The organism is Microbulbifer variabilis (assembly GCF_052467165.1).
This window is the reverse complement of the sequence record NZ_CP174301.1, coordinates 2839971-2955313: the sequence shown is the minus strand read 5'-3', so window position 1 is coordinate 2955313 and position 115343 is coordinate 2839971. Positions and strand designations below refer to the sequence as shown.

Here is a 115343-nt window from a genome sequence, read left to right as displayed (position 1 = left end):
TAACGAGCACTCCGTGGTATTACGCGTAACGGAGTCCAAGCAGGCTGGAACCTATCCGCTAGAGGAAGTCCGCGAGCAAATTGTTGAGCGTCTCAAGCGTGACAAAGCGAGCGAGCAGCTTGCTGTTCGTGCCGAAGCCCTGAAAGAAAAGCTCGCTGCAGGTGAAGATTTTGCCAAATTGGCAGAGGAGCAAGGCTTAACCTTAGAGGTCAGCGACAAAACACGTCGCGGTGGCTTTGGGGAGCGCGGAGAAATCAATACCAAGGCATTCTCCTTGGCTGCCCCGGCCACCGGCTCTGAGGAATTGTCAGTGTTTGCTACGAGCAGCGGTGATCAAGTTGTTCTGGCATTACGCGGTGTGCGGGAAGGCAATTTATCCCAGCAAAGTAAAGAGCAGCGCCAGGCGCTAATGCAGCAATTAGCCTCAGTAAATGGAGGTGCGGAACTGGCAGCTATTCAGCGTTACTTATCTGATCAGGCAAATGTCGAGCTGGCGCCAGAGAGCCAGTAACTTTGCTCAATTAGAAAAATAAAAAACCCGGCAGATGCCGGGCTTTTTATTTACAGCCTCTTTTATTTAGTTGCGATAGCAGGCGGGCGAAAGGTCAGAAAACTCAACTGTTGCTTGCGCTGTCCACAAACAGAGTGAGGCGCTGGCCTGGCTGTAAGTACTTGGATTTGGTGATTTTATTCCAGCGTAAAATATCGTCGATCTCAATACTGAACTTGTTAGCGATTCGGTAAAGAGAGTCACCGCTACGGACTTTATAGGAAACCTTGCGTGTCGTACGGTTGTTGCTAGCAGGTGTACTCCCATCATAGGCAACCAATGTCCGGCCAGGGCGTAGGGTGTCACCGGGCGCCATGCTATTCCAGCTGGCCAATTGTTTGACGCTTACGTTCATTTTCCGAGCTATAGCCCAAAGACTGTCGCCAGGTCTTACTGTATAGCTGCTCTTCTGCCCTTGGCCGGAGGATTGACGGCGTTTTACACGCTGGTCCAGAGCATACGCATACTGTCCGGCAGGGCCAGAGGCACTGGGAATCAGCAGGGTTTTACCAGCCCGGATATTGTTATTGCGCAGTTTGTTAGTCTCGCGAATGGCACTGACCGTTGTCTGGTAGCGCCTCGCAATCGTCGAAAGTGTATCCCCGCGATTAATGGTATAGCGTTGCCAGGTTACTCGCTGGTCTTCAGGCAGCTCTTTGAGCGCGGCTTCGAACACATCCTGGTTTTCAATGGGTATCAATAATTGATGGTTTCCGTTGGGGTCTGTAGCCCAGCGGTTATAGCCTGGGTTAAGTAGGTAGAGCTCATCAACTTCAATTTCAGCCAGCTCAGCGGCCTGCGCCATATCTATCTGGCTGCCGACATCAACCCGGGCGTAGTAAGGCTCATTAGCGATATCATGGAGAGGCACTTTGTAATAGTCTGGACGTGAAACCACCTCTGCCAGTGCTAGCAGTTGTGGTACATATCGCTTCGTTTCCCTAGGCAATTTCAGGTCCCAGAAGCTGGTACCAAGCCCTTTGCGACGATTGCGCTCTACTGCTCTACGAACGGTGCCCTCGCCAGCATTGTAGGCTGCCAGGGCCAGTTCCCAGTCGCTGTCAAACCGCTCCATCAGGTAATTGAAGTACTTAACCGCTGCGCGGGTTGATTCATGGACGTCACGACGGCCGTCGTACCACCAGTTTTGTTGCAAACCAAAGGAGCGGCCAGTGGAAGGGATAAACTGCCACATGCCGGAGGCGCGTGCATGAGAGTAAGCGAAGGGATCGTATGCGCTCTCAACAATTGGCAACAGGGCCAGTTCGAGAGGCAAGTTGGCCTCTTCGAGTTCTTCGACTACATGGAAGATATAACGGCGCGAGCGCTCGCTAACGCGCGCCATATAGCCTTCATTGCGGGAAAAATAGGCGATGTAATCCTGGACTTTTGAATTATCAACGCGATGATTGAGACGGAAACCTCTACGCAAACGTTCCCAGATGTCTGTAGGGGGCAGGGCTTCCTTTTCAGGTTCAGGGGTGGAGATAGTGGTGCTGCTCGCAATTTTTCTTTCAGGAGCTTCTGCAGCTTCACGCTCAGGTGATGAGCCCTTATTTGGCATCTGCGAGCATGCCCCAACCGTGGCCGCTAACAGCGCCACGGCAAAATTCTTATGAACCATGATTGGTATCCGCGAATATTTCTTTTAATTCCTCGCTCAGCTTACGCCTAGGCGTTTATTTTTTGCTAACACTGAGCATTAGATCATAGTCATATGATTCTAAATAGTAGGAATAGTTTCGGTCAACGCGACTGAATAAAATATAGACAGTTTATTCAAGTTTGATTGCTACAGGATTTTAGCTGAGGGCACTTTGTCAAAAGTGGTCTTTTAAGTCTCTCAGGCTCGAAAATACCTCAACTTCACTCAGGCTTTCAGGGTTATTGCGGCCTAAGTGTCGCGCGCCACTTTGCTTAACCTCTGGAATATCACAGCGTAGAAATGGATTGGTTTCCCTCTCCCGAATGATATTGGATGGCAGCGTAGGTTTGCCTGAAGTTCTGAGTAGCTGGCATTCTTGCAAGCGCTGGGTTACTGCTGGGTTGTCTGGTTCAACAGATTTGGCAAAGTTCAGGTTACCCAAAGTGTACTCGTGAGCGCAGTAGATTTGTGTTACCGGCGGTAGGGTGCAAAGCCGCTGTAGGGATTGATACATCTGTTCAGGGCTGCCCTCAAACAATCGCCCGCAGCCCGCGGCAAAAAGGGTGTCGCCGCAGAAGAGATGAGTTTGCAGAGCTCCGTTTTTGCCTTGCCCCTCAAGGATCAGAGCGAGATGGTCGAGGGTGTGGCCCGGAATGCTCCAAACCCGCAGGGAAGTGCCAAGTATCTGGAGGCTGTCTCCCTCAGTAATCGTATTTGTCACACCTTTTACTGCTTTGGGTCCGTAAACAGGGCAGTGATAGTGCTTTCTCAGTTCAGCTATTCCTCCAGTGTGATCGAAATGGTGGTGGGTGATCAAAATGCCATCCAGAGAGTCGCCTTTAAGTGCCTGGATAACTGGAGCAGCTTCCCCTGGATCGACAACCCAGTGCTCGTCGCCTTTGTTGAGGTGCCAGATATAGTTGTCTCTAAGTGCGGGAATAGGTGTTATTGAGAGCATATTGATCCTGCCTGCCATCTGGGGCTGGAAACGATACCATGTAATCAGAGTGGTAGTGTGCTGAAAGCACATTTAGTGGCCTGATTTACCTTTTAAATCCATAGCAAATAACGCTACCTTATCTTGTTAAACTGCTGTTGGGTTTCGGGGTGAACCTCTGTATCGGGTGGTTTTGAGGCCAGGATATTGCTGGCTTTTAATTAGGAGATTGAATGACTGATAAGTTCAGGTCGCGGAACGACTCGGAGCTGCCGTCACTGGTAAAAGCCTGCCCGGCTCTGTCACACTGGTTTTCCAGTAGTTTGGGTCAGGAAATACTGTCCCAGCAGCTGGCGCTATCGCAACCCTTGATTGAGGGCTTCTTTGGTTACCATCTGATGCAGGTCGGAGTAACAGACGCTGTGGATTTTGCGGACTCCAGTCGTATTAATCATCGATTCCGCCTCGCTGCCTGTCCGGAGCAGAAGGGAGCTGCGCTGGTAGAGTTGGAGCATCTGCCTCTACCATCTGAATCTATAGATGTCGTTCTATTGCACCATCTGCTGGACTTCTCAGCGCACCCCCACCAGATACTCAGAGAAGCTGCGCGAGTGTTGATACCAGGTGGTCATATGTTGTTGATAGGGTTTAATCCTTTCTCTCTTCTCGGTTTGTCACGGATGCTTTTTTCTCGCGGTGCATACCAAAAGGGCAACCAAATGCGCGCTGCCCGTGTGGCAGACTGGATGAATCTCCTGGATTTACAGGCAGATAAAGTGCACCGGGGGTTCTTTCGGTTACCATTACAGCAGCGGGAGTTGCTAGCTAAAACGGCTTGGATGGAGCGCCTGGGATCCCGCTGGCGCTTGCCTTGGGGGGGCTTTTACATCATAGTCGCGCGCAAAGAGGTGGCGCGAGTACGCACCATAAAAATTAACTGGCGTACCCAGCGAAAACCCGCCTTGGTGGCCACACCTACGAGCCCCCGTGTTGCGGCGCGGGGTAAGCATCAGAAGCGCTGATCCTGCGGAGCGGTTTCGCACATCGGCTACTTTCCTAATTTGGCGTCAATTTTGAAACAAATAACTATTTATACCGATGGTGCCTGCCGTGGTAATCCAGGCCCTGGTGGCTGGGGAGCCTTGCTGGTTTATGGCGATTTGGAAAAAGAGCTATGTGGTGGCGAGTCTCACACCACCAACAATCGCATGGAGCTAATGGCGGCAATTCAGGCCCTGGAAGCGCTTAAACAGCCATGCCTGGTTGACTTGCATACGGACTCTCAGTACTTGCGCCAGGGTATTACCGGCTGGATCAATAATTGGAAGAAAAACGGATGGAAAACCGCCAACAAAAAGCCAGTTAAGAATGCTGATCTTTGGCGTCAGCTGGATGAGAGTGTTGCTCGTCACCAAGTGCAGTGGCATTGGGTAAAAGGGCATGCTGGCCACCCGGGCAATGAACGGGCGGATCAGTTAGCTAACCGTGGTATTGATGAGCTGGAGTCCTGAGGGAGAGTAGAAAATGCGTCAAGTTGTCCTCGATACGGAAACTACCGGCCTGGATCCCAAAAGTGGCCACCGGATCATTGAAATTGGCTGCGTGGAACTGATTAACCGCAAGCTGACCGGGCGCCATTACCATCAGTACATTAATCCGCAGCGGCAAGTGGAAGATGGCGCTATAGAAGTTCATGGTATTACCAATGAATTCCTTGCCGATAAACCGGTCTTTGCGCAAATCGCGGATGAGTTTATGCACTTTTGTGAGGGGGCTGAGTTGGTTATTCACAACGCTCCCTTTGATGTTGGCTTTATTAATGCTGAGTTGAGGCTGCTCGGCAATCCCCGCTGGAAAAATGTGGCAGCCCACAGCACTGTCCTGGATACTCTGGCTTTGGCGCGGGAAAAGCACCCTGGCCAGAAGAACAACCTGGACGCTCTGTGCAAGCGCTATTTTGTCGATAACTCCCAGCGAGACCTGCATGGCGCTTTGCTGGATGCGGAGATTCTCGCTGACGTCTACTTGATGATGACCGGCGGCCAGACTGACTTAATACTGGCTCAGGGTGGCGATGGGCACAATCAAGAGGATGGGGATAAAGGGCAGAATGAAGACACTTCATCGGTAATCCGTAGGCTCTCAACTGATCGTGAGCCCCTGCTTGTAGTTCAGGCAGATAGAGGGGAATTAGAAGCTCACCAATCCATGTTGGCATTACTGGAGAAATCCTCAGGCAAGCATTTTTGGTAATAAAAAAGCCCGCATAGCGGGCTTTTTTATTGTGCGATAGAAGTGAAGTAGCTGTTAGGATTTAGTGTTTTTGAATCTCATTAAATTGCGTAAACAACGCAAACCAGCGCAACAGCAGTGAGCACGATAGTGTATGGCAAAGCCATGATTACCATACGCCCGTAGGATAAACGGATTAACGGAGCCAGGGCTGAGGTGAGCAGGAATAAGAAGGCTGCCTGTCCATTCGGTGTGGCAACACTCGGAAGGTTGGTTCCTGTATTAATTGCAATGGCCAACTTGTCAAAGTGTTCACGGGTGATGTCGCCCGCAGTTAGGGCAGTCTTAACTTCATTAATATACACCGTGGCTACGAAAACATTATCACTGATCATGGACAGTATGCCGTTGGCCAAAAACAGTAAACCCGGTTGTTGTTCAGGCTTTTGTGATAGTACGAAGTGGGTAACCGGTTCAAACAGATGCTGTTGGTGAATCACCGCAACAATGGCAAAAAATACCACCAATAGAGCCGTAAAAGGCAGGGCTTCTTCAAAGGCGTGTCCAATTCGGGCCTCCTGAACAATACCATTGAAGGACGTCAAAAGCACAATGATCATCAAGCCGATAATACCCACTTCGGCAACATGAAAGGCCAATGCGAATACAAGCAGCAGAGCAACAATGCCCTGTACCCAGAGTTCAGCCACCTGTGCAGAGGTACGCTTCTTTTCTTCTTCTCTCGAATAGTTCAACAATACTTCACGCACTGCTATAGGAAGCTGGGCACCGTAGCCTAAGATTTTAGTTTTTTCCAAGAATACACAGGTGATAAGCCCAGCAAATAGGGTGGGGACAGTGACCGGCGCCATTTGCAGGAAGAATTGAAGAAACTCCCAGCCGGCTTTTTCGGCAATCAGTAGGTTTTGTGGCTCACCCACTAAAGTACAGACGCCTCCCAATGCAGTACCTACGGCACCATGCATGATAAGGCTGCGCAGGTAGGCCCGGAATTGGTCCAGGTCCTCCCGGTGGTACTCCACTACGTGTTCGTCATTCGAGTGATCATGGTCATGGTGGTGGTGGGGTTGCTGGGAGGCGACCCGGTGATAAACAGAGTAAAAGCCTACAGCTACCGCGATTAGTACAGCAGTAACTGTAAGTGCGTCTAGGAATGCTGAAAGTACTGCAGCTACTGCACAAAACAGTAGCGAGAGCATACTCTTTGAGTTCACGTGAATTAGGATCTTGGTAAACACAAAGAGTAAGAGACTCTTCATAAAGTAGATCCCGGCGACCATAAACATCAGCAGCAGGATAACTTCAATATTCTCGACTACTTCATGATAGACCGCATCTGTGCTGGTCATTCCCATAAGGACGGCCTCAATAGCGAGCAATCCTCCGGGTTGAAGTGGGTAGCACTTTAGTGCCATTGCCAGAGTAAAAATGAATTCAGCAATCAGTACCCACCCGGTAATAAAAGGGCCGCTGACATAAAGTATTACTGGGTTTAATAGAAGAAAGGCAGCTATTGTGAGTTTGTACCAATCCGGGGCTTCGCCGAGAAAATTATCCGCAAAGGCCCGGCCAAAACCGCTACCGGAAGCCGTCAGTGCATTGTTGTAAGTGTTCATCATTTACTTCCCTGGGTAACCCAGTGTTTGGGTCAAATTGAAGTGTCGGGTTGTCCCTGCCCTTTGCGGCATTTCGGGAAAGCCCTTAGCCGCGATCTTTCTTTCCCTTGTATTCAGCTGGTGAAGCTGATTGTTTTTTGGGCGTAAGCGCAAAAAAAGTGCACATCTGCACACTTGAAAGTAGCAAACGCTACTGGGTTTTCCGGAAAATTCAAGTAATTTAGGGGTTCAGAGGAGGTAGCAGAGGATTTGTCGAATATTCGGTGGAATTTATTGGCGGAAAGGTGGACTCTTTTCTCTATTGGTATAAATTGCCCTTTACTAGGCCAGAACCTTTTGTTTTGGTTATTTTTTGTTCGGTTACAGGAAGAGTGCAGCGGTGCAGTCAAAGAGTGAATTGCGCAAGATCAACATCACTTCTGTCAATGTGGTCAAGGATGAGCTGGTAGTAGCAGTAGATAACGCTACCTCTCACTTGGACAAATTTGCAGCAGATACCACCCAGAAGCAGTCACTGGAGCAATGCTTGGCAGCTCTTAGGCAAGTGAGTGGCGTATTGCAGATGGTGCAGCTCCATGCTGGAGAATTGCTTGCCCAGGAGAAAATAACTGCGCTCACCGAAGTGTTGGAAGGGCGACAGCAAGCCACAGAGGAGCTAATGGAAGCTCTGGGTAGTGGGCTTTATGTATTGGGCCGGTACCTCGATTTTGTGCAGAGTCGGGCCATAGCCAGGCCAGAATTACTGATCCCCTTTATTAATAACCTTAGGGCTGCGCGGTCCCAGCCGCCGGTACCTGAAAGCCATTTTTTTCGTTGTAACCTGGATGCCTCAATACCTGGCATGGGCGCCTCGGCAGTAATGTCCGAAGACTTGCGTAGTTTTGTCCGTAGGTTCCGGCATATGTACCAAGTTGGTCTCTTGGCATTATTGCGTGGCAAACCCCGCGGCCCGGCTTTCACCATGATGGCCCGAGCATTGGAGCGGATTGCGAGTATCACTTCTGGGCGTCCAAATGGGCGCCTGTGGGTCGTGGCTGGTGCCGCCCTGACAGGTATGGCTGCCTGTGAAATGCGTATTAGCCGTTCCAGGGTTATGGTATTCAGTATGTTTGATCGTTGGTTGCGTGCCCTGCAAAAGGAGTGTGACGCTGCTCTAGACCAGCCTGCACCCCCGATATTGCTGAAAGAATGCATCTATTGGCTTGCTCTGTCGAAGCCTGCTGAGGCTGGGAGTAAGCTTCTCGATATCTTTTCGGCAGAATCCCTTGAATATACTGAGGAAGAACTGGAAAGGGAGCGCGCGAGCCTGGGTGGGCCTGGTGCCACTGCAATTTCTGCTGTAGCTGGTGCACTGGATGAAGAGTTATCCAGTGTGCGCCGGATGCTGGATGATATTGAGCTGATCGGTATCTCCGATATCGATGAGAATGATGGACTAGCCAGCACCCTGAGACGCGTTGCTGGTACCTTGCAAATGTTGAACTTCAAGCGAGTGGGCGAGAGTCTGCGCAATGCCGTAGCTGAATACCAAAGTGCTGCAGGTGCAGGAGGTTCTGTCGCAGATTCAGCTTTACAGAAGCTCACCGGTCAAGTGTTGATGGTGGATAGTACTGTGCGGGCATTAAAGCAGAGTACCAATATTGATCTCGATGAGTACGGCCATGCGGATATTGCTTTTGAGCATAGCCAGCTGGCAGAGGCAGAGGTAGCAGTGCTTAAGGAGGCGGAAGCTGGCCTTGCGTTGATAAAGCGCGCTCTAGCTGCATATGCAGATTCCGGCTATGACCATGGCCATATCCGCAACGTCTCGACCACTCTTAACTCTGTGCGTGGGGGGTTGATCGTCTTAAACCTACAGCGCGCTGCTTCGGTGGTTGAAGGCTTATTTAAATTTGTTGAAACAGTGGTAGATCGCCACGATGCAGGTCCTGATGTTGAGCAGTCACTGGATATTTTCGCCGATGCTATTATCAGCCTTGAGTACTACCTTGGCGAGGTAAAGCTGCACCGTCAGGCCGATGTGCAATCCCTTAACCTCGCTGTGGAGAGCTTGGCTGCACTTGGTTATCCCGTAGAGACGGTTTAACCTGAATTAGGAGGCTCTTTTGGTCGAACGCTTTGAGCCCGCTGCAAATGTGTGGGCTACCCCAGATTTTTCCCAGCAAATTATTGTGGCTGAGGGGTTGGTGCTCTGTCGAGGAGACCAGTTTATCCATGAGATGGATATATTTTTGGCCGAGGCTGTAATTTCAAACCACTACCTTGGGGAGTTGGGAGGACAAAGTTGCGGTGTTCGTGTGTTATCCAGCCTGCTGGATATTCGCGGGCATGACTGGCGTAACCTGCGCAGTTTATTAACCTCCACAGACGAGCATTTATTTGCATTGGCCGGCCGCGCTCTACAGATCGCGCATTGGGACCGCGACCATCGCTTTTGTGGGCGCTGTGGGACCGCAACTCACTACCATTCCATCGACAGGGCCAGAACCTGCCCGAACTGCCAATTGACGGTTTATCCGCGAATTTCTCCCTGTGTCATTATGCTGGTCACTCGAGGAGAAGAGTGCCTGCTTGCCCGTCATGCGAATCGTAGAAATATCACCTATACCGCGCTTGCGGGTTTTATAGAGCCGGGTGAAAGCGCTGAGATAGCGCTCAAGCGTGAAGTTCGTGAGGAAGTAGGCTTAGAGGTAGGTAGCTTGCAGTATATCGGTAGCCAGCCCTGGCCATTTCCCGGCCAATTGATGTTGGGATATCTTGCGGCGTGGCAGGGCGGTGAGTTGTGTCCCGATCCGAATGAAATTGAAGAAGCACAATGGTTTCACTATAGATCGCTGCCGGAAATTCCACCTGTGCAGACTCTCTCGGGACAGCTGATTCACACTTTCGTGGAGCAGGTCGCGGCGGGAAAGTAGCCGTGGTTGTTCTAACGGCTCTGCTAAGAAGTATGGAGAACAATAATTTATGTACATCTTGATCACCTTTCTGATTGCCATATTGGCATTGCTGCTTGTTTTTTGGGGGGCGCGAGTACTGTTAAGTGGAAGCTGGGTGATGGGCTTTCTGCGAGGCTCGGCGGGCTTGATCTTTTTCGGTTTGGCCCTATGGATAGTCCTGGTGGCGGCCGATGTCTTCAGTTATCGCAATCTGGCTCAAGAGCACAGCGTCGGTATTGTCTCTTTCCGAAAGGTGGCCGATCAGCAGTTCGAAGTTAAATTCGCTGATGCCGATGGAATTTCTCAGAAATTTGAGCTGTATGGCGATCAGTGGCAGTTGGATGCGCGAATGCTGAAATGGCAGGGCCATTTGGCCCGTTGGGGCATTGAACCGGCATACAGACTGGACCGGCTGAGCGGGCGTTACCTAACCTTGAGGGATGAACGAGCCCGGGAGCGATCGGTCCACCAGATCGACGGCACCAATTACGGAGTGGATGTTTGGCGGTTTGTTAAAGGTTTTGATAAAAGCCTGCCTTTCGTTGATGCCGTTTATGGTAGCGCAACCTTTCTTCCTATGGAGGATGGAGCTGTTTACGATGTTCGAATCAGTCACAGTGGGTTATTGGCAAGGCCGCTGAACAAGCAGGCAACTTCCGCCCTGGATGGCTGGAAATGATATGAGTAATAAATTTTAATGTTGAAAGGTAGCAATCTGGAGTTTAAGTGGAATTTTTAATTGAGTACGGCCTATTCCTGGCAAAAATTGTCACAGTGATTGTGGCCCTAATGATATTGATAGGCTTTATTTTTGCCAATCGCGAACAGCTAAAGGAGCGTGTTCAGGGGCATATTAGTGTTACACGTTTGAATGACCGCTATGAGCAGTTCAAAGACACCCTGCTGGAAGCGGTCATGGAAAAGCACGAGTTTGCCCATCGCAAGAAGCAACTTGCGAAGGAAAAAAAAGCTGAAGAAAAGGCTTTAGTGAAGAGACATAAGGCTGAAGCAAAGAAGAAAGCAGCAAAAGAAATTGATAGCCAGAAGCAAGAAATAGGCACTTCAGAAGCTCAGGCAGAAAAATCTGAAAAAAGCATTGCAGTGTCCTCTGAGGATCGCAGACGTATTTTCGTAATGCATTTTAATGGCGATATTAAAGCAAGTGCGCTCTCCCACCTACGAGAAGAAATTACTGCGATCCTGCAGGTGGCAAAAACGGGAGATGAGGTGCTTCTTTGCCTGGAAAGTCCAGGCGGTATGGTTGCGAACTATGGCCTTGCGGCTAGTCAGCTGGCGCGTATACGTAGCGCGGGTATACACCTCACTATTGCAGTAGATAAAGTCGCGGCTAGTGGCGGCTATATGATGGCCTGTGTGGCTGATCGAATTCTGGCTGCCCCATTTGCGATGTTGGGGTCTATTGGTGTGCTCGCACAGCTCCCCAATTTTAATCGCTTACTTAAGCGTCATGATGTGGACTATGAGCTGTTTACTGCAGGAGAGTACAAGCGCACAGTAACAATGTTTGGTGAAAATACTGAAGAAGGCCGTGAGAAATTCCAGAGTGACCTGGAAGAGATCCACGTGTTGTTCCAGCATTTTGTCAGTGAATACCGACCCAGCCTGGATATTGCCAAAGTCGCTACCGGTGAAGTCTGGTTTGGGCAAAAGGCTTTGTCCCTTGGGCTTGTTGATGAACTCAAGACTTCCGATGAGTATCTGACTCATAGTGCAGAAGGTGCTGACCTTTATCAGGTGGAGTACAAAGAAAAGAAGAATATTGCCAAGAAAATGGGGCTGGCTGCTGAGGCAGGAGTAGAGTCCGCGATGACTCGTCTATTCTCAAAGTTAGCTGCTTGGCGGCATCACGCGCAATAAATAAGCACCTCAAGCAGGGTTGAAATCTTTGATAGACAGGAAATTTTCACATGAACAATTTCAGGGATGAAAGTTTCCGGGCAATAAGGGTAGAAGAGGTTGCCGTAGGTAAGTTCGACCAGCTTTTGGTTGAAAGGCAGGTCTGTGACCTGCCAGACAACCCCTTGTTGCTTGCAGTTTCCCATTCCTCTCTGAATTTCAAAGACGCGATGTCCGCATTTGGTAACCGTAGTATTACCCGGGAGTATCCCCATACGCCGGGTATCGATGCGGTAGGCAAGGTGTTGGAGGATCATAGTGGCACTTATAAACCCGGTACGGAATTGTTGGTCACTGGCTATGATTTGGGCATGAATACGCCGGGGGGCTTGGCAGAAATGATTGCCATCCCCCCCAAGTGGGCGTTGCCTCTTCCGCAGGGGCTTACTGCCAGGGAGTCAATGACTCTGGGTACGGCTGGCCTGACAGCGGCATTGTGTGTGGAGAAGCTCCTTGAGTCTGGTGCGGTCCCTGAGGATGGGGAGGTTCTGGTGACCGGTGCTACGGGTGGGGTCGGATCGATTGCAGTGGCACTGTTAGCTAAGCTGGGTTTCCGTGTGGCGGCGGTGACAGGTAAATTGGAAGCTGCGGATTTCCTGACTAATTTAGGTGCCTGGAAAGTTCTCGATAGGGATACCTTGGCTCCATTTGCCAGTAAATCTATGGCAAAGCCTCTTTGGGCCTGGGCAATAGATACTGTAGGCGGTGAAACACTTTTCAATGTGATTAAGTCATTGGCCTATGGTGGCGGTGTTGCTGCTTGTGGAATGGCCTCCGGGGCACAATTCCATGCCAACGTATTCCCCTTTATTTTGCGTGGCATCAGCCTTTTAGGTGTCGATAGTGTTGAGCTACCAATTGAAAAAAAGAGCGCGGTTTGGCAGCGGCTTTCGAGGGATTGGTATATCGGTAATCAGCTCCGCGGGATCGCTGAAGATATTTCTTTGGAGCAGGCGCCGGAGTTTCTTGCTCGTATTCATAGGGGGCATGGAATTGGCCGTTACGTGGTAAATATGTCCCTGTAAGCAGCTTAACTTTTCGGAATAATAATTACAAAATCCAGATTTTTAACTGAGTTGATTTATAGGCTGCATATAAGCATTGGTATTTGTTTGTCCGCTTTGTTTTCAATAGCATTTTGGTAAATGCTGTTATTGGCGGTCTATTTCTGTTGGAAGAGCACATTGTCTAAAGGTAACAACGAGTCTTCATTTCTCGATGAAAACAGCGCGCTGGTTCTCTCCGGTGGTGGTGCCCGTGCGGCATATCAAGCAGGTGTACTAAAGGCCTTGGCGGAGGTGGTACCAGAGGATAATCCTCGGCCTTTTAAAATTATCTGCGGCACCTCTGCTGGTGCGATGAATGCAATGATGCTGGCTTCCCATCCCGGCACCTTCAAAGAAGCCGTTGATAGCATGTGCTCTGTGTGGATGAGCCTCAGTGTTGAGCGCGTTTATCGTACTAGTTGGTGGAGCCTTATAGGCAATCTATTTTCAATTAGCCGATCATTACTTAACCAGGGGGTGGGGCGACAAAAACCTCTGGCACTTCTCGATAATTCACCTCTGAGAAAATTGCTTAAGGAAGTTATCGACTTTCGCAATATTCAGAAAAATATCGATGCTGGGCATTTACATGCCACTTGCATTAACGCACTTTCCTACAGTGAAGGTGAGTCAGTCAGCTTTTATCAAGCTGCCGATGGCGTGAAGAGTTGGCAGCGCTTTAGGCGATTTGGTGTGCCTACCGAGCTAACCGTGGATCATTTACTCGCATCAGCAGCTATTCCAGCAATCTTTCCCGCTGTCAGAATTGAAGATATTTATTTCTGTGATGGTGCCATACGTCAAATGGCCCCGATCAGTCCCGCTTTGCACCTTGGTGCAAAGCGGGTGTTTATTGTAGGTGTATCGGATAACCGCTCCCCCATACACTGGGGTAGCCGGCGCACTGACAGGCAAATGCATTCTCCTTCAATGGCCCAGATAGCCGCCCAGTGGTTCAACGCTGCCTTCATTGACAGCCTTGAGGGGGATTTGGAGCATATGGATAGGGTCAACAGCTTGTTGGAATCTGTAGAAAAAGAGAAATATTCTGATTTGGCGCCTTTGCGCCCGGTAGAGTCTGTGGTGATTGAACCCTCGCAAAGCCTTGCCTGGCTGGGAGGGAAAAAGCTGCAGTTTCTTCCCCCTGCGCTGCGCTGGCTATTTCGCTCCACAGGTGCCACCAGTGCCGGAGGCGGTGTATCAGCTGCCAGCTATCTGCTCTTTGAAAGACCTTATATAGAGGAATTGATTGAGCTCGGATATCAGGATGCAATGTGGGAAAAGGATAAGCTAAGTCATTTTTTGCGGCCTGTAACAGAAGTTATCGAAGGTCGTAAGGGCTTGTTTGGAGTTCGAGGGAAAGATTCGGAAGGTACCCCAAATGATAACGCTCGGGAATAGCTCCAATAGCCAGTAGTTAATATCGCAAGGGAACGTTGAGAAGTATTCGGTCGATAAAAGTGGTTTGTTTCGCTATGCGTGAATTTACTGGTTGTAACAAATTCCTATCTGACCGTTTTGTTGGTTAACGGTTGCGCTTATTGGCTTATCTCTCTTGCACCTCTTGAAGTGTTCACTTGTTATGTTGGAAGTCTACATGCTTTTGTTAGTGCGCCTTCTGTGGTTGGCTTCTCAGGGTGGTGTTTTTAACTTTTGATGACGCGGTTGTGGGGGTTAATCTTGCCCGGATATTGTAAGACTAGGGCTTTTGATGAACACCCCATTAAGTAAGTTAATGAGGAATTGACTGCGCCTATTCAGGTATGCAGAATTGCTGCCTTTGTACATTTGTACCATAAAATTGGGGTCATTGGGGAAGCCAGATGTTTCATTTGAGCAATAGTAATGCAGTTCAGTACGTATTTAGATGGCTTATTTTGTTGGTCTGTATACTGCCTTTATCGCTCAAGGCTTCAAGTTTTGATTCCCAAGGCCAAGCTATTTATTTAAAGGATATAGATGGTGACGGTGACCTGGATTATTATGTCATCAGCAATAGTCGATACTTAATTTTACATGGAGATATTGCCACCCCGATTGCCTTGCCTCCCAGGCCTTCATACGTGATTTTTGCTGATGGAACTATTGCTCCGTATAGCGTGCCAGAAGATGAGCTGACGGGATTTACAAGGCTTGAGGAAAATATTGACTTCTACTACGGTGATTTTGATGGTGATTCTGTAGTAGATATCCTGTTCAGGAGCCAAAATACTAACGAGCCACCTTTTGTAGTGGTAGGTGTTTCTGGTGATGAGGTTCCGACTTCTGTTGTTTCATATTCGCGCTCTAGTGACCTCTCTGAATTACTAGCTGAATCTAATAATACGTTCTATGTTGATGACATTGATGGGAACGGACAGGACGATCTGGTTCTTAAAGGCAGAAAAGAATATCTCGTAGATACTGCCTTCCTTTCTAACGGAAGTCTTCCATCGATTGAGCAGGATATTGTTTCTTCGGGCGTAAAGACCCCCACAATGGCCGGTAGCTCTGCTGGTCAGTTCAGGGTTAATGAGTCAGGTAGTGCGACTTATTCACTTGCTATAGCAGCAGGGGTGGGTACTGCCGGTGTTGTCCCTCAATTATCTTTAAATTACCAAGGTAATACAGGTAATGGGTTACTGGGTAATGGGTGGTCTATTGGGGGGCTTTCCGGAATTACCCGTTGCCGACAAACATTGGCCACGGACGGAAAAGCTTTACCTATCAGCTGGAGTCCTTCGGACAGGTTTTGTCTGGATGGCCAAAGGCTAATTAATGTTTCCAGTAAATCTTATGGTGCGGACGGCGCACAATACCGTACTGAGATCGAATCTTTTGTAAAAGTCACATCTCACGGCAGTATAGGAACGGGTCCTGCCTACTTTACCGTTGAAAGAAAAGATGGCTCAACCAGTTGGTACGGTAATACAGCCAACTCAAAGTCTTATGCCAATGTGTCAGAAGGTAAGGTTCTCTCATGGATGCAGAACGAATTTCAGGATAGCGTTGGAAATAGGATTGAATTCGAATATGAAGGTGATTCTGATAGTGGGAAGCGAATCCACGAAGTAAGATATGCATATGGAGCAGGAGCTAATGCGGCTTCAGTCCAGTTTACTTATTCGGATAGGCCTGATTACTTACAAGCTTATACTGCCGGGTACCTTTTTAATACAACGAAACGGCTTTCCAAAATTACGTCTGCCGCTGATGGCAATACCCTGCGTGAATATAATATTAATTACCAGCTGGTAGCTGATAATATATCCAAGAATCAGACCTCCCTTATAGATAGTATTCAAGAGTGTGTAGGCAGCAATTGCTTGCCGGCACTCTCATTTGAGTGGTCTCAGTACTCCTTAAATTACGGAACTTCCAGTGGATCTGTTGATTTTACGGCAAACAAGAGCCGCTCTTTAAGAGACTTCCAATTTGGCGACTTCAATGGCGATGGATACCAAGATGTTGTTTGGTTGGAGATGGATACTGATAGTGCGAGTGATCAGGATCATCAAATTAAGTATGCATTATCAAATGGCGCATACTTAGCTCCTGCCACTTATTCAAATGGCCAAAAATATTTATTCTCCGGGGCAAATGCAAACGAGGATATCAGTATTGCGGTTTTAGATTACAATGCTGATGGCCGCTCAGATATTGCTGTATACGATGACCGCTACACCAGTAAAACTTGGCATGTCTACCTTTCTACTTATGTGGATTCCCAGTGGAAGCTTTCATCCGATCCTATTGATACCGGAGTAGGAGAGAGGGATGGTGTCTTTGTCGATGTCAACTCTGATGGTCTGTCCGATTTGGTTGTGGTGGGTGGATCAACTTTACTAGTCTATCCCTTACGGGCTAGCTCGGATCCAATTAGTTCCAAGACTTATTATCGGTTCGGCTCAGCTAAAAGCTATTCCTTAGAGTTGCCTTCCGGTAAATCCATAAGCCGTTTGACCAACTCTCCATTGAAAGCAGCTACTGCGGATTTCAATGGGGATGGTAATGTTGACATTCTGATTGCTTTGGAGAGACCTTATGTTAGCGGTTGTAAGGACCCTGACAATAAAGTGGTGGACTTGGATTTTTGCCTTGATGAAAATGGGGATTTGAAAAGCGGTTTTAAATATATGTATTCGGCAGGACCCTCTGGGCATGCGGCTTTTGTATTTAACGCTGAAACAGATAGCTACGACCTTTTTGCAAGCCTGGGAGGTAATACTGCAAAGTCTCATGTCGCAGCGGACTTTAATGGTGATGGTTTAACTGACCTGCTATTGCAGGAATCTTCTTCGTCAAATCTTTATCTCAGTACTGGGGAACAACTGGTAAAAGTAACCCCTAGCAGGTTTGCTTCAGAGCAAGCCGGAGCTCTGGACTATAACCAGGATGGGATGCTGGATGTTTACTGGCCTGATCATGATGCGGGATTGTTGCGGATAGAACTTTGGGATCCCCAGACTTCCAGCTTTGGAAAGTCTATCTTTATTCAGACTGTACCCAATAATGACGATTACCTACACATCTTTGCTGATATCAATGGGGATAATCAGCCGGATTATCACAAGATAAGCGATGAAGGCTTTTTAACATCCTATGTATCCAACTATGGGAACTCTGCAAATAGGGATATTCCCAACAAGGTATTAACCAAAATTGACAATGGGCTGGGTAATACCACTGATATCTCCTATACCAGCACCATTAGGAGTTGGTTCTATAGTCGCCTTGAAATGTCGAAAACCCTTGAAGGTAAGGAGTGTACTACTACTCCGTCTGAGAGAGATGAGAACGGCGTAGAGATCCCCGGAAGTACATATTGTTATCTAAAGCAGGCCGCTAACACGGCGGACTTTTATACTGCACTGAATGGTCCATGGGTCCTTCCGGAGGATAGTGTCACCCTAGGAAAAGATGCACCGGTTCTCGATGTGTTGATACCGATGTACTTAGTTTCTAAAGTGGAGAGTACTTCTCCAGCTGCCGGCTCCTCTCCCGGTGCTGTTGATTTCACGGCGAAAAGTGCTGTTTCATATGAATACGCACAGATGAAACTGCAGGCTGCTGGGCGAGGGATGCTGGGCTTCCAGAAGATCTCCACAACTGATGAGCAAACGGGTGTAGAGACATCCACTTACTACCGCCAGGACTACCCGTTCACTGGTATGCCCTTGCAGACTGAGGTTCGATCTGCCTCAAAGGCATTGATACGAAAGGCTGCCAATACCTGGAGCTTGAAGGGTTGGAATGGTTCTGACACCTCTGTGTATCCTTATCAGCCATTTCTAGAAAAGGTAGTAGAGGAAACCTATTCTCTTGAAAATAACGGAAGTTCACATGGTGAGCACCTGCAAACCGTTATTACAGAGAATAGTTATGATAATGATGGAAACGTTACCTCAATAAAACTGAGAACTATTGATGAGGCCACTGGTGAGCAGTTTATTAAAAATACACTCAACTGCTTCGGCGGTTCTATGGCTGCCCATCCGAGCTCACTTTGTTCCGGTGGTACTGATTGGGAGTCAGAAAAGGGGCGCTTGAGCTTTACCAGGGTAATCAACAGCCGCCCGGGCCAGGCAGATCATGTTCGTGAATCTGCCTTTACTTATCATACCGTTGGAAGTTTAAAGGGCCTGCTCCTTACTGAGGTTGTTGAGCCAAATAATGCTGAGTTTACGCAAACCACTACTTATGAATATGATGGCTTCGGTAACATTCAGAAGAAGACTTTGAGCGCAGAGGGTGAACAGAGTCGCTATACACGGACTGTTTATGATATTTCTGGGCGTTTTGCGAATAAGAATTACAATAGTCTTGAGCATTTAACAGAAGAAGTAATCAGTCGAAATGCATATGGAGCGCCCCTGGAAGTTCATGGGCTGAATGGCTTTAAGAGTTACTTTAGCTATGACGTGTTGGGCCGTGAGACTTATCGCTACGATAACTCTGGAGCGGATGCACGAACTCAATATTCACTCTGTGGTTCAGGTTGTATTACCGGTGCAAAATATAAGGTTGTAAAAAGTAACAGCACTGGATCTACCTCTGTCGAGTATATGGATGCGCTTGGAAGAGCAATTCGTACAGAAACTCAGGGTTTTGATAAAACTATTTATATTGACCAGGAATATGACAGTCTTGGCAGGGTGAAATATGTCAGCGAGCCTTACTTTTCTGGTAATGGCCGGGTTTGGAGTAAGACTGAATATGACCTGTTAGGGCGAGCAGTAAAAGTTACTGCACCTGATAGTTCGCAGTCCTCAGTTATTTATGATGGTCTCACGACTGTTACAGTAAATGATAAGGTTCAAAAGAAAACAGAGAAGAAAAATGTTCTCGGGGAGTTGGTAGAAGTTATTGATGCGCTTGATGGTCGTATCAGCTATGAATACGATAATCAGGGCAATCTTCATAAAGCCCACTCTTGGGGACTAACAAATTCGGCAGGAACACATGTTGAAGAGAATGATGGCCTCACCTATCCAATTTCTGTTGTAATTTACTACGATGATTTGGGTCGCAAGACCAGGATGTATGATCCAGATAAGGGTGAGTGGTCCTATACCTATACCAAGTATGGCGAAATCGAAACCCAGACCGATGCCAATGGTCATAAGGTCGAGTTCACTTATGATACTTTGGGGCGCAAAAAAACTCGTATCGATCGCCGCAATGGCAGCACTATTACCGGTAATGTAACTTGGCATTACGATACCGCCAGCAATGGGGTGGGGCAGCTCGAGTTGGTGGAGGACTCCATTAGCGGCTACCAAGTGCTCTATCAGTACGATGGTATTGGCCGTAACAATACACAACTGGTGGATTTCGATGGTACTGGCCCGCAAGTGGCTTATGTGACTACCACAGAGTTTGATAGTTATGGGCGTGTATCCAAAACGTATGATGCTCTGGATGACTTGTTATCCAGTGGTCAGTCTGGTACTGAAAACCATTACAATAACTATGGGCACCTTGAGAAGATCACCGATCTGGGTTCGGGGGATTTGATCCAGCAGGTGCTGGAACATACTGCCCGTGGCCAGTTAAAACGCCAGCTATTGGGTAATGGTGCAACGAATGCCTACGGATATGATAGCGAGACTGGGCGTTTGCTGACTCAGACCTCAGATGTATTGGGGGTATTCGGTGTTCAGAATATTCGTTACAGCTGGGATACACTTGGGAATTTGAAAAGTCGCCATAACCAGAGCGGCAGTAAAGATCTGAGGGAAAGCTTCTGCTACGACGCCTTAAATCGGCTGGTGAAGAGCCATATCGGCTCGGGTGACTATAACTGCTCAGGATTGGCCTCTTCTCAGCAGGATCTGCGTTACAACGCTATCGGTAATATTGTCTATAAAGCTGGCGTTGGCGATTACACATACGGAAATAATGCGGGCCCACACGCTGTTACCTCTGCTGGAGGTGTCGCCTATCGCTATGATAACAATGGCAATATGATTTCCGATGATTTTGATGGTGGTCGTAAAATTGAGTACACCACCTTTGATAAATCAGAGCGAATCGAGAAGGGAAATCATATAACCGAGTTTCTCTATGGTGTGGAGCGATCTCGCTATTACCGTAAGGATACCAATAGCACAACTGGTGAAGTCACTGAAACCTGGTATATCGGCAACATCGAGCGTATTGAAAAGTCCTCCAACCCTGGTGAAATCCAGTGGAAGCGTTACCTTGCGGGGACAGCGATCTATACCCTGACTACAAACTCTAACTATGCAGTACAGTCGACAGAAAAAGTATTCCAGTACCTGGATCACCTGGGCTCAGTAGACCTGCTCACCGATGAGGGCGCAAATGTAATTCAGCAAATGTCCTTCGATGTGTGGGGGCAGCGCCGCAATTCTTCGGATTGGAGTGCACTGAGCCAGTCTAGCCTAGCTGGCTTTGATACAGTCAATACTACGCGGGGATATACCGGCCATGAGATGCTGGATGCAGTAGGGCTCATTCATATGAATGGGCGTATCTACGACCCAAGGCTGGGGCGCTTTATGCAAGCGGATCCGTTTGTCCAGGCGGCAACGGATACCCAGATGTATAACCGCTATTCCTATGTGCGTAATAATCCCCTGAATGCTAGTGATCCTAGTGGTTATTTTCTGTCTATCCTGATAGACCAAGTTATAATCAAATCTCTGCCGGCCCCTGTAGCAGATATGGTTCAGTTATTTGGATCAATTATTACTAGCATATACTGTGGGCCTTGTTCGATAGCTTTTAATGCCTATTTTTCAGCTCAGCGTGGCTATGCTGCTACCGGTGATTTCGGTGCTGCCATGAAAGCAGGGCTTGTTTCCGGTGCGAGCTCGGCGGCATTTTACGGTATCAGTAATGCAGCTGGCCTTACTGGAGGAGAGCGTATCTTTGTTTCGGCTGCGGTAGGCGGAATAGTTTCTGAACTCCAGGGGGGTAAATTTGGACACGGCTTTGTATCTGCAGGTTTATCAGCCTGGGCGGGTCAAAGTGAGACTTTCGGGGGGGGGGGTGGTCCCACACCGGAGGGAGCAATTGTGGCAATGCTTATTGGAGGTACGTCTACTGCAATCTCGGGTGGGAAATTTGCAAATGGGGCGGTTACTGGAGCTATGTCATATGTAGCTTCTTCCATCAGGCAAGTGGGGACTGAAGGAGATGGAACTGTACCAACACCTTCCCCTGTTTTAGCTGGTAATAAAGAAAAGAGAATGGCTCTTGATGCAGAACTGGCGACAATTAATGAGAGTGCTGCACAAGAAATAGCAGATAATCCGGATGGGGTTGCTCAATGGCTGCATGACAAAGCTTACGGGATTTCCACAAGATATAAAGTGGAGCTTGGTGCGGGAGTTCGTAAATATGGGGATGGGTATGGTTTTGATCAAGTGGTAACAAGCTATCATATTGATAGTGTTTCCATTGGTAGAACTCCAAGAAGTGCTGGTTGGGCTGGGAGGTGGCATACTCATCCAGCTTCAGCCAGCAAGTTTCATTCTTGGGATTTAAGATACCCTATAATGTTTGGGGTTAATGGGTATCTTTCGAATCAACAGAGTTTATATAAGTTTAATTGGTCCTCATTCAATAACGCAATGAGCAAAGCACTACCTGTTTCTGCAACTAATGCACAAATAGGGAGATTTATCAAAGACGTAAAATCTAACGGAGGAGCCCCCTATGTCAGTGAGCTCTAAACTTTCGGTTTTATTACTATTCTTTTGTAGTAGTGCTCTCGGATATGAGAGTCTAACCACTGAGGTTAATTTTTTCTCTTTAATGGCATCTCCGGCAAAATATAAAAATAGAGATGTTGATGTGGTTGGTGTGCTGGGGCTCGGATATGGACGAGAAGGGCATCTCTATTTCTCGAGGGAGCAGTATGAGGCAGGTATTACAAATAATGCCATTAAGGTAATCCTCCCAAAGGGGTTTCAATGCTCCGGGAGCTGCGGAAAATACTATCTTTTATCCGGTACGGTGAGGGTCGACAATGGAGGGCAGTTAAGGTTTATAGATGATGTGCAGTATATTGTTTGGGCTGGTAATTATCTGTGGCCGGCTGAGAGAAAGATAGAAGAAGAGAGTGATAAGTAGGTTTATATTTGGTGGTAAATGATAGTGCCAGTTGAGTGTTATAGTAAGATGTTTAGGGCTCTCAGGTTTTTCTGAAGCCCTTTCTCCATTCCTTATTGCTTTCCCTATATATAATAAAAAACAATTACCGCATACGTAGTCTGACAAATTCAGCTGCACTACCTATGCAGGAATCACTTGTCTGAAAGTCGATGGTACGGTTTGCCGCCTGTGCTGCTAGGGCGATAGAGAGCGCGTGGGAACAGTAAGAATTTTCCGTTGAACAGGCTATGATGGCATTGTACTTGGCGCAGGACGGTTGCTTATTCATTGATTCCATTAAGTGGATATAAACCATATTGCCACTAAGAGCCTCTACCAGGCGAACAGCCTTATCTTCGTCATCCAGTGCAACGGCGCCGGTGGAGATGGCTGATAATACACACAGGCCGGCTAATTTTTTGATTGTGGTTTTGAGTTTCATTTTTTACTCGTTAGTAGTTGGTTTTTCTGTAATTGGTTATTGGAATTTTGCTGGAAAATTGGCATTACGAGCTAATAGAGGGTTCTCGGTTGCCCAAGTCTTTAATTGGTGAGAATCCAGTTTAACTTACCCAGTAGTTCTGAAAATGTCCCTCTAGGTGTCATACTAATCTCAAATACCGTTTCACTTATCGGGTGCATAATTTTAAGTTTGGATGCATGCAGTAACAATCGTGTGCAATCATATTGTCTGGCAAAAAACCGGTTGTGTGAAGACTTCCCATATTTGGGACAACCGATAAGTGGGTGGTGGATATGCTTGAAGTGCCTGCGGATCTGGTGGCGGCGGCCGGTTTTTAGTTGGATTTCAACCAGGGAGTAACGGCTGGTGGGGTATCGATCTACTTCATAGGGTAGCTCAACGGTATCCAGTCGGCGGTATAGGGTGATTGCTGACTTGCGTGGTAGATCAGCTTTGGGGCGCTTGCGTTGATGTTTGAAATCTGCGACAGGTGGTAAAGGGTAGTCGATAACTCCCTGTTCAGGGCAATAGCCCCGGCATACCGCGAGGTATTCTTTGACGGAGTTTTCGCTTTCCAGCTGTTCCTGTAAAAGGGTGGCCATCTCACTACTCTTGCCAAAGATAATAATCCCAGAGGTAGGCTTGTCCAGGCGATGTACAGGGTAAAGGTGGTGACCGCTCAAGTCCCGCAGGTATTGAAGTAAAATACGATTTTCGTTGCGGTCTATTTCTGAGCGGTGCACGAGCCAGCCCTCTGGTTTAAATGCTGCCAGAAGGTGGTCATCCTCAAAAATGATTTCAGGTTCGTTGTTCATCCGCTAATAATATTTACCATATCGCAGGGGCATTGTATGGCGGTATGGCAATCATTGCATCTGGAAATATTTAGCTGCCTTCTTTTAAAGTTGTGGGAAATAATTTTCTAATAAATAATAAAGTTTAAGGTTGACATACCTAAATTAGTGAATAAACTGCAGGGGTAGTTTAGTAACCACCTAGTTAAACGTGGACAGCAACCACGAAGGAGCCATGAAATGCGAAATGTGGATATTAACAACCTGTTTTTTTGATCGCTTTTCATGTGCACTTGCTTGAAAAGTGATTGAGCTTTTCAAGCCGGAATTCTCTAGAGCCCTGGCATTTGCCGGGGCTTTTTTGTTTAGGGCTTTGGAGAGCTTTTAATGATTTATTGGATCAATCCAAGGACTCTATATGCCTGTAAAAATTGTACTTAATAAAAACGCATCTTCAGGTAGTGTGCCGGTAAAAATATTTACCGATAAGGTTGAGCCGGCTGCTTTAGAACAGCTAAAGAATATTGCTCAATTGCCCATTATTCATTCCCATGTGGCGGCATTGCCGGATGTTCACTTGGGGCGAGGGGCGACAGTTGGTTCGGTGATTCCTACGTTTAGTGCAGTCATACCATCCGCAGTAGGTGTGGATATTGGCTGCGGCATGAATGCGGTGCGAACTTCGTTGCATGCCCATCAGTTGCCAGACAGCCTAAAAGCATTGCGGGAGGCCATTGAGGTGAAAGTACCCGTTGGACGGGGTCGTCATAAGATGATTACTGCCAGGGAATCTGCCTGCAAAATTTTAGCTCCCGGTGTAGATAGGTTGTTTGAAAAGCATCCTGGGCTTATGAAGAAGTTGCGTCAGCCCCAGAAAACCTGGGTTACCCAAATGGGGACATTGGGTGGAGGCAATCACTTTATTGAAATTTGTCTGGATGAGAGTAATGCGGTGTGGGTGATGCTACATTCCGGCAGCCGAGGTATTGGTAGTGCAATTGGAGAGCATTTTATTCAATTGGCACGCCGGGATATGGCTGGAAATATGCAAAATATGCCAGATAGGGACCTGGCATATTTTTCTGAGGGAAGTAGCCACTTCAATGATTACATTGAAGCTGTAAATTGGGCACAGGAGTACGCCAGGTTAAACCGGCAGGAAATGATGAAGCTTGTGTTGAATAGCCTGGGGGCTTACGTGCCGAAGTTTACCTTAACGTCAGAGGCTATTAACTGCCACCATAATTACGTAGTGCGCGAGCGCCACTTCGAACGGGATGTCTATGTGACACGTAAGGGGGCGATCAGTGCCCAAAAGGATCAGATGGGGATTATTCCCGGTTCGATGGGGGCGAAATCATTTATTGTTCGTGGGCGTGGGAATCCCGAATCCTTTTGCTCCTGTGCCCATGGTGCTGGCCGTAAAATGAGTCGCACCTCGGCTCGTCAGCGATTTACTCGAGGCGATCTTGAGTCTCAGACGCATGGCGTAGAATGCAGAAAGGATAAAGGTGTGATTGATGAGATACCCGCTGCCTATAAGGATATTGATGAGGTGATGAATAATCAGCTGGATTTGGTTGATGTGGTACATACGCTGCGCCAAGTGATTTGCATAAAAGGGTAGGCTTGACTGGTTCACCCTTTATGAGAACTTTGAAAAATAATGGATTTTAATTTTATGAGTGCTATTGAATTCAATTTGACAATGAATTTACCTGTCGAGTTTCCTCGGCTTTTATCGTTGATTAGGCAAGGCCAAATACTATGAAAAAATACACCCCTAAGAAAGTCGCCAAGCCTCGTAATTACGTGGCTTGTAATCCACTGCTAAAAAAAGGTGGTGCCCACACTAAGGCTAAGTCGGGCGCTCGCTTTAAAAGTAAGCAAAAAATGTTAAAGGAGGCGCGGGAGCGGAGTAGCTCCCGCGATTATTTGAGGCTATTTCACTTCCTTGACGCCTCCCTGCAATTTGCTCCCCTCTAACCCTGGTTTCTCTTTTTACTGATCGGCTTGTGGCCAACTAGGTAGCGGTTCTAGGTAGACCCAGCGTTTTTTATAGAGCTTAAATAGTGATATCTCATGGATCACATGCTCTTGATCATTCTCCGTATACCAGGCTTTAAATTCCACTACAGACTTCTTCAGCCCTGCTTTGCTTTTAATAACTTCGAGGCGTGTCCATTGAGTCTCCAGATCGTCCGCATTGAGACCCGGGTAAGTTTCTGGGTGCCATGTTTTTCGTAGGTATGCCAGGTTTCCCATCGCATAGGCACTGTAGCGACTGCGCATCAGGGATTCCGCCATTTTCGGGTAGGCCTGCCCAGACAGGTAGAGGTTACAGCAGGCTTTGAACTTTTTTCCCGAGCCACAAGGGCAGGGCTGTTCCGTCATAAATTACTCCAGTTTCAAACCGCATAAGAGTCCAGCTGGTCATCATGGGCTTTGTAAACACTTTTTAACCTTGCTTGACGCTGGCAGAGGGTAGCATGGCTTGACGTTTTCCTGGGGGGCGGTAAGATACCGACCAGCCGGTTGGTTTGGTTGAAGATGCCTGGGAGGTCATGTGTCGAGAGTCGACAAAGCTGCCATAGTCCGTGCGGCGGAAGAGGTAGTTCGAGAAAAAGGGGCGCGAAAGCTCACCCTGGACGCAGTTGCTGCCCAGTGTGGTTTGAGTAAGGGTGGGCTTATCCATCACTTTCGTACCAAACAGTCACTGCTGAAGGCGATGCTGGAGGCCGCGATTGCCAGGGAGGATGCCAGTGCAGAGACTTTCGCCGCCGCTGGTGACGATGTGTTGGCGTCACGGCTTAAAGCGATTTTCGAGCTGATGGAAGATGATGAGGGGCTGCCGCGAGCGTTGATTGCGGCAGTCGCAGAAGATCCCGCCCTGCTTGAGCCGGTCAAGTGTAACGTTATCGAAATGCGCGGTGAAATTGACAGCTCATACGGTGACCCTGAACTTGCCCAGTTATTGATTCTTGCTGCCCAAGGTATGTTCCTGGGGCGGGTGCTGGGCGTTATGGAGTCCGAGGACCCAATGTTTTCCCGCCTGCGCGAACGGCTGCTGATGTTGTCGGCAGAGCTTACCTGAATACCTGATCTTCAGTTAAATAATTTATTGGATAGTGAAATATGAAATTGTCGGTAAATTCTCGTATCTCCCTTGCCTTGGTGGTAGCGACAGCGGCGATTCTTGCGGGGTGTTCTGGTTCTGAAGCGGATGAACAGCAGGTTGAGCGCTTGTGGCCGGTAAAAGTGGCTACGGTCACCAATGTGGCGGAAGTGGCGGATCGCCAGTTTGCCGGTCGTGTAAAGGCGGTCCAGAGTGTGGATCTCTCCTTCCAGGTTGGTGGCAAGTTAGACAAGTTGAGTATCAGGGAAGGGGAAATTATTCCTAAGGGAACCCTGATTGCCGAGTTGGATGATCGGGATTATCGCCGTCGAGTGAAGGAAGCCAAAGTAAACGTGGAGTTGCTGGAAAAAACCTTGAAGCGGCAGCGCTCCCTGGCGGGATCGAAGGTCATTTCTCAGCAGCAACTGGATGAAACAGAAAGTAACTTTGATCTGGCAAAAGTAACATTGGAAAAGGCAGAACAGGATTTGGCCTATACCCAGTTGCGAGTGCCTTTTGATGCATTGGCAACTCGACAGTTGGTAGAGAATTACACCAATGTGCAGCCGGGCCAGGCAATTGTTCGGTTGCAAAACATCTCTGAGGTGCGTATTCAGATTTCTGTGCCGGAAAAATTGTTGGCTACAGGAAATGAAGATCAAATCAGCTCTATCACAGCGGAGTTCGAGTTCCTACCCGGTCAAAAGTTTGAACTCAAATACCGTGAGCACCAGGCTGAAGCCGATAGTGTAACCCAGACTTATGTGGTTGAGCTGGGTATGCCCCGCCCCGAAAATGTACAAATTCTTCCAGGCATGACAGCTCGTGTGAACGTAAAGCTGAAAGAAGCTACCGGGGATTTCTGGATTCCATTGGCAGCAGTACAGACTGGTGCTGAAGGTAATCCATATGTGTGGCAGATTAACGAAGATCAATCAGTATCCAGGGTACAGGTGGCGCTTGGCCAGACCAATGGAGAAGCGGTTCAGATTACGGATGGTCTCACCCCTGCGATGAAGCTGGTGGCTGCGGGAGGTCAACATCTTTATGACGGTGCAAAAGTACGCAACTATGCACAACGTTAATTTTCAAATGACCTCAGGCCCTGGCAAGAGTGGGGAAGTATCGTGAAGATTTCTGATGTATTTATTCAGCGTCCAGTGTACAGCTGGTTATTGATGCTGATCTGTCTTGTAGGTGGGATCTGGGCATTGTCGGATATTGGCCGACTAGAAGACCCAGCATTTACCATTAAAGAAGCGCGGGTATTTACTCTCTATCCGGGCGCAAGCGCGCAGCGGGTAGAAGAGGAGGTAACGGAAAAATTAGAGGTTGCGATCCAACAGATGGGACAGCTGGACAAAGTGACCTCAACTTCCAGTCCGGGCATGTCGGAAATTCGCGTCCAGATAAAGGATCAATACGCTTCGGAAGAGCTGGCGCAAGTCTGGGATGAACTGCGTCGCAAGGTTAACGATGCCCAGCGTGAGTTGCCCAGTGGCGCCATGCAGTCCGTGGTTAATGATGACTTCGGCGAGGTTTATGGTATTTACTATGCGGTAACCGGTGATGGTTTTTCGCTGACAGAAATGCGCGAAATTACTAAAGCAATTCGTCGCGAGCTACTGAGTGTTGAGGGGGTAGCGAAGGTTTCCCGCTCCGGCATTATCGATGAAGTGGCCTATTTGGATATAGACGAATCGCGCCTTGCTCAGTTCGGCTTCTCGCTTGATGACCTGGCCCAAGTACTGCAGGTGGAAAGTTCCACCCAGCGTGTAGGTGAAATAGAAGGTCAGGACCTCCGAACTCGTATCGTGGTCGACAATCCAGCCAGTGATCTTGAATCCGTTCAGAATATTCTCGTGGGTGTACCGGGCTCTACTGCGATGTTGGCAGTACGGGATATTGCGGATGTATCCCTCGGTTATGACGAGAACCCGAACTTTATTGCACGATTTAATGGTAAGCCGGCCATTTTGATTGGTGTGGCCGGAGCTGAAAATACAAATATCGTAAACGTGGGAACGGCAGTGGAAGCCAAGCTCAATGAGCTTAAGCTGGGTTTGCCTCTCGGGGTAGAAATCCAGCCGGTTTATGAGCAGCACAAAGTGGTTGAGGAGAGTGTCGACGGTTTTCTTTTTAACCTGATCTCCTCGGTAGTGATTGTTACTCTGGTCCTATGCCTATTTATGGGTTGGCGCTCAGGTGTAGTAGTTGGTGTGGTACTGGGGCTGACCGTGCTCGGTACTGTACTGATTATGAACCTGTTTGGTTTGAACCTTCAGCGAATTTCCCTGGGTGCCCTGATTATCGCCATGGGTATGTTGGTAGATAATGCTATTGTAGTTGCTGAAGGCATGCTGATGGGGGTGCAGAAAAAAGAAGCACCACAGAATGCTGCTCGCCGTGTAGTTCGCCAAACTTTCTGGCCACTTTTAGGCGCCACCATTATTGGGATCATGGCTTTCTCCGGTATTGGCCTTTCCGATGATGCCACCGGTGAATTCCTCTTCTCGCTGTTCGCTGTGATTGGTATCTCACTATTGTTGAGTTGGATTTTGGCAATCACTATTACTCCTTACCTTGGCTACCACTTGTTCAAGCCGGGTAAGAATGCTGATAGTGAAGACCCTTACAGTGGCCGTTTTTACCGTATGTATGCGGGAGTCCTATCCGGTGCCCTGAATCGCCGGGGGGGCACTATCGCTTTGCTGGTTGTCGTGACCATGGTCAGTTATTTTGGCTTTGGTTTTGTCAAGCAGGGTTTCTTCCCTAACTCCAATGCTCCGCTTTTCTACGTGAATTATCTCCTGCCCCAGGGCAGTGATATTAATCGCACAGAAAATGCGCTGCAAAAAGCTACAGACTATTTATTGGTGCAGGAAGAAGTAGTTTCGGTGACTGCGGTTGCCGGTAGCGGTGCGGACCGCTTTATGCTGACCTATGCCCCAGAGCCACCTAATTCTGCCTATGGCCAGCTGATTGTGCGCACAGAGGATCGCGAGCAAATTGCTGGCCTGATAGACCGGGCTAAAGCAGAGTTGCGGGATTCCCAGCCGGAAGCGCTTATCACCTTTAAACGCCTGGTATTTGGTCCGGGTGGTGGTGCCGATGTGGAAGTGCGTATTTCCGGCCACGATTTCAACACCCTGCGTGCGCTCGCCGAAAATACTGAGCAGCTTTTCCGGGAAAATGGTCTGAAGGATATCCGCCATAACTGGCGTGGCCGAGAGCCCACGATTCGTGCCCATCTCGATAATGAACGGGCTCGTGTCGCTGGTGTCACGAATACGGATATCAGCCGAACTATCCAGTTTGCGACTGCCGGTTATCGTGTAGGGGATTTTGAAAGTGGCGACCGTATTATCCCGATTGTCGCGCGCATGCCTGAAGGTGATCGCAATCAGGTTGGCTCCCTGCAGGATCGCTTGGTGTGGAGTCCGAATGAGCAGGGCTATATTCCAGCGGGGCAATTGGTCAAAGACTTTGCGACTACCGCTGAGGAAGGTCTGATCCAGCGTCGCGACCGGGTCCCGACAATAACGATCAGTGCCGAGGCCCCGGAGGGAGTCACCGCTATGGCCGCCTTTAATCGTATTCGCGCAGGGGTTGAGGGTATGCCTTTGCCCCCGGGTTACCATACAGAGTTCGGCGGTGAATATGAGAGCTCTACGGATGCACAGAAGTCATTGGGTAAAGGGTTGCCGCTGGGATTCCTGATTATGATCCTGGTATCGATCCTGCTGTTTGGCACCGTACGCGAGCCGCTGATTATCTGGTTGGTGGTGCCCATGTCTCTGGTGGGTGTGGTGGTAGGCCTGCTGCTGACAGGCTTGCCGTTTGGCTTTATGTCACTTCTCGGCGTATTGAGCCTATCTGGTATGTTGATTAAAAATGCGGTGGTATTGGTGGATGAAATTGAGGTGCAGACTGAAGCTGGCCTGCCACGGTTGACGGCAATTCAACGCGCCAGTGTTAGTCGTTTGCGCCCGGTATTTCTGGCTGCAGTGACAACTATTTTGGGTATGTCCCCGTTATTATTTGATGCATTCTTTGCCGATATGGCAGTGACCATTATGGGCGGACTGGGCTTTGCAACGGTACTAACCCTGATTGCTGTGCCGGTGTTTTATGCGGTCTTCCATAAGGTGAAGCCCACTGAGGTGCTGGGTTCAGAAGAAGGCTCGAAAAAGAAACTGGAGTCGCAGCCCAGTTCGGAGCCAGTATCTGCCTAATCAGGTAAAAGCTGGGTAAAGCTGGCTCAATTGAATAGACAAAATTGGGGCGCAGAAAGGATAACTTTTTGCGCCTTTTTTGTTTTCGAAAAACTCCTTTCTGATTTCACTGGCAACTTCCCTGTGCTTTTGTCGTGAAATCTTATTTGAAGGGGGATCTGCGAACCAAAATTTGACAGAGGTAATATTCAAAAGCAGGGTTTTCAAGTAGGCTAGTAGCTGGATTTGATTGGTAGTAGTTGTATGAGTGTTCGATCAATTTCAAAACAGTTTACAGTGATCTGTTTCTTGTTTTTCAGTGTTACCGCACTTGCTGCACCCTACGAGCGGGCCGAATGGCTGCCACGTTGGTCAGACTTCGATAGTGACTGCCAGGATACCCGCCATGAGCTGTTAATCCGCTTTTCCCTATCCCCGGTTACCTATACCCGCAGTAACGGTTGTAAGGTGGATACCGGTTTATGGTTGGATCCCTATACCGGCAATTTTTACAGCAAGGCATCAGACCTGGATGTGGAGCATATAGTACCGTTGAAGTGGGCACATGATCACGGCGGGGCAGCTTGGAGCCGCGAGAAGAAAAGAAGATTTGCCGAAGATATTGAGAATCTGTGGTTAGTGGATGATGGGCGCAACCAGAGTAAGGGGCACAAAGGGCCCGATGAGTGGATGCCCCCTTACGAGCCTGTTGGCAAAATTTATGTTCAGCGCTTTATTTCCATTGTAGAAAAGTATGGATTGCGCTTGAGTATTGCTGAATCCAAACAGCTCCGTGCACTGGCAGGTGATAGCTAGGGCAAAAGAGATATTTTGCCTGTCATAGCGGCGGGATTTCGTATAGCATTTTCGCTTTATGGGTAATACGGCGAATATGCAGGGAAGACAACGATTACTAATTGAGTATTTTCGCCGCTGTTATCAGGCCGATAGCCACGATCTGTCGCTTTCAAATATTGCTCGACTGGCCGAAAACCGCTGTTCGTTCATTGCTGAACAGGATTACCTGAGTAGCGGTGAGTTATACAGGATTCCGTTACTGGATGCCTCTGCCACAAAGCTGATAGAGCTGACAGATGCTTACAGAAAAGAACGCCAGCTAATCTACGCTAGTTTTTTTATTTGTGGCCAGCTTTTCAGTCAAAGCGGTGTAACAAACCAACGTAAGCTTTTTGCACCTCTTTTATATTTTCCCGCCCGGATTTATCGTGAAGATAATAGTTTCGTTGAGATCAATACCACCGATCTGCGAATTAATTTTCCTGTGCTTCGGCTAACTCTTAAGCCTGATATTGACCCTGAGGTAATGGGTTCTTTTCCACAGCTTCAGTTTCCTTTGGATTCCTCTCAATTGGCTGATGTAGGGCGCTGGTTGCATGAACACAGCTTGCTCGGTGGTCTGGAGGAATTGGGTCGCTGGCCGAGTCTTCAGTCAGGAGCCCTGATTAGGGAAAAGACTAATGCCTCACAGCCAGAGCTAATCAGTGCCGCTGCAATAATCCTGGCTGATCGATCCAGAGGTTCACGTGGTGTTTTGCACGAGTTAGGGCAGCTGGCTTGTGAGCAAAATCTCCAGGTGCCGCTGCATTTAGTTTTGGGTGGGGAATCTGACAGCTTTATTGCAAGCTGCAGCGAACCCGAGATGTTACCTGGGCTATTGAGCCAGGCTCAGGAGCGAGCATTACGCAATGCGGCTCATTTCCCTCTTAGCCTTGTCTCTGGCCCACCGGGTACGGGAAAGAGCTTTACCATTGCAGCTATGGCTATAGACCAGATGTTGCATGGCGACGCTGTTTTGGTTGTGTCCAAAACACCAGAAGCCATTGATGTGGTAAGAAACAAATTACGTGAGAGCTATGGGCTCACTGAAGGCTACGTACATGCGGGGGAGCAGGGATTTACCCGCAGTTTGAAAGCGCACCTGGATACTCTGCTCAAGGAGGGTGTTGAGCCACCAAAAGAGAGTGCGGCCAAGTTGAGGCGCAGTTTGAAGGAGATTCGAAGATCACTTTGGAAAGCTGAGCGCCGTTTTTCGCGATCGCTACGGATAGCAAAATTTTTGGGGCCTGCAGGTATGGGGGCTTGGCTGGCTCGCCTGGGTGAGTCGCTACTCCGGCGGCGGCTCAATATGGACGGACTGTGGGGATTACAAGAAGCTATCGGTCAACTGCGCCAGCGTTTTGAGCAGCAGGCTGCCAGCTATATTAATGCCTGTCGCAGGGAGAAACTTGTCCGGCTATTAAACAAAGAGAGAAGTAGCCTAGTTAAATTCCATCAGGCTCTGAGGGCAAGGACCTCTAAAACCCAGGCGGAACGATTTGCCAAGACTAACATGAATTTGGTCTTGCAAGCCTATCCTATTTGGCTGGCAAGCCTGGATGAACTCAACGAGATTTTGCCATTAATGCGCGGCATGTTCGATCTGGTAATTTTCGATGAGTCCACCCAGTGTGATATTTCAAGTGCGTTACCTGCATTGTACCGAGCCAAACGTGCGGTCGTGGTTGGTGATGGCAAACAGCTGCGACATATTTCCTTCCTCCCGGTAAAGCAACAGCAGCGTCTATGGGGGGAAGTCGTTCAGTGCGGAGAACTACCTGCATCTTACAGTTATCGGGATCAATCTCTTCTTGATCTGGTATCGGACAATCTGGCTAGCCAGGATGCGGTAACCCTGCTTGATGAGCATTATCGTAGCCAGCCAGAGCTGATAGCTTTCAGTAATCACGCTTTTTACGATGATCGACTCAAAATAATGCAGGCCCGCCCTGGGAGTACCCAGGAGCTGGCCCTCTCCTTCCACCCATTAGAGGGAAGGCGAGCCAAGACTGGTAGAAATAGGGTGGAAAAAGACTGGGTTATTGCTCAATTGCGTAATTATTTTGATCGCTATGATGACAATGCTTTGAAGCCTTCTATTGGTGTGTTGTCCCCATACAGGGAGCAGGTCGATTATTTGGACAAGGAAATTTCCAAGGCTTTTTCCGCAGCAAAACTGCGAAGTTTTTCGGTACGGGTTGCTACGCCCTATGGTTTTCAGGGGGAGGAGCGCGATATAATGCTTCTTTCCCTTAGTCTTGATGACCAATCCCTGCGGGCGGCTGCTTATCTCAATCGTGCCGATATGTTTAATGTGGCCGTTACAAGGGCCAAGGAGGAACAGCGGGTAGCATACTCCATTAACCCTGAGCTGTTGCCTCCCGGGCATCTACTGCGTCGCTATTTATCCTTTGTACCAGCTAATCTGACGGTGATGCCAAGTTGGGAGTTTTCCTGTGATTTTGCCAGGGAGGTAAGCGCGGAGCTTGATGCGGAGGGTATCGCTCACTGGATTAACTTTCCTATTGCGGGTCAGCGAGTCGATGTGGTGTGTGAGTACCAGGGAGTGATCCTGGGGGTGGATCTTATTGGCTATCCGGGAGAACACCAGCAGCATTTCACCACCCAGGTTTACAAGATACTGCACCGGGCGGGAATTCGGGTTTTGCCTCTGCCTTACTTTAATTGGGTTGAGAACAAGCGGGCTTGTATCGAGCGTCTAATTGTAGAGCTTCGCGGAGCGTTGGTGGAGAGAGGCCAGCAGCTGGCTTAGGCAATTAACCTGATTATGAAATGAAAGTTGCGCCGGGGCTGCTAGGCTTTAAGAAAGTCCAGTTTAAAGCCTCAATGAGTGCGCCTATGAAATTGTGGTTGTTGATTCCCTGCCTCTGGGTTTCTAGTGTGGCGGCTGTCGATATTATTGTTGTGGATGCGCAACAGCAGCAGGGTGTGCGAAGCCCAACCCTAAGTTTTTGCCAAGCGCGATTCTATGAAGAGGACAAGGGCAGGCTTTACTGTAACTGGGCAGTCAACTTTCGCTATGCCTGCTTTGTCTGGTGGCCGACCAATAAGATAATTCCGGCTGGAGCGAAGCTGGCTGAGCCAGTGGTTGTTGGCAAATGCGGTAATGGTGAGCCGGTATACAAGCTTCACCACTACTAGCAGAGTATTATTAACAGAGTGGTAATGGGCTCTAAAAGGGCGGTGCTGCACCCGAGCAAGTCTATTGAAATCAACCAGTTTTACCCAAAAATCTCTTGAGTTTTCATTCGGTGATCTGTCCCCTCGTTTCCCTGCTTAACCGGTCTGCCACTCAGGCTGAGGCAAGTGTGACCCAGTGTGCTGGCACCGGAATGAGGGAAGTGTTAGCTTTTGTCCTGCTCGGTATAGAGTCCTCGATCTTGCATTTCCCGCGCCTGTTTGAGGATTTCAGGCATGGCGCTGTCTTCAACAGATAAAGAATCAATGATGGCCGCCAGCAGATCAGCTGAAAACATGCATTTGCTCACTTTGCTACGCAAATTCTCAGTGGTCATTGAAATCCCTCTATCGGCCAGGGCCTGGGCCAGATCCCCGTAACGCATACCCTTCAAAGCCATAGAGGCGCGCACATAGCGGGCAATGGCCTGTTTGTAAGGAGCCAATGCTTGCTGATTGCCGAGGCTTTGCTTGTGGTCCATGGGCTCTACTCCGTTACAGTTGATATCACTATTGTGGTAAATACTATCCTTATGTGTATTATTTGCAACATAAGTTTGAAATAAGTTATTGACCGTCGTTTTTTTGATGCTATATTTGTGACCAATATTCCACAGCGAGGGAGTTGAGATGACCTGGAATCATGAAAACCTGCGCCAGTTGGCGGAAAACCACACTGGGTGGGTAGTCGAGTCTGAGGGTGACTGCCTCAGCATTTCTAACGATGAAGGTGTCGATGCGTTTGTCTACGTCGGGGAAAAGCAGATTGTTGTAGAGAGCATCCTGTTTCCAGTGAGCCAGGTTGATGATGTGGCTGCACTGAATGAGATGATTCTCCAGACACATCAGTTGGTTCCTTTGACGGCGATAGCCATCAAAAATATTGGCGGCCAGAGCTATTACGTTGCATTTGGTGCGCTGTCTGTGTCCAGCAAGGACGAAGTAGTTATCGAGGAAGTTGAAACCCTGTTTTCCAATGTGGGGGATTTCCTGGATTTGTATGCAGATCATTTTGAAATGGAGGGTGTAGCATGAGCCTGAGAAAAATCTGGACTGCCTTGAAAGGTGCGGTAAACGAGGGTACTGAAGCAGTTGCGGACAGCCAGTCTATCCGCATTCTCGACCAGGAATTGCGCGAGGCTAAGGCTGAATTGAAAGCTTGTGATGAGAACCTGACTAAGATCATGGCCAAGCGCAAGCTGGCCGAGAGCAAAGTGGAATCCTTACAGGCCGATATTGAGACTTACAGTACTCATGCTATCAGTGCCAGTGAGAAGGGCGATGACAGCCTGGCCCTGGAGTGTGCTGAGCGCGTTACTGAGCTTGAGGCCCAGTTGGAAACTGAGCAGAGCCTGCTGGAAGGCTTCCTGAACTCCGAGCGCTCACTGAAAGGCAATATTTCCAAAGCCAAGACCAATGTGCGCCGTATGGAACAGCAGATAGATCAGATCAAAGCGACTGAGTCCGTGCAAAAAGCCCAGGTTGCTGTTTCCTCCCGTCACATGGGTGCTAACAGCAAGATCAAGACAGCCCTGGACAGCCTGGACCGGATTAAGAGCAAGCAGCAGGAGCGTGCAGCTGAATTGGAAGCGGCGGAAGAGCTGGCCACGGAGGAGAGCGGATCTAGCCTTGATGCCAAGCTGAAGGCGGCAGGCATCAAGCCCGGGGGCCAGGTCAGTGGTAGTGATAAACTGGCACAATTGCTGGCGAGCCGCGAAAAGGCCTGATCCAGTGCTGCTATTTAAAGTGCGACGCCTTCTGGCGTCGCTTTTTGTTAAGGCAAATATAACAACCATTCTCGTTGCCGTTCTGGGCTATGTGGTCGGCAGCTATCTGCTGCTGAGTGCTGCGGGAGAAAGCGAGATAATCGCTCCCGAAAACTTTATTTACTGGCTGGTGGTTACCGCATCGACGGTCGGCTATGGCGATTTCTCACCAGCTTCACCTGCAGGAAAAATCGTGGTGGCGGGCTGGGTGATACCGCTTGGACTGAGCCTGTTTGCGATGGTAGTTACCCGGGTAGGTTTTGCGGTTTCTGAGTTTGTGCATAGAGGAAAGAGAGGCTTGCGTATGACAAGTAATGTCAATCACACGGTCATTATCGGCTGGAACGGAACCCGAACTCTGCGCCTGATTGAACTTCTGCTCTCCAAGACCAATGGCACAACGTCTGAAATAGTGCTCTGTGTAGAGGCTGATATTGAAAACCCGATGCCTGGCAAAATTGATTTTGTGCGGGTTGAATCTTTCTCCCATATCGAGAGTATGCAGCGCGCCGGACTGGCAGAAGCCGCGAGAATTATTATCGACAACCCGTTAGATGATGTAACACTCACTACGGCTTTGTTCTGTGATAAGCACAGCCCTAATAGCCATAAAACTGCCTATTTCCAAGACGAAAATGTGGGTGAGTTGCTGCGTGCGCACTGCCCGAATATCGAATGTATTCCCTCTGTAGCGGTAGAGCTTTTAGCCAAGTCTTCGCTGGACCCCGGTTCGGCACGTTTGCACCGCCAGCTTCTGGATAGTACTTATGGAATGACACAGTACAGTGTAGAGTATCGAGGGGAGCGGCCACTGCCGTTTGGTCCCCTGTTTGATCATTTCAAACAGGATTTGTCCGCAACACTGATCGCTGTCCGCCGCAAGGATGTAATAAAAATCGATGTGAATCCCGCGCTGACAGACCAGGTTAGTAACGGGGATATGCTGTACTACATCTCGGCCAAGCGGTTAGATGAAAAGCGCTGCTTCGATATAAAAATGAATGAAGGGGAAGGTGTTGGTACATGTTTACCAAACTGATTAAAAAATTTAAGGGGAAGGAAGCTCCGGTAGTAAAAACGCCGGAGATTATGGGTTTGCGCCTGGGAGCCAGTTTTGAGTTGGACCCACTGGCAATTCGTCTGATCTTGGATGAACTCACCATTGAGTCCTGTTCCCCCACACAAATTATCAAAGCAGCTGGTGTGGTGGAGTTGGACGGTACATGGGTTTATCGCTTCTATACCGACGATGATGCTTGGTTGCAGGTAGTAGCTGAAGGTGGCCAGAGTGATGAGCATGTCGTGGATGTAAAGCTGTTTCACTTTTACGATACCCAGGATGTTTCTAGCCAGCAGGTTTGGGATACTCTGTTAAAAGAAAAGATAGGCGCTGCCAACTACCAGCTGGATGATCGTTCCTATAGCAGGGTATGGACCTCCACTGGTGATTACCACAATCCGGTGCACATGGCTGAAAAGACCTATGAAGAGGGCGGAGACTTCTCGCAAACGGATCAATTTACCATGCTGTTCGAACGCGAACTGTCTGATCAGCGCACTGAATCTCTGTTTCTCTCCGCTGAAGAAAAAGAAGAGAATGCTGGCTATTTAAGTCGTAGCCTAGTTATCAGTACCGGTATTACACTGACCCCCTCACAGCTGACTATTCACGGATAATAAGGAGAAGTATCAATGGACCAGCCTTATGATTTACTGACTGGTATCGTTCATTTTGCGGCTTATTTTGGCCTGTCACTGGTATTTTTAATTGCGTTTAAATTCCTCTACGCACTGGTGACCCCCCACGATGAGTGGAAGTTGATTCGAGAGGATAAGAATGCAGCGGCTGCTATTGGTTTTGGTGGTGCGGTGCTCGGCTTCGCCATTGCTGTGGGTGGTGCTGCCAGCAATTCGGTGTCCATTACCGACTTCGCTACTTGGGCGGTGGTTGCGTTAATTGCTCAGTTGATTGCGTTTGCCATTATCCGTTTCGGGTTTATGCCTCGTATTGTTGAGCGTATTGAAGACGGGGAGTTGTCTGCTGGGATTATGCTGGCAGCCACAACAATTTCTGTCGGTGTCCTTAATGCTGCCTGTATGAGCTACTAAGCGGGAGTGAGGATGAAACGTACCAAAACTATCAATCTCGCGCGGATGCGCAAAGGTCGGGGAGCAAGCTTTGTTCTGCGCCCTTTGGCAATCGGTGTGGCAGCAGCCCTTGTCGGCTGCTCCTCTGATGAAGAGGTTAAAGTAGTTTCCTCAGTTGAGGACTGCGTAAATAATACCCAATTGGATGAGGCCCAGTGTGAGGCTGCCTACCAGCGCGCGCTGGAAGAGGCTGAGCGCACTGGCCCCAAGTATGCCAATCTTTCCCAGTGCGAAACGGAGTTTGGAAGTTGCCGCGAGACTAGCAGTGGTTTCTGGATGCCCCTGATGACCGGGTTTATGGTTGCTTCACTATTGGATAATGATAGGCGCCATTACTCCTCCGGTTACTATAACCCCGTCTATCGTTATTCTGCCTCTGGTTCCCGTTATTACGATCGTTTGATGACAGCGGATGGGCAGGTGATCGGTCGATACGGCAAGTCGTCCTATACGGTTGACAAGAGTGCGATGGACCCGAAACCCAAGGTAACAAAGACGGTCTCTCGCGGCGGCTTTGGGTCTGTGGCTTCAGCTAAGTCCAGCTGGGGTGGTGGTCGCTCCAGTAGTGGTTCACGGGGCTGGGGAGGCTGATTTTGTGCTGAGGTTGCCGATTGGCGAACGCCCGCGCTGGCAGGAGCGGGCTCAGGAGTTTGGGTTTCACTTCCACACAATGTATGGCGAACCCTACTGGGATGAGAGCGCCTACTATCAGTTCTCCCTGGAGCAGGTAGAAAAACATATAGAAGAGCCTACCGAAGAAATCCATCAGATGTGCCTGGATGTGGTGGCGAAGGTGCTGGAGGATGAGGAGCTGCTACGACGTTTTTGTATCCCTGAGCAACATTGGGATTTTGTACGCAACTCCTGGAAGAACGGCGACCCCAGTCTTTATTCCCGTCTTGATTTTGCCTATTGCGGGCAGGGGCCCGCAAAGCTCTACGAAAATAATGCGGATACGCCTACCAGTCTTTACGAGACTGGTTTTTGGCAATGGTTATGGTTGCAGGATAATGTGGACCGGCGGGCCCTGCCGCTGCAGTCGGATCAGTTCAATAGCTTACAGGAAAAGCTGGTTAATCGTTTCCTGGATTTACAGTTTCTCACTCCTGGTCGCGAACTACACTTTGCCTGTTGCAAAGATACTGAAGAGGATCGCGGTACTGTCCAATACCTGCAGGACTGTGCCAGTGAGGCCGGCATTACCAGCCATTTTGTCTTTATGGAAGATATCGGTTGTGATACGGATGGTTTTTTTACAGATATGCAAGACCAGGTGATTACCTGGATGTTCAAACTGTACCCCTGGGAGTTTATGTTCCGAGAGGAGTTTGGCTCTTTGCTGGGGACTAATAATGTGCGCTGGCTGGAACCGCCATGGAAAGCGATTTTATCCAATAAAGCACTGCTGCCGATGTTGTGGAAGTTATTTCCGGGGCACCCAAACCTGCTACCATCTTTTTTTGAGGATGAGCTGCACAAGGCTGCTGAATTTACTGAGCTGGTAAAGAAACCGATTTTTTCCCGGGAAGGAGCTAATATTTCCATTGTGCGTGGAGGTGATGTGCAATCCCTTTCCGGTGGCCCTTACGGTGAAGAGGGATTTGTATTTCAGGCTATGCATCCACTGCCAAAGTTTGGAAAAAACTATACGCTGATAGGTAGTTGGTTGGTGGATGATATGGCGGCTGGAATGTCTATTCGTGAAGATGGAAATATTGTGACTCAGGATATGAGTCGTTACTTGCCGCATATTGTTCTCTAGACCGGTAGTACTGCAGCACCCACTACATGTCATTTGCCGGCGATACAATTTAGGGTATCACTTATCTTCACTGTTTCTTGGTGTTGCTCAGCAAGCCACTGGCAATCATCCCTTCAATTTTCTTACTGAGGCGCTCATAAGTGAATGGCTTTTGGATACAATCTAGTACTCCATCAGCGATTACCTCCTGAACTTTGCTATCGACACTGTAACCTGTGGAAAGTAGGGCTTTTACTTCGGGGTTAATACGGCGGAGGAAAGCAAATAATTCCTGGCCATCCATGCCAGGCATAATCATATCGAGAATCACCAGGTCCACCTGATCGCAATGTTGGCGGTAGTAGGTAATTGCCTGTTCAGCCGTAGCAAAAGCCACAACACTGTGGCCATTCATTTCAAAAAGAGTTTTTGAATAACTCCGAACAATAGCTTCATCGTCTACAACCATGATGTTCAGTTTGCACCCAGCCGAAGGCAGGTTTGCTGGAGCGCCGGGTTTTTCCGGACGAGCTTTGGAAATTGGTAGGTATAGCTTGAAGGTGCTGCCTTCTCCTTCACGGCTATGGCACTTAATTGCGCCCTTATGGAGATGGATGGTGCCGTGTACCGCTGCGAGCCCAAGGCCAGCGCCGCGGCCACTTTCCTTCGTTGTGAAAAAAGGCTCAAAGATCCGGCGTCGCACCTCAGGTGACATTCCGGTACCGCTGTCACTAATCGTGATTAACAAGTAATGGCCGGGCTGAACTTCAAAATCAGCGATGGTTATCTCTTTTTCGATAGTGATGTTGCTGCTGGTGAAGCGTAGGGTGCCTCCATTCGGCATTGCATCTTTTGCATTGATGCCAATATTTAAAAGGGCGCTTTTTAGTTGGGCGGGGTCGCCAATTACATGGGGGCGATTAGCCTCGAGTAGTTGCTCGATACGGATACGCCGGTCGATGGTTCGGCCGAGCATAGCGCAAACGTCACGTGTAATTTCGTGAGTATTACAATCCTTCAGCTGATAATTTCCTTTGCGGGCAAAGGTGAGTAGCTGCTTGGTCAGCTCTGCTGCGTGGCGCGCTGTAGTCAGGATATGATTAGTGTATTCACTGATACGGGGGTCTTCGGAGATCTGCTGTATTATCTCTGCGTAGCCACTGATCCCGTGAATCATATTGTTGAAATCATGTGCTATGCCACCGGCCAGCTCACCGATAGCCTGCATTTTCTGGGCTTGGCGCAGCTCCTCCTCTAATAGCCGCTGCTTGGTAATATCTGTACCAATACTGAGTATGCCGCTGGGGCGGCCGCTCTCGTCGGATATAATTTTATTGGTCCAGGCAATCCAAACCCTTTTACCGCATTTGGTAATATTTTCGTTGATGTTGTAGCGGTGTTCCTGTGGGTGGTCGCAGATATCGTCAATCAGTTTACGCAAGTCACGCCCACTGGTTTCACTGGCGGGTACGATTGTGCCGACCAAGTGCCTACCAATTATCTCAGCCTCGGTGTAGCCAAAGAGTTGTTGTGCGTATTCATTGAAAGAAGTAATTCTCCCATTTCTGTCACAGCGCATAATAATAGAGTTGGCATGCTCAACCAGCTCCCGGTAGCGCTCCTCACTTTTACGCAGGGCCTCGTAAACCTGATTTGAATCCAGCTCCCGGGTTGAGGCAAGGGCTGGGGAGGGTGAGAAAATTGGTAAATTGCTCTCCTTGATCATTTGTTCTCCTCCTGAGTCACCCTTGAGTATTTTTTCACCAGAAATTGCACCACGTAGAAAAAGAAAAGTATATAGGTAGCTAATTCGTTTTTTGATCTAGCACGCAGTCTTTGCTGACACGCCGTTATTTGTAAGCGAGTTTGTAATCACGTGTTTGCGTCAATGTGATTCGGTTCAACAGTGTTTTGCGGAGCTATAGGGGCCAAATGAAATATGGTGTACCCGCTGGGAGGGCTAAAACTTTTGCACGGTCAAGTAGTGGCTACAGCGTAACAACCTGATAGCATTTACCGCTATATTCAAAACCATTGGATGATTTACTATGCAGCTGCATTCTCGAGTTTTCGGGCGCGGTGTCGTGGCTCTGTTTTGTGCCACGTTGCTGCTGTCCGCTTGCGGAGAGAAGAAGGTTGAGAGCGAGCAGAGATCCCTGGACTTCGCCCGCCTGGATGCCTTTCCCTCCACTTATTCAGTCAGTCAGTCCCGTCCGGTCCTGATTCAGGGGGCCACTTTACTCACCGGTACTGGCGAGCAACTGGAAAATACAGATCTGTTATTGGAAGGTGGCAAGATTGCCCAGGTCGGTAAAGACCTGAAGGCTCCGGAAGGAGCCCTGGTGGTGGATGGCAGGGATAAATGGGTTACCCCCGGTATTATTGATGTGCATTCCCATCTGGGTGATTATCCGGCACCCTCTATCGAATCCTCTCAAGACGGCAATGAGATGACTTCGCCCAATACTGCGCAAGTGTGGGCAGAGCACTCCGTATGGACCCAGGACCCCCAGTTCCCGTTGGCACTGGCAGGTGGCGTTACCACTTTGCAAATTCTACCAGGTTCCGCCAACCTGTTCGGCGGCCGCAGTGTAACCCTGAAGAATGTGCCCGGCCGCAGTGTGCAGGATATGAAATTCCCCGGTGCGCCCTATGGTTTGAAGATGGCCTGTGGTGAGAACCCCAAGCGTGTTTACGGTGGCAAGGGTACTTCTCCCTCAACGCGTATGGGGAATGTGGCTGGCTATCGTAAAGCTTGGATTGAAGCCAGCAGCTACAAGAAGAAATGGGAAGACTATGTAAAGAATGGCGGCGATGAGCCCGAGCGCGACCTGGGGATGGAAACCCTGGCGGGTGTGCTGAACGGCGATATCCTGGTGCACAATCACTGCTATCGCGGTGAGGAAATGGCCGTAATGATGGATGTTGCTAAAGAGTTCGACTTTAAGGTTTCTACTTTCCACCACGCAGTTGAGGCCTACAAAGTAGCCGACCTGCTGGCAGAAAACGATGTTTGCGCAGCGATGTGGGCCGATTGGTGGGGCTTTAAGCATGAAGCCTTTGATATGACCGAGGCGAATATTGCGATTGTCGACCAGGCCAAAGCCTGCGCTATGATCCACTCCGATTCCGGTGTGGGCGTGCAGCACCTGAATGAAGAGGTAGCCAAAGCGATGACTGCGGGCCGACGCGCGGGTTTTGATATCCAACCCAAGGATGCCGTTGCCTGGATGACATCAAACCCTGCTAAGGCGTTGGGTATCGAAGAACAAACTGGCAGCCTGGAGAAGGGCAAAATGGCTGATGTTGTGGTTTGGTCTGGTAATCCCTTCAGTGTTTACACCCACGTCGATCAAGTATTTATCGATGGTGAACTGATGTATGACCGCGCTGATGAAAAGCGCCAACCACGCAGCGATTTTGAGCTGGGTATTCTCAATGCAGAGGGAGAGCGGCAGTGAAAAGAGTAGTTGTTTTTTGTGCGTTTGCCCTCGGAGTTCTGGCCGCTAGTGCCCAGGCAGAGAGCATCCTTATCAAGGGTGGCAAGGTGCATACCTTGGGGGACAAAGGCAGTTTGGAGTCTGCCGATGTACTTGTTGTCGGTGGCAAAGTGGAGCAGGTAGGCCCCTCCCTGAGCGTTACTGCTGACCGGGTAATTGATGCACAAGGCAAAGTAGTCACTCCGGGAGTGATAGCGCCGGTTTCCGAGCTTGGTCTGGTGGAAATCAGTGCTGCCAGCTCAACAAATGATCAGTCGGTAACTGGTGAGAGTATTGGCAGTGCATTTAATCCGCTGCCCGCCTACAACCCTAAATCTACTTTGATTCCTTTCAATCGCGCAGGGGGCGTGACCAGTGCTGTAGTTTTTCCCGGTATCAGCACCTGGGATGACGGTGCTGTTGAAGCCCAGCGCGTATTCGCCGGGCGCAGCTTTGCTATTAAGCTGAATGGTGAGTTCGATAGTGTAGAAGCCAAAGATGTAGCCCAGAAGGCCTATTTAGGAGAGGCCGGTGCACAGTTAGCTGGCGGCAGTCGTGCCAATGCCTATGCCAAGGTTGAGAAGGCCTTGAGTGAAGCGAAGGAGTACCGGGAAAATCGCGCTGCGATTCGTCGTGGTGAGTGGCGTGAACTGGATTACAGTTTGGCAGATCTGGAGGCCTTACAGCCGGTGGTGAGTGGTAAGGAGCCTTTGGTCATTACCGCCAATCGCGCCAGCGATATTCTCGGTGCAATTGAGCTTGCCAAAGCCTTCAGTGTGAAACTGGTGGTGCTGGGAGCAGCTGAGGGCTGGATGGTAGCGAATCAGCTGGCTGAGGCCCAGGTGCCAGTGGTTATTGATGCTATCAATAACTTGCCTATTTCCTTTTCCAGCCTGGGTGCGCGCCTCGATAATGCGGCGTTACTTACCAAGGCAGGTGTAAAAGTGGCTATTAGTGGGCCCGACTACGCTTCTACCCACAATGTGTATCTATCTCGCCAGTCGGCCGGTAATGCTGTTGCTCATGGCCTACCTTATGAGGAAGCCCTGAAGTCTATCAGCAGCAATGTGGCTGATATTTTCAATCTGCAGGGCGGGACACTGGAGCAGGGTGCAGTGGCTGATATCGTCGTTTGGAGCGGAGATCCCCTGGAAGTTACCAGCTACCCGGAACAGGTATTGATTGAGGGTGAACCTCAATCTCTCGTTACTCGTTCTACCCGTTTGCGAGATCGCCATTTGAAGCCCACCAAGGGTCACAATTTTGGCTACCAATATTAATTTGGCCTGGCCATAGCTGTGAAGTAAAGAGCGGGTATTGCCCGCTCTTTTGTTATCTGCCTACAGGAAATTAAGACAATGAGCAAAAAAGCCTTGCTTGTTGTATAGGATCTGTGTGGCAGCAATATAGTCTTTACAGCTATATTCCAACAGTCTGATGAATAAGAAAAAGGATCGACCTAATGGCCTATGTTACGGCACTTTATACCAGTCTCTGTGCAATCCTGATTATCTACCTGGCACTAAGGGTGGTGCAGTTTCGCCGCACTAAGCGTGTGGGAATTGGCACCGGTGATGATCGCTCTAATGAGATCCGAGTGAGAGTGCATGCGAATGCAATTGAATATACACCTATAGCACTGTTACTACTTTTACTTGCTGAACTGGGTGGTTTATCACAAATTTGGCTGCATATATTTGGGATTTCATTTTTACTTTCCCGTATTTTCCACGCATATGGTCTAACTGCCGGTAAAGGTGGGACACACATGGGGCGTTTTTGGGGTACGCTGATCAGCTGGGTGGTGATATTGGCTTTGGCCATAGTTAATATTGTTCAGGCTGTGAAAGCTCTGTAAACAGCGGGCAAGAAGGGTATCGCTGGTTAGAGAGAGGTGAGCATGGCCAGCGGCACTGGTTAATCATCAAATAGTTGGGGGGCTAATAAAAAAGCCCGGCTTAACCGGGCAGAGTACAGGGATGAAACTACAAGCACTTACTGGTTGGCGGCAAAGGGAGTAACAGTTTCATCAGAGGTTTCCTCTGCACTGTCCCCTTCCAGCAGAGCCTCCGGTTTGCCTTTGCAGGCTTTGGCTAGTGAATCGCGGCGCTTGGCTAACAGCAGCCCTATTTCTTCGCCAGTCTGTTCATCAATACCTTCGATATGGCGCTCTATTAGTGAGGTGATGTTGGCAGCCAGTTCCAGCATCTTATCGTGTTCTTCAGCATCTTTTTTGTTGTCGAACATTGCTCCGTCTCGATCACATTTCCAAACAGCTACTACGGCCATGATGTGCCTCCCAATTGCCTTTCAGACATTCCAATTTTTTTGTATGACCATACAGTAACTGTATAAATATTCAGTGTCAACGCAGGGGTCGACAAATAGGCGGGAAATTAATTGCGGTCAGGAGAGAGAGGGTTGCGATAGCCTGAACACAGGGAATTTTTAAGGCTGTCATAATACCGCTTCGCTGCTCGGTGTAACCCCCCAGGTGCCGAGTTGCAAACTCCGCTATCACAGGCCCGTAAACCGGGCCTGTTTTTTTTTAAATGTAAGCGTCAATTGCCGCTTGGTTATCGAGCAGGCTTCTCGGCACTGTCTTTTGCCCTTTCTGACTCTGGGCTGTGGCCGTCAATCGAAGGAAATCAGATCGTCAATACGAGCTTTGCAGCTAGTCCGATCAGCAATAGGCCAAACAATTGCTGGATGCGGTGGCCCAGGTGCTTGCTGACTAACTGACGCTTGCGGCTGGCATGTACTGCCAAGGCGATGATGCAATACCAGAGGGTATCTATCCCGGAAGCTACTGCGGCCATTCCCAACTTAGTGGTAAGAGTCTGTTGCTCCGATACAAACTGACTGAATAAGGCAGTAAAGAACACTGCAATTTTGGGGTTAAAAAAGGCTACACCAAAACCCTGCGCGATTGCGCGCTGAGTACTTTGTTTTGGTGCCTCCAATTTGGTGGTGCTGGAGCCCGGTGCTGGTGCGCGCAGGGCCTTCCAGCCTAAATACACCAACATGGCGGCACCGGCCCATTGCAAAATACTGAACAGCAGTGGTGAGCTGGTAATTAGTACGGCTAGACCAAAAGCGGTGAGGGCGGCATAGATGGCGACACCAGCCCCATGGGCGATTGCACTGGCGAGCCCCTGCTGGAGCCCTGATGCGGAAGAGCGCATTACGATCAATAGACTGGGCCCAGGAGACATGGCCCCGAGTGCACAGATACCTGCGAGTGATAACCAACCGAGTAAATCCATTATTTAAAGCCGCCCCCTTGTGCCAGCCATTGTTTCTCTTCATCTGTAGATTCGCGGCCGAGTGCCGCGTTGCGGTGCGGATAGCGCCCAAACTGCTCAATCACTGCCTGATGAGCCAGGGCGTATCGATAGTGGGTCGCAAGGTATGGGGCAACACTTGGGTCACCCTGGTACTGTCGCTGCAACTGGCTGAAGTATGCCACGGAGCGTCGTTGCATCGGGAGTTTTTCACTGTGCTCCAGCGGCATACCCACGAATATTTGCTGAAATAGTCCGAGTCTGCCGGTGTCTCCGCGCCGTAGGATATCTTCGGTAACTTCCAGCGCGAGGAGGTCTCCCGCAAAGGCTTTCTCGTTACCGCGATAGATATTGCGAGCGAACTGATCGCATAGGAGCACCAGGGCAAGCTCGCCTCGCAGGGTTTGGCGCCAATGGGGCAGTCTTCCCTCCAGAGCCCGCTCGGTAACCCTGCCAAAGTCGCACCGTATCTCGCGATCTAACGCTGGCGTCGCTGCAAACCAGCGTTGCTGCTGCGATTTGGATGGCAAGTGGCCCAGCGTTGGGCCGCCGAACCAGAATGTCAGCACATCCACTATTGAAGACATCAACCTGAACTCGTTTTTCAGTGGTCTGGATTATTGCGACTTTTATACCTGTTGGTCCAGCCGCAGAGGGAGATGGTGCTACCGGAAAGGTGGCGCGAAAAAATTTTTATGCATCTGCATCCAAACCTGAGGCTAGTCCCGTCATAGAGGTGTACAAGGAGAAACGATCTGGAGGTCACAATGTTTACTGCGGGATCATTTAAGAAGGTACAATTTTGCGCCGTACTGTTACTGGCGCTCAGCGGCATGCAAGCGGCAGAAGCCAGGGCGGTAGAGCTGGGCTTTTCTGTGGAAGACATCCACCGGCAGCTCATTGAGAAGACTGACCGGCATTTTATGGCGAAGCTCAATGAGTGTAAGGCAAAAGCTGATTCACAGAGCATCGGATTCCCCTATCCGGTGCATGTAGCTGAGGATAAGCCTAAACAGGGCGCCACACCGAGCCCTTATTCAAAAGGTCGCCTCACAGTCATGTAAGGCCAAAAAGTGGTTTTGGGTATCCCCGACGGTGCAACAGCACATATAACGAGAATGATCAGAGAGTAAAAAATGAGAGCGAGAAATTCACAATCCATGCGGGCTGGCGCTCGCTGGCTGGTAACTCTGGTGGCTGCATTTGCCGCCCTGGGTAGCTGGGCACAGGATGACAGCACGGAGATGCCGAAGCCTCCTGCTCCACCATCGATTGATGCCGAAGCGTCCGAGCCGAACTCACGGGTGCGGATTATGCGTGATGACAACGGCGTGCTCACTATTAAAACCCAGGGTGAAGATGGCGAGCGCAGTGAAGTCAAAGTAGATCTGGGTACCGATTTTGGTGGGCCACTGAGTCAGCGGATTATTGAGAAGCTTGAGAGCAAAGGCATTCTCGACGATCGGGGCCAAGTGGTTGAGGAGGCCCTGGATCAGGTTCCGGAGAATGTCGAAATCGGTTTGACTAGGCATTACGACCACAAGGCCAGGTTTTGGGATAGGGCGCATAACACTGAGCCCTTGGAGTCCTGGCTGGTACCAATAATCGCTCTGATCTGCATTTTTGGGATGCCGGTGCTGATTGTCTGGCTGGTGACTCATAACAGCTACCGCAAGAAACAGTTGGTTGTGGAAAATATCAACCGCATGGTTGCTGAAGGTCGCGATGTACCGCCTGAGATGCTGGATATGCTCGAAGGCAACAGCCCCAGGAGTCCTGCAGATAGAGGCATCACCCTGATTGCTGTGGGTGCAGCGGTGTTTATCTGGCTGACGGCCCTGGCAGGCTTTGGTGTAGGTAGTCTGGGTTTGATCCCACTGTTTATCGGCCTGGCCCGCTTTATCAACTGGAAGCTCGATAACAAGCAGGTGTAAGGACCCGAATATGGACCTCAATGATGAGGATTTGATCAGGCGCACCGTCGAAGACGGGGACCAGCGGGCATATGCTCAGCTGGTTCGCCGCTATCAGTCACAGCTGCGATTCTCGCTCCGTCAGCTGTGTGATGGCGACCAGGGCCTGGCGGACGATATGGCGCAGGAGGCCTTTATCAAGGCCTACAAGGCGTTGCCGGCATTTCGGGGGGATGCCCGGTTCAGCACCTGGTTGTACCGTATCGCCTACAATCTCGTCATGAGCCACAAACGCAAGAATGCGCCAGATGTGGATCAGGAGGCGGTCGACAGAGCTCAAGCAGAAGAGACTGTGGAAGAGTCCCAGCAACTGGGTATGGCAAGGGATCTAAACTCTGCTATGAGTAGCCTGAGCGATGCCCAGCGTCAGGCGATACATCTGTGTATGCAGAGGGGCTTTTCCCATGAGGAGGCGGCAAGCATTATGAAGTTGCCGCTGGGTACGGTAAAATCCCATGTGAATCGCGCGAGGGCCAAGCTGCGCAGCTTGCTCCAGCCATGGCGCGAGGAGGTGGTAAATGGTTAATTTTGAACAGCGGAACACTAAGGGTGGCACCTTGAACGATGTTGCTATAGAGGGCAAAGATCCACAGTTCGATGCCTGGCTAAGCGAACAGCTGCAGTTCGATGAGCCCTACCTGGACGACGATGGCTTCTGTGAAAGCGTGATGGCAAAACTGCCTGCGCCTTCAAAGGATAGTGAGCGCCGTGCCAGCCGATCCCAATACATCGCTGTGTTGGCAGCCTCAGGAATCGTGGCCTGGCAATTTCCATTTGGTGAAGTATTGAGTGAAGCAGCGCGCCAGTCCATCAGCCTTTACAGTCTGGTTGGCGTTGGAATGCTCTCCTCGCTAGTGGTGATGGCTGGCGGTATTTTTGCTGCACGTCGCTGATTAATTCCTAATAGTAATAAATAGGGATTATCGGCCTGCCCCCACTACCAATTGGGGGCGGATAAAATTTTGCTCCTCCGCTAATTGGAACACTTTTAAATAGTGACTTCGTACTGTAGAGGGTATGCTTTTAATTTCTTCTCTCTTTTTTGTATAGCCATGGACAGCGCTATGCTCGACACGGTGCTCTGATACTGGGTTAACGTCTAACCTGCCACCACGGTGCCGGTGGATATTTTCCTCAAATGTAAATGTGGGCCTGTAGATATTTAGTCCCCCTCAAGGGCAGCTTTACAGAATTCCACAAGTCATCCTCATCATAAATTACTTTGGAAAGCAGATTTATTCCGAGTAACACACTCGAGAAGCGCTGTGAATACACTCTTTTAAGCTTGAAATCGGTATCCATGCCTCATACGATCCTGAACGCAGTGTATTCCCTCTTTCCCTCTCACCAGCCACCTATAAGCCTATTCCCCAGTGAAGCTCATCGTTGATGTCGGCCATCCTATGCTTAATCCATGCCCACCCAATTGAATTAGCATCAGACTAGTCAAAACTTTTATCTATTTTAATTCGAAGCCAAGAGTACCAATATTTACTGAGGTTATTGCCATTTTCTTTTGATGGGTGTCCAGAATTGATTTGTACCTTTAGAACACCTAGTAGGGTATATGTAAAAGTGATTGATCATCAACTAAATATTACCGACAGGGTATAAAAAATAAAATTTGCTCTGCATGGGTACATGTTTGAGGAATTAAATAATTCTATCTTGAATGAAGGGGGCTTATAGCTTTTCCATTTCATTATAAAATTATATGCTGTAGAGTTTTCAAGTTGTTTTAGTGGCTTTAATAATGGATCTATTTAGCCATTCTTTTGGTCGTAATTCGAGTAACAATTTCAGTGGTTTTTTTGACGGCCGGATGGTCAAAACTATCCAGCCGGGCTCTCAGATCAGCTATCAATATCTAATGATAGGCTCTTTAGGTTATGGATGACTTGCCTCCCATTTTCCTTCCTCAGCAATATCAGAGTAATGCAACCAGACTTGATCCACTGATACAGATTCTTTTGCTTGTACTAACTTTGTATTTTTATAAGGACTGGTGGGTACAGAGAATTGATATACGCCATTGGTCTCTGCGTGACAGATGGTCATACCTTCACTCCAGATTCCCTGTGAGCTAGTGATATACCAGTCACCTTGGGCATTTTCACAAGCAAAGGATTTTATCTGAGTGCAATTCAAATCGTTGAAGCGGCCGTTGGCTCTGGATAGTGCGCAGTCTTCATTGCTTGTACTGCCAGCATTGTTCGGCTCATTGACATCCCAGCTCCATACAGCTGCTGCGATTCTGTCCGAATTTGTATAGCCCAACATATCCAGTCCGGTAGAATTTAGGCCACATTCCATAAGTATCAATAATTCGCTGGCATTAGTGGTCTTATCATCGCTGCCCCCGGATAAATTTGTCCGATCCTCTGAAACTGACATTATGCCACTCTCTGGGTTTTCCGGGCAGACACCATTGAGAACCTCATTGCGATCGTAGGAAAGTCCACCTTCGTGATTCTTGAACACCAGGCTTTGATAATTATCATCATTACAGGCGGAATTCCCAGTAAAATAAACTTGCTTGCCTGCATTTAAAATATCTCTATCAGTAAGGTCTGCTGGCACCTTACTGCAGCCCCCGTTTGGGCGATAGACCAGCTCTCCCATAGACTCTTCCACTCGTGCTATAAATTCATTGTGCTCTCCATCCATTTCATCTTGAATTTTTATCTCTATGACTTGATCTGGATTTTTGTCAAGCCAACTTTTCACTTCATTGAGCCCTTGAATTAACCTGCGATCAAATGAACTGCATCCCCAATGATTGGATGTGCCATGGCAAAGCAGGAGTTCAGTTTTCCAGGTGCTGAAGCTAAAAAATTCATGCACATCGAAGTTGATTCTGCGAACGCCTGCTTCTAGTTGATCGTTCAAGGACAGCTTTTGATTTGGATCTACATAGCGGAATGCATTGGCATACTCCTCAGCGTTAAAGGAGTTGTGTGTTCCCAGTCTGAAACCTTCTCTTAGCGGTACATCGAGATCTATATCGTTTTGAATCTTAAGCGCACGGATACGCCAATCGTTAGAATCAAGTGTGAACTCTCCCGCGGAAACAGATAGGGAAACAATAAAGTTAGTCAATAATAAGGTAGAGAGGGTGGTTGTTTTGACTATGTTATTCATCGATTAATCCAAGTTTATTCCGAAAATTGGTGGGTGTGTGAGTTGAAAAGTGTGGCAAGAAATTGAGAAGTTCAGCGGGATTTCTATATTTTAAACTGAAAATAGCCTGGCTGATTTATCCATTTCCTTGGAAAATATCTACAACTTTTAATGTAAGCTTTCGATGTCTAATTAAATTAAACATCTTTGGTATTATAAAATGTTTATTGATTTTATGTTGTTGGCTTTAAGGTTTGTTGTATCCTTTGTTGAAAGAATTAGTCATTTTTGTGGGCTTGTTGGCGTTATGGCAATATAGTAGGCGACAATTAACTTTAAGAATCTAACATGTCTTTAGTTAACGTAATTGAGCGGGCCCTTAAAGCCTTTGCTGACTTCGTTTGAGGGCCTCGATTACTTTTCTTATTGTTAATCCGGCGGATAAATCGTTTAATTATGCCGCGTACTTAATTGATTTATGTCGGAAATAGGCTGCTACACACGCGGGCTTTTTTGTAACATTCTCATATGAGAAAGTACTTTGCTTTTCAGTTTCTCCATGAGTCGGGCTGGCATACTACTGTGAATGCCCCCCTTTAAGGTTACAATTCAAATACTCATCTGGATTCAGTTCAGGTGAATATGATAGTAAATAATAGATTTCTTTCTCATCCCCGTGCTCTGCCAGTCAAGAATTAATGACTTGTGCATGGTGGACCCTAAGATTGTCCAGGATGAGATAAACTTTAAGTTCCGATTTTTTGGTTAATCGCTTGAGAAAGTCAATCAGCCTATCGGCATTCATACTTCCTTTGTAAATTTGAAAACGCACTGTTCCTTGGTTTGAAATCGCGGGTATCATATTGAGTGAAGTAAGCGTGGCATTCAGCTTCACAATGGAATTTTTTCCTTTTGGTGCATCGCCATGCTCATGCTGGCAATCGCTGCGAATGCCTGTTTCATCACCCCAGTAAATCTCTGCGTCTTGCTGTTTAATGCCTGGGTAATCTTCCTCCATCCATTTTTAACGGCTTTCGGGTTTTGTTCATAGGCCCGTTTGGCAGGCTTCTATGGCGTAAAGCCTCGGCGTTTCAGATAATCACCGACGGTGCGAATTGGCATCTTCAAATCGCATTCAGGTTCGATTAACTCCATGACTGCCTTGCGTGCCCACAGGATATAGTCAAGCTTGAGCTGATCTGGCTGCTCATCTGAGATTTGTTTTGAAGCTTTCTTTCTCTACCGTTAGCCTGCGGTTCGTACCTTCCGGGTAGCCGCGCTTTCTAGAGGCCAATGCTTTAAAGTCCTCTGCTTTATAAGCATTGATCCAATTTTGTACTACTCGACTGGAAACATCCAGTGCCAGTGTAATTTTATCGCATTAATAATATCCATTTGGATATTGTACCGAACTATAGAGATACCAGATTAGCAACCAAAAACTTTAATAGCGGTGTCTTTGTGTCTTATATAAAGGAAGAGGAACGCGTAAATTATCGAGCCGATATTTAAAATGGATTGCTATATTGACGTGGCAACACTGCTGAATACTAATCCTGGCGGCTCCTGGGTGTTTGTTATGGATAAAAATGGACGTATCTTTTGCGGTAATAAAGTCGGTGACATTCAGAATCATTCGGCATTTTTGTCTGGGCAACCAGTTGCTGCGGCAGGACATATATCTGTGGCAAATGGGAGAGTAGAACTAATTAACAATTTTAGTGGTCATTACCCACCTACCAGTAACTACATGGAGTAATTTAAGGAAGAGCTGGAAAAAACAATGTTGACCTAAGGGTGACAAAAATCCAATTTGGTATCTCTTCAAAAATTTACGCACTACGCGCAAAAAACAATCTAGATCCATTTTATACAGGGAAATGGTATCAAAGTTTTCGTGGTACAGTAATCAGGGATACTGTTGATGGTAGCTCACATACATATAATGGCCGCACTCACATTCAAGGGCAAAAACTAAGGCTTTATCCTGATGGGCCCAAGTGGCAATGGCTTTAATGTGGGAAAGTTGAACAGGGGAATAGCGGTGGGAAGTTCGCCTCTGAATTAGTAGACTATAGTGTGCGGACTAATTCTTGTTAATTGATTTTTTTAATGGCTACTTTTAACGTCAAATTTATATGTTTTGATTAGCGTCCGAAAGTGGATGTCACTTTCGGACAGAAATTCTATTGATTGGGCCGATAAGGGATGTATTCCAATTGCCCTCTAGTCAATTATTTTTAGGTAATACTAGTGTAACTCCGAACAATTTCTTAATATCAACAACGCTTAGCCAAGCCCCAATTCACGTTCAATTTGAGCTTTCCGCCATACCGAATATTTTTGGGGGAGCTTGGCTTCCTTGGTGTTATCAGCGATGATCGCACGTCCCATGCTGGGCCAGCATAAAACGGCCAGTACTCGTGGGGCAATTACTTGAAAGACTTTGGGTGGCCCCATCAGGGTTTTTAGTTTCTGTACAAGAGGCAGCCAGGAAGCAGGGACTACCTGCTCGGCAATCGCCCATGAAGCCTGGGGTTCACTGCCTAGCTGTTTCGTAAGGGATTCGTAGCGTAGTGTCGCTGCTCGGAGAGCCGCTTGTGGAGATGCTATTATTACTGCACGTGCGCGTCGCTCTGCACATAGCAGACAGATCTCTTTGGGTAGACCACTGCGTTCAGCCAACTCTGGATTTAGTGCCCAGCCGCTGGCTTTTATATGGCACTGACATATTGAACAAGCATACTTTGGGTTGTCAGCATTAAAGAGTGAATTTACTTTCTGTGGACGTTCGCCGTTTCGCCAGTAGAGGGGATATTGATCGAAAATGGAGCTGGCAAAGTATCTTGCAAAGATTAACCAGTCGATATCGGTAACAGTTCCAAAACGGTCCTTACGCACAAGTTCAGGAATATCCAGGCTATAGAGGTGGCGCAGGCAGTGGGTGCAGGGCTTTAGTTCATCTTGTGGAAAAACTTTTTGTGCAGCAGTGTAGTCGCTACTCGCCCAAAGTGAACCTTGGTAATTGCTTAGCGATGGGCATTTAGGAGTTATATGGATTTGCCCAAAAGAATGCCCCTGCGTAGAAGGGCTTTCTTCAAGGCCAAATACAAATACCGGAATGTTACGGTAGCGCCAGCCACAGGTGAGGCTATCCAGGTCTGAGTAGTCCAGCTGAATACCAGAGCTGATAGCTTCTGCCAAACTGTTCCGACTTGGAGTATTCGTCGGTACTTTCAATAGGGGACTGTCGGCGGGAATTCCGTGATCGCTACTCTCCGGTTGACATGATGTAGCTTTCATAGGCGTGAAGCCGTGCCGCGGCTCTTGTGTTTGGTGTTTATGAATAGGCTGGAGGTTGGTTGGCTTCACAAAGCTTCCTCAAGAATTTGCAGGATATGGCTTTCAGAGTCACGTACTACCCGGAATGCCACTCTGCGAGAGCGATCCGGATCTTCTATACCACTAGCATTGAGTACAGGCCGAGCAGAGGAATAGCCTACGGCCGCAACTTTTGCGCGGACTAGTACCGCTTGAGTCGGTGGTAGCAGCGAGTGGGCATACTGCATCACCGCTCTTGATCGCTGCTGTGACAGACGCAAATTATGAAAGTAACCTTCTTCTGGTTCAGATTGTTCACCCCACTCAGAGCTTGTGTGTCCCTCTATTTGGATTGCGGCAATAGAGTCCATATATGGAGTCAGGGCAGCAATATACCTGGGTACAAATGAGGACATAATCTCTCGGGCATTGTCACTCAGAGTGAAATCCCCCGCTTTAAACAGGGCATCACTATTATTAAATGAAATGGCGAGGGTTTGCTTATCCAGGGAGGCTCCCCAGTGATCCAGGTCGTTAGCAAACTCCTGTTGCAGGGTTTGGTAGATTGCAAGTTGAGTATCGCGATAAGACTCTGCAAGCTCTCGAATCTTAGCGCGTTCATCTATTAAGGAGCGCATTACGAAGACAGCAATACAGAGAAATACCATCATCAGGCCTGCCATCATATCGGATAGGCTGATCCACTGGCTCTCGCTGTATTCGCTGTTGGAGTGGGCACTCTCAAACATGCTCCTCTCCGACGACCTGCTTCACTTGACTGTCGATACGTTTCATTTGCTGGATTAACTGGCGGAAATCCCTTGAGAACTCACCACTCAGGGTGCCTAGCGCATCACCCATCGCAGCCATTACACTCTCGACTTCGCTATGTAAGCGTTGATCCAGTAGCTCATACTGACGTTTGATGCTTACATCTGCATTGGTCAAATCACGAGTGATCACCTGGGATAACTCAGTAATCATCTGTTGGTGAGTCTTGGCGATAAGTTGTGCCAGTTCAACCATTGATTCACGATGGCTGTTTGCAGTCTCTTGTATAATGTTGGAAAAATGTTTTGGGTCGATACTAGTAAGGACATCGGCGAGAGCAACGACCTTATTCGTCCTCTGCTCAAAAACCTTAGCCTGGGTTTCACTCAGGGAGATTAGGTGTTGAACTTGAGTGCCTAACTGCTGATTCGCTTTTTCTATTCCTTGGGTAATAGACTCAAACTTAGGTGCGATATCTGGAATAGATTGCTGCAGTACTTCAATGGATGCCTGCTGTTCATTAAGCATGACAGAGATTTGCTCGGAGTGAGTACGCTGCTGTTCAACCAGCGAAGGAATAACGTTAAAGATCTCCGGTAATTCAGTAATACGTTGGTGCAGCTGCAAAAGGTTCTCTTGTGCACCGTTAATCTCAATCAGTAGGGATGTGGTTTGCTCACGGTAGATCGCAGCAAGCTCGGCGTGTTGCTCATGCTGATCGATTAATGCTTGCAGGGCAGGGGATACAGCCTCCAGCTGTTGAGTAAACTGCTGCAGATTATCACCCATTTGTGCGTTCAGTCCCTGATTAAACTTCTCCACAACTGAAGTTAGTGACTGTAAAACCTCTTCGCTAATACTGTGTTGAAACTTTGTCAAATCCTGTCGCTGGTCATTGATCGCTTGCAAAATATCATCTGCAGTGGCTCTGGCTGGCTGATCTTTGCTAAATATTTGGAAAATAGTGCGCAAGACCAGCGAGAGGAAAAGGCCTAAGATACTTGTCATAAAGGCGGTTTCCAGACCTTGCATAAGTTCTGAAATCGAGGTGTCGATATCAGCAAGGTCAAAACCATAGATACCAAGAATAATACCGATAAAGGTGCCCAGAATACCAAGAGCGGTCAGTAGAGATGGAGTTTCTTTTACGAAGCGTGGAAACTTGCCAAATGGGTAAAGGATCAAGGCTATAGTGCCAAGGGCAAGCATAACTATAAGAAAGGTGTCTGTTACCTGCTCAGGAGATAACTTAGTCAACCAGTGGTAGAAAAACTGGGTCATTATTGATCCTTTACAACTTTCTGCATTGTTATTTCGTGATAAAAGGGCCCGTTGGGTATTCTCCCTGTGCCCTGACTTAGAACTTTCATTTGTGGTAGAGCTTTCACTACATCGGTAATAGTGCGGAACTTTGTCTGCTTATTTCCAGCTGGTTGGATATAGGTTCCAACAAGGCCTGATGGCTGAATCTCGAAAACACCACAATTAACTGGAAGTTGCTCTTGCTTGAACAACAGAAAATGCATCACACCGTTATTGCTGAGATACTGATATAGCGTATGTGTGATTAACTGAATTTGTTCAGTGGAAAAGAAATTCAGGAGATCCCAGAGCAAAATACAATCCAGGTTTTCAGGTAGGGTGGCCTGTCGTAATGCCGCCTGTACCGCGCTATTAAAGGGTACCTTGCGGCTACATTGCCAGAGAATTGCGGAATAGAGATCTGAAATAAACAGTTCACCCACCTCACGCTGGAGGTGCTGCATATTCCTTCCGGCTTTCTTCCCTACGTCCAGAGCTTTACTGACGGGAGAGCGCTTGGTGTGCATTAATGCTTGATCAAGAGCTGTCAAAGGGAGTTCGGTAAGGCTTGTTTGTCTAAAGGCGGAGATTGCAGCTGAGGTTCCCCCCGCGCGTACAGCGTTTTGTGACTTTACATTACCGTATTCAAACATCAGCTCGATAAGATCTTTACGCATGCCTTTTCTATGCAGGAGAGAGGAGCGCAGAGAAAAGTTACCCATGGTTTTCATCAGGTTGAGCGACGAGTATCGGTATGAGGGTAATGGCTCCGGCAGTGCTAGGGGCTCTGAGTTAAAAGTGAAGCCGGACAAACGCTTAAAATCAGCGGGCGCTTTAGGCATTGTGCCGGTGTACAGCATAGTATGGAAGATGGTGCCAGCTTTTAAGTGAGGTCGGATTTCCTCAATTAATTGCGTAATAAGCTCGGGCTCCATAAAGTTGAAAAGGTCCCAGCAGAGCACGACATCAAGTTTTATCCGTTGCGGCTTTCTAGTCAGGTGTTTAGTTAACTTTATGGTTCGTGTCTGCTGGTCAAATGAGTGGATCTCAAGCAGCAGGCTACGTAAATCCTCAATAAATGTCTGGCAGGATAGTTCCAAAAAGGTTTGTGTAGTGCCAAATGAGAGACACCCTAAATCCAATACTTTACCACCTGGTTGAATCACCTCGTCCACCAAGGCGGCAATACCAAACGAATGATGCTGCAACATACTCTCACACTAAAAGCTAGAGCCCCGGCAATAGCCGGGGCTCGTATGGAGGATCAACTGAGGAATTTAACTCAGCTCTCCTCTGTTTCCTCTTCAGTCTCCTTGGTACCGAACAGATAGTCGCTGGTATCGGATAGACGGGATGAATCACTCGCGGTTGAGCTGCTAGAAGTGTAGGAGGAATTGTTCTGGGAACGATTTGCAGGCTTATCTTCAGTTGCCGGCAGGTCTGGGTGCACCAATCGGTCTGAGAATTCCTTGTGACGTTCTTTCATTTCGGAGTCGGTATCTACCATATCCATAGAGCCGCGGAACTTACCACCGTCGTCGAGTTTGATCCGAGGGGCAATCAGGTTGCCATTTACCTGAGCAGTATTTCGGATCTCTATTAATTCATCGGCAAGTGCGTCGCCATCCAGTGTGCCTTCAACAACAATATTTTTTGCGTGGATATTTGCAGTCACTGCGCCGCCGGTACCAACAGAAAGGTTGTGGCCAACCATAATTACAGTACCGTCTACAGTGCCTTCTACATGTAGATCTTCGGTGCCGATCAACTCACCGCGAAAATTGATACCCTCACCAAGCACTGATTTGGCGCCTGAATTCGAGAGAGATGATTGCTGCTCACCAGCGCTCATGCCTGCTAGAAAAGGTGTGGAGTCATTGCTTTTGTCAGTGCTCATCTAAATAAATCTCTTCGTTGTGGAAAAAGTCAGCTATTAAATTTCTTGTAGCCAGGCCCTCGGCTGAAGTCTTATCCGTAGGCCAGCTAATACATTGAGTCGAAAAATCACGAAAGCTCAATGTGAGAACAGTGGTCTCGCGATGGCAGGAGATACATGTTCATTTTTTCGCAGAAACCTGGATATCATTACGCAAATATTTTCTACTACTGGAGCTCTCTTTTTCTCCTCTCCATGCTCTTGGTATTGGAGCACTTGGCTGAATGCTAACTTCATTCAGCAAGAGGATTTACGTAGTTATGGTTTCATCCGTATATTCATCTCTGGTAGATTTTTTATACCATCCCTTAACAGCTTCAACTTTTTCACAGGTGGCTTGTGCCAAGCCAGAAATTAATTTAGGTCGGTGTGGGTATTTGCCAACAGAGAGCACACCGAGAAATTTACAAAACTTAACCCGCAACCTTTAACTGTATAAAAATAGTCCTACTACCTAATTCTAGTGACGATAAATTTCTGGGATTTTTCACCATAACGTCACATTCTTACTTTTACATTAAGGTGTAATTTGTAAGTAAATATTTACTTCTTGTTGTGGAGGGCACACTGCTTATTGTCTGCTGATGGGTATTGAGTCTTACCTGGCACATATCAATATAGATTGGATTGTTACTACCTTACAGCGCGAAAGCCACCCTAACGGATCGGCAATCGATCAAGCTGACCTCGACTTGAATGGGCTGAATTTAGCACGGATTCCACGCTAAAAGTGTGACATGGAGCACTTTTTGCTCGCCTTGACCTAGAGGAAGTGACATTGGTGCTTCGAATGCAGCAGTGTCAGTACCACATACTACTAAGGGGTGTGTTGCTTGGTAGGTAATATGAAATGTGGAACAATTCCTCATGCATAAGGGGTTGAAAAAAGAAGAACTTAAAAGTCTAAACCACAAAATATGGGTAGTGTCTATGCGAAAATGGGCGAAACCTATATGAAAGTTTCTGGAAATAGAAATTCCAGCAAGGAAGCACTTTCTGATCGATAACTTTTACTCGCCCGTTGGGTGAAAAGTACATAAAATCCAGTCTCGTTTTTGGGTTGTTAAATAATGATCGGTTTGGAAAAAGGGTATTCTTTAATTAATGACATTCTTCCGAAAAGCCAGCTTGAGGTTCTTCAAAATGAGTTTGAAGATTTAAAGCTTGCTAGGGGAACTGGAGGCATACGCAATGTAGAGAAAAAGTATAGCTCTATAGCGGCCTTGGCTACATCGGACTTGATTGTAAATTTAGCGCAGAAATACTTAATTCAGCGTCCTCGATTGGTAAGGAGTATCCTGTTTGATAAGCATGAGAAGTGTAACTGGCTTGTCACTTGACATCAGGATAAGACTGTAGCGGTCTCTTCAAAATTTACTAAGTCTGGATGGGGCCCTTGGAGTGTTAAGGATGGTGCTCACCATGTGCAGCCTCCTCTACATGTTCTTGAACAAATGATTACGATCCGTATTCATCTGGATGATACTGATGCCAGTAATGGCTGCTTGAAGCTTATTCCTGGCAGTCATCAATATGGGGTTTTTCAGCAAGATGAAATATATAAATATGTTAAACAGCATAATCCGATTGCTTGTGAGGTAAAATCCGGTTCTGCATTAATTATGTATCCTCATATTCTTCACGCTTCAGATAGAGCTTTATGTCCTAGGCGCCCCAGAGTGGTGCACCTGGAATATAGTTGCTATAAACTGCCAGCTGGGATTACTTGGGCATAGTGTAACTAGATTCAATTTTCGATAATGATGTACGGGTTGACACCCATTTCATTACCTTGCTATCAATTAAGATGTTCGTGTTGCATGTTACCATTGTAATTAAGGTAAGAAAGGTCGCGCGACGATACCTGTTGGGGCGCAGTCCGCTGCTTTTACTCTCTTCTTAAAGATTGGGTAAAAAAATAAGTCAATACTTAAAAATATAATTATTTAAATGATAGTCGATTTCCTTGAAGGTGGCTGGTGATCATATTTTCCTATAGAAATCGATAATTTTTATAGAAATTTTGACTAATTTAAGAGCGCTTTAAGTAGTGGCAATTGCTGATGGCTGCTTATCAATTTGTCACTTACCTGTTTCTTGTTGTATTTTTTCGTTTCGGAGTTGGTCTCTGTTTATTTGAAAATTTAAGATTTATTTTTTTATTGATTTCTCTGTTTGGTGGCATTTTGGCTGTTAAAATCATGCGCGGTCAGATAAGGGGTTGATTTATTTGATTGGATAGGAGGTTTTACCTTCTAAATATAAGAATGATCATGTTGAAAATGGTGAAAAATGAATAGTCAAATAATAAGATTTTTAACTTGTTGGGTGATTCTTTTTGGAGCTTTTCAAGCGCAAGCGTTTGAGCCTAAATCAGATTTATCGGTGAACTTGGAGCGTGTCCGCTATTGTCAAAATTTTTGGTGCACCCGGCAGGATACTCAAACTGAGTATCTTGCTTGGGAGCAAGAAGGTGTTAGCAACTCTTATCAATTATATACTCAGATTGCAAGGGTACGGCAGCCAGCGCGAGAAGATGTGCGGAACTTGGTATTTATTGCAGCTGGACAACAGCCTCCGGGATACGGTTCTGAAAGTGCAGTAACAGGCCAGGAGGATAACTACAAAAGAAACTGTGGTATCTCAGAAAAATCCTGCTCCCGAAGCATAGATGGCCGTTCGCTTGCCCGGCAGGTTCTGGATTCAGAGTATTTTCCTGCAGATGATACCTTCTTCGCCGTAGCTTTTGATGCACAATTTAACTATTTGGTGAGTAGTGATGAGAAATCTCGTATAGAAAGTGCCTACCTTAAGTGGTTAAAATCCAAAGCTTATGCTTCCAATCTTGAAAGCATCTACTTGGCAGGGTCATCCAGAGGGGGCTGTTTAGCAATGCGCTTGGCAAAGGCTCTGCGTAATGATCCGGACTTTCGTAACATTCGAACCATTGTTCATAGTTTTGATGGAGTCTGTAAATGGGATCAGAATGAAATGGGAGTAACTTCTTCTTTTTTCCGTAACCCGGAAAACTCAACTTATTTGAGCTACTATACTGATCTCAATGCTCAGTTTCCCTATAAAGACAATTTATATATCCGCCAACTGGCAGGTGGCGATGAAGTTATTGAGTTTACAGGGGTGCACTCTTTTGTCTATACGGCAGAAGATGTCAGCCTGGGTTGGTATGCTCAAAGTTGGGTCAATTTGGACCATATTACTATCGATCGAGATATGTACCCAGAAGTTAGAGATCAGACCGTGGTACCATTTTTAAAGCATTTGGAAGAAGTTTTTTAATCCGTTTCGTTGATTTCAATTGATCTAAAATCCATTATTTGTATGTTTAATTGATTGGGTGTGAGGGTTGCTGTTAAGCAGCCCTCTTTACCTAACTGGAGTTTTATTTTGTAGAAGCCTAATAAGTAGGTGATTAGCTGTATTTATGCAGAGTAGCTGGTCAGTTGGTTGAGCCAATAAATGATAGTGGAGAATTCATTTTAATATAGCCAGCCTGTTCTGAAGGAAATTCCTACATATACAAATAGAACGGAGAGAAGTGTTACTGGAATTATATGATAAGCGAGAGCCTTCAGGTTTCTGGTGGACAGGTTCGGAATAATCCTGAGCCTTGCGTCAATAGCAAGGAGGAATGTAAGGCCCAATATGATTAGCTTATATGAAATAAGCCTCGAAACCGGATTTGAGAAGTTAAACCACTGGGATATATCGGGTAAGAGGCTAAAGGCTAGATAGATACCGGAAAGAATCTGTAGAAGAAGGGCGGGGATACCAATTTTCTCATAGCTGCTTTCAAACCTTGAGATAAATTCTATATCCTGACTTCTTAGGGCGGAAGGGAGGATTGTGCATGCCAGCACCAGATGCCCTCCAGTCCAAACAGTTGCACCTAGTAAATGCAAAAACAGTACTACCTCGTACATTTCTATCCCATTATTTGATCCTTTTAAGCACTATATCTATATATGATATTGGTGCCCACCAATTTCTTGGATCGTTATGATGAATATTATTGACGTATCGTTAGAGGGATTACTTCATGCGAAAAATGAGGTGGAAGTTGATGTAAGTCAAGAAGATAAGTTGGATTTTGTAGTAAGAGTCTACTAACTAATAATGCCGAGATGTCATGTACTTTGTGCATTAGTATTTAAATAATTTTCCTTACCCAACCCATTCGATAATTGCCTTACCCTGACAGGGGGGCTCATCTATTGTTATAGGTTTTTAGGTCTATGCCAATAAGTGCGTAACAGTAAGAAGCGAAGCAGGCTGGTATTTAACAAAATACTAAAAGCTTCTTTTCATGTTTTAGAGGGTTTTACTCTCTTGATCAGCCAGTAAAGATATGTGTTGCGGGGACTACTTACTGTAGGGCTACTTGTAATGAGTCAAAACTAAGAAATCCTTACTTGGCTCCCAATAGTTGATAAATGATGCTTAAAAAAGGAAAAAGTCAATTGTTCGCAATTTGGAAACTTCAGGTGCTCAATATAGAAACAATAATATTTGACCGAGTTCATAAAATAAAAAAAAATGCTCTTACAATTTTATTCCAAAATAAGTGTGATTGGATCTGTAGAGAATAATATGAACCAGCTCTCTAAGCTTCTAATAGTTATTGTTTTGTCTGTTTTCGTAGTTGCCTGTAGTGGTGGTTCTAGTGACAACAAAAACAGTAATCCAGAGGTAACTAACAATGGTGGTAATACTGGGCCTAACCCAGATCCAGGCCCAGGCCCAGATCCAGGCCCAGATCCAGATCCAGATCCAGACCCAAACCATGGGGTCATTAGTGGTGGGGAAGGTTACGTTAGTGAAGATAATGTAAAGTCTGCTACTGGCATACTGATTGATAGTACAAACCCAAATAGAATTTTTGAGGAAGTTAATGAGTGGGGGAAATACGGTCGCCTCCAAGTTCTCTCAGATGGCACCTGGGCATATACTTTGGATAGTAATCTTTCTGATCCGCTTAGTGAAAATGAACTTGCTACCGATGAATTTTCAATAGCTGTGGGAGCTGGAAATGACTTTACAGTGATTGTTATCGAAGTAACAGGTGCCGATGATGCCTATACTTTCGAACCAGACTCCCCCCTGGCGACATTAATTGTAGGGAGCAGGGAAAGTGCCAATGGCATTTTGTCGCTGCATGATGTCGATGGTAATACGCCGAGCTTTTCAGAGAAAAATATAGAAAGCACTTATGGTAATTTTAACATTACCAATAGTGGTGATTGGGAATATATCCTTAATGATAAGGCGGATAGTATAAAAAGTGATGACTCAGTAAAAGATACTGTTAATTTCCAGTTAACAGATGGTGCTCAGCAATCTGTTACATTTTCTATAGTGACTGCAGACCCCAATGGGTCTGGCCCTTTTGAGCTTTCACTGGATCAAAAGCGGGAAATGCTTGATAGGCATAATCACCTTCGTCAGCGGTGTGCCAGTGGTCAATCTGGAGAAGGAGAAGGGCCTAAAACTGCTGGAAATATGCAAACTCTTTTTTGGGATAATGCCTTGGCTAAGATGGCGAAGGAGCGGGCATCGGCCTGCTATTTTGGACATCTAGGCGACTCTGCAGGTATTAGAGACTCTTTTGATAAAGTAAAAAGTGAAGTATCTTTTGTATTGCCCGGGGGTTACGTTGAAATTGGTGAGAATGTAGCCATTCATTTTACCAACCCTCCAGCATCTCAATATAATGCCGAGCAATGGGCTGGAGCGGTTCAGGCTTGGTATGATGAGAGCTATGCATATAATTGGGAGACTGGGCAGTGTCACGATGACACCTGTGGACATTGGGCTCAAGTCTGCTATGGGGAAACTCGCTATGTTGGATGTGCGGTTGCTGAGTGTGACAGTATCAATGGTGTTGATGATCCTGCATATAATGATGGCGCACATGTCACAGTCTGTAATTATTTCCCCGCAGTCGATAAGTCTGTGTTGCCTTTTGTAGATAATTTTGGGTTTGAAAATTGCAGAACTTGCCTCAATTATGATATGCCCTTTTGTGCAGATAATATGTGCACTGGCGGAATATCAAAAAATTGGAATGCATCAGGTAAAACCGACAAAAATATTGATCAGTGTACAGATGGCTTAGGCAGAGATATTGTACCTTGCAAGTTTGGAGATCATCCACCACCCGCAAAGGTTAGTGGCTTTAAATATAGGATAGATGGAATGCAAGTGTTTCTCTCCTGGAATCACACTATTGAAAATGACGGTGTGCTCCATTACGAGTTATCTCGTGATGACGAATTGCTTGTAAATACCCGGGAACCTTCATACAAAGATTCAGGTTTAGAGTTGGGGAAAAACTACCGCTATAAAGTCATTGCGGTGGATCATTCTGGTAGAAAAAGCCAAGAGCCCGCCTTCCTTGATGTTACGATAAGTAATAATTAGGTGCTTTATAAGCAGATTTTAAATACGACTAATGAGTTAATGGAAGGGAAATACGGATATTTTCATCGAAAAGGCCATTATCGACACTGCTGCTAATAAAGCATAATCAAACAGGCCGCCCCTAGTAAATTTGCACCCCAATATAGTACTTGGTATGGATTTCCTAACTGCCAATAGCCAATTCTAGATAGGCGCAATGCGCTTTTGTGGGGCGCAACCTAAAATAAACAGGTTTTCTAACCTCAACAATAAAGAGTTGGGTTTTATTTTGAAAAAAGTATTATATATCTGCGTGGCTGTTCTTTTAAGTTTAAATGCCTATGCTAGCAATGGAAAAGTGCTTGTTGTCGTTTCAGCAGCTGACCATTTGACCCTAAAAAATGGTGGTGTAGTCGAATCTGGGTATTTTGTGAGTGAGCTATCAGAAACCTTGAGGCAGCTGGAAGCTAATGGATATGAATTTGATATTGCCACACCAAAAGGGAAAACTCCTGTAATTGATGGTTTTGGCTTGCAAATGTATTTTTATAAAGCATCAGTGGTATCAAATTGGCCTCAGTACACTTTAAACCCTAAGATAAAAGCCGAGGAGGAGCGCTTAAAAGATATCGCTACAGCAATGAAATATTTCGGTAGGCTCAAGTTTGCTAATCGTTACGCAAATGACGAAGTATCTGCTTTTCTAGATGATGTTGAATACAAAATGGAGCAGCAGCAACTTACTGAAAAACCTTTGCTCACGCTGGAGTCATTGACACAATCAAAATCTTTAGAAAAATATGATGGAATCTATATTCCGGGAGGTCATGCGCCAAAAACAGATCTTCTGTTTAGCGAGGAGCTGGGGAGTATCTTAACATATTTCCATGAAACCCAAAAGCCGACTGCTATAATTTGCCATGCTCCGATAGTGTTGTTGACAGCAATGGAAGGTATCTATGATCCATTTATCCCCCTAAGTGAAGAACAAAAAAATAACTTCATTTACAAAGGATACAACATTACACTGGGTAACAAGTCTGAAGAGCTAATTCTTGAGAACTTTCTTTATTTAAAAGGCAGTCGCCTAGAGTATTACGTTGCAGAGAAAGCAAGAGAGGCTGGTCTTAAAGTAAGTAATTTTCGTGTGCCCTCAATGTCGCAAGTAATCGAAGACAGAGAGCTGGTCACTGGAGCGAATCCGTCCTCGGTATATTCACTGGCAGATAAATTTATTTATAAGTTGCAAAATAGGCAGTAGCTTACCCAGTAGGCGCACTTCATTAGCATATGCGGAATCACGATATACTAAAGTGGAGCGATCTCCTTTAATGCGTTCCTGAGTAATTTCTTACCTTGACGGTTACAGTTGTAAAGCGCAACTCTTGTGGGTGAACGTTGCCTAGCAAGACCTAATAACTGTAGCCTTCAAGACCTATCCTATGGGATAAGCCTGCCACATACAAACTTGCCCGATTTCAAGGAAAAATTATTTTTTAGAAAGAGCTCATCCCGACCTGAATTTCCTGAAACAGCTTTACGACAGCTTGGTATTTTCTTTCTGTGCGGAAGCAGATAATTTTCTTGTATCATTACTATCCATTTAAGTATTATACAAAGCCACAAAGCCACAAAGCCACAAAGCCACAAAGCCACAAAGCCACAAAGTTGCCGGGTTGCTAAGAAGTGATTCCTTTCGGTTATTTTATTAAAGCTTAAATATTAAACCTAGATGGTGAGTCGCTTTGTTATCCCTGTAGTTCGAATCATAACGCCCACAGCTATTGTTTTGTAAATTTTGTAAAGGGCTGCGACCATTCCGATGGCTATCATTTGCAGCCTTCGCGACCGGTAAAGACATTGCGGAATTATGTGCGGACCTCCTTGAGCTTCAATCTTTCTAATGTCGCTTTAGATAAGTTTAATTCTATTTAATGGCACAAGTCAGCAGATGAATAACTGATAGGTTGATATATTGTTCGTTAATTAGAAACCGGTTGTTGTAAAATTTGAAACAATAATCTATTACCAGCTCTTTACTTTAAAAGATTCAATCCGTTATATTTTTATGTATGTTGTTGTTTTTATACCAATATTATTTTTAATATTAGGATGAAATTATTTATTCTCTATTTTTTTGTTATATTTGAGCTGGCCGGCTTAAGTTAATATTATTTTTGTGCCATTGGGGTCTCTTTAGGTTACATATCTATTGCATCAGGGTTTAGATGTTTTTTCATAGGAAATGTAATGCTCTATTGATAATTAACTTTCTCATTAATTATTTTTATTCGGTGTTAAGGGCGGGAGATCTTGTTCGGCATATCCTTTTATCAAAAAAATTAAATTTAGGATTTAGTTATGAATTTTAAGAGAGCCGGCCTGTATATCGTGTATATCATGCTTCTATTTAGCCTAATTATGCCCACGTACGCTCATGCAGGCATATGGGATAATTTCACAAGCTGGATTGCTGAAACCTGGGATAAAGTTGAGGAGAGTGCTGAAGAAACTATCGAAGATGTGGTTACTACAGTAGAGGATGCCGCAACTGCCTCTGTAGGATTCTTAGTAGACACTGGTGAATGGCTATATGATGGCCTGACAAATTCAGTTGAGGGGTCACTTGATTTTTTCTTTGGGGTAGCTGATAACTCAGTTACTGCACTAAATTATTTTGGCCTTGATGTCGATATATCTGATTGGTTTAGCACGGGGCCCCGAAACTCTGAAGATGGCGCACAGCCGTGGACTTTAGCAGACTACGATACTGGATCATACCCAGCCTATCTAGCAGCCTTTCGTGAGCGCCAGGCGGCCTATATAGAGCGAGTTTTCGATTCAGCGAGAGAGGAGCCAAATAATGACCACATGGTTCTCAGGGCTTATCTTGGTTTGCCCTTGGATAGGGCAGCATTGGCTCAGCGATTAACAGAACTTTTCACTCCGGGCAAGCATGCTTATAAAAATCCAGACATGCAGTTGATTCTATATATTCGTGTGTTGGCGGAGAGTGATGAGTACGATGACTTGATTCTAAATGAAATTAGTAAGCTCCCTTATTGGCAGGACGAAGACACCGAGCAAGTACGTGTGTATACCTCTGAAAATCATGTGCTTATGTGGCTTTCCACTAGCTGGTTGTTATGGGAAATGGAGGGATGGAATATTGGGGGCGGGCCAGAGAAAATCAAAGAGCGCCTTATACGTTATTTAGAAGTTAAAAGACGATATGGTGTTTATGAGTCTACTTCAAATACCTATAGTGGATTTTCGATATCCGCGCTATTAAATCTTTACGACTATGCCAAGGATCAGGAGATTAAGGAGCTAGCCGGGCAGGTCGCATTAATATTTCTCAATGATATAGCTATGGTGACAAATGATCTTGGCGCTGCAACGGCTGCAGATTCAAGGTCCTATGCGGGAAGCTATGGAGGAGTAAACACTATGAAAAATAGCTTCTCAGAGTATATGGCTTTAGTCACCGGCATGGGTCCACAGGAATTTACCGCTGGTAACCATATAGATATATTTGCCATGACTAGCCTTGATGTTAGCAGTGTTGCTTATAATCGTCTGGAAAAACTAAGTGGCGAGGTCAATATCAGCTATTACTCAGGCCACCCCATCACTGAGGTGGATTCGGTGTGGGCAGGTCTAGATTTGCAAGATAAGCTTATTTTTTCCCAATCTGCTGGTGCTTATGCTCACCCTGAACTGCTTGACGAAATGTTGGAATACTACCTGACGCCTGTTGCCGGATTAAATTTCTTTTTTGAAGATATTATCGTGGAATCTAATCTAGCAGATGATTTGGTGGATATGTCTGGAGTCCTGCTTACGGAGACCAGTGCGCCTTTTACTACCAGTTCTATAATTTCAGAAAAAACCTTGGATCTCTATCGCCATGGTGTAGTGCAGTTGAGCTCTTACCAAGATTACCATGCGGGCAATGCCGGTTGGCAACAACAGCCTTGGGTTGCCACAACCGGCACGCTTCAGGTTACCACACGTTCAGGAGCGGGAAATGGTGGTTGGAAAGCTGGTGGCCAGAATATGATGAATACGAACTTGCCCTATATCAAGCAAAACAAGAATGTGGCTCTGGTTTTGTACAAGCCGGCTATGGAGTTGCGCTTTATGGATGGCGTAGGTAACGCCACGGATTTTCTACCGATTGATGACTTTGTTACGGAATCAGTTAATTTAACTTGGCCAGCTGATATGTTTGATGAAACATCCAGCTTCAATAACTGGTTATTTGCAAGAGAAGGGGAAGGTTACGTAGCTGTCTATCGTCATTGCCAGGATACAAAAACCTTTATAGATCACGGAAAAACTATAGAGATTTTCAGCTGCAATGACGACGAGCAGGTTTGGGCAACCGTTGTTGGTAATACTCAGACTCATGGAGATTTTAGTAATTTTATATTCACAGTTTCACAAGCCAAGATCCAGAGCAAGTGGCGTTGGAGTTGGGCAGATAAGCGACATGTATGGGAAACTACTCTCGAGGTAGACGGAAAAACACTGGGTTACAGTTGGGAAGCCAATGTTGATGATTTAACCGACCAGGAAATGTGGAATCTGGCGGGTGCCAATAGCTCATCTACCATAGAAACGGCATCTGTACGTGGTTACCAGGTAAATGATGTAACTAGTAATTTGACTCGTACAGGCCAAGGTAACTGTGAAAGCTCCAATGATATTCTTCTACATCAAAATGTGAGCTACCATGGTTCTGATCCAATTATTTCACAAATATCGGAAGACGCTAACGGCGAGTGCTTTCTGCTGAATGTGGAGGAGCAATCTTTGGATACTGAAACTGACCACGGCGGCGAGCAAATCGATGTGGTGCATTTTCAGAATCGACGTTTTGTTGGAGGGGAAGCGGATAAAGTCTATGCCGTAGACCACGAATGGACCACAGTTCAGCTGGATTTTAGCTATACCAACCCCGTGGTATTCACTTCTGTCATTGGTATCGCCGGTCCCGACCCTGTTACGACTGAAATTCGCAATATAACCTCCAATAGTTTTGAGGTTCGGGTAGCAGAATTTTCATGGAATGATGGTGTTCACTTGCCTGAAACTCTGCATTATGTGGTGATGGAAGCCGGCACTTATACAACAGCTAATGGCGCTGAAATTCATGTGGATGCTGTATTGCTGGAAGATAATCTAACTGGTACCCCTGAGTTTCAAACCGTAGGTATTGATTTACAGGATTACTTCCTAGTAAGCCAAGTGCAAGGCAAGAATATGAATGAAACAATTGGTACTCGTATCAAGGATAAACAAACAGGTTCTTTTGACATTAGTTTAATGGTGCAAGAGGCCCACAAAGAAAAAGGAGAAAATCTGCAAGCCGTAGTGGGCTATATAGCTATTGGTAAACCCGCGGTTAAATCAATGAAAATTGCTTTAAGGGGCCACCATGGTAAATATTTGACCGCAACTAATAATGGTGGTAGTGGGCAAACAGTCAATGCCAATGCTTCAACAATCGGAAGCCATGAGACTATTATTCTCAGCGGTAATAGCAACCAGCAGGGCTGCTTTGTCGATGGTGACGATGTGTGGCTGCAAACCACCGATGGTTATTATTATGGTGCCCAAGAATGGGGAGCACTTGATGTAGCCGTTTCTGCCAGATATAGCTGGGAAACATTTAAATTAATTAATCATACGGACAGAACAGGCTGTTTGGAGGATGGTGATCGGATCTCCTTATTCAATGTCCGACATGGTAACTATATTGTTGCTGAAGAAAACGGTGGTGCAAATGCAAATCGCAAGAATCTTGACATATGGGAGATGTTTACTGTACATAACCTGATCGTGAACTGAGCAGTACGAAAGGGCACCTCAACTTGATGTGATGGGGTGCCTTAATTGATTGTACAAACCTCCTTCTGGATTGGATTTTTGCACTCAAACTAAATGAGCCCTTCATATAGGAGATAGGAGAGCTTACTTGAGTGAGGATTTCTATACGAGGACAGCTGGTCTGAGCCTGTGAATCTCTTAACTTCCAAACTTGGATGCCGACTACTCCTTGTATTGGCATTGATGATAAGGCTTCCACTTCTCCATTAGCATTAAGGGGATTTCGGAGCTTATCTTTACCTATGAAACCTGGATAGCCGCAGGTGACGGTACCTTCGGTGACTGGATGCAGTGTGAAGCTGGCGAACTGAACTGACTACTGATTTAATTGGGTATGTTAAAAGATTTCTGCATACCCAGGTTAACAGGCAGTTATACTGTAAGGCGGTCGGTCTTTGGTCAATCTTAAGACCGATGCCTTTGCCTACTGCAACAATACTCTACTTTATTCTTGACTCCTGAGAGTCCGAATAAAAAGCAACACTTAAAAGCTTGTTTGTTTCCATTCATTTACAGCATTCAGGGAAAATTTCTGTCCAGTGTCACTGCTGTTGCACTTATAAATTTGAAGTTGTTCTCCATTGTCGGCACTTGCCCCTGGTGTATCAATGCAGTATTGCCAGTCTTTGTCGCGATTTTGAATAATCCCGTTTTCCTGTACCTGCCATTTTTCTGAGTTTCCACCATCGCAATCCCAAAGGTGCATTTTGTCACCATTGTCGGCAGAGCCTGAGTTGTAATCGGCACAGTATTTATTGTTGCCTTTAGGTCTTAATTGCCCCTCAGCGGTGTAGACAAACTGTTGTTCGTTGCTCGAGTTGCAGTTGGCCAAAGTAAGGTTGGAGCCATTGCCATAGCCTTGAGAAACATTCATACAGAGATTTGGATTTTGAATGGACTGGATGCGAAAATAACCAGGTAGGCTTCTTCGCACACCGACAAAGGGTATGGCTTGGCTGGTATAGCTCGGCGTGTCATTGACAGTATTTGGATCCATGCCAATAGCGGTAGCGCCGTGTGCAACCGCGATATAGGAATAGCCAAAATCTCTATTGCTGAAATCGCCAGAGCTGCTCCACAAATGCATCAATTGTTTACTGTTCGCCGCTTCATTGGCTGTTATTTGGTAATGATCGCCGGCTTTTACATTACCGCAAAATATCCTCTGGGAGCTGCTGGAATCCATGGAGTCTATATTGCCAGAAAACTCTTCAGGATCGGTAGTATCTACATCAGGGCAGAGGAAGGCATGTAGAGGGTAGTTATCCAGCGCCGATTCCATACGACCATTGACATTACCCGATTGCCCCCCAGTGAAAATTACCAGAACTTTTTTACCATTAGTGAAAAGCTCGCTGATAGTAGGCCAGCCGATATTCTTTAATGTGCTGCGATAATTTGTTGAAGTTGAGCTTTGTTTAAGGTGATTGACCATATCCTGGTAGCTGAACTGAAGACCCCCCAACTCTTGCTTGATATATTGATCCAGCAGATAAATTTCATCCGCATACCATGCTGCAAACCAATTGCTATTCGGCTTCATGTCAATATACAGCATCAGTGGGGCATCAAGCTCATTATTGGCAAGCCATGCCTTAATGTCGTCCAGGCAGTTTTCCAGACGATCATCTCCGCCGTTACTTTTACACATATGATTGCCGATATCACTCTGACCATGGGCGACATAGGGGCCGTGGCTGCTGCCTTGCCATGGGCCGTGATCAACTACATCCAGTTCAAGGGAGCGGAAGCCCTTATCCAGCCAGTCAGTTAGTGTTTCCCCACTGGCTAAGCGCTCATAACTATTATGGGGTTGCAGGTAGTAAAGCTGATCAATGCGATGGCTGGATTGTACTGGGTCTGCTACGGCCAGTATTGTGCTAGCAAAAGCTGAAGAGCTTAACAGTGTCGTAGCTGACAAAATAAGTTTGCTGATGAAGGGCTTCGACATTGGGGTATCCGCTTATGTTGAATGTTTTTTATTGCTATGGAAATAGGTAGTTAAAGTTGGATTATATGAACAACTTATGAAGAACATATGACGCCGGTAAGCTGTAAAGAATATATCTGAACTTTTGTTGAGTTCTTCACAATTTCCGGCTTTTTAAGCGTGCGTATTTTTAATGAAAGTTAGAGTTTCTTCCCCAGCCTCTTTTCCACTTGCTTTTTTTCCCACTCGGGCCCAAATAAGCTGAATACCTCAAATACACTCATGCCGTGAGATATTAAACCTATGCCCCAGCCAAGTGCGGCCCATAGCACCCAAAAGTAACCTGGCGATGTAATCAGGTTCAGTATGAACAAACCAATTATCACCAGTACATAGGTGATTACGTGGGAATAGAATGCCTTAATGTCGCGAACGTGTTCTATAACCCGCTTTTCTCTGTCGGATATATCCTGCTCTGTATTCACTTCGCTCTCCTGTAGTTCTGATAAGTCGATTTCAAAAACAGCAGCTAAAGCTTTCCGTGATTCAAGGCTAGGGTTTTGCCCTCGCTCTATTCTCTGGATAGTCCTGATGTTGAGCCCGCTTATTCTGGCCAGTTGTTCTTGAGACCACCCGCGTTGAAGCCTTAGTTTTCTGATGATCATACAGCTCCTTTAAATTGGCTTTTGGAGATATTTATAGTGAATTTCGCAGCTGTCGGGAACGGGCATCTAGGTGACTTCCTTACGACATTATCTTTATTATCAATGAGTTAGGGCCTGGCTATGCTGTCAGTTGATAGCGGTAACCCCAACTAAAACACTCTTTTTCCCCAGGCGGTGTGAGCGTTCCATTGTAGCTCGATACCTTATCAAATATCTGCGTGACAAGTTATTTAACTACCAAACCAGCTGGAAATATGAATGAGTTATCCTAACTGGAAAAAAATTTATGGTGACCTCTTGCGGTAACTAGGCCTGCCAATAGATATGGGTAATGAGAATTGGGTTTATCAGAGAATGACTATCTCGACAGCCGCTGGAAGTGGTATGCGCTTGTTCTTAGCGATCGGTAAAGTGGCATAAGGGCGCTTGGTTTTAACAAGTGCCCTTATGAACAACATAACGGGTCTAGAGAGTGCTATCCGGCTGATTTTCCGGACGTGCGTCGATAAACGCCGGTAGTTCATTACAGGCTTCGGCGATTTTCTGGATTTTCGGATAGTTATTCATTTCCATACCGAAGCGCTCGGCGCTATAGATTTGTGGTAATAGGCAGCATTCAAAGAGTCCAGGTTTATCGCCAGCTGCGAAGGGCTTGGGGTCTAGCTCTTGTTCCAGTGCTGAGAAACCCAAGTGAATCCAGTGCTGAATCCACTGTATTTTTTGCTCGTCACTAATCTTAAATTCAGCCTGCAGATACTTGAGGATGCGCAGATTCTGTACAGGCTGAATATCACTGGAAATAGTGTGAGCCAGTGCGCGAATGTGGGCGCGGTTTTCGCGCCCCTTTGGTAAGAGGGGCGGTTGCGGATAAGCTTCATCCAGCCACTCCAGTATGGCCATAGACTGGGTAAGGCTAAAGTCGTTCTCGTTAAGTGTGGGCACTAACCCCTGCGGGTTGAGGCTTTGGTAGCTATCACTCAGCTGCTCACCTTTTAACAGGTTCACTGGGTGGTAGTTATACTCGAGTTCTTTCAGGTTCAGGCCTATACGAACCCGGTAACTCGCTGAGGAGCGGAAATATCCGTAAAGATCCATTCTCTTTCCTTTCTTTCGTTGTTATTGCTTTGGCAACATAAATTGCCGGTTTTAAGAACACTTTTCAGTCGTGTCTCGAGTCACTCGTTTTTCCATGAATTAACATAGTCTGCCAGCTCTATCGCATGGGCGTCAGGCAGTATGTCCCACGGTGTGCGGCTATCGATCATTACCGCGACTTCGTCGGTTTCTTTCCTTGCACGCTTGGCGCCAACGGCGAAAGCTTTAGGGTGGGGTCCATGGGTAAATCCCATGGGATGCAAGGTAAGCATCCCCGGATGAATATTATCGCGGCTGAAAAAGTTGCCGCGATGGTAAAAAATCAATTCGTCATAATCATCGTTATTGTGGAAAAACGGTACCTTGAGTGCACCCGGATCGCTTTCCAGCGGGCGGGGTACAAAGGTAGCCACCACAAAACCGGGCCCAACAAAGGTAGTGTGTGCAGAGGGTGGTAGATGATAGCGGTGGCTCATAAGTGGGCGTAAATCCCGCCAATTAATTCGTACCACAAGGTTATCGCCGGTCCAGCCCCTGGCGTCCAATGGGTTAAAGGGGTAAATAATCGTAGAGAGCTGCTGGCGGGCTTTTACGATCACGCGCCATTCAGTGTCTCCCTGCTGGGCTTTAAAACCATCATCAATTTTGGGGACATCGAGAATCGCCTGATCAAAGATCGCGTTCGGGCCAAGAACGCCCCTATCTGGCAACTGGAAGTGGCCGCCAGTTGCCTCGATCATTAACAATTCCAGAGGTTCATCCAGGGTGGGAGCCAGACGCCACATGGTGCCTCGCGGCAGCACAATGTAGTCTCCATCACGAATGCTCAGGTGGCCAAAATCGCAGTAAAGGTCTCCGCTGCCATTATGTATGAAGAGCAGCAGGTCTCCATCGGCATTACGCACCAAGTGGTCCATTGGGTCACTACAGGTCCACAGGCCTACGAGGCTGTTGTTGTTGCGTAGAATTGGCTTTTGATCCCAGGGGCTACTGCCTTTGTGGACCAATTGAGTGGCATCAAAAGCATGAGGACGCAGTGGTCCCTCAAATTTGCTCCAGCCGGTCGGGGGATGGCTGTGGTAGAAATGGGTGCAGGGGCCAAAGAAACCTTCCTTGCCCATCTCCCTTTCAAAAGTATTGGCTGGAAAGTCTGCATGGGCTTGGCGGCTGGTTTCACCTTCAATGCGGGGAAAGCGTATCCACTTGTTCATGGGCGGCCTCGCTTATGCTGGGCAGGGCGCTTATCGGCAGGTGGAAAGTTGATCGTTTCTGCAACAGTGTCGCGCATATTTCTTGCGTTTAACCGGCATTGGGTTAACAAAGATGGCGCAAAAAACCCTATACTGTGCGACCAATTTTGTCCGGTGCTCCAAGTAATCCCAGCGCAATATTTGCGTGTACAGTGGTTACAATTGAAACCAATGTTAGTTAAATTGAGCATCTGGTACAACCCGGATTCCCAGACAGGCAGGTGTGAGAGCAGCCATGATTGATAACCAAAATACGCCGGAAACGGCGGTAAAGCAGGATGAGTTGCGCCTGGAAAAATTCTTGCCATACCGCCTGTCAGTACTCTCAAACCGTGTGAGTAACGCCATTTCACAAGCCTATGGTGCACGCTTCCATCTCACCATCCCCGCGTGGCGGGTGATGGCCATCCTCGGGCGTTTTCCTGACCTCTCTGCTGCAGAGTTGGTAGAGCAAACGGCCATGGACAAAGTGGCAATCAGCCGGGCTGTTTCCTCGCTGCTAAAGAACGATTACATCACCCGCAGCGAAGATCCTGCAGACCGCCGGCGTCAGGTGTTGAACTTGTCTGAGTTGGGGCGGGAAGTCTACGCGCGCATAGTGCCGCTTGCGCAGCAATACGAAAATGATTTGATCGCCTCCCTTTCCAGTGAGGAGAGGGAGCAACTGGATGGCATTATCGAAAAACTGTTGGTTCGCGCTAAAGAGTGGTCCGAGCGCGGCTTGATCGATGAATAAATAGGATAAATAAAGGAGTTTTCAGATGTTTGAGCATTTAAGCAGCCTCCCGCCAGATCCCATCCTGGGTCTATTGGCCAGTTATCGTGCGGATGAAAACCCCAGCAAAATCGACCTTGGGGTAGGGGTCTACAAGGATGAGGCCGGCCACACCGCGGTTTTGCAGGCGGTAAAGGAAGCGGAGACTCGCTTGTTACAAAGTGAGGAAACCAAAGCCTATATCGGCCCAGCCGGTACACCAGGCTTCAATTCGGTGATGCAGGAGTTGGTACTAGGCGCCGGACATCCCGCCCTGGTAGGTGGCCGCGTACGCTCTGCCCAAACGCCCGGTGGTTGCGGCGCCCTGCGTGCTTTGGCGGAGTTGATCAACCGCGCCAAGGAAGGAGCTACCGTATGGGTGAGCGATCCCACTTGGGCGAACCACGTGCCGTTGTTGGGGAATGCTGGCCTGAATATCAAGAGCTACCCCTACTACGATCGCGCCACCAGCAGCTTGCAGTTCGACAAAATGGTGGAGACATTGAAGAACGTGGGCGAAGGCGATGTGGTCCTGTTCCATGCCTGTTGCCACAATCCCTGTGGCGCGGACCTGTCCCGTGAGCAGTGGAAAGTATTGGCGGAAATGGCCCAGAAACAGGGTTTCACTCCGTTTATTGATATGGCATACCAGGGTTTCGGTGAAAGCCTGGAAGACGACGCCTACGGCCTGCGCCTGATGGCGGAATCTGTACCTGAAATGCTGGTAGCTGCTTCCTGCTCCAAAAACTTCGGCCTTTACCGTGAGCGCGTTGGCCTGGCCATGGTGATCTATGCCAATGGTGAGAGTGCCGATAAAGGCCACAGCCAGATGCTGAGTGCAATTCGCGGGAACTATTCCATGCCACCTTCCCACGGTGCTGCGGTTGTGGAATCTATCCTTACAGATGCAGGCCTGAAAGCGAACTGGGAAGCGGAGCTTACCGAGATGCGTGAGCGCATCAACGGGCTGCGCGCAGGTTTGGTAGAAGGTCTGGCGGCTGCCGGAGCCGCAGGCGATTTCGGTTTTATCCGCCAGCAGAAAGGCATGTTCTCCTTCCTGGGCATTAGTCCAGAGCAGGTGCAACAGCTGCAAAAGGACTATTCCATCTATATGGTGGACTCCAGCCGCATCAGTATTGCCGGCTTGAGCTCCAACAATATGGAATACTTCTGCAAGGCGGTTGCCAGCGTGCTGTAAATTCGGCACATTTGGGGGTGAGCGTACTGCTCATCCCTTAAGATTTATCTAAAGAAGTAAGAGTGAAAGATGGAAGTTGAGCTAGGAGCCCCAGTGTCTGAATCCCCCACCCAAATCTGGACCCCTCAGAGCTGGCGAAACTTCACCGCACACCAACAGCCCAAATATACCTCCACCGATGATGTTACCCAGGTAGCCAAACAGCTTGCTGGCCATCCGCCTCTGGTATTTGCAGCCGAAGCGCGCGAGCTACGCCGTCAGTTGGCCCAGGTAGCGGAAGGAAAGGCGTTTTTGTTACAGGGCGGCGACTGTGCTGAATCTTTTGCTGACTTCAACGCAAACCGCATACGCGATACTTTTAAAGTATTACTGCAAATGGCGGTGGTACTCACTTTCGCCGGTAATCTACCGGTAGTAAAAGTGGCACGGATGGCAGGTCAATATGCCAAGCCGCGCTCCGCAGATACTGAAACTGTGAATGGTATTGAGCTGCCCAGTTATCGTGGCGATATCATCAATGGTATCGACTTTACTGCGGAAGCTCGCCAGCCTGATCCCCAGCGCATGGTTACCGCCTATAACCAATCCGCGGCTACCCTCAACCTGCTGCGCGCTTTCGCCCAGGGCGGCCTGGCTGATCTGCACCAGGTACACGGCTGGAATTTGAGCTTCCTCAAGAACAATCCCCAGCGCGATAAATACGCGCAGTTGGCGGAGCGTTTACAGGAAGCCCTGGAATTTATGGCGGTATGTGGTGTTACTTCTGACAATACCCCCGCAATTCGTGAGACCGTGCTTTATACCTCGCATGAAGCACTGCTACTGGAGTACGAGCAGGCTTTGACCCGTACCGACAGCCTCACCGGCAAATGGTATGACTGTTCTGCGCATATGCTGTGGATTGGTGAGCGTACTCGCCAGCTGGATGGAGCCCATGTAGAGTTCCTGTCAGGAGTGTGCAACCCCATTGGTGTAAAAGTCGGTCCAGGCATGCAGCCGGATGAGCTGCTGCGTTTGATCGACAAGCTCAATCCTGAGAATGAAGCTGGCCGCCTCACGTTAATTACCCGTATGGGCGCAGACACCCTGGGAGATAAGCTTCCAGAACTTGTACGTGCAGTACAAAGGGAGGGCCGTTCTGTGGTCTGGAGTACAGACCCTATGCACGGTAACACCGTAAAAGCCGGCAATGGTTACAAAACCCGAGACTTCGATAAAATCCTGCGTGAAATTCGGGACTTTTTCTCAGTACATTGGGCTGAGGGCAGTCACCCCGGCGGTATTCATTTGGAAATGACCGGTGAACATGTAACTGAATGCACCGGCGGCGCATGGAAAATTTCCGAAGCAGACCTTGCCAGCTGTTATCGCACACAGTGTGATCCCCGCTTAAATGCTGATCAGGTATTGGAGCTGGCTTTCTGTGTGGCCGAATGGCTGCGCGCAGGGCGAATCGCTTAACAGCTTGGCTAAAAAGCAAATATAAAACCCCTTATTCAGGCTTTGGGCTTGGCTAAGGGGTTTTCTCTTCTTGTTCAAAAAGTCTTTTAATTCAATAGATGGGGAGTTGTAAGAGGCTTTGTAATAATAATCTTGATGACTGTTTACCCAGTTGAACCATTAGTATTAACGGGCTCTTCAAAAGCTTATTCAGTTGTTAATCGTGTGGGCTATTCCGGTAATTGGGGCTCTAATAGTCCTATACTTTTCTAGTACAATAGAGAGCGCTCAAAACTATAAAACCAGTGATGTAGCTCCAGCCAAGACTTATACCCCATTAATGGTGCCGTAGAAACAGGGGGCGGCGACTAAAATCGTGCAACATATCTTTGGCAAAGAGCAGTATGCTTATCGGCAAGAAGCGCAGGCGGAATTGTCCAGATCCTGCTTCGGTCGCCCGTGTACTGGGCATTGTGTTTAATTGGTAAGCCGGGTAACTATGAAGATTGATTTCTGGTTCGAATTTGGAAGCACATATTCTTACCCCGTAGCTATGAAGATTGAAAAAATGGTGACCGAGCAAGGTGGGCACTTGGAGTGGAAGCCTTTTTTACTCGGGCCGATATTCAGCAATCAAGGCTGGCATGATTCTCCTTTCAATATTTATCCTGAGAAAGGCAAATATATGTGGAGAGATCTAGAGAGAATATGTGAAACTGATGGCCTGAACTATAAAAAGCCAACCAGTTTTCCTCGCAACGGGTTAAAAGCTGCAAAAATAGCTTGCTTATTTTCTGGTGAAAAGTGGGTGCCTGAATTTATCCGTTCTGTATACGCTGCTAATTTTGAGCTTGATCTTGACATCTCACTTGAAGAAACCTTGAAAAAATGCTTGCCTTTTTCAGATGAAGAGTCATTTACAAAAATTAAACGTGCAAATACTCCATTGGCAAAGCAAATGCTAAAAGAAAACACAGATCAAGCGAAGAAAAAAGGTATTTTTGGAGCTCCAACGTTTATGGTTGGAGATGAAATATTTTGGGGTGGCGATAGGTTGCATGCTGCTATACAGTGGGCAAAAAACAACCAGTAAATGCTTAGTATCCTTGTTCCGTTATGTAAAGTATGGCCAGCTGTACTTTCTATATCAAACTCTATTATATATTCGGAAATAACTCTGGCTCTCCTACAGTTATCCAAATTTCGGACTTTGCTTCATTTGTGCCAGTGCCAATGGCAGAGGAATATGGCATACAGCCGGAGTAAAATGTCTGAATAAATGCTATAATTAAGTAACCGAGTAGAAATGGAAGTAAAGTTAAAGATTTATATAAATAAAATAGAGCTATCTATTGGCTCTAAAGTTATCTCTGAATCTCCAACGGAGCCGTTCACAACACAAAGACTTTTGGTTGGAAACTTTGATACAGCGTGGAGATGCATCATTAGTGCCGAGAAAAAGTTATCTATAAAAGGGCTCTTTAAGCGAAAACCGAAGGTAATTGTAGAGCCTAAAGAGATGGTTGAAGGCGGCATTTCACAAGTGGAAGAGCGTATATTTCAAGAGTTAGCATTGGCTCTGAACCCAAAAAGCGTGGAAGTACAAGTCTAGTGCTCCGGTTGTAACAAAGGAAAGCAGGGTACACAGCTCTCTCGGAACTCGGCAAGATAGTCTACACAGCACATATTGTATGTTGAACGCTTGCATTGAGCATTAATGCACTAAGAATTAAGTATGCAATCAGCAACTAAAGGTATATTCTTTATACTGGCTTTGTCCCTTTTTTGTTTGGCATAATAGATCTCGTAGAGCAATTAAAAGCAGGCGAGGAAATTAGATGGCGAGCGCCAATAATTTTCTTAGGTTTTGGGCTGGAATATCATTTTTTTTCTCATTCTCTGACAGGTTCACTACTGATATTACTACTTGTGTAAAAGGATATCCTGCGAATGTTCATTGGAGGACTCTGTCGATGATGAAAGCAGTGGCTAAATAATGTACCAAATAGTGAACAGGCGAATAAGGCCAGGTAAATAGTGCTACGAACCAGCTACAACAAATGCGTATTTTATGAGTACCCAAATTACTGAATCAGGTATGAGAAGAGTTATTTTAATATTGTCAATTTTAACTATTTCTGGATGTGCAACGTCCATGAATGTATTTGAAAAAAACGTTAGAGCTAATGAACTTCAAGTTCAGGCAGAAGAAGCAAGAGTAATCAATGATTATTCTGGAGCTGCAGAATTGGAAAATAGGGCGGAAGAATTACGAAAAAACGATTCCGTTAATAAAGAAGATATTATTTCAGGTGTTTTGTCCAAGGTTTTTAGCCGAATTTTTGATAAAAAACCAAAAAGTGAATATCAAGGATGGCAATAGCGACCGACTATTGGCAACAAAGCTTAGTTTTACGCTCAGCAAGCTGGGCCGAATAGGCTATAAATTTTGCAGTGTGAGGTTTGCTGTAAATGACGTCGTTACACTTTTTAGGTGAATATGAAACACTTTTTAGTTGTGGTATTTATAATTTTCGCTAATTTTACTATGGCTGAGGGTATGCTTGGCATTCCAGAGTCGTTCTTAGGTAAGTGGGGTGGTAGCAAAGATTCTTGTTCTGCACAGTTTCCACTCGATGTGCTTAGTATTGAAGAAAAGCGGATCATATTTTGGGAGTCTTCTGGAAAGCCCAAATTAATTATGTTTGAGAATGATGAACTAGAATTAACATTGCACATGGTGGGTGAGGGGGAAGAATGGTTGTCAGAAGAAGTATATTACCTGGATGCCAGCTCTCAGGTCCTCACCCGCAGAACAAAAAATGGAATGTTCCAATACCACAAATGTACTAGTTAGGCATAATAAGTGCATCGAGGAAGACCACTATAGCAACGCTCTGTCGGTGTATCCAGAAGAAAATATGGATTAAGCACCATTTAGTGCTACTTACACGAGCGCCAGCTGTCAGAGTGCCAAAATGAGATTTATATTGTGTTTCTTACTTGGTGTGTTTTTAACTGGATGTATGCTTGTGATTCATACTGCAATGTGTATAGATTCCGAGAAAGGGTACTATGAGGTTATTCTTGAATATCCAGGGCAGGAAATAATCACTAGAAAGATTGAATGTGAACGCTATTACGATAGCCAATGCAGCACCAGCGGCAACTCATGGGCATATAGAGAAGTAGGCCAAGAAAATAAGTTTTTTCGCAAAAAGTTACAATTAATACATTTGAGTATGGATTAATAGAGTTTAGCTTGCCTAGTTGCGATCGGTTTGTTACGGAAAAAAAATAAGCAACTACAAGAGCCTTAGTAAGGTGTCTGGAGAAACGTACTTCTTAAGATCATCAGATAAAGATAGGCACACGTATGTTACATTCAGTCTAGGCGAGGTACCGAAGAAAACTATTACTATAAATTATTCAGTCAAAGTGCGGTATGTAGGTCAAAAACAGCTAACAAGTCAATCAACTACATACCTGTCGGAGCCGGACGTATCAGCTATACGTGGCAGTCATAGAGATTTTATGTGCTAGCAAGAAGATAGAAATGGCCATAGAGATAGAAAGAAAATTTCTAGTTGATCATCGAATTGTTTCCGATTTGACCGGTGGAGTACGTATCTCTCAGGGGTATGTTAATACCGCTGATAAAACTGTAGTACGAGCCAGAGTCAAAGATGATGTAGCGTACCTGACCCTAAAAGGTGAGCTCAGAGGGATGACTTGTTCGGAGTTTGAGTATGAAATTCCGATGGAAGATACTAGGTGTATCATCGATGAGTTATGTCGAGGTAATACCATCTTTAAAACAAGATATGAGATTCAGCACGGCAAGCACTTGAGGGAGGTGGATGTATTTCATGGCAAGAATGAGGGCCTGATTATTGCAGAAGTGGAATTGTCCAGTGAGGCTGAAGTTGTGGATATTCCGGCCTGGGTAACTGAAGAGGTTACTGGGCAGGTTCAATACTTCAACTCTTCTTTGTTGAACGAGCCTTATTCGGAATGGACAGAAGATAAGAAGTTCCTGTAGTACAGTCTGCTTCACTGGCCGGGAAAATTGACGCGGCTGTGCCGTTAAAGACAATTCATCGCTATGGGTTGCATTATGTGTTCTCCACCCAATGAATAGGAATTAGAGTTTGAATATTAGAAAAGCCGAAATGAGTGATTTTCCTCGATTATTGGAACTTGAACAGTGTGTCATTGATGCGGAGAGACCATTTAACTCTTTATTGAAGAGGAAATCAGCATTCTACTACGATATTAAAAAACTAATTGCATGTCCTGAATCCTATCTTTTGGTTGCTGAGGTTGATAGTGAAATTATTGGTACAGGTTATGCCCAAATCAGAGATTCAAAGCAATCATTAGAGCATAAATGGCATTCTTATCTTGGTTTTATGTATGTATCTCCTTGCCATAGGGGAAAAGGCGTTAATGCGAAACTAATTAACAAACTAATTGATTGGAGCAAGGGGCGAGGTATTATCGATTTTTATCTAGATGTGTATTCTGAAAATGACCCAGCTATCAGGGCGTACGAAAAAGTTGGTTTCAAACCATCATTGCTGGAAATGAGGCTTAGTCTTGATGAAGAATGTACATAGCAAGCGCATGCTGCCAGACTGGTTTTCCATTGCTCTTTTTGCCAGTTATCAATGAAAACATAATTTTTAGAACCTTTCCAGCTTTAGGGAGTATGTATGGAAAGTTATATCTTATTCTTTATAATCGCTGTGGCAACAATTTTAAGTCCAGGTCCGGGTGTTATCCTGACACTCACGAATGCCATTCGTTACGGTACTTCAGGTGCGATAGGAGGCATTCTTGGAATCGCATTCGGTACCTTTATAGTTGCAGGCGTTTCGGCAACTAGCCTTGGTGTTATCCTAGCTACATCCGCAGTGGCCTTCAGTATTATGAAATATATTGGCGCTGCTTATTTAATCTATTTAGGCATAAAGTTATGGCGCTCGCCGACCAAACAAGTCGAAGCCAGCCTTGGAGGTACGAAAAACAGAAAGCTTCAGTTTGCTGAGGGCCTGACGCTACAGCTTACCAATCCAAAAGCTGTATTCTTTTTCATGTCGATATTCCCCCAGTTTGTTAATTACAATTCAAATTTTGTAGGTCAATTTTTCCTGCTAGTTGTCACCTATAGTGGCTTAGTTATTGTAATTCATGCCTTATACGCACACCTTGCTAAGTCGGCACGTGGTTGGCTTTCTTCTGAAAAAGGGGGGCGTATGGTTAATCGGGTAGGTGGGGGTACATTTATGTGTTTTGGTGTTGGTCTTGCGTCAGCTAGCAAGTAAAAGCACAGTAAGGCAATTATCGTGAGACATTCAGATAAATGTAAATGTCAAATAAACCCTAATAGGTTTAAAGCAGGAGTATAGTTTTCAATAAAACCATGGGTTGGTGTTTAATATGGCATGATACGGAATATTAATAAATAGTTAATCGAGACGTAATAAATAGTAAAAGTTTTATATGATCGCTATAGTAAAATTGGAAAATTTGCACCTGTCGATCCTTCTCTAAACAAAAAGTGTTGGAAGCCTGAGAGTAGAATGACCCCGGCAATTAATGCAGCTAAAAAAGCGAAAATTACCTTCAAAGTGTACGAATACACACATAACTCATCGAGTGAATCATACGGGTTAGAGGCTGCAGAAAAGCTGGGAGTGGCCGAAGCTAAGATTTTTAAAACACTAGTAGTTATTCTTGATAATAAAGAGCTAGCAGTAGGAATAGTACCTGTTTCATCAATGCTAAACATGAAACGTATAGCTAAAGCAGCTGGAGCAAAGAAAGCCACAATGGCTGCTAAATCTGATGTGGAGCGATCCACTGGCTATGTGCTAGGTGGCGTTAGCCCGCTAGGGCAAAAAAAGAGACTCAAAACTATTATTGACTCATCGGCTAAAAATTACGCGACGGTTTATGTTAGTGCTGGCCGCAGAGGGCTTGAAATTGAGCTGGCACCTAATGATCTAGCAAGTCTTGTCAACGGGGTCTTCTCTAAAATATGTCAATAGATCCATTTATGACAATTACAGAAATGGGGCACGAAAAGGCGTTGCATTCACACTGCAAGTATTATATGTCTTCATAGCGTTAAGAGCATACATGAAACGGACCATATAGCTTGTTCTTTTTTCCTGTTTTTTGGTGCTAGAGCAGAGTCTGAGTGGGAGCATGACAAAATAATTTATGAATTAAAGCAGGTGAATAAGCTGATTGATATTGGCCTGATGCGAGAAATCAGCCAGCGTCTAACTCCAGGTCATTTTGGATAGATTCAAACAAGAATTAATGTCCCTGAACACTGGAAAAACTCTGAGTTGGAGATGAAAGAAGGCACAATACAGTTTTCTGTTGGGAATAAGAGTTTCTATCCCGATGCTAGAAACGAAGGGCTTCTCAGTTTTGCCATTTGTTAAGGTGGTACAAAAACCGACCTTCACTACAGGGAATTTGGAACAAATATTCAATCGGCATATAACAAATGGTTAAATAGGAATATCTACTATATCATAAGTCGCTAAACCAAGTGTTATATGAACCAAAGGAAGTAACCATGAGCGTAAATATCAAGGAAGTTGATGGAGTAAAAATCCAACTTAAGCATAGAGCCTCATGTCACTGCGGTTCTGTAGAAATAGAGCTGGACTTACCGGAGGGACTTATAGATCTTCGGCGCTGTGATTGTTCTATGTGCCGTAGGAGAGGAGCGGTTGATGCTTCCGTATCTTTAAATGGTATTAAAATCTTAAAAGGGGAGCAGCATTTAAAACTTTATCAGTTTAATAAAAGAACGGCGATACATTACTTTTGTGAGAAATGTGGTATTTATACGCATCACAAGAGGCGTTCTAATCCGAGACAGTTTGGATCAATGTGGGATGCTTGGAGGGTATAAATCCCTTAAAAATAGAGGGTATTCCAACCTATGATGGTATCAATCACCCGGCCGATCTAGAGTAAACGATACAAAAAAAATACTGGTAATATATGGATTTAAAAAATTTTTTCTTTAGTCAAAATGAAGGTTGTTACTGAGGACTGAAAACTGAATTTATGTATCCAGGATCATAGTCGTTGAACAGATCATATTAAATAAGCCAATGATTTTCTCATGGAAGTCCTATATAGGGCTGCTTACTAATATTTGTTATAAATGTAATTGTATCGGTTGCTAGGTTATATTACCGGATTGCTCTTAAGGCGGTAGTTAGTCTGAACAGATAAGGATTATATATGGAAAAGCTATCTCAAGAAGAGCTCAAGCAAATGTTTTGTCTTATCAGGCGATTTGCCGATACGGACTTAGATCAATTCGAACACTGGAAGTTTGATTCAGATAAGGGCAAAGTCTTCATTGAATTAGCTCTTGTCCCTAATGGTTCAGAAGACGCCTATATAGAGGTAGACCATCTACTATGAAGCCCAATTGTGTTGGTGCTCTTAACAAGCTATTGAACAATGGCCTTTGGGTTAAATCAGGCTGTATTTAATGGATAATAAATATCAGTAGCGAATATACCACCAATTCAGTTGAAAAAGTTAATGGCCCTATGATCAATGTCGAAGAGGTCATGCTAAGTTTACGTGTCAATTCCTTTTGGTATATACATGCTACTCGCTCCTCTACATCGGTAATTTTGCTTCAATATGATCTCAAATAAGAGTTGAAGTATTTTTTATAAATAGGGTGACATGTGATTCTGATTAAGTATAAAGATGTTGTTTTCAGGGCAGTCAATACTGTTCAAATAAATTCTAAAATGCTGATGTCGATCTTTGTGCAAGGACTAAAAAATATGGTGTAAAAAAATGGAACATGTGGTCGTATTTCTTGTCTAGAAGTGATCTATCTAATAGAGGGAGGAAAATGAAGTAACAATGATAGAAGCGCACGCTATCTGTACTGTTGTCTCAATTATGAGGTATTGAGAATGGCTCCAGGATTGCCAATTGATAATAGCTGCTTAGGTATGGTAAAGGCTATTTAGATGGTTGAAAATCGGTTTGTATATAATAGCTGCGTTTCTGGATATTAGGCTACCAACTTTTTAATTTTTAGATATCTAGGTCACATCGATAAGGGTTAAAATGAAAAGAATAGTGTTGGTGTTTTTACTTTCTGTATGTGCAAATACGTGTTTTTCTGATGAAGTACTAGAAATACCTGCAAATCCAGAAAAAGGTTTTAGGTATCCATATCTAATCAAAATACCTGAAACAGTTCCAGAGGATAAGAAGTTATACCTGATTGTTGAATCAAATAATACTGGAAAAGTTTCAGATGATTTCTCCATTCATTATGAGTCAGCAAAAAATACAATTGTAGGTAATGCTGTTGGCCCCTGGCTTTCTAAAAAGTTATCCTATCCAATTTTGATGCCAGTTTTCCCTAGGCCCGAATCCCAATGGCAGGTTTATACCCATGCCCTTGATAGAGATTCTATGCAAGTAGAGTCACTGCCATATGAAAGATTGGATCTTCAACTTATAGCCATGATCGAAGATGCTAAGAGGGTCTTGGCAGAACGCTCTTTGGATCTTCAGCAGAAGATTATTCTAGCGGGATTCTCTGCCTCCGGTACGTTTGCGAATCGGTTCTCGCTATTACATCCTGAAACTACTGAAATTGTTGTAGCAGGTGGTCTAAACGGTACATTAATGTTACCTATTGGATCTATGGGTGAGCACAACCTCAAATATCCATTGGGAATTAGCGATTTTAAGCAGGTAACAGGCAAAGAGTTTAATTTAAGTCAATGGCTTAAAATTAAGCAATTTTTGTTTATGGGTGAAAATGATACGAATGATGCCGTTGCATATGATGATGCATATTCAGAAGAAGAGAGAGTGATCATATACAAAACTACTGGAAAGGAAATCCAGCCCGAACGCTGGAATAATAGCCAGAAAATTTATTTAGAAAGTAAAGCTTGTGTAATCTTTCGCACCTTTGAAGGGGTGGGCCACGGTACTAATGGTGATGTGCATCGAGAGTTCCTGGCTTTTGTGAAAAAGAATGCGCTACAAGGCTCTGGGCAGTAGTGCATGTTGGACTTATGACAATTTGGTAGCGCATAGATAAATTGTGTTGTAGTGCTTTTAATATAGTATTTAGTGCTATGCAAATAGGGCTTCATAATGTGGTTGTCGGCGCTATATAGTCTGTATTTCGATGGGGCTAAGTTGCTCTGAGAAGCCCCTAATCTAAGCTGCTAAACTTAAAGCTACCCCCTGTATTTCGATTAGCTACTCCTTGCTTTTAAAAGCAATTATTCAATCCACACACGAGTATAAAGACGTTTTTGACCAGGTTTATCTGTAAATTCCTCTCTATCATGAAGAACTCTGGTATTGTCGAGAAACAACATATCTCCCGATTTCATAGAAAAACAAATACTATTCTTATTGCTATTTAACTCATTGTCTAATAAATCAAAGGCTAAAAGGTCATCTTCAGTTAGCAATCTCCCGACCTTCTCGTGCCCTCTTTCAATCCAGTAACGCATGTAGCGGATAGATAGCTTTTCTTCAATATAGCTAAAAATAGGGAATTTGTTGCTAAGTAAACTCTTGGTACTTCCATCACTGCCTGGAGTAACAAGGTCTCGAATGTAACTTTTATATAGGATTTTCAGTTTGTCTGGAGCTACTTTTCTTATGTTTTCATGTACCTTTGCAGCAGATACTATTTTCGTCCTACCTCCAAGAGCAGCTGGAGTAATACAGCAAAGTCCAATTATTCTTGGCTGAATCAATTTTTGCGAACTGTCTGTATGTGGGCCAGTAGCTGCTTTGGTTTGTGAAACTGGAATCGACTCATCCCTGTAACTCCTGCCAGTATTCTGAACTCTATAAAGCCTACCGTAGGTATTAATGGTGACACCTAGTGCTAAACTAAAATTTAGGAAAAGAAGATTAAGTGATTTATGATCAAGGCCGTTAATGCCTCTAATCCATGCTACTCCACTTCCTTGAAGAAGTTCTTGTTTAACATGATAGGAGATCTTATCGAAACGTGGTGTCAGTACGGATTCGGCGCCTAGGTCTTCAATTGGATCTTTCCTTTTCGAAGCCCAATCAACCAGTGATCTGAACTCAGTGTTCCAGCCTTCTGGCCATGTGAATTTCCAGCCAGTTTTTCTTTCCAGATCTACAGCGCTCCAAGCTTGAGCGTCAGCCAGATCAGGGGGAGCTATCTCAGCCATTTGCTTGAACCTTAAATAAAAGATGTAGAGGATAGCCCTTTAGCGGACCAAAAAATTCCGGATCTAGAGTTAGATGCTCTTCAGTTACCGCCAGCTCCCTTATGGAAGGCATCTTTTTAAATCCAGCAGATTGAAGTGCTTCAAAATAATGGGTGAATGTCTTGTGCACACAGCGTACTGGTACAGTAATTCCATCTCTACGCCAAATTCTACCTTCAAAAGTAACATCTACGCCCTCAAAGTAATTTTTATCACCAAACTTGAAGTAAAATGGAGGTGATTGATTGCGCATAAAAGGTAAGCAAGGATGCGGCACTGTGAATATAAATATTCCATTAGGGCTAAGTAGTGACTTTACATTGGTCATCACCTGTGTCATTTCCTTAACTGTCAAATAGTTGAATAGAAAAATGGCAATTACTTGATCGAATTGAGTCCTGGGGTACCTATTAAAGGTAACAGCATCTGACACTTCGTAAATTGCTTTATGTAAACCAAGCTCAGCTGCAACAGATTTCGCTTGAGAAATCATTTCAGAAGAAGAGTCGACTCCAAATACCGAAGCTGCACCGGCGTCCAAAATTATTCTAGAAACATAGCCCTCGCCACATCCTACATCTAAAAGATGTTGGCCTGTAACACTACCCAATTCCTGTAGAACAATAGGTCTTGCTGTGTAGTCACTCAGTAATATTTTCTCAGACCGTAACCAGTTTTCTGCCTGATCATTGTAAATTGACTCAGTTGATATAATATGATTCATTGTTCATCCCTTTTTGTACATTGTCCATGGAAATATACTCAGAACTTTTCATGGCTCTATCTAGTAAGCCATCCCAAAACGCCGCTCTAAGATTTAGTGCTTTTATCGCCCCATGGCGAAGATGCCTTCGCCCCTCCTCTGTGTCAGCAAAATCCAAAGCAACTTGATTAAGATTCTCTGTATGGCTGTCATCAACAAGCGTGTGTACCGGGAAAAAGCAGTATTCTTCTAATTTTAAACTCTGCAAATTCTTCAACCCTTTCTCTATATATGGATAAATTGAACTAACAATATGCTCAGTTCCCATGCCTATAGCCCCAATCGCCTCTTCTGTGGAACCATGAAGCAGTACATCAGATAACATTTCATACCAAACTATGCCTTCCGACTGGCAGCTTTCTGGGATATCTTGTGTCACGTGCGACTTAAATCTTTCGAATAATTCCGTATGTGATATATTGTCCACCCAGTTTTTCTTAATTCCATATTGTTCCAGTTCTCTGAGTTCGGACTCCTCATAATGTCCAGATTCCTCTTTGAGGTTTTCGAGAAGGACACTCCGATGTCTTTTTAGCGTTAGGCGCGAAATTACAGCGGCCAACATATTGATGAATCGCGAGGAATAAAATCCATACTGCTGAGCAAAATCCCCAACGGCGTGTTTAAAGTTTGGTAAGTCTCCATTGGCAAACCGTAAAAGATACGGATGGTGCACAGCCCTATGTGAAAGGGCCTCTTCGGAGAGTTGTTTTAACCAAGCTGTTTTTTGAAAGCTCATGTGAATTCCCTGATTAATTACTGATGCAGTGATTGATGTTTCTGTAAAAATAAAACATATAAATTTATAACTTAATAATGTTGTTGAGATAGGGCATCCCGTAATCCTCCTATTTTCTTTACAAGCTCAAATTATTATTTGTCACATTCATGCTGTCGCTAAAAGTTGGCTTGTGCATGCTATTCATCAGGGAAAATCAGTAACTTCGAACATAAGATGCCCCTCAATCTCAATAGGTGTCATTTAAAGATCAGTCGCAAATGCCCTAAAAAATATTACAGGGCACACTATAAAAATTGGCTATCAAAATAGCATTTAAATTACGAAATAAAATATGCTTATTGATTAATAGCTTGTAGTAAAATATGACGCTGCCGATCAGCCGCAATAGCCGTATTGCATGGGAGGAAAAGGCCGATAGGCGGAGTATTCATTCTGGCGCAGTTCTCTGTTTTGACTATGTGCATTTATTAGCAGTTCTTATATAAGGTGTTATCTGATTAGAAATTACCTGTCTCTTTAGTGTGATGATCTTGGTGCCACGACAAATTACTAATGAACTAATTTCTAACCTGTTCCGTTAATAATGGCGAAGACATTGCCTGTATTTTTTGAGAAAAACAGCCGGTTCAGGTACAACCAAACAGGTATGTCATTGTTGGAGAAATTATCGATAAATAGGTTAAGGGTGGTTTACCTAAGTTTATAATTGATAACCAATTGAAGGTTGTCGGGATGGAGTTAACCACTAATGCTGGCTTTGAAGATATGGTACGCCCAACAGCCAATCATGCCAGGCAGTATGCGAATGATTCCGGTAAGGGTGAGCACGTAAATTTTTATGGTGAATTTGCTTAGATCATGCGAGCTGTGGCGGGTATGAGTACAACTGCAACTGAGATGGCAAATTATCTTATCACTTTACAGTCGGGTAAGTTAGTTAAAGACCTCAATTTGCTATGGCACCAGTCATTCTTGAAGATGGGAAAACCAGAGGGTTTAACGATATCGAGAATAGGTATGCGATGGGGTGGTAAGTTATTGATAGAGGGCGACATAGGGCTCTTAGTGCAAGTGGTGCCAATGCGGGAACTGTGATTCACTACCCTGAGGACGAACTATCTATTGTCGTTTTCACAAACTTACTTGGAGGGTTACCTATTCAATTTGTAGACCGAATCGCCGCGAATATGTACCTGGATTCCAGCTATAAATTCAGCAACCAACCCCTCCGTTATTTGATATCTTGACCTATGATCAAGCTAATTTACCTGTCTCTGAAGCGAATGAATTAGGTGAGTAAGGAGTGATTTGTGACAACTTTTGTTTTGGTGCATGGAGGTTGGCAGGGAGGGTGGTGCTGGAAGCGGGTTTCAGCACTTCTGCGCAAGGCAGGTCATGACGTTTTCACACCCACCCTCACAGGGCTTGGAGAGCGCTCGCACCTCTTGAACGATAGGATTGACCTGGACACCCATATTCAGGACATTTTGGAAGTTCTTCGGTGTGAAGAGTTGTCTGACATCGTTTTATGCGGGCATTGTTATGGGGGTATGGTTATAACGGGTGTTGCTGATAAAGTACCCGAAGCTATATCTTCCCTAGTTTATCTCGATGCTTTAGTGCCAGAAGATGGGCAGAGTGTCCTGGACCTCCTTCCCAGCGACGATGCCTCCAGTTTCAAGGAGAGCGCTAGAACTAAAGGTCAGGGTTTTCGGGTGGCACCTAGCCCAGCAGAAGTTTTTGGGGTTAATGCTGAAGATCACGCCTGGGTAGATCGGCGTAATGTTGATCATCCATTAAAGACTTTTGAGCAACCTATACGCCTGGATGGCTTATGGAAACAGGTGCCTGGGCGCCTTTATATTTTTGCTACAGGTTGGAGCCCAGGTATCGGCAAGCCTTTTTTCGACAGGGCTGAGCTGGACATTGATTGGCAGGTTATGACCCTTTCATGTGGTCATTATGTGATGATAGATACGCCCAAGGAGTTGACTCAGGTGTTGATTCGTTCGACTTGATTGTCGCTATCATATCGTAATGGAGGTATGGAAAAATCAAGCGATAATTAATTAAAAGCTCAGAATAAAATTAATTGCTGTTTATTGGTCTTTCTTTGGGGTATTCTTTGTCCTATTAACCTTTCTGTATGGCTGGGCTCTATTTGCACTCGGTGGGCGGTCAAACAAGACGCAAGTCTTTGATCTGTTCAGTAAGTTTTTTTATAAAGTATTCGGTTAGTGCGAGTTTGATCTATTGTTCTTATTACAAACTAAGTAATAGCTTTAGTTCATACTTTAGTTTCCCACGCGCCCCCCTCCCGCAGGGGAGGGGGACTGAACACTCCAGGCTAGGCATCGACAAAGATTACTTCACCAGTTATAAATCCATCGACTGAACGTTCAAAAGCTTTTCCGACCAGGTGCCCCGGCACGGGCTCGAAACCAGGCATCATATCACCGTAGACATCCCAGGCTTCTTCCAATACCGTTGGATTAACCACATTGATTCGAATATCCCTGGGGAGTTCATAAGCAACACATCTGACAAAGGTATCAATTGCTCCACTGGTTGTTGCATCGGCAATTGCCATAGGGATCGGTTTGATGTTTAGAATACCGGATATTAGCGTAAAGGATCCTTTATCGGCGATATACTCTTGACCGATTCTTACAAGATTGATTTGTCCCATCATCTTGCTCATTACTGTTGTCATCCACTGTCGCTCAGTCATATCGACAAAGTTTGCGTATTCACAGAAACCAACGGTGTTTACGACAGCATCGAAGTCACCCACCGTCTTAAACAGTCGCCTGATAGAGTCTTCATCAGTAATATCAACCTGATGGTCACATCCCTTTCCCGAGCGACTCGCTGTGATAACCTTGTGGCTGCTTAACCCTGTTAAAGCGGCCTGTCCCATTTTACCTTGTGCGCCAATAAGGATAACGTTTTTCACTCTAAGTACCTGTTTTATATGAAGAATTTACTATTTGCCGCAATGCGATGCTGCTCAATTACTAGGAGAATGCTAGTTTTATTGTGATACAATGTTAAACAGTATTTATTTGTAAGAGATACAAGTGTGAACCAAATAAATCGATTGGAGGTCAAGCAACTCCGAATATTCCAGGCATTAATATCTGAAAGAAGTGTATCTCGTGTCGCAAGCCAGATCGGCCTTACTCAGCAAGCTGTTAGTGAACATTTAAAAAAGTTGAGAGATATTTTTAGTGATGAACTTTTTCTCCGGAAAAGCAATGGACTAATTCCAACGCCGACAGCAATAAACTTAGGGAAAAAGGTTGATGCGATCCTCAAAGGGTTAGATAAATTGTTGGAGCCAGCAGTTTTTGACCCATCTAAAATAGCACAAACCTATACCATCGCTGCGACAGATTACTCCCAACAAGTGGTGCTTCCCAGCTTATTGCCTAAACTCAGAGCGCTAGCTCCCAACTTGAAAGTGGTAATACGGGATATTGCTACAGACAGACTGGAAGAGTTAATGAGTGAAGCCAAGGTGGATTTAATAGTTGCAGATTCGGATATAAATTCTGACCTGTACTCTTCTATCACATTATTTACTGATTACTATGTCTGCGTTGCGGCAAAGAGTTCGCCTCTGGTAAAGAAGAAGCTGGGTTTGGAGGAAATAGCTTCTGAGCCGCATCTTATGGCATCTCCGCTTAAGTCTGGTGCGGCAGGAATTATTGATGGTTGGTTTGCAAGGCACCGTTTGCGTAGAAATGTTGTTATGTCTACGCCATGTTTTACCACGGTTCCACAATATCTCAAGAAAACAGATATGCTTGCTTTTTTACCTAACCGGGTAGCGAGTGATTCAAACCTTGCCATTCTTAATCTGAAAAACAAGCCGGTAGAGTTTGATGTTATAGCCGCATGGCACCCTCGTTCAGATCATGATGCTTTACATAATTGGGTTGTAAACTTGTTGAGAGAGTGTGTCTAGTATTCTTTAGTTGATATTAAAGTACATAAAGGTGCGAGAGTGGTATAGGGGATTCAGGAGTTACTGAGTAAATGAGATCTTTAGAAACGCAATTTTATCGGGAAAATAAATGATTCTTGATTTTCATTCGTGCAATAAAAAGTTGAACAGGAGAGGCGCGGCGGAGAGGGTGGCATAGTAATATATCAAGCCCTTAAATGCAGAGATTTTAATAGAGCATGAGATTTTGCTATTCCTGTTGTGATGCCACGGTTTAGCTCTGTGGGTGAGCTTGCCCATTGTGATATTGAGGAGATGTATATCATTTTAAAAGCTAAAGGCACTTTGACTATCGAGGACGAGAAGACACGAGCTTCCGCTGAAGGTATAATTTTAAATAAAATAGCTGGAACCCATGGATTAGTTAATGACTTATCGAAAGAGATGGAATTGTTAATTATTCAAGCCAGTTTGAAGTGGTACCAGCTTAATAAGTCAGTTAATTTGACGGTAGAAAGTTACCAGGCTTGAATGCCTTGATTTTCATTGGAGTGACGATTTAACAACATGATTGGGAGTGGGTAAGAGTTATGAAAATGCGAAACTTCTTAAGAATGGTAATTATCGGGATTGGTTTATCTGTGGTCAATGTAGCTGCAGAAGAAGTCGAGATAGATAAAGACCTCACTATTTATTATGAACAATCGGGGAGTGGTGATACTGCCATTATTTTTATTCCTGGCTGGATGATGTCGGCAGACGTTTTTCAGCATCAACTTGCCCACTTTAAAGATTCTAAAAAGTACCGCGCGCTGGCATATGATCCCCGTGGGCAGGGCAAATCATCAAAGCCCGTCGAAGGGCACACCTATCAACAACATGCTAGAGACCTGGCTAAGTTAATAGGGACATTGGATATAGACAAGGTGATCTTGGCAGGTTGGTCATATGGCGTAACGGAGCAATTGGCATATTTGAATCAGTTTGGTTCCGATAAACTGAAAGCGATGATCATGATTGATACTGGACCAGATATAGCGGGAGCAAGCCGTGATGAGTGGGTTTGGTATCTAAATGATGATTCGGACGGCTATTCACGCTCATTTACTGAGGGCATTATAGAGGATCGAGATAATGTAATTAGTGAATTTGTGAAATGGATGCTTGAAAACCCTTCAAAGGAAAATATTGCCTGGGTTACCCAAATTGCTAATCAGACCTCTAGTAGTGTCGCTTCAATTACCAACGCGACCGGATTTTACCTGGACTATAGTGATGATCTTGTAGCATTGGAAGGTAAATTGCCCCTACTGTATGTTGTTAGAGAGGAAGTTAAAAGTGTTGCGGATAAATGGATCAAGGCCAATACACCGTCTGCCACTGCTGTTTATATGGGAAAACACATGATGTTTTGGGAGAGACCCAGAGAGTTTAATCAGGTACTCGATCAGTTTCTTTCTGCCATGGAGAATGATAAATAATATATAAGCCCCTGCTTTACTTAACTTGTGTATAGAGTGGTTTCGTGGTGATAAACACAGAGGATCAAGAAAATCTGGTTCTCTGTAGTTTTGTTTTAAAAGTTAAAGTGCTCCCCAATGGGGAATGATTTGTAAAGCGCATATTATGTCTAGAAAAATATTATCCTTAAAGGTAAAAAGAAATACGGAGCCTAAGAAGGCTGATAAAAAGCAAGAGGATACTTCTGATCCAAAGAAGCGGTTCTTAAATGGCGTAGCTATTAATCCATCTGAGCCTATTCGCCTTGAGTCAGGTTCTCAGCAACTTACGGTACGGGCGATGGATTTGATTACGCCAATTGGCAAGGGGCAACGAGGCTTGATTGTGGCCCCTCCGGGCTGTGGCAAAACCACTATCCTCAAGCATATCTGCCAAGCAGTGGGGAAGGCTTACCCCGAAATAAAGCTGTACGCTTTGCTTATTGATGAAAGGCCAGAGGAGGTTACTGACTTTAAGCGAAGTGTACCGGCAGAAGTGTATGCTTCCTCCTCTGATCATAGCTATAAAGAGCATGTGCGGGTAGCTAAAGAACTCCTTGATAGGGCTTGTAAGGAAGCCGGTGAAGGCCAGGATGTAATGATCGTGGTTGACTCGTTGACAAGGCTATCACGGGTGCATAATGCGCAGCAGAGTGGTAGGGGGCGTACAATGTCAGGTGGGATAGATGCCAGGGCTATGGAGATACCCAGAAAGCTGTTTGGCGCTGCGAGAAAGATTGAAGGTGGTGGATCACTTACGATTCTGGCAACGATACTCGTGGATACCGGAAGCCGAATGGACCAGGTGATATTTGAGGAGTTTAAGGGTACGGGAAATATGGAGGTAGTATTGTCAAAGGAAGTTGCGAGACAGCGAATTTACCCTGCCTTGGATATTGCTAAAAGCAGTACTCGCCGTGAGGAAGCCCTGTTTAACTCGAAAGATATTGCAACGATAAGAGCTTTACGAAGAACGCTTGCCGGCCTTAAGCCTGTAGATGGCACTAAAAAACTTATTGAACTCCTTAAAAAGTACCCGACTAATGCGGAGTTACTTGACCATTAATTTTTAGTTAAGTTTAGGGGGAGTATTTAGCTGCTTAGCATTTTAGGAGTTAGTTACTGAACGCCCGAGACCTTATTATGACAACTGTTAGTCAGTCGGGAGCTTCACACGTCAATTCTATGGTGTGTTTTTGCAGGATACTCTTCAATGGCTTCCCCCTCTAGTATTTCACTACCAGTTTGGTAACGCATTGTCATCTGACCAGTTGCAAGCAGAGTTCCTACGCTGTCATAAACTTCGGTATAGGAATAAAAGATTTTATGCCCCGAGCTGGTCAACTTACCTATGGCGGTTAACTGGTTGGTTTTGGCTCGACCGGTGAAATTAGTTGTTAATGAAAGCGTGAGGGATTTACGTCGACGATTTGGGTACGGGCAGTAGAGACCACAGTAGGATCCGGCAATATCAATTAACGTTGTAATAAACCCCCCATGGGGTACTCCGTGGCTATTCAAATGCTCAGGGAGTACGGTCACGCCGATCACTACACGGCCTTCCTGCCATTCATCAATTTTCACACCCAAATGATCATTAAACGGTGGTTGTTTTTTATTTTGCCAACTCATTTGGACTTACCTTTTGGGAAATTAGTTCGGAACTGGGTGCGTTCGGGCAGCGCGCAGGGTGGAGAAATACACTGTGAGCAGACCTGCTGTGACCACTATAAGAATTCCTATCAGCGCAATTGTGTTAGGCAGATGCTGCCATATCAGCCAGCCAAAAATGCCGGCAATAACTACTCCAAAATAACTGATTGGTGAAACTACACTGGGTTTTGCATAACTATAAGCTTTGGTATAGAGCCATATCGCTAATAAAACAGAAACCCCATTAAAAGCCAGGTAGGGAATAGTCCAGGTAGGTATTGACTGCCAGTAGTAGATACCCAGGGGCAGGCTACACATAAATGAGATAAGGACGTAGTAAAACAAAATAAGGCTCGACCTATCAGTACGAGACAGAATACGTGTGCCCACCATAGAGACAGCTAGAGTAATACCTGACAGTAAGCCGAAGGCGTGGCCACTGCTGATACCATGGATATCAGGTTGAAGAATCAGTGCGATACCAAGTAGTCCAAGCACAATGGGTAGCCAGCTTGTGGCGGGAATCTGTGCACGCGCCCAAAGCCAGGCTACAAGTGGAACAAAAATAGGGGCGGCATTGCGTAGTAAGCCTGCCTCCATCAATGAAATACGGCTGAGTGCATAAAAGTAGGAAAAGAAGCAGAGCCAGCCTGCAAAGCCTCGCAGTAAATGGGTTTTCCAGTGTTGTGTTATGAGCTGTTGGGGTGACTGGCGCACCAGCCAGGGAATAAGTAATAGTAAGCAGATGCTGTATTGGCTGAGAACTATTAAAGGTACTGGTACGGCGGGTGATATCCATTTACTGGCTGCGGCGGCTGTACTGGCAACCATGGCGGTGGCCAGTGCGTAACCTATGCCTTTCCAATTGTTTCTCTTAACCCTGGCTTGGATCGCTTTGTGGTGATCTAACGGTTCTGGTGACTGTTCGAGCTGCAACTCATTAAACCGCATCTGGCTCGGTCGTAGTTTCGATTCTATTAAGGTATCAGGCCTTGTCATTGTGTTGCCAATTAAAAATCTCTCAACTTTGGCAAAAAGGGTAACCGGTACTTTTACCGGTTACCCTTGAGAAGCGAATACTATCGCTGATCGTCTGCCCATTTCGCAAATGTTTTACCTTCTTTTACCAGTTGGACGAGCAATGGTGCGGGAGTCCAATTGGCTTCGCCATGTTGGTCACGGAATGTGCAAATAGTATCGTAGATCTTTTTCAGGCCGATGCTATCTGCGTAAAACATGGGGCCGCCGCGATGGGGAGGGAAACCATAGCCATAAACATACGCAACATCAATATCACTGGGGCGTTGGGCTATCCCTTCTTCCAGAATTCTGGCTCCCTCATTAATTAAGGCGAAAGTAAGGCGATTAAGAATTTCTTTATCGGAGATGTCTCGCCGCTCTATCCCATGAGCTTTGGCTTGAGCCTCTATGATTGCTTGGACTTCGGGGTCACTGGTACGAGCGCGAGTTTCTGGGTCATAGCGGTAATAACCGGCTCCACTCTTTTGGCCCAGGCGTCCCATCTCTACTAAAGCATCCGCAATGCAGTAGGTTTTGGGGTCGCCTTTTTCTGCTTCGCTCAGGCCCTCGCGGGCTTTGTGGCCAATATCGAGACCGGCCAAATCTCCAACCGCTATGGGCCCCATGGCCATGCCCCAGGATTGCATTACGGTATCTATTTGTTCCGCGGTGGCTCCTTCTATTAAACAGAGTTGCGCTTCACGGGCATAGGGCCGCAGCATCCGGTTGCCAATAAACCCATAACAGTTTCCGGCCAGCACGGGAACTTTTTTGATAGTTTTTGCCAACCGCATTGCGGTAGCGATAACATCGTCGGCGCTCTTTGAGCCACGAACGACTTCTAGAAGTTTCATAACATTGGCGGGGCTGAAAAAGTGTAACCCGATAACATTTTCTGGCCGATTGGTAGCAGCGGCGATCTGGTCGATATCCTGGTAGGAAGTGTTTGTTGCGAGAATGGTGCCGGGTTTACAGTATTGGTCCAGCTTGGAAAAAATTTCCTTTTTAAGCGTTACATTCTCAAACACAGCTTCGATAACGAGGTCTACCTCTACCAGGTCGGAATAGTCAGTGGTGCCCTGGATTAGTGAGAGGCAGTGTGTTTTTTGAGGCTCTGTAATCTTCCCCTTTTTCATACTGATACTGTAGTTCTTGTCGATTACTGCCAGACCACGCTCTACGGCAGCTTGATCGATATCCAGCAGCTTGACTGGGATACCGGCATTGGCAAAATTCATGGCGATACCTCCCCCCATAGTGCCGCCGCCAATAATGCCAATACTGTTTATTTCTCTGATAGGGGTATCTTTGGAGAGATTCTGAACTTTTGTCGCACGTCGCTCGGCAAAGAACATATGCCTCAGGGCGGCGGACTGACTTGAGAGCAGACATTCGATAAATAGATCCAGTTCTTTAGCTAGCCCTTTATCGAATGGCAGTTTAACTGCTGCCTCCACACAGGAGACAATGTTCTGTGGGGCCAGTTGACCAGGTGCTCTTTTTTCCAGTCGCTGGCGGAAATCGTCGAATAGGCCCTCTGGAATACTGGCAGGATCTATTGTGATATCCCGGACTCTGCGTGGTGGGGCTTTCTGGTCAATTAGCTCACGAGCAAAGGCGAGGGCCCCTTCGAATAGATCATCATCAACCACGTGATCGATCAGCTTCATGCTTTTGGCCTTCGCAGCCGGGATTGGGGTACCTTTGGTGATCATTTCTAATGCAGTCGCAACGCCGGCCAGACGTGGCGTGCGCTGAGTACCACCGGCCCCAGGCAATAACCCCAATTTAACTTCAGGCAGGCCGACTTTGGCAGAAGCCTGGGCGCAACGATAGTGACAAGCCAGTGCCACCTCAAAGCCCCCGCCCAATGCGGTACCGTGAATAGCGGCAATCACCGGTTTACGAGAGTTTTCGATTTCTGTAATCACCTCAGATAAGGCAGGTGCCTGTGGAGGCTTACTAAATTCTGTGATGTCTGCACCAGCAATAAAAGTGCGGCCTTCACATATTAAAACCAGTGCCTGAGAGGCATCTTCCTGGGCACTCTTGATCGCTCCCCAAATGCCTTCGCGCAGCCCGTGGGAAAGCGCGTTGACAGGGGGGTTGTTAAGTCGAATAACACCAATATCGCCAATAAGTTCATAATTTACGGTAGACATTGTTATCTCCAGATCTTAAATGACTATTAGATTGTTTCTCCTAGAGGGTCTCGCCGGTTTTTATATACGCTCTATAATCACTGCGATTCCCTGGCCAATACCAATACACATGGTGGCTAACCCGTAGCGCCCACCGCTACGCTCCAGCTGGCGTAGTGCTGTGAGTAGAATGCGGGCTCCGCTGGCGCCGAGCGGATGCCCAACTGCAATTGCACCACCATTGGGGTTTACCCTGGAGTCCTCGTAATCAATCTCGAGCATTTTCAGGCAGCCCATGGTCTGTACAGCAAAAGCCTCGTTAAACTCCATGACATCCATATCTGCCAGGCTCAAGCCTGCACGAGCCAATGCCTTACGGGTAGCCGGGACCGGGCCTAACCCCATTACTCTTGGCTCCACTCCCGCAATAGCACTGGCGAGAATACGTGCGCGGGGCTTGAGATCTACGGCCTGCCCAGCCTCCTGACTGCCAATAATGAGTGCTGCGGCACCATCGTTGATTCCAGAAGCATTTCCAGCAGTTACTACGCCGCCTTCAAATAGCGGGCGTAGCGTTTGCAGGCGCTCCAGGCTGGTATCGGGGCGGGGATGCTCATCAGTATCGACAAGGCGGGGTGGTTGCTTTCGGTCCTGTGGCACTTCAATAGGATTAATTTCATCGATAAAAAAGCCATCAAAACGCGCGCTTTCATATTTTGCTTGTGAAGCTAACGCAAAGATATCGCACTCTTCCCGCTGAATATTCAGGTCTGCGGCGATATTGTCTGCAGTTTGCGGCATGGTATGGCTGCCAAATTCTGCAACAATATCGGGATTGGTGAAGCGCGGACCCAAAGTGGTATCCGCCAGTTGCTGGGTGCGATCGAACGGGCTGCTTGCTTTGGAGAGGACCAAAGGGGCGCGGCTCATGGATTCAACACCACCGGCAATGAACAAATCACCTTCCGAGGCCCTGATGCAGCGGGCTGCATCGGCAACGGCAGATAAGCCTGAACCACATAAGCGGTTTACCGTAATACCACCGGTGGAGATCGGCAGTCCTGCAATTAGCCCGGCAAAGCGGGCGATATTACGACTGTCCTCACCGGCCTGATTGGTATTTCCGGCAATCACATCCTCAAATTGCTTGTGATCGAAATTATTACGTTCAACCAGGGTTTTAATGACATGCGCGAGCATATTGTCTGGCCTGATACTGGAAAGGCTACCTCCATGGCGACCAAAAGCACTTCGGCCGCCATCATAGATATAAGCTTGTGGCATTGTCAGTTTTCCCAATGACTGATTATTGTTTTGTGAGCAGTAGTAAATGTCCGGGCTTAATCAAACTCCAGTGCTACCGGAATATTTTCCAATGCCTCCTCTGCTACCGTTTTAGCCGAAGGTTTTTCCAGGCGAACTTTTGCAACCTGGCCCAGGGCACTATCAAAACGGGCAGAAAATTCTGCAGATATATTTTTTTCCTGAAGTGCCTGACCAATAACATATTCGGTAGCGCGATTACGCAAAGCGGGTTTGAATACCTTGGCTACTGCAGTTAGGGGGATTTCATCAATGATCTCTATCCGCTTGGGTATCGCTGCACGTTCAGAAATCTGGGTGCGGCAGTAGTCGATAAGCTGCGCTTCCGTGGGAGGATTTTCGGACGGATATAGAGTGACATAGGCCACCGGAACCTCACCGGCATAGGCATCGGGCTGTCCCACGGCAACGGCCATAGCCACGGCGGGGTGACGGCTTAGTGGCTCTTCAATCAAGGCCGGATCTATATTGTGGCCGCCACGAATGATTAAATCCTTGGCTCGCCCGGTCAGATAAAGATTGCCATCGCCATCGACATATCCCATATCGCCAGTATTAAACCAACTGTGGTCAACCCAAGCCTTGGCGTTATCCTCTTCGGAGAGATAGCCTGAAAAAATATGTGGCCCCCGTGCTAGCACAATACCTACTTCACCGGTGTTACAGGTTCTCACTAGCCGGTTTCCATCCACTTCGGCAATTTTCATTTCCATGTAGGGGAGGCGGCGGCCGACGCTGCCTTCGGGTGCTTGCATATCTGTTGGGGGGCGGGCCAGCAGGCAGCTGGACTCTGTCATGCCATAGCCGTTGCTTACCGTCACATTGAATTTTTCCTCAAACGCACTCTTAAGCGCTGCGGGTAAAGGCGAGGCCCCGCAGCCAACATCTGTCAGGCAGCTGATGTCATTGTCGCCCACAGGGATTTGCATCAAGATGCCGAGAATAGTGGGCACGGCACCAAAGCCCTGCACCCGGAAGCGGGCGACGTGATGCCACCAGTTGGGGAGCACATTGGGGGAGCGAAAACCTGATGGGGTCATTATAACAATCGTGCGGCCGGCGAGCAGAGTGCCAATGCCGGCGACCACAGTGCCGAAAATGTGAAACAGAGGAAGGCCACTGAGGGTAGCAAATCGCCCCTTACTGGATGTTGTGTCCACACTCAGTTGTGCGACAAACGCAATATTGCTGTGGGTCAGGCGTGCAATTTTAGGTCGCCCGGTTGTCCCTCCGGTGTGGAAGTAACTGGCAATTTCATCGCCTTGAATAGTTCGCCCACTAATTAAGTGGTCATTTGGCTGTTGGGCAATTGCCAATACAAAATTCTCTACCTTAATGCCGGAAGGCATGGATAGGGTACTAACCGGTTTTTTACTGATTAGTAGCAGTGCCTTCAAGGTTGGAACCTGCTCAATGACCTGCGCAACCTTTTCCCAAATCTCCTCACTGAGATCCTGCCCAAGGCTGACTAATACCTTGGCTTTGGTGGCATTCATGATCTCGGCGATATGCTCCGGTTCCAGCAATGGATTAATAGGACTGGCGATTCCTGCGGCTTGTCCTCCCCAGAGTGCGAAATGCGTTTCTGGAAGATTGGGTAATAGTAATGAAACCGTATCTGTCGAATTTATGCCGAGAGAATGGAGTAGATTGGCAGTTTGGTGAACTCTCTCGGATAGCTGTGAGTAGCTCACTGTCACACTTTCTTCATCTGGTACAGCGGTGGGAAGAAATTCGATGGCTGCATCTTGTTGGTAAAGACGGGCGGCCTGCCGAATTAAATCGTAGGTGTTTTCCCAGGGGTAACGTTGTAACAAAGGAACTTTTTCATATTCCTGGATTTCTGCAAGAGATTGCAGCATGGGACTGCCAGTGGAAGTGGACGTGATAGACATGGGGGCTTCTCTCACTATGGTTATTATGCTGATGACAATATCAAAAGTGAAATGAGCATTCCACTCTGCGGAATTCAATGGTAATGTTTTGTGCGTCGAGTGGTGATTTAAAAGCTAATTGATGGAAAATGGCGGGTAAATATATACACCGGCTATGTAAATACGCCATTAAGTAGAAAGTTGCGCCAATAGAGTTGGCTCGTTAACCGAGGACTTACTTCCGTGAGTCGGAAAAAGTCAGAATAGCGATGCTCAGATATCAATATCAGCCTGAAATTGTTTGTAGATAGGTTTACTTAAGACAAAGAGTAGGGCCCGCCGAGCCAGATCGAAAGTGAATTTATTCCGCTTGTATAAGGGAACTTCCGAATTTAGTACATGTTGATTGTGCAAGTTGGTGAAGGAAGTTAGCTGAAAAATCTCTGCCAATTGCACCCATAAAAACAGGAGCAAGCGAATGAATATAGATTTTTCCCCAGAAGAATTAGCTTTTCAGCAGGAAGTTAAGCAATTCCTGCAAGAGAAGCTTCCGGCGGATATCAGTGAGAGGACACTGGATGAAATTCCCCTGGGAAAAGAGGACTATGAACGCTGGCAAAAGATCCTGTACGAACAGGGTTGGGCTGCGACTAACTGGCCAGTTGAATATGGGGGTACCGGTTGGACGCCAACACAAAAATACATTTGGGCCAATGAGTGTGCCAACTTCGGCGCGCCAGATGTAATTCCTTTCGGTTTTAAAATGGTTGCACCAGTTATCTTCACTTATGGTAGTGAAGAGCAAAAGCAGCGGTTTTTGCCGGATATCTTGGCAAGTAATGTTTGGTGGTGCCAAGGATATTCGGAGCCAAATGCGGGCTCTGATTTGGCGTCGTTAAAAACCACAGCAGTGCGAGATGGCGATGAGTATATCGTTAATGGTACCAAAACCTGGACGACTCTGGGACACTGGGCCGATTGGATTTTCTGCCTGGTTCGTACCGGAGGCCCCGAAGTCAAAAACCAGGCCGCAATCACTTTCCTGTTAATTGAAATGAACCACCCGGGCATTACTGTATCGCCCATTATGACTTTGGGTGGCCATCATGAAGTGAATGAAGTGCATTTTGATAATGTACGGGTACCAGTGGCCAATCGTATAGGAGAGGAAGGTCACGGCTGGACCTATGCCAAGGTATTGTTGACCCATGAACGCACAGGCATTGCACGGGTTGCCACTTCCAAAAAACGTTTACAGACTTTAAAAAAGCTGGCAGGTGATACTTGTGATGGTGACACCAGCCTCCTGGAAAATCCAGCCTTTGCGCAAAAGCTGGCAGAGATTGAAATAGATCTTTTAGCTCTGGAGTTTACCGAGCTAAGAGCACTTGCGGCAGTGAGTACCGGTAATGCACCGGGGCCGGAATCCTCCATTTTGAAAATTAAAGGAACTGAAATCGCCCAGCTTATTGATGAACTTTACATGGAAACTGCGGGTTATTACGGAATGCCATTTGTCCGGGAGCAATTTAAAAGCGGATTTGATGGCGAGCACGTAGGCCCTGGAGTTATTACCAGCAGCGTGCCCCGTTACTTAAATAATCGTAAATCCTCGATTTATGGTGGCAGTAACGAAATTCAGAAAAATATTATCAGCAAGTGGGTACTTGGCCTGTAAACGCGACGTTTAATGAGGATTGGAACGATGGATTTTTCCTATAGCGAAGAGCAGCAGATGTTGCAAAGCAGTGTGTGCAAATTTATTCAACAGGATTATGACTTTGATCGTCGCAGTAAGTTAATAGACAGTGATACTGGGTTTAGTGAGGATAACTGGAAGTTATTTGCCGAGTTGGGCTGGCTAATGGTTCCATTTAGTGCAGAAGACGGTGGTCTGGGTGGTTCTGCTGTTGATTTGATAGTGGTGATGGAAGAGTTTGGTCGTGGTCTGGTGGTGGAACCCTTCCTGGCAAGTGCAGTTTTAAGTGGTGGGCTAATAGCAAACGGTGCCAACGAGGCGCAGAAGCGAGAGCTAATAAGCTTGTTGATGGAAGGCAAGTTGCAGCTGGCATTTGCATTTGCTGAGCCCCAGAGCCGTTTCAATCTTTCTGATATTACCACCAAAGCTGTAAGGAACGGAGACAGCTACGTAGTGAATGGCCACAAAGCCGTTGTTCTGAACGGTTCAGCCGCAGATAAACTATTGGTGGCAGTACGTACTAGCGGCGGCCAACATGATTGTGAAGGTATCACTTTATTATTGATAGATGCCAACACTGAGGGTGTTCACCGCCAGGGGTATGCCACTGTGGATGGGCACCGTGCGGCTGAGGTAAAGTTTAATAATGTCATGGTTCCTGTGGCAAACCGGGTCGGAGAGGAAGGAGCCGCTTTGCCAGTAATGGAACAGGCAATTGATCGGGCCACACTGGCGCTGTGTGCCGAGGCAGTAGGGGCCATGGAGAAAATATATAAAAAGACCGTGGAATACACAAAGACCCGAGAGCAGTTTGGCGTTGCCATTGGCAAGTTCCAGGCCTTGCAACACCGTATGGTGGATATGTTTACCGAATATGAGCAGGCCCGCTCTATTCTATTAATGGCAGCGTTACAGTTGGATGTGAATAATGGCGTTGCCCCTAAGGCAATTTCTGCAGCAAAAAGCCGCATTGGAAAAGCTGCCCGGTTAGTAGGCCAGGAAGCAATTCAGTTACATGGCGGTATAGGGGTTACAGAGGAGTTGGATGTAAGCCACTACTTTAAACGTTTAACCACAATCCAGTATTTGTTCGGTAGTACAGATTATCATACCCGCCGATTTGCCGGGCACTAGCGAGGCAGGCAGCTGTGAGGTGATGAGTTGTTCCCCAGGTTGGTTGCATTGCGCTACTAACCTGGGGTCAAGTTATCTAGTAGCGGATCAGCATGGCCTCTATATTACCGACCATATTCTTCAATAAGGGGGCGACTTCTTCTTTCAGGAATTCTGGACTCAGGCGGTAAGCAGGTCCGCCAGCGTTAAATGTATAAATGCGCCCCTGGCTTAATTGTAGGGGGACAGCAATACCATTAACATCGCGGTTCCAGTCGCCAAAGGAGCAACAAAAGCCGCGCTGCTTATAGCTTGCTACCGCTTCTTCAATTCCAACCTTGATTTTCGGCCAGCGCTCGCTATTCCTTTTCTCCAGGTGTCCATAAAAGTACTCGCGCTCCTCTTGTGGTAGTGCTGCCAGGAAAGCCCGTCCTGAACCACTAGTAGCTAGAGGTACACGGTTACCTATTTCGTAGCGAAAAGTCGTAACATTAGCAGCTGCACAAAACTCGACAAATATCATATCGAGTCGATCACGGTCAGACAGTCCTACTGCAGTTCCTGTGGAGTTTGCAAGGTCTTGCATAAGGGGCTTGGCAACCTGGCGAATAGCCAGATTAGAGACGAAAGAGTAACCCAGTGCTAGTACGCCGCTTCCTAATTGGTATTTTTCCAGTCGATCCGAGTAGGTCAAATAACCTAATTTTGTCAGAGTGTAGGTTAGCCGTGAAATACTGGAGCGAGGCAAGCCGGTGCGTTGGGCGATTTCAAGGTTACCCAGAAAGCCATCACCAGGTTGAAATGCCCGCAGTACATCCAGTCCTCGGGCGAGGGCTTCAATAAACTTGCGATCGGGTTCTGCGCTTTTCTTTCTTGGAAGATCACTCAACGGAGCCATGGTCTTAAATCCTGCTTCTATAGTAGCAAGTATACAAATTTTACTCCTGGATCTGAAGTTAGATACTTAGCCTTGAAGAGAAATTTAGGCCTGTGAAGGGTGTTTGGATAATAATGAGCGGTAACGAAAATTGTGGTTGTACTTGGGGGCCCAACAATGAGTCAAGATCAAGAGTATTCTGTAATACCGATATAGTTTAATTGTATTTTTTTTGCGGAATACCTATATATACATTCTATTTATCGTATTTTGCATAGTTGCTGCTTGTTTCAAAGATGAAATTAGTGTTTGAATTCGTTACCAGTTAACTTTTCCAATTTCGATCTCATTTAGAAAAAGAATTTTAGATATGATAATAAGGCTTCTTGTTGGTGTCGTAATGGCTTTGATTGCTGGCAATAACTGTTATGCCATAGATGATAGTATTGAAAAAGAAATAAAATCAGCTCTGGTGGAGCTGTCTAATAGTAACCGCTTAATTGGCTCACATTTTGTTGCAGTAGTTGATAAGAACGGGCTTGATTTCTTTTATGCCTATTCTGAAGATGGCCCTAAAGTTACAGAGAGAACGCCTATCTTAATCGCAAGTCACACAAAGTCTTTTACCAGTACTTTGATGGCTATCCTGCATAGCTCGGGCAAGTTGGATTTAGATAAACCCATATCATCTTATAAGCTCCAGTTGGGGCTTGAGGGAAAAGTTGATACCAATAAGATCAGTATTAGGGATTTACTGACCCATACGGCAGGATTTACAAGTATCCAACATACCTTTAAGTCAGCTTTTTTAGGTTATTCCGGTCCAGAGGAGCTAGTTCACTCATTAAGTGAGAATCTACTGATAGCGCCAGATTATAATTTTAGGTATTCAAATACGGGCCCGATAGTCGCCTCGATGATTGCAGAGAATGTCACTGGAAAAACTTGGGGAGAGCTAATAAAGGAGTATATTGCCGACCCGCTGGATATGAATGCGACAACGAACAACATATCCAAGGCGAGGGCAATTCTCCCATCTTTCATCACATCTAGCGATGGCAATATCTTTAGCTCAGGGCATTTCAAGTCTGACCTTACGATGCATCCCTCAGGAGGGTTGATTTCGACAGTAAATGATTTGGCGGTATGGCTTCAGGTAAACATAAACAAAGATAAGTTAAATTTATCTAAAAGTGATATCTTTGATGAACTTCATGAAAAGCAGGTAGGCCAATCTAAAACCTATTTCACCTATGAGCGATCTGGATACACTTTGGGGTGGGATTTGGCTGAGTATAATCAAGAGACGCTTTTGACGAGGTTTGGAAACTATGGTGGATATAGCATTCATGTATCATTTATGCCAGAAAGAGAGATTGGTGTAATTACATTCACTAATCAGGATGTGGCTTATATCTTACCCCATGTAATGGCAAACTATACTTATAACTCAATTTTAAATAAGAGAAATAGGAATACATTATTTGAGCAAGAGATGAATCGACTGAAGAAGTCTGTTCGACGTGAGCTATTGGAAGCTCCAGATTCTGCCTTGATTGTCAGCTCCGATGATTTTCCAGATAACTTGCTTGGCACTTTTACCAATAGTAGCGGTTGGCCGGAGCAAAAACTCTATATTGACAATGGTAAAGTAATGGTAGATTGGGGGGTTCTTAACGGACCTTTATTGAAAGATGGTAAAAAGTATAGGGCACATTTAGGGGCTCTTCATAGAGGTATTTCTTTTTATATTCAGGATGGAGGCGCTGTCAATTCTCAGAATGGATCTATCGAATTTATTAAAAAATAGGCGAGGTTCACGAGAGCAATATTCTTTGATGTTGTTGAATATCCCTGTGTGGTATTTAGGGTTGCTAAAAGTGCAGACTGGGAAGAAGTTGAGAAAAGTTTTAATCTCTTAATAGTGGGTAAGTACATATTTTGATTGTGGAAGTCATTGATAAAACAAAATAGCTTATCGCCCAGCCAGATGAAAATCGTTCCAAGACTAGAAAATCCAATTGTTGATCTATGCACCTTCAATCCACTTTGGCTTTCCTGGTGCAATAGGTGCGAAACGATATAATACCCAGCTATCCCTTGGATCCAAGTAAATGTCTTAGAGGAAAGAAAGTAACTGATTTTATCCTCTCGGCTAAGAGTAGGATGCTTCCTTGATCTGTTCAATCAAGGCACTTAAAATATGCATACTCTAATAGAGATTCGTGATCTACTAAAAATAACGCTCTATAGTGATTGGTAGTGATCTTTGAAGAGGTGGGGAATATAGCTCGATTGAATTAGTTCAGACCAGGCGCCTCTTTTATTTCAATACCAATGTGTTAAATTTAGTCTGAACTAATCCAAGAAGTAATATTTTTAGTCAGTTATCATCTCATTTCAAGCAAGTTGGATCAGCCGTTTCAAAGATATTATCCAGCCAGACATTACTGCCAGTGCAATCAGGGTCAAAGACATCCTTTAGATCAACTTCACTGTTGCCAAGTGATGTGTTACCAACAATTTCGTTGTTTTCATCAGATTCCAGCAGTATTACTATGCCTGCACTTCCAGGAATTACAAATCCATTTTTTGTCACTAAATTATTAGATACAAGGTTATTTGATGCCCCAAAGATTTCTATACCGTTGCGACCATTTTCTGTAACAGTATTGGAGTTAACCACAGCATTATCATCCTCGATACTAATACCCTCATCATTGCCTCTCACAAAATTTGCGGTAATTATCGCATTTAGTGCCTCTATATCAATGCCATCATCTCCATTTCCATCAACATAATTAAAGTTTACTGTTGCAAAATCGCCATCAATTTCAATTCCCTCATCCCCTACACCAATTACTCTATTTTCTGTGGCCGTATTGTTTTTTCCATCTAGAGAGATTCCCTCTCCTTGAGTAACCCCTAGCCCCAAGACTACTGATCTGGAAACAATGTTGTTGTTACTTTCCAAAGTAACACCTTCAAATAAAGCGGCATGAATTTCCGTCTCTATGATGGAGTGAGATCCTCTACCTCTCGCAATCACGCCGTTTGGGCAATCATTAATCTGCCCACCTACTAAACGTGCGGCAAAACCTTCAAGAGCGATTCCCACTTCCCCCTCACCGGCATTAAAGGAGCAGGTAAGTTGTTTGTTTCCCATTGTCAAGCTGCCTGAAGGCCCTTCAATAGTTAACGCTACTGGTTTTTCGGGTGATAAATGACAATTCAGGTCCTGCAGAAGAAATTTCGGTGTTGATATGATGTCGCCACATTCTACCGCTAAAGAATTAAAAGAAATAAATATACTAAAAATGAAAGCTACAAAAGTTAAAGTGCGCTTTAAGAGGGTCAATCTATTCATCATGGTGCCTTTAAAAATCTATTTAGTGTTAAATAAATAATGATATTTTCAGTTTTCGCTAAAAACTGCCTCATTTAAATCTGCCGTTTTGTGAAATGTTTAAAAATTTGGCGAAAAATCATTTTTGCAAGGTTTTTTTAGGAAAATGCCCGCGTTATAGGTTGTGATCGGTGGTTGAGAAAATCTTGAAAAAAGATATTCCCCTTTGCACATTAATTTGTCATATTAACACTCAATTTTTTTACCGGGTTTAAGATGTTTATTTTTGCTTATGTTCTAATGTGGGCCTCCATTAAGATTCGTTATTGAATAATCAGATTCTAGACATCTTCTAAAGTCTCTTTGTTAGTCCAGTTGATAGTACACCCTGAAAATTTATACATTACACTTGGGGTAAGTGAAGTTTTCTTTCAGCGTTTAACTGTAGATCTTAAACTCTTTTGTATATTTTTCTAAATATAAAATTGAAGTAATTCGACTGTTTAATAGCGTGGCCTGTTCTGAATGGTTGAATTTGGTGCTGGATTCGGTTGTGATGCTTCTGGCTAGAAAATAAATATATATTTTTTGAGTGATTAATTTTTGTAGAATTCTCGGCGAAAGTTATCCTTTGAGGAGTGGTTATCAATTGATTGATGTATGGTCTATGTTGAAGCCAACTCAATTCTAATTTTGATTGGTTAGAATTAATGACAGGTAAAATTGATTGGATGTATTTAGCTTTGTTATGAAGGTTTCAGTAATATTTCAGTACTAAATGCACTTCACTTGGCCAATTTATTCATTGGTTTTAATGTAAATAAGTGCGTGTGATTCTAGGTGGAGCTGATAAAAACTATCTTAAATAATTCATTAGCAGTTATATCTCATTACTGAAGGTATCCTAATAAAGAAGCTACTTACCTGATTAGATAAGTAGCTTCCGAAAAGTGAATATCAGTAGACTAAGTTTTCTGACTTATTGCGCTGACTCAGAATCGTTCACCCACTTGGGTTTTCCGGGAGCTATAGGGGCAAATCTATATAACTCCCAGCCACCTCTTGGATCCAAATTAAATGGGTTTGCAGTGCCGAGCCACATAAACCTGGGGTGATTGATCATTGTGCGGAAACCAAAGTTCCCGGAATTGCCAACGCCATTAAAGGTGGCTGGAATAGCTCTACGATTTGGTGAAAAGAAGCGGTAGAGCTTGCCGCCAGAGGTCTTGGGATTTGATAGCGCATCTTCCAAGAACATGAGTAGCTCCGCGGGAAGCTCGTTGGCAGGATCGGTTCCACTTTCAATCAGGCCAGCAAACTGCCGACTCACATCCAGGGTTCCCAGATACATATCGCTGCCCGTTACCCCTAGGCGCCAAGTATAGACATTAAATGGCCACCCCAAGCCGGCTCTGCCTAATTGGGGGAGGCCTGCCAGAGTATTCTTGTCAACAAACATATTGCTGTCTGGATCCCAAACCTGAACATCCTTGTAGCCATAGAGCACTTCAATCTTTGGTTTCCGTTTCTTTTTACCAAATCGATCTCCGCGGAAAACCGTTGTTGCCCTATGGGTTGCGATGATGGTTTCCAGCTCTCCAATTGGATTGTTCCAGGTTTCCCCGTAAGCGAGGACATGCGCCCTAAAGCCTCCCAGCGGGAAGTTAATCGTTCCCCAATAGAGCTTGCCGCGCCAGGAGGTAATATCACCGCCAGCATACGCACCTGCGGAAACAAGGTCTGGTTCGTACTCGGTAATGTTCCAGACTTCCTTCCACTCTTTGGCATTTTCCGGCAGGAATCCACCCTCCGGAATTTTGGGGCTCATTACAATGCCGGAGTAGGCACGGATTTGTCCCGTCTGAGCGTCGCCAGTTGGCCAGGTAGAGAAAAACAGGCGACCATCATGTACGGTGAAATTAGCCGGAGTACTCTGCATTGTACCCACGACCTCAAACCTGAATGGATGATGGATATTGCCCATCCAGCGTAAAACCTCCCCTGTGCCACCGAGAGATTCTTGCACAGCCACACCGGTATATAGAACGCCCTCATGGTTAAGGAACTTGCGGATATTGGAGTATTGGGGAAACCGCTTGGAGCCAAGGTAGCGACCCGTACTTGCCTGCCAGGCCATCATGATGATGCTGTTGCCGCCGCCTTCACCGGCGATTCCCTCCTGAACCCCACCGGGACCGGCGAGAAATACTACGTCATCGGCATAACCGCCGGAGCGGAAGCCCAGCGTATCTTGTAGCAGGGGATCGTAAGTAGGGGTTATTTCCGTTACCTCAAGCGTACAGGTATCCATGCGATAGGCCATTGGAGCACGCCAATCACCAAGATTTTTAAGATTTGGATTCTCTTGGGCGAGTATTCCCTCTGCAAACTCACAAACCCAGCCCTGGTTGGGAGCAAAGATAGGCGTCAGTACGGCATTTGGAGAGGC

The 115343-nt window shown here is 46.1% G+C and carries 99 protein-coding genes and 1 pseudogene (2 of these 100 cut by a window edge); 64 read left to right on the top strand and 36 right to left on the bottom strand.

The window, feature by feature from the left end:
* Positions 1 to 511 carry the final stretch of a SurA N-terminal domain-containing protein gene (locus ACJJIP_RS13020; RefSeq protein ID WP_444945307.1) on the top strand. Its footprint begins 1373 nt before the window's first position, so only the last 511 of its 1884 coding nucleotides appear in the window; the start codon falls outside the window, past its left edge; it ends in the stop codon at positions 509 to 511.
* Between the two features lie 103 nt (positions 512 to 614).
* On the opposite strand, the gene ACJJIP_RS13015 is transcribed toward ACJJIP_RS13020, so the two are convergent.
* Together ACJJIP_RS13015 and gloB are read right to left on the bottom strand one after the other, a co-directional pair.
* On the bottom strand, positions 615 to 2174 hold the full coding sequence (locus tag ACJJIP_RS13015) for a LysM peptidoglycan-binding domain-containing protein (RefSeq protein WP_444945306.1): 1560 nt from the start codon (positions 2172 to 2174) through the stop codon (positions 615 to 617).
* A 196-nt stretch (positions 2175 to 2370) separates the two neighbouring features.
* Positions 2371 to 3225 (bottom strand): hydroxyacylglutathione hydrolase, encoded by an 855-nt coding sequence (gloB, locus tag ACJJIP_RS13010; RefSeq protein ID WP_444945305.1) that lies wholly within the window; start codon positions 3223 to 3225, stop codon positions 2371 to 2373.
* Between the two features lie 140 nt (positions 3226 to 3365).
* Between gloB and ACJJIP_RS13005 the strand changes: the two genes are divergently transcribed.
* From ACJJIP_RS13005 to dnaQ, 3 genes are read left to right on the top strand one after another with little or no spacing between them, the layout of a single operon-like run.
* Positions 3366 to 4154: a methyltransferase domain-containing protein gene (locus tag ACJJIP_RS13005; protein WP_444901866.1), complete on the top strand. Its 789-nt coding sequence runs from the start codon at positions 3366 to 3368 to the stop codon at positions 4152 to 4154.
* A 51-nt stretch (positions 4155 to 4205) separates the two neighbouring features.
* Positions 4206 to 4643, top strand: a complete 438-nt coding sequence (gene rnhA, locus ACJJIP_RS13000) for a ribonuclease HI (protein WP_020414830.1) — start codon at positions 4206 to 4208, stop codon at positions 4641 to 4643.
* A gap of 13 nt (positions 4644 to 4656) precedes the next feature.
* Positions 4657 to 5385, top strand: coding sequence for a DNA polymerase III subunit epsilon (gene dnaQ, locus ACJJIP_RS12995; protein WP_353375095.1), 729 nt, complete (start codon positions 4657 to 4659; stop codon positions 5383 to 5385).
* Positions 5386 to 5465: 80 nt separating this feature from the next.
* Here the strand turns inward: dnaQ and nhaB are convergent, their stop codons facing one another.
* Entirely contained in the window at positions 5466 to 7001 is a 1536-nt protein-coding gene (nhaB, locus tag ACJJIP_RS12990; protein ID WP_353375465.1) for a sodium/proton antiporter NhaB, read from the bottom strand.
* A gap of 379 nt (positions 7002 to 7380) precedes the next feature.
* Between nhaB and ACJJIP_RS12985 the strand changes: the two genes are divergently transcribed.
* From ACJJIP_RS12985 to ACJJIP_RS12950, 8 genes are all read left to right on the top strand, one after another.
* Positions 7381 to 9087 carry a FimL-related protein gene (locus ACJJIP_RS12985; protein WP_020414833.1) on the top strand — a complete coding sequence of 569 codons (1707 nt, stop codon included), beginning with the start codon at positions 7381 to 7383 and terminating at the stop codon, positions 9085 to 9087.
* Between the two features lie 19 nt (positions 9088 to 9106).
* Complete coding sequence (gene nudC / locus ACJJIP_RS12980; RefSeq protein WP_282951045.1) at positions 9107 to 9916, top strand: NAD(+) diphosphatase; 810 nt, start codon at positions 9107 to 9109, stop codon at positions 9914 to 9916.
* 49 nt (positions 9917 to 9965) lie between these two features.
* A complete protein-coding gene (locus ACJJIP_RS12975; protein WP_444945304.1) occupies positions 9966 to 10616 on the top strand; it encodes a cation/multidrug efflux pump in 651 nt (216 codons plus the stop codon).
* Between the two features lie 47 nt (positions 10617 to 10663).
* Complete coding sequence (gene sohB / locus ACJJIP_RS12970) at positions 10664 to 11815, top strand: protease SohB (RefSeq protein ID WP_444945303.1); 1152 nt, start codon at positions 10664 to 10666, stop codon at positions 11813 to 11815.
* A 50-nt stretch (positions 11816 to 11865) separates the two neighbouring features.
* The gene (locus ACJJIP_RS12965; RefSeq protein WP_353375098.1) at positions 11866 to 12879 is read left to right on the top strand and encodes a YhdH/YhfP family quinone oxidoreductase; all 1014 of its coding nucleotides are present in this window, start codon (positions 11866 to 11868) and stop codon (positions 12877 to 12879) included.
* Between the two features lie 159 nt (positions 12880 to 13038).
* Positions 13039 to 14301 carry a patatin-like phospholipase family protein gene (locus ACJJIP_RS12960; RefSeq protein WP_020414838.1) on the top strand — a complete coding sequence of 421 codons (1263 nt, stop codon included), beginning with the start codon at positions 13039 to 13041 and terminating at the stop codon, positions 14299 to 14301.
* Between the two features lie 422 nt (positions 14302 to 14723).
* The gene (locus ACJJIP_RS12955) at positions 14724 to 22082 is read left to right on the top strand and encodes an FG-GAP-like repeat-containing protein (RefSeq protein WP_444945302.1); all 7359 of its coding nucleotides are present in this window, start codon (positions 14724 to 14726) and stop codon (positions 22080 to 22082) included.
* Entirely contained in the window at positions 22066 to 22482 is a 417-nt protein-coding gene (locus ACJJIP_RS12950) for a hypothetical protein (protein ID WP_444924693.1), read from the top strand. Before ACJJIP_RS12955 ends, ACJJIP_RS12950 begins: the two co-directional genes overlap by 17 nt.
* Before the next feature lie 124 nt (positions 22483 to 22606).
* Here the strand turns inward: ACJJIP_RS12950 and ACJJIP_RS12945 are convergent, their stop codons facing one another.
* On the bottom strand, positions 22607 to 22945 hold the full coding sequence (locus tag ACJJIP_RS12945; RefSeq protein WP_444945301.1) for a hypothetical protein: 339 nt from the start codon (positions 22943 to 22945) through the stop codon (positions 22607 to 22609).
* Between the two features lie 101 nt (positions 22946 to 23046).
* Complete coding sequence (locus ACJJIP_RS12940) at positions 23047 to 23781, bottom strand: pseudouridine synthase (protein WP_444945300.1); 735 nt, start codon at positions 23779 to 23781, stop codon at positions 23047 to 23049.
* A 397-nt stretch (positions 23782 to 24178) separates the two neighbouring features.
* On the opposite strand from ACJJIP_RS12940, the gene ACJJIP_RS12935 reads away from it, so the two are divergent.
* Together ACJJIP_RS12935 and ACJJIP_RS12930 are read left to right on the top strand one after the other, a co-directional pair.
* Entirely contained in the window at positions 24179 to 25387 is a 1209-nt protein-coding gene (locus tag ACJJIP_RS12935) for an RtcB family protein (protein ID WP_444945299.1), read from the top strand.
* Positions 25388 to 25527: 140 nt separating this feature from the next.
* Positions 25528 to 25746 (top strand): hypothetical protein, encoded by a 219-nt coding sequence (locus ACJJIP_RS12930; RefSeq protein WP_444945298.1) that lies wholly within the window; start codon positions 25528 to 25530, stop codon positions 25744 to 25746.
* A gap of 15 nt (positions 25747 to 25761) precedes the next feature.
* Here ACJJIP_RS12930 and ACJJIP_RS12925 read toward each other — a convergent pair whose 3' ends face one another.
* Positions 25762 to 26154, bottom strand: coding sequence for a YchJ family protein (locus ACJJIP_RS12925; RefSeq protein ID WP_282951032.1), 393 nt, complete (start codon positions 26152 to 26154; stop codon positions 25762 to 25764).
* Between the two features lie 172 nt (positions 26155 to 26326).
* Here ACJJIP_RS12925 and ACJJIP_RS12920 point away from each other — a divergent pair, with 172 nt between their 5' ends.
* The 6 genes from ACJJIP_RS12920 to ACJJIP_RS12895 all read left to right on the top strand — a co-directional run bounded on the left by ACJJIP_RS12920 (position 26327) and on the right by ACJJIP_RS12895 (position 35088).
* Positions 26327 to 26854, top strand: a complete 528-nt coding sequence (locus tag ACJJIP_RS12920) for a TetR/AcrR family transcriptional regulator (protein ID WP_020414852.1) — start codon at positions 26327 to 26329, stop codon at positions 26852 to 26854.
* A gap of 41 nt (positions 26855 to 26895) precedes the next feature.
* Positions 26896 to 27960 (top strand): efflux RND transporter periplasmic adaptor subunit, encoded by a 1065-nt coding sequence (locus ACJJIP_RS12915; RefSeq protein WP_444945297.1) that lies wholly within the window; start codon positions 26896 to 26898, stop codon positions 27958 to 27960.
* A 42-nt stretch (positions 27961 to 28002) separates the two neighbouring features.
* A complete protein-coding gene (locus ACJJIP_RS12910) occupies positions 28003 to 31110 on the top strand; it encodes an efflux RND transporter permease subunit (RefSeq protein ID WP_444945296.1) in 3108 nt (1035 codons plus the stop codon).
* A gap of 243 nt (positions 31111 to 31353) precedes the next feature.
* Entirely contained in the window at positions 31354 to 31905 is a 552-nt protein-coding gene (locus ACJJIP_RS12905; RefSeq protein ID WP_020414855.1) for an HNH endonuclease family protein, read from the top strand.
* Positions 31906 to 31963: 58 nt separating this feature from the next.
* Positions 31964 to 34699, top strand: coding sequence for a DEAD/DEAH box helicase (locus ACJJIP_RS12900; protein WP_444945295.1), 2736 nt, complete (start codon positions 31964 to 31966; stop codon positions 34697 to 34699).
* Between the two features lie 86 nt (positions 34700 to 34785).
* Positions 34786 to 35088, top strand: coding sequence for a hypothetical protein (locus ACJJIP_RS12895; RefSeq protein WP_157533678.1), 303 nt, complete (start codon positions 34786 to 34788; stop codon positions 35086 to 35088).
* A 203-nt stretch (positions 35089 to 35291) separates the two neighbouring features.
* On the opposite strand, the gene ACJJIP_RS12890 is transcribed toward ACJJIP_RS12895, so the two are convergent.
* Positions 35292 to 35606 carry a DUF6471 domain-containing protein gene (locus tag ACJJIP_RS12890; protein ID WP_020414858.1) on the bottom strand — a complete coding sequence of 105 codons (315 nt, stop codon included), beginning with the start codon at positions 35604 to 35606 and terminating at the stop codon, positions 35292 to 35294.
* Positions 35607 to 35754: 148 nt separating this feature from the next.
* On the opposite strand from ACJJIP_RS12890, the gene ACJJIP_RS12885 reads away from it, so the two are divergent.
* The 7 genes from ACJJIP_RS12885 to ACJJIP_RS12855 are packed head-to-tail and all read left to right on the top strand — an operon-like array spanning position 35755 to position 40800.
* On the top strand, positions 35755 to 36159 hold the full coding sequence (locus ACJJIP_RS12885) for a DUF2170 family protein (RefSeq protein ID WP_020414859.1): 405 nt from the start codon (positions 35755 to 35757) through the stop codon (positions 36157 to 36159).
* The gene (locus ACJJIP_RS12880) at positions 36156 to 36851 is read left to right on the top strand and encodes a PspA/IM30 family protein (protein WP_020414860.1); all 696 of its coding nucleotides are present in this window, start codon (positions 36156 to 36158) and stop codon (positions 36849 to 36851) included. Before ACJJIP_RS12885 ends, ACJJIP_RS12880 begins: the two co-directional genes overlap by 4 nt.
* Positions 36852 to 36855: 4 nt before the next feature.
* On the top strand, positions 36856 to 37929 hold the full coding sequence (locus ACJJIP_RS12875; RefSeq protein ID WP_020414861.1) for a potassium channel family protein: 1074 nt from the start codon (positions 36856 to 36858) through the stop codon (positions 37927 to 37929).
* Complete coding sequence (locus tag ACJJIP_RS12870; protein WP_020414862.1) at positions 37914 to 38567, top strand: YjfK family protein; 654 nt, start codon at positions 37914 to 37916, stop codon at positions 38565 to 38567. The genes ACJJIP_RS12875 and ACJJIP_RS12870 overlap by 16 nt, the downstream gene beginning before the upstream one ends.
* A 15-nt stretch (positions 38568 to 38582) precedes the next feature.
* A complete protein-coding gene (locus ACJJIP_RS12865) occupies positions 38583 to 38999 on the top strand; it encodes a DUF350 domain-containing protein (RefSeq protein ID WP_020414863.1) in 417 nt (138 codons plus the stop codon).
* Positions 39000 to 39011: 12 nt separating this feature from the next.
* Positions 39012 to 39629 carry a DUF1190 domain-containing protein gene (locus ACJJIP_RS12860; protein WP_020414864.1) on the top strand — a complete coding sequence of 206 codons (618 nt, stop codon included), beginning with the start codon at positions 39012 to 39014 and terminating at the stop codon, positions 39627 to 39629.
* A 4-nt stretch (positions 39630 to 39633) separates the two neighbouring features.
* Complete coding sequence (locus ACJJIP_RS12855; RefSeq protein ID WP_444945294.1) at positions 39634 to 40800, top strand: glutathionylspermidine synthase family protein; 1167 nt, start codon at positions 39634 to 39636, stop codon at positions 40798 to 40800.
* Positions 40801 to 40867: 67 nt separating this feature from the next.
* Here the strand turns inward: ACJJIP_RS12855 and ACJJIP_RS12850 are convergent, their stop codons facing one another.
* Positions 40868 to 42505, bottom strand: coding sequence for a hybrid sensor histidine kinase/response regulator (locus ACJJIP_RS12850; protein ID WP_020414866.1), 1638 nt, complete (start codon positions 42503 to 42505; stop codon positions 40868 to 40870).
* A 322-nt stretch (positions 42506 to 42827) separates the two neighbouring features.
* Here ACJJIP_RS12850 and ACJJIP_RS12845 point away from each other — a divergent pair, with 322 nt between their 5' ends.
* From ACJJIP_RS12845 to ACJJIP_RS12835, 3 genes are all read left to right on the top strand, one after another.
* A complete protein-coding gene (locus ACJJIP_RS12845) occupies positions 42828 to 44240 on the top strand; it encodes an amidohydrolase (protein WP_020414867.1) in 1413 nt (470 codons plus the stop codon).
* Positions 44237 to 45538 carry an amidohydrolase family protein gene (locus ACJJIP_RS12840; protein ID WP_444945293.1) on the top strand — a complete coding sequence of 434 codons (1302 nt, stop codon included), beginning with the start codon at positions 44237 to 44239 and terminating at the stop codon, positions 45536 to 45538. The genes ACJJIP_RS12845 and ACJJIP_RS12840 overlap by 4 nt, the downstream gene beginning before the upstream one ends.
* A 182-nt stretch (positions 45539 to 45720) precedes the next feature.
* Entirely contained in the window at positions 45721 to 46116 is a 396-nt protein-coding gene (locus ACJJIP_RS12835) for an MAPEG family protein (RefSeq protein ID WP_444945292.1), read from the top strand.
* Between the two features lie 137 nt (positions 46117 to 46253).
* Here the strand turns inward: ACJJIP_RS12835 and ACJJIP_RS12830 are convergent, their stop codons facing one another.
* The 3 genes from ACJJIP_RS12830 to ACJJIP_RS12820 form a co-directional block, all read right to left on the bottom strand.
* The gene (locus ACJJIP_RS12830) at positions 46254 to 46547 is read right to left on the bottom strand and encodes a YebG family protein (protein ID WP_020414870.1); all 294 of its coding nucleotides are present in this window, start codon (positions 46545 to 46547) and stop codon (positions 46254 to 46256) included.
* A 359-nt stretch (positions 46548 to 46906) separates the two neighbouring features.
* Complete coding sequence (locus ACJJIP_RS12825; protein WP_020414871.1) at positions 46907 to 47524, bottom strand: LysE family translocator; 618 nt, start codon at positions 47522 to 47524, stop codon at positions 46907 to 46909.
* On the bottom strand, positions 47524 to 48129 hold the full coding sequence (locus tag ACJJIP_RS12820; protein WP_020414872.1) for a DUF924 family protein: 606 nt from the start codon (positions 48127 to 48129) through the stop codon (positions 47524 to 47526). Before ACJJIP_RS12820 ends, ACJJIP_RS12825 begins: the two co-directional genes overlap by 1 nt.
* Before the next feature lie 180 nt (positions 48130 to 48309).
* Between ACJJIP_RS12820 and ACJJIP_RS12815 the strand changes: the two genes are divergently transcribed.
* The 4 genes from ACJJIP_RS12815 (at position 48310) to ACJJIP_RS12800 (ending at position 50408) form a co-directional block, all read left to right on the top strand.
* Positions 48310 to 48606: a hypothetical protein gene (locus ACJJIP_RS12815; protein ID WP_444945291.1), complete on the top strand. Its 297-nt coding sequence runs from the start codon at positions 48310 to 48312 to the stop codon at positions 48604 to 48606.
* Between the two features lie 72 nt (positions 48607 to 48678).
* Complete coding sequence (locus tag ACJJIP_RS12810) at positions 48679 to 49476, top strand: DUF6249 domain-containing protein (RefSeq protein WP_157533680.1); 798 nt, start codon at positions 48679 to 48681, stop codon at positions 49474 to 49476.
* A gap of 10 nt (positions 49477 to 49486) precedes the next feature.
* Positions 49487 to 50041, top strand: a complete 555-nt coding sequence (locus ACJJIP_RS12805; RefSeq protein WP_020414875.1) for a sigma-70 family RNA polymerase sigma factor — start codon at positions 49487 to 49489, stop codon at positions 50039 to 50041.
* On the top strand, positions 50034 to 50408 hold the full coding sequence (locus tag ACJJIP_RS12800) for a hypothetical protein (protein ID WP_020414876.1): 375 nt from the start codon (positions 50034 to 50036) through the stop codon (positions 50406 to 50408). Before ACJJIP_RS12805 ends, ACJJIP_RS12800 begins: the two co-directional genes overlap by 8 nt.
* 994 nt (positions 50409 to 51402) lie before the next feature.
* Here ACJJIP_RS12800 and ACJJIP_RS12795 read toward each other — a convergent pair.
* From ACJJIP_RS12795 to ACJJIP_RS12785, 3 genes are all read right to left on the bottom strand, one after another.
* Positions 51403 to 52656 (bottom strand): phosphoinositide-specific phospholipase C-related protein, encoded by a 1254-nt coding sequence (locus ACJJIP_RS12795; protein ID WP_020414879.1) that lies wholly within the window; start codon positions 52654 to 52656, stop codon positions 51403 to 51405.
* A 667-nt stretch (positions 52657 to 53323) separates the two neighbouring features.
* On the bottom strand, positions 53324 to 53653 hold the full coding sequence (locus ACJJIP_RS12790) for a transposase (RefSeq protein ID WP_444945290.1): 330 nt from the start codon (positions 53651 to 53653) through the stop codon (positions 53324 to 53326).
* Positions 53654 to 53703: 50 nt separating this feature from the next.
* Positions 53704 to 53811: a winged helix-turn-helix domain-containing protein gene (locus ACJJIP_RS12785; protein WP_444902649.1), complete on the bottom strand. Its 108-nt coding sequence runs from the start codon at positions 53809 to 53811 to the stop codon at positions 53704 to 53706.
* Between the two features lie 337 nt (positions 53812 to 54148).
* Between ACJJIP_RS12785 and ACJJIP_RS21820 the strand changes: the two genes are divergently transcribed.
* The gene (locus ACJJIP_RS21820) at positions 54149 to 54394 is read left to right on the top strand and encodes an IQM protein middle domain-containing protein (protein WP_020414881.1); all 246 of its coding nucleotides are present in this window, start codon (positions 54149 to 54151) and stop codon (positions 54392 to 54394) included.
* Between the two features lie 530 nt (positions 54395 to 54924).
* Here the strand turns inward: ACJJIP_RS21820 and ACJJIP_RS12780 are convergent.
* The 5 genes from ACJJIP_RS12780 to ACJJIP_RS12760 form a co-directional block, all read right to left on the bottom strand.
* The gene (locus tag ACJJIP_RS12780; RefSeq protein ID WP_353375114.1) at positions 54925 to 55938 is read right to left on the bottom strand and encodes a hypothetical protein; all 1014 of its coding nucleotides are present in this window, start codon (positions 55936 to 55938) and stop codon (positions 54925 to 54927) included.
* A 65-nt stretch (positions 55939 to 56003) separates the two neighbouring features.
* Positions 56004 to 56705 (bottom strand): OmpA/MotB family protein, encoded by a 702-nt coding sequence (locus ACJJIP_RS12775; protein ID WP_444945289.1) that lies wholly within the window; start codon positions 56703 to 56705, stop codon positions 56004 to 56006.
* Positions 56698 to 58008, bottom strand: coding sequence for a MotA/TolQ/ExbB proton channel family protein (locus tag ACJJIP_RS12770; protein WP_020414884.1), 1311 nt, complete (start codon positions 58006 to 58008; stop codon positions 56698 to 56700). The genes ACJJIP_RS12775 and ACJJIP_RS12770 overlap by 8 nt, the downstream gene beginning before the upstream one ends.
* Complete coding sequence (locus tag ACJJIP_RS12765) at positions 58008 to 59240, bottom strand: hypothetical protein (protein WP_020414885.1); 1233 nt, start codon at positions 59238 to 59240, stop codon at positions 58008 to 58010. The genes ACJJIP_RS12770 and ACJJIP_RS12765 overlap by 1 nt, the downstream gene beginning before the upstream one ends.
* Positions 59241 to 59311: 71 nt before the next feature.
* Positions 59312 to 59926 (bottom strand): bactofilin family protein, encoded by a 615-nt coding sequence (locus ACJJIP_RS12760; protein ID WP_020414886.1) that lies wholly within the window; start codon positions 59924 to 59926, stop codon positions 59312 to 59314.
* A 1109-nt stretch (positions 59927 to 61035) separates the two neighbouring features.
* Between ACJJIP_RS12760 and ACJJIP_RS12755 the strand changes: the two genes are divergently transcribed.
* From ACJJIP_RS12755 to ACJJIP_RS12745, 3 genes and pseudogenes are all read left to right on the top strand, one after another.
* Positions 61036 to 61305 carry a hypothetical protein gene (locus ACJJIP_RS12755; RefSeq protein ID WP_444945288.1) on the top strand — a complete coding sequence of 90 codons (270 nt, stop codon included), beginning with the start codon at positions 61036 to 61038 and terminating at the stop codon, positions 61303 to 61305.
* 30 nt (positions 61306 to 61335) lie between these two features.
* Positions 61336 to 61701 (top strand): annotated as a pseudogene (locus tag ACJJIP_RS12750) (phytanoyl-CoA dioxygenase family protein); the annotation flags it as partial.
* A gap of 556 nt (positions 61702 to 62257) precedes the next feature.
* Complete coding sequence (locus ACJJIP_RS12745) at positions 62258 to 63262, top strand: hypothetical protein (protein ID WP_444945287.1); 1005 nt, start codon at positions 62258 to 62260, stop codon at positions 63260 to 63262.
* Between the two features lie 200 nt (positions 63263 to 63462).
* Here ACJJIP_RS12745 and ACJJIP_RS12740 read toward each other — a convergent pair whose 3' ends face one another.
* Positions 63463 to 63906, bottom strand: a complete 444-nt coding sequence (locus ACJJIP_RS12740; RefSeq protein ID WP_444945286.1) for a CopD family protein — start codon at positions 63904 to 63906, stop codon at positions 63463 to 63465.
* Between the two features lie 667 nt (positions 63907 to 64573).
* Between ACJJIP_RS12740 and ACJJIP_RS12735 the strand changes: the two genes are divergently transcribed.
* From ACJJIP_RS12735 to ACJJIP_RS12725, 3 genes are all read left to right on the top strand, one after another.
* Positions 64574 to 66403, top strand: coding sequence for a VCBS domain-containing protein (locus tag ACJJIP_RS12735; protein WP_444945285.1), 1830 nt, complete (start codon positions 64574 to 64576; stop codon positions 66401 to 66403).
* A gap of 196 nt (positions 66404 to 66599) precedes the next feature.
* Positions 66600 to 67643 carry a DJ-1/PfpI family protein gene (locus ACJJIP_RS12730; protein ID WP_444945284.1) on the top strand — a complete coding sequence of 348 codons (1044 nt, stop codon included), beginning with the start codon at positions 66600 to 66602 and terminating at the stop codon, positions 67641 to 67643.
* A 1100-nt stretch (positions 67644 to 68743) separates the two neighbouring features.
* The gene (locus tag ACJJIP_RS12725; protein ID WP_444945283.1) at positions 68744 to 72238 is read left to right on the top strand and encodes a fascin domain-containing protein; all 3495 of its coding nucleotides are present in this window, start codon (positions 68744 to 68746) and stop codon (positions 72236 to 72238) included.
* 523 nt (positions 72239 to 72761) lie between these two features.
* On the opposite strand, the gene ACJJIP_RS12720 is transcribed toward ACJJIP_RS12725, so the two are convergent.
* The 4 genes from ACJJIP_RS12720 to ACJJIP_RS12705 form a co-directional block, all read right to left on the bottom strand.
* The gene (locus ACJJIP_RS12720; protein ID WP_444945282.1) at positions 72762 to 74228 is read right to left on the bottom strand and encodes a ricin-type beta-trefoil lectin domain protein; all 1467 of its coding nucleotides are present in this window, start codon (positions 74226 to 74228) and stop codon (positions 72762 to 72764) included.
* Between the two features lie 179 nt (positions 74229 to 74407).
* Positions 74408 to 74872, bottom strand: a complete 465-nt coding sequence (locus ACJJIP_RS12715; protein WP_020414893.1) for a 2TM domain-containing protein — start codon at positions 74870 to 74872, stop codon at positions 74408 to 74410.
* 465 nt (positions 74873 to 75337) lie between these two features.
* Positions 75338 to 75967 (bottom strand): maleylacetoacetate isomerase, encoded by a 630-nt coding sequence (gene maiA / locus ACJJIP_RS12710; RefSeq protein WP_282951009.1) that lies wholly within the window; start codon positions 75965 to 75967, stop codon positions 75338 to 75340.
* Positions 75968 to 76047: 80 nt separating this feature from the next.
* Positions 76048 to 77178, bottom strand: coding sequence for a homogentisate 1,2-dioxygenase (locus ACJJIP_RS12705; protein ID WP_282951008.1), 1131 nt, complete (start codon positions 77176 to 77178; stop codon positions 76048 to 76050).
* Positions 77179 to 77452: 274 nt separating this feature from the next.
* On the opposite strand from ACJJIP_RS12705, the gene ACJJIP_RS12700 reads away from it, so the two are divergent.
* The 14 genes from ACJJIP_RS12700 (at position 77453) to ACJJIP_RS12635 (ending at position 89693) form a co-directional block, all read left to right on the top strand.
* Positions 77453 to 77953 (top strand): MarR family winged helix-turn-helix transcriptional regulator, encoded by a 501-nt coding sequence (locus ACJJIP_RS12700; RefSeq protein WP_020414896.1) that lies wholly within the window; start codon positions 77453 to 77455, stop codon positions 77951 to 77953.
* Positions 77954 to 77978: 25 nt separating this feature from the next.
* A complete protein-coding gene (locus ACJJIP_RS12695; protein WP_020414897.1) occupies positions 77979 to 79169 on the top strand; it encodes an amino acid aminotransferase in 1191 nt (396 codons plus the stop codon).
* 93 nt (positions 79170 to 79262) lie between these two features.
* Entirely contained in the window at positions 79263 to 80630 is a 1368-nt protein-coding gene (locus ACJJIP_RS12690; RefSeq protein WP_026305277.1) for a class II 3-deoxy-7-phosphoheptulonate synthase, read from the top strand.
* A 478-nt stretch (positions 80631 to 81108) separates the two neighbouring features.
* Entirely contained in the window at positions 81109 to 81702 is a 594-nt protein-coding gene (locus ACJJIP_RS12685; protein ID WP_444945281.1) for a 2-hydroxychromene-2-carboxylate isomerase, read from the top strand.
* A gap of 213 nt (positions 81703 to 81915) precedes the next feature.
* On the top strand, positions 81916 to 82221 hold the full coding sequence (locus ACJJIP_RS12680) for a hypothetical protein (protein WP_353375125.1): 306 nt from the start codon (positions 81916 to 81918) through the stop codon (positions 82219 to 82221).
* A 459-nt stretch (positions 82222 to 82680) separates the two neighbouring features.
* A complete protein-coding gene (locus tag ACJJIP_RS12675; RefSeq protein ID WP_444901842.1) occupies positions 82681 to 82992 on the top strand; it encodes a hypothetical protein in 312 nt (103 codons plus the stop codon).
* Positions 82993 to 83109: 117 nt separating this feature from the next.
* Complete coding sequence (locus ACJJIP_RS12670; protein ID WP_020414903.1) at positions 83110 to 83466, top strand: hypothetical protein; 357 nt, start codon at positions 83110 to 83112, stop codon at positions 83464 to 83466.
* Between the two features lie 699 nt (positions 83467 to 84165).
* Positions 84166 to 84651 (top strand): CYTH domain-containing protein, encoded by a 486-nt coding sequence (locus tag ACJJIP_RS12665; protein ID WP_282951004.1) that lies wholly within the window; start codon positions 84166 to 84168, stop codon positions 84649 to 84651.
* 109 nt (positions 84652 to 84760) lie between these two features.
* Positions 84761 to 85228 (top strand): GNAT family N-acetyltransferase, encoded by a 468-nt coding sequence (locus tag ACJJIP_RS12660; RefSeq protein ID WP_282951003.1) that lies wholly within the window; start codon positions 84761 to 84763, stop codon positions 85226 to 85228.
* Positions 85229 to 85324: 96 nt separating this feature from the next.
* Positions 85325 to 85936: a LysE family translocator gene (locus ACJJIP_RS12655; RefSeq protein WP_444945280.1), complete on the top strand. Its 612-nt coding sequence runs from the start codon at positions 85325 to 85327 to the stop codon at positions 85934 to 85936.
* 258 nt (positions 85937 to 86194) lie between these two features.
* Positions 86195 to 86662, top strand: a complete 468-nt coding sequence (gene ybaK, locus ACJJIP_RS12650) for a Cys-tRNA(Pro) deacylase (protein ID WP_282951001.1) — start codon at positions 86195 to 86197, stop codon at positions 86660 to 86662.
* A 542-nt stretch (positions 86663 to 87204) separates the two neighbouring features.
* Entirely contained in the window at positions 87205 to 87546 is a 342-nt protein-coding gene (locus ACJJIP_RS12645) for a GFA family protein (RefSeq protein WP_444945279.1), read from the top strand.
* A 338-nt stretch (positions 87547 to 87884) separates the two neighbouring features.
* Positions 87885 to 88070 carry a hypothetical protein gene (locus ACJJIP_RS12640; protein WP_444945278.1) on the top strand — a complete coding sequence of 62 codons (186 nt, stop codon included), beginning with the start codon at positions 87885 to 87887 and terminating at the stop codon, positions 88068 to 88070.
* Between the two features lie 669 nt (positions 88071 to 88739).
* Entirely contained in the window at positions 88740 to 89693 is a 954-nt protein-coding gene (locus tag ACJJIP_RS12635; protein ID WP_444945277.1) for a hypothetical protein, read from the top strand.
* Between the two features lie 227 nt (positions 89694 to 89920).
* On the opposite strand, the gene ACJJIP_RS12630 is transcribed toward ACJJIP_RS12635, so the two are convergent.
* Genes ACJJIP_RS12630 through ACJJIP_RS12620 form a run of 3 tightly spaced genes read right to left on the bottom strand, consistent with a single transcriptional unit; the run spans position 89921 to position 92397 of the window.
* On the bottom strand, positions 89921 to 90856 hold the full coding sequence (locus ACJJIP_RS12630) for a TauD/TfdA family dioxygenase (protein ID WP_444945276.1): 936 nt from the start codon (positions 90854 to 90856) through the stop codon (positions 89921 to 89923).
* Positions 90849 to 91619, bottom strand: a complete 771-nt coding sequence (locus tag ACJJIP_RS12625; RefSeq protein WP_020414912.1) for a class I SAM-dependent methyltransferase — start codon at positions 91617 to 91619, stop codon at positions 90849 to 90851. The genes ACJJIP_RS12630 and ACJJIP_RS12625 overlap by 8 nt, the downstream gene beginning before the upstream one ends.
* Entirely contained in the window at positions 91597 to 92397 is an 801-nt protein-coding gene (locus tag ACJJIP_RS12620; RefSeq protein ID WP_020414913.1) for an iron-containing redox enzyme family protein, read from the bottom strand. The genes ACJJIP_RS12625 and ACJJIP_RS12620 overlap by 23 nt, the downstream gene beginning before the upstream one ends.
* Before the next feature lie 735 nt (positions 92398 to 93132).
* Between ACJJIP_RS12620 and ACJJIP_RS12615 the strand changes: the two genes are divergently transcribed.
* Together ACJJIP_RS12615 and ACJJIP_RS12610 are read left to right on the top strand one after the other, a co-directional pair.
* Entirely contained in the window at positions 93133 to 93255 is a 123-nt protein-coding gene (locus ACJJIP_RS12615; protein ID WP_282950996.1) for a hypothetical protein, read from the top strand.
* A 455-nt stretch (positions 93256 to 93710) separates the two neighbouring features.
* On the top strand, positions 93711 to 94418 hold the full coding sequence (locus ACJJIP_RS12610; protein ID WP_444945275.1) for an alpha/beta fold hydrolase: 708 nt from the start codon (positions 93711 to 93713) through the stop codon (positions 94416 to 94418).
* Positions 94419 to 94747: 329 nt separating this feature from the next.
* On the opposite strand, the gene ACJJIP_RS12605 is transcribed toward ACJJIP_RS12610, so the two are convergent.
* Positions 94748 to 95356 carry a short chain dehydrogenase gene (locus tag ACJJIP_RS12605; protein ID WP_444945274.1) on the bottom strand — a complete coding sequence of 203 codons (609 nt, stop codon included), beginning with the start codon at positions 95354 to 95356 and terminating at the stop codon, positions 94748 to 94750.
* A gap of 126 nt (positions 95357 to 95482) precedes the next feature.
* Here ACJJIP_RS12605 and ACJJIP_RS12600 point away from each other — a divergent pair, with 126 nt between their 5' ends.
* From ACJJIP_RS12600 to rho, 4 genes are all read left to right on the top strand, one after another.
* Positions 95483 to 96370: a LysR family transcriptional regulator gene (locus ACJJIP_RS12600; protein WP_353375135.1), complete on the top strand. Its 888-nt coding sequence runs from the start codon at positions 95483 to 95485 to the stop codon at positions 96368 to 96370.
* Positions 96371 to 96631: 261 nt separating this feature from the next.
* The gene (locus ACJJIP_RS12595) at positions 96632 to 96880 is read left to right on the top strand and encodes a cupin domain-containing protein (protein ID WP_282950992.1); all 249 of its coding nucleotides are present in this window, start codon (positions 96632 to 96634) and stop codon (positions 96878 to 96880) included.
* A 59-nt stretch (positions 96881 to 96939) separates the two neighbouring features.
* Entirely contained in the window at positions 96940 to 97830 is an 891-nt protein-coding gene (locus ACJJIP_RS12590) for an alpha/beta fold hydrolase (protein ID WP_444945273.1), read from the top strand.
* Between the two features lie 145 nt (positions 97831 to 97975).
* Positions 97976 to 98914, top strand: coding sequence for a transcription termination factor Rho (gene rho, locus ACJJIP_RS12585; protein ID WP_444945272.1), 939 nt, complete (start codon positions 97976 to 97978; stop codon positions 98912 to 98914).
* Between the two features lie 104 nt (positions 98915 to 99018).
* Here the strand turns inward: rho and ACJJIP_RS12580 are convergent, their stop codons facing one another.
* From ACJJIP_RS12580 to ACJJIP_RS12560, 5 genes are all read right to left on the bottom strand, one after another.
* Entirely contained in the window at positions 99019 to 99480 is a 462-nt protein-coding gene (locus tag ACJJIP_RS12580; RefSeq protein ID WP_444945271.1) for a PaaI family thioesterase, read from the bottom strand.
* 21 nt (positions 99481 to 99501) lie between these two features.
* Positions 99502 to 100500 carry a DMT family transporter gene (locus ACJJIP_RS12575; RefSeq protein WP_444945270.1) on the bottom strand — a complete coding sequence of 333 codons (999 nt, stop codon included), beginning with the start codon at positions 100498 to 100500 and terminating at the stop codon, positions 99502 to 99504.
* A gap of 80 nt (positions 100501 to 100580) precedes the next feature.
* The gene (locus tag ACJJIP_RS12570) at positions 100581 to 102683 is read right to left on the bottom strand and encodes a 3-hydroxyacyl-CoA dehydrogenase NAD-binding domain-containing protein (RefSeq protein ID WP_444898511.1); all 2103 of its coding nucleotides are present in this window, start codon (positions 102681 to 102683) and stop codon (positions 100581 to 100583) included.
* A 60-nt stretch (positions 102684 to 102743) separates the two neighbouring features.
* Entirely contained in the window at positions 102744 to 103946 is a 1203-nt protein-coding gene (locus ACJJIP_RS12565) for a 3-oxoadipyl-CoA thiolase (RefSeq protein WP_444945269.1), read from the bottom strand.
* A gap of 56 nt (positions 103947 to 104002) precedes the next feature.
* Positions 104003 to 105880, bottom strand: coding sequence for an acyl-CoA synthetase (locus ACJJIP_RS12560; RefSeq protein WP_282950987.1), 1878 nt, complete (start codon positions 105878 to 105880; stop codon positions 104003 to 104005).
* 457 nt (positions 105881 to 106337) lie between these two features.
* On the opposite strand from ACJJIP_RS12560, the gene ACJJIP_RS12555 reads away from it, so the two are divergent.
* Both ACJJIP_RS12555 and ACJJIP_RS12550 read left to right on the top strand, forming a co-directional pair.
* On the top strand, positions 106338 to 107537 hold the full coding sequence (locus ACJJIP_RS12555; RefSeq protein ID WP_444945268.1) for an acyl-CoA dehydrogenase family protein: 1200 nt from the start codon (positions 106338 to 106340) through the stop codon (positions 107535 to 107537).
* 27 nt (positions 107538 to 107564) lie between these two features.
* Positions 107565 to 108692, top strand: a complete 1128-nt coding sequence (locus tag ACJJIP_RS12550) for an acyl-CoA dehydrogenase family protein (protein WP_444945267.1) — start codon at positions 107565 to 107567, stop codon at positions 108690 to 108692.
* A gap of 76 nt (positions 108693 to 108768) precedes the next feature.
* Here the strand turns inward: ACJJIP_RS12550 and ACJJIP_RS12545 are convergent, their stop codons facing one another.
* The gene (locus tag ACJJIP_RS12545) at positions 108769 to 109569 is read right to left on the bottom strand and encodes an IclR family transcriptional regulator (RefSeq protein WP_020414931.1); all 801 of its coding nucleotides are present in this window, start codon (positions 109567 to 109569) and stop codon (positions 108769 to 108771) included.
* 379 nt (positions 109570 to 109948) lie between these two features.
* Here ACJJIP_RS12545 and ACJJIP_RS12540 point away from each other — a divergent pair, with 379 nt between their 5' ends.
* Entirely contained in the window at positions 109949 to 111358 is a 1410-nt protein-coding gene (locus ACJJIP_RS12540) for a serine hydrolase domain-containing protein (RefSeq protein WP_444945266.1), read from the top strand.
* 585 nt (positions 111359 to 111943) lie between these two features.
* Here ACJJIP_RS12540 and ACJJIP_RS12535 read toward each other — a convergent pair.
* Together ACJJIP_RS12535 and ACJJIP_RS12530 are read right to left on the bottom strand one after the other, a co-directional pair.
* A complete protein-coding gene (locus ACJJIP_RS12535; protein WP_083922810.1) occupies positions 111944 to 112918 on the bottom strand; it encodes a right-handed parallel beta-helix repeat-containing protein in 975 nt (324 codons plus the stop codon).
* Positions 112919 to 113873: 955 nt separating this feature from the next.
* Positions 113874 to 115343, bottom strand: partial view of a hypothetical protein gene (locus tag ACJJIP_RS12530; RefSeq protein WP_282950983.1) — the 3' portion only. The gene runs 327 nt beyond the window's last position; the window shows 1470 of its 1797 coding nt (coding positions 328–1797); the start codon falls outside the window, past its right edge; its stop codon occupies positions 113874 to 113876.

Coding starts and splice junctions, on each gene's coding strand:
- ACJJIP_RS12760 (WP_020414886.1), bottom strand. CDS start 59,926: ATGAGCACTGACAAAAGCAATGACTCCACACCTTTTCTAGCAGGCATG.
- ACJJIP_RS12735 (WP_444945285.1), top strand. CDS start 64,574: ATGAACCAGCTCTCTAAGCTTCTAATAGTTATTGTTTTGTCTGTTTTC.
- ACJJIP_RS12680 (WP_353375125.1), top strand. CDS start 81,916: ATGGAAGTAAAGTTAAAGATTTATATAAATAAAATAGAGCTATCTATT.
- ACJJIP_RS12815 (WP_444945291.1), top strand. CDS start 48,310: ATGTTTACTGCGGGATCATTTAAGAAGGTACAATTTTGCGCCGTACTG.
- ACJJIP_RS12850 (WP_020414866.1), bottom strand. CDS start 42,505: ATGATCAAGGAGAGCAATTTACCAATTTTCTCACCCTCCCCAGCCCTT.
- ACJJIP_RS12780 (WP_353375114.1), bottom strand. CDS start 55,938: ATGAAAGCTACATCATGTCAACCGGAGAGTAGCGATCACGGAATTCCC.
- ACJJIP_RS12930 (WP_444945298.1), top strand. CDS start 25,528: ATGAAAAAATACACCCCTAAGAAAGTCGCCAAGCCTCGTAATTACGTG.
- ACJJIP_RS13005 (WP_444901866.1), top strand. CDS start 3,366: ATGACTGATAAGTTCAGGTCGCGGAACGACTCGGAGCTGCCGTCACTG.
- ACJJIP_RS12570 (WP_444898511.1), bottom strand. CDS start 102,683: ATGTCTACCGTAAATTATGAACTTATTGGCGATATTGGTGTTATTCGA.
- ACJJIP_RS12860 (WP_020414864.1), top strand. CDS start 39,012: ATGAAACGTACCAAAACTATCAATCTCGCGCGGATGCGCAAAGGTCGG.
- ACJJIP_RS12825 (WP_020414871.1), bottom strand. CDS start 47,524: ATGGATTTACTCGGTTGGTTATCACTCGCAGGTATCTGTGCACTCGGG.
- ACJJIP_RS21820 (WP_020414881.1), top strand. CDS start 54,149: ATGGATTGCTATATTGACGTGGCAACACTGCTGAATACTAATCCTGGC.
- ACJJIP_RS12935 (WP_444945299.1), top strand. CDS start 24,179: ATGCCTGTAAAAATTGTACTTAATAAAAACGCATCTTCAGGTAGTGTG.
- ACJJIP_RS12805 (WP_020414875.1), top strand. CDS start 49,487: ATGGACCTCAATGATGAGGATTTGATCAGGCGCACCGTCGAAGACGGG.
- ACJJIP_RS12950 (WP_444924693.1), top strand. CDS start 22,066: ATGTCAGTGAGCTCTAAACTTTCGGTTTTATTACTATTCTTTTGTAGT.
- gloB (WP_444945305.1), bottom strand. CDS start 3,225: ATGTGCTTTCAGCACACTACCACTCTGATTACATGGTATCGTTTCCAG.
- ACJJIP_RS12695 (WP_020414897.1), top strand. CDS start 77,979: ATGTTTGAGCATTTAAGCAGCCTCCCGCCAGATCCCATCCTGGGTCTA.
- dnaQ (WP_353375095.1), top strand. CDS start 4,657: ATGCGTCAAGTTGTCCTCGATACGGAAACTACCGGCCTGGATCCCAAA.
- ACJJIP_RS12800 (WP_020414876.1), top strand. CDS start 50,034: ATGGTTAATTTTGAACAGCGGAACACTAAGGGTGGCACCTTGAACGAT.
- ACJJIP_RS12655 (WP_444945280.1), top strand. CDS start 85,325: ATGGAAAGTTATATCTTATTCTTTATAATCGCTGTGGCAACAATTTTA.
- ACJJIP_RS12755 (WP_444945288.1), top strand. CDS start 61,036: ATGATCGGTTTGGAAAAAGGGTATTCTTTAATTAATGACATTCTTCCG.
- nhaB (WP_353375465.1), bottom strand. CDS start 7,001: ATGAACACTTACAACAATGCACTGACGGCTTCCGGTAGCGGTTTTGGC.
- ACJJIP_RS12540 (WP_444945266.1), top strand. CDS start 109,949: ATGGCTTTGATTGCTGGCAATAACTGTTATGCCATAGATGATAGTATT.
- ACJJIP_RS12940 (WP_444945300.1), bottom strand. CDS start 23,781: ATGAACAACGAACCTGAAATCATTTTTGAGGATGACCACCTTCTGGCA.
- ACJJIP_RS12890 (WP_020414858.1), bottom strand. CDS start 35,606: ATGGACCACAAGCAAAGCCTCGGCAATCAGCAAGCATTGGCTCCTTAC.
- ACJJIP_RS12725 (WP_444945283.1), top strand. CDS start 68,744: ATGAATTTTAAGAGAGCCGGCCTGTATATCGTGTATATCATGCTTCTA.
- ACJJIP_RS12665 (WP_282951004.1), top strand. CDS start 84,166: ATGGCCATAGAGATAGAAAGAAAATTTCTAGTTGATCATCGAATTGTT.
- ACJJIP_RS12730 (WP_444945284.1), top strand. CDS start 66,600: ATGCGCTTTTGTGGGGCGCAACCTAAAATAAACAGGTTTTCTAACCTC.
- ACJJIP_RS12700 (WP_020414896.1), top strand. CDS start 77,453: ATGATTGATAACCAAAATACGCCGGAAACGGCGGTAAAGCAGGATGAG.
- ACJJIP_RS12615 (WP_282950996.1), top strand. CDS start 93,133: ATGGAGTTAACCACTAATGCTGGCTTTGAAGATATGGTACGCCCAACA.
- ACJJIP_RS12790 (WP_444945290.1), bottom strand. CDS start 53,653: ATGGAGGAAGATTACCCAGGCATTAAACAGCAAGACGCAGAGATTTAC.
- ACJJIP_RS12770 (WP_020414884.1), bottom strand. CDS start 58,008: ATGACCCAGTTTTTCTACCACTGGTTGACTAAGTTATCTCCTGAGCAG.
- ACJJIP_RS12685 (WP_444945281.1), top strand. CDS start 81,109: ATGAAGATTGATTTCTGGTTCGAATTTGGAAGCACATATTCTTACCCC.
- ACJJIP_RS13015 (WP_444945306.1), bottom strand. CDS start 2,174: ATGGTTCATAAGAATTTTGCCGTGGCGCTGTTAGCGGCCACGGTTGGG.
- ACJJIP_RS12885 (WP_020414859.1), top strand. CDS start 35,755: ATGACCTGGAATCATGAAAACCTGCGCCAGTTGGCGGAAAACCACACT.
- ybaK (WP_282951001.1), top strand. CDS start 86,195: ATGACCCCGGCAATTAATGCAGCTAAAAAAGCGAAAATTACCTTCAAA.
- ACJJIP_RS12975 (WP_444945304.1), top strand. CDS start 9,966: ATGTACATCTTGATCACCTTTCTGATTGCCATATTGGCATTGCTGCTT.
- ACJJIP_RS12870 (WP_020414862.1), top strand. CDS start 37,914: ATGTTTACCAAACTGATTAAAAAATTTAAGGGGAAGGAAGCTCCGGTA.
- ACJJIP_RS12545 (WP_020414931.1), bottom strand. CDS start 109,569: ATGGCTCCGTTGAGTGATCTTCCAAGAAAGAAAAGCGCAGAACCCGAT.
- ACJJIP_RS12820 (WP_020414872.1), bottom strand. CDS start 48,129: ATGTCTTCAATAGTGGATGTGCTGACATTCTGGTTCGGCGGCCCAACG.
- ACJJIP_RS12550 (WP_444945267.1), top strand. CDS start 107,565: ATGGATTTTTCCTATAGCGAAGAGCAGCAGATGTTGCAAAGCAGTGTG.
- ACJJIP_RS12740 (WP_444945286.1), bottom strand. CDS start 63,906: ATGTACGAGGTAGTACTGTTTTTGCATTTACTAGGTGCAACTGTTTGG.
- rho (WP_444945272.1), top strand. CDS start 97,976: ATGTCTAGAAAAATATTATCCTTAAAGGTAAAAAGAAATACGGAGCCT.
- ACJJIP_RS12905 (WP_020414855.1), top strand. CDS start 31,354: ATGAGTGTTCGATCAATTTCAAAACAGTTTACAGTGATCTGTTTCTTG.
- ACJJIP_RS12580 (WP_444945271.1), bottom strand. CDS start 99,480: ATGAGTTGGCAAAATAAAAAACAACCACCGTTTAATGATCATTTGGGT.
- ACJJIP_RS12880 (WP_020414860.1), top strand. CDS start 36,156: ATGAGCCTGAGAAAAATCTGGACTGCCTTGAAAGGTGCGGTAAACGAG.
- maiA (WP_282951009.1), bottom strand. CDS start 75,967: ATGGATCTTTACGGATATTTCCGCTCCTCAGCGAGTTACCGGGTTCGT.
- ACJJIP_RS12765 (WP_020414885.1), bottom strand. CDS start 59,240: ATGTTGCAGCATCATTCGTTTGGTATTGCCGCCTTGGTGGACGAGGTG.
- ACJJIP_RS12675 (WP_444901842.1), top strand. CDS start 82,681: ATGAGTACCCAAATTACTGAATCAGGTATGAGAAGAGTTATTTTAATA.
- ACJJIP_RS12645 (WP_444945279.1), top strand. CDS start 87,205: ATGAGCGTAAATATCAAGGAAGTTGATGGAGTAAAAATCCAACTTAAG.
- ACJJIP_RS12620 (WP_020414913.1), bottom strand. CDS start 92,397: ATGAGCTTTCAAAAAACAGCTTGGTTAAAACAACTCTCCGAAGAGGCC.
- ACJJIP_RS12830 (WP_020414870.1), bottom strand. CDS start 46,547: ATGGCCGTAGTAGCTGTTTGGAAATGTGATCGAGACGGAGCAATGTTC.
- ACJJIP_RS12945 (WP_444945301.1), bottom strand. CDS start 22,945: ATGAAACTCAAAACCACAATCAAAAAATTAGCCGGCCTGTGTGTATTA.
- ACJJIP_RS12925 (WP_282951032.1), bottom strand. CDS start 26,154: ATGACGGAACAGCCCTGCCCTTGTGGCTCGGGAAAAAAGTTCAAAGCC.
- ACJJIP_RS12845 (WP_020414867.1), top strand. CDS start 42,828: ATGCAGCTGCATTCTCGAGTTTTCGGGCGCGGTGTCGTGGCTCTGTTT.
- ACJJIP_RS12705 (WP_282951008.1), bottom strand. CDS start 77,178: ATGAACAAGTGGATACGCTTTCCCCGCATTGAAGGTGAAACCAGCCGC.
- ACJJIP_RS12795 (WP_020414879.1), bottom strand. CDS start 52,656: ATGAATAACATAGTCAAAACAACCACCCTCTCTACCTTATTATTGACT.
- ACJJIP_RS12965 (WP_353375098.1), top strand. CDS start 11,866: ATGAACAATTTCAGGGATGAAAGTTTCCGGGCAATAAGGGTAGAAGAG.
- ACJJIP_RS12640 (WP_444945278.1), top strand. CDS start 87,885: ATGGAAAAGCTATCTCAAGAAGAGCTCAAGCAAATGTTTTGTCTTATC.
- ACJJIP_RS12590 (WP_444945273.1), top strand. CDS start 96,940: ATGAAAATGCGAAACTTCTTAAGAATGGTAATTATCGGGATTGGTTTA.
- ACJJIP_RS12915 (WP_444945297.1), top strand. CDS start 26,896: ATGAAATTGTCGGTAAATTCTCGTATCTCCCTTGCCTTGGTGGTAGCG.
- ACJJIP_RS12715 (WP_020414893.1), bottom strand. CDS start 74,872: ATGATCATCAGAAAACTAAGGCTTCAACGCGGGTGGTCTCAAGAACAA.
- ACJJIP_RS12865 (WP_020414863.1), top strand. CDS start 38,583: ATGGACCAGCCTTATGATTTACTGACTGGTATCGTTCATTTTGCGGCT.
- ACJJIP_RS12835 (WP_444945292.1), top strand. CDS start 45,721: ATGGCCTATGTTACGGCACTTTATACCAGTCTCTGTGCAATCCTGATT.
- ACJJIP_RS12720 (WP_444945282.1), bottom strand. CDS start 74,228: ATGTCGAAGCCCTTCATCAGCAAACTTATTTTGTCAGCTACGACACTG.
- ACJJIP_RS12670 (WP_020414903.1), top strand. CDS start 83,110: ATGAAACACTTTTTAGTTGTGGTATTTATAATTTTCGCTAATTTTACT.
- ACJJIP_RS12555 (WP_444945268.1), top strand. CDS start 106,338: ATGAATATAGATTTTTCCCCAGAAGAATTAGCTTTTCAGCAGGAAGTT.
- ACJJIP_RS12635 (WP_444945277.1), top strand. CDS start 88,740: ATGAAAAGAATAGTGTTGGTGTTTTTACTTTCTGTATGTGCAAATACG.
- ACJJIP_RS12630 (WP_444945276.1), bottom strand. CDS start 90,856: ATGGCTGAGATAGCTCCCCCTGATCTGGCTGACGCTCAAGCTTGGAGC.
- ACJJIP_RS12625 (WP_020414912.1), bottom strand. CDS start 91,619: ATGAATCATATTATATCAACTGAGTCAATTTACAATGATCAGGCAGAA.
- ACJJIP_RS12895 (WP_157533678.1), top strand. CDS start 34,786: ATGAAATTGTGGTTGTTGATTCCCTGCCTCTGGGTTTCTAGTGTGGCG.
- ACJJIP_RS12745 (WP_444945287.1), top strand. CDS start 62,258: ATGAATAGTCAAATAATAAGATTTTTAACTTGTTGGGTGATTCTTTTT.
- ACJJIP_RS12775 (WP_444945289.1), bottom strand. CDS start 56,705: ATGTTTGAGAGTGCCCACTCCAACAGCGAATACAGCGAGAGCCAGTGG.
- ACJJIP_RS12535 (WP_083922810.1), bottom strand. CDS start 112,918: ATGATGAATAGATTGACCCTCTTAAAGCGCACTTTAACTTTTGTAGCT.
- ACJJIP_RS12900 (WP_444945295.1), top strand. CDS start 31,964: ATGGGTAATACGGCGAATATGCAGGGAAGACAACGATTACTAATTGAG.
- ACJJIP_RS12560 (WP_282950987.1), bottom strand. CDS start 105,880: ATGTCTATCACGTCCACTTCCACTGGCAGTCCCATGCTGCAATCTCTT.
- ACJJIP_RS12810 (WP_157533680.1), top strand. CDS start 48,679: ATGAGAGCGAGAAATTCACAATCCATGCGGGCTGGCGCTCGCTGGCTG.
- ACJJIP_RS12565 (WP_444945269.1), bottom strand. CDS start 103,946: ATGCCACAAGCTTATATCTATGATGGCGGCCGAAGTGCTTTTGGTCGC.
- ACJJIP_RS12575 (WP_444945270.1), bottom strand. CDS start 100,500: ATGACAAGGCCTGATACCTTAATAGAATCGAAACTACGACCGAGCCAG.
- ACJJIP_RS12955 (WP_444945302.1), top strand. CDS start 14,724: ATGTTTCATTTGAGCAATAGTAATGCAGTTCAGTACGTATTTAGATGG.